General features: G+C 71.9%; 104 protein-coding genes and 5 tRNA genes (2 of these 109 only partly in view). 34 read left to right on the top strand and 75 right to left on the bottom strand.

What is annotated here, in order from left to right:
* The 14 genes from ACZ6CV_RS26550 to proS form a co-directional block, all read right to left on the bottom strand.
* Positions 1-149: the beginning of a YraN family protein gene (locus tag ACZ6CV_RS26550; RefSeq protein ID WP_469253168.1), read on the bottom strand. Its footprint begins 259 nt before the window's first position; only the first 149 of its 408 coding nucleotides appear in the window; it begins with the start codon at positions 147-149; its stop codon lies beyond the left edge, outside the window.
* A 120-nt stretch (positions 150-269) separates the two neighbouring features.
* Complete coding sequence (locus tag ACZ6CV_RS26545) at positions 270-578, bottom strand: DUF2469 domain-containing protein (protein ID WP_355811750.1); 309 nt, start codon at positions 576-578, stop codon at positions 270-272.
* A gap of 55 nt (positions 579-633) precedes the next feature.
* A complete protein-coding gene (locus ACZ6CV_RS26540; protein ID WP_469253242.1) occupies positions 634-1125 on the bottom strand; it encodes an NUDIX hydrolase in 492 nt (163 codons plus the stop codon).
* Between the two features lie 49 nt (positions 1126-1174).
* Positions 1175-1930 carry a signal peptidase I gene (lepB, locus tag ACZ6CV_RS26535; RefSeq protein WP_469253167.1) on the bottom strand — a complete coding sequence of 252 codons (756 nt, stop codon included), beginning with the start codon at positions 1928-1930 and terminating at the stop codon, positions 1175-1177.
* Between the two features lie 78 nt (positions 1931-2008).
* The gene (gene lepB / locus ACZ6CV_RS26530) at positions 2009-2851 is read right to left on the bottom strand and encodes a signal peptidase I (RefSeq protein ID WP_469253166.1); all 843 of its coding nucleotides are present in this window, start codon (positions 2849-2851) and stop codon (positions 2009-2011) included.
* Between the two features lie 4 nt (positions 2852-2855).
* The gene (gene lepB, locus ACZ6CV_RS26525; RefSeq protein ID WP_469253165.1) at positions 2856-3941 is read right to left on the bottom strand and encodes a signal peptidase I; all 1086 of its coding nucleotides are present in this window, start codon (positions 3939-3941) and stop codon (positions 2856-2858) included.
* A complete protein-coding gene (gene lepB / locus ACZ6CV_RS26520) occupies positions 3934-4656 on the bottom strand; it encodes a signal peptidase I (RefSeq protein WP_469253164.1) in 723 nt (240 codons plus the stop codon). The genes lepB (ACZ6CV_RS26525) and lepB (ACZ6CV_RS26520) overlap by 8 nt, the downstream gene beginning before the upstream one ends.
* 45 nt (positions 4657-4701) lie before the next feature.
* A complete protein-coding gene (rplS, locus tag ACZ6CV_RS26515; protein WP_355811736.1) occupies positions 4702-5052 on the bottom strand; it encodes a 50S ribosomal protein L19 in 351 nt (116 codons plus the stop codon).
* A gap of 131 nt (positions 5053-5183) precedes the next feature.
* Positions 5184-6005, bottom strand: coding sequence for a tRNA (guanosine(37)-N1)-methyltransferase TrmD (trmD, locus tag ACZ6CV_RS26510; RefSeq protein WP_355811733.1), 822 nt, complete (start codon positions 6003-6005; stop codon positions 5184-5186).
* Positions 6005-6547, bottom strand: a complete 543-nt coding sequence (gene rimM / locus ACZ6CV_RS26505; RefSeq protein WP_362374061.1) for a ribosome maturation factor RimM — start codon at positions 6545-6547, stop codon at positions 6005-6007. The genes trmD and rimM overlap by 1 nt, the downstream gene beginning before the upstream one ends.
* Before the next feature lie 79 nt (positions 6548-6626).
* On the bottom strand, positions 6627-6866 hold the full coding sequence (locus tag ACZ6CV_RS26500; RefSeq protein WP_014176063.1) for an RNA-binding protein: 240 nt from the start codon (positions 6864-6866) through the stop codon (positions 6627-6629).
* A gap of 2 nt (positions 6867-6868) precedes the next feature.
* Positions 6869-7306 carry a 30S ribosomal protein S16 gene (rpsP, locus tag ACZ6CV_RS26495; RefSeq protein WP_355811727.1) on the bottom strand — a complete coding sequence of 146 codons (438 nt, stop codon included), beginning with the start codon at positions 7304-7306 and terminating at the stop codon, positions 6869-6871.
* A 191-nt stretch (positions 7307-7497) separates the two neighbouring features.
* A complete protein-coding gene (locus tag ACZ6CV_RS26490) occupies positions 7498-8094 on the bottom strand; it encodes a hypothetical protein (RefSeq protein WP_355811725.1) in 597 nt (198 codons plus the stop codon).
* Positions 8095-8354: 260 nt separating this feature from the next.
* Complete coding sequence (gene proS, locus ACZ6CV_RS26485) at positions 8355-9773, bottom strand: proline--tRNA ligase (RefSeq protein ID WP_469253163.1); 1419 nt, start codon at positions 9771-9773, stop codon at positions 8355-8357.
* Between the two features lie 221 nt (positions 9774-9994).
* Between proS and ACZ6CV_RS26480 the strand changes: the two genes are divergently transcribed.
* Positions 9995-10855: an SAM-dependent methyltransferase gene (locus ACZ6CV_RS26480; RefSeq protein WP_469253162.1), complete on the top strand. Its 861-nt coding sequence runs from the start codon at positions 9995-9997 to the stop codon at positions 10853-10855.
* Positions 10856-10907: 52 nt separating this feature from the next.
* Here ACZ6CV_RS26480 and ftsH read toward each other — a convergent pair whose 3' ends face one another.
* The 6 genes from ftsH to nsdA all read right to left on the bottom strand — a co-directional run bounded on the left by ftsH (position 10908) and on the right by nsdA (position 21368).
* Positions 10908-12842, bottom strand: coding sequence for an ATP-dependent zinc metalloprotease FtsH (gene ftsH / locus ACZ6CV_RS26475; RefSeq protein WP_469253161.1), 1935 nt, complete (start codon positions 12840-12842; stop codon positions 10908-10910).
* A gap of 191 nt (positions 12843-13033) precedes the next feature.
* Positions 13034-14587: a signal recognition particle protein gene (gene ffh, locus ACZ6CV_RS26470; protein ID WP_469253160.1), complete on the bottom strand. Its 1554-nt coding sequence runs from the start codon at positions 14585-14587 to the stop codon at positions 13034-13036.
* Positions 14588-15295: 708 nt separating this feature from the next.
* The gene (locus ACZ6CV_RS26465; protein ID WP_469253159.1) at positions 15296-17797 is read right to left on the bottom strand and encodes a [protein-PII] uridylyltransferase; all 2502 of its coding nucleotides are present in this window, start codon (positions 17795-17797) and stop codon (positions 15296-15298) included.
* Between the two features lie 104 nt (positions 17798-17901).
* Positions 17902-18240: a P-II family nitrogen regulator gene (locus tag ACZ6CV_RS26460; protein ID WP_362374050.1), complete on the bottom strand. Its 339-nt coding sequence runs from the start codon at positions 18238-18240 to the stop codon at positions 17902-17904.
* Complete coding sequence (locus ACZ6CV_RS26455) at positions 18237-19622, bottom strand: ammonium transporter (RefSeq protein ID WP_469253158.1); 1386 nt, start codon at positions 19620-19622, stop codon at positions 18237-18239. The genes ACZ6CV_RS26460 and ACZ6CV_RS26455 overlap by 4 nt, the downstream gene beginning before the upstream one ends.
* 267 nt (positions 19623-19889) lie before the next feature.
* The gene (gene nsdA, locus ACZ6CV_RS26450) at positions 19890-21368 is read right to left on the bottom strand and encodes a transcriptional repressor NsdA (protein ID WP_362374046.1); all 1479 of its coding nucleotides are present in this window, start codon (positions 21366-21368) and stop codon (positions 19890-19892) included.
* 422 nt (positions 21369-21790) lie between these two features.
* On the opposite strand from nsdA, the gene ACZ6CV_RS26445 reads away from it, so the two are divergent.
* Complete coding sequence (locus ACZ6CV_RS26445) at positions 21791-22486, top strand: bifunctional DNA primase/polymerase (RefSeq protein ID WP_469253157.1); 696 nt, start codon at positions 21791-21793, stop codon at positions 22484-22486.
* A 117-nt stretch (positions 22487-22603) separates the two neighbouring features.
* On the opposite strand, the gene ftsY is transcribed toward ACZ6CV_RS26445, so the two are convergent.
* Complete coding sequence (gene ftsY / locus ACZ6CV_RS26440; protein ID WP_362374042.1) at positions 22604-23827, bottom strand: signal recognition particle-docking protein FtsY; 1224 nt, start codon at positions 23825-23827, stop codon at positions 22604-22606.
* A gap of 354 nt (positions 23828-24181) precedes the next feature.
* On the opposite strand from ftsY, the gene ACZ6CV_RS26435 reads away from it, so the two are divergent.
* Positions 24182-25630 carry a purine-cytosine permease family protein gene (locus tag ACZ6CV_RS26435; RefSeq protein WP_469253156.1) on the top strand — a complete coding sequence of 483 codons (1449 nt, stop codon included), beginning with the start codon at positions 24182-24184 and terminating at the stop codon, positions 25628-25630.
* Between the two features lie 117 nt (positions 25631-25747).
* Positions 25748-26731 (top strand): LLM class flavin-dependent oxidoreductase, encoded by a 984-nt coding sequence (locus ACZ6CV_RS26430; RefSeq protein WP_469253155.1) that lies wholly within the window; start codon positions 25748-25750, stop codon positions 26729-26731.
* 57 nt (positions 26732-26788) lie between these two features.
* Here the strand turns inward: ACZ6CV_RS26430 and ACZ6CV_RS26425 are convergent, their stop codons facing one another.
* The 4 genes from ACZ6CV_RS26425 to ACZ6CV_RS26410 all read right to left on the bottom strand — a co-directional run bounded on the left by ACZ6CV_RS26425 (position 26789) and on the right by ACZ6CV_RS26410 (position 33109).
* On the bottom strand, positions 26789-28213 hold the full coding sequence (locus ACZ6CV_RS26425; protein ID WP_469253154.1) for a sugar porter family MFS transporter: 1425 nt from the start codon (positions 28211-28213) through the stop codon (positions 26789-26791).
* Between the two features lie 208 nt (positions 28214-28421).
* Positions 28422-31982, bottom strand: coding sequence for a chromosome segregation protein SMC (smc, locus tag ACZ6CV_RS26420; protein ID WP_469253153.1), 3561 nt, complete (start codon positions 31980-31982; stop codon positions 28422-28424).
* Between the two features lie 239 nt (positions 31983-32221).
* A complete protein-coding gene (locus tag ACZ6CV_RS26415) occupies positions 32222-32425 on the bottom strand; it encodes a hypothetical protein (protein WP_098245029.1) in 204 nt (67 codons plus the stop codon).
* Positions 32426-32827: 402 nt separating this feature from the next.
* Positions 32828-33109 (bottom strand): acylphosphatase, encoded by a 282-nt coding sequence (locus tag ACZ6CV_RS26410; RefSeq protein WP_362374032.1) that lies wholly within the window; start codon positions 33107-33109, stop codon positions 32828-32830.
* Between the two features lie 130 nt (positions 33110-33239).
* On the opposite strand from ACZ6CV_RS26410, the gene ACZ6CV_RS26405 reads away from it, so the two are divergent.
* Complete coding sequence (locus ACZ6CV_RS26405; protein WP_469253152.1) at positions 33240-34145, top strand: CAP domain-containing protein; 906 nt, start codon at positions 33240-33242, stop codon at positions 34143-34145.
* Positions 34146-34222: 77 nt separating this feature from the next.
* Positions 34223-34606 carry a winged helix-turn-helix transcriptional regulator gene (locus tag ACZ6CV_RS26400; protein WP_358709474.1) on the top strand — a complete coding sequence of 128 codons (384 nt, stop codon included), beginning with the start codon at positions 34223-34225 and terminating at the stop codon, positions 34604-34606.
* On the opposite strand, the gene mutM is transcribed toward ACZ6CV_RS26400, so the two are convergent.
* The 9 genes from mutM to ACZ6CV_RS26355 form a co-directional block, all read right to left on the bottom strand.
* Positions 34579-35439 (bottom strand): bifunctional DNA-formamidopyrimidine glycosylase/DNA-(apurinic or apyrimidinic site) lyase, encoded by an 861-nt coding sequence (gene mutM, locus ACZ6CV_RS26395; protein WP_469253151.1) that lies wholly within the window; start codon positions 35437-35439, stop codon positions 34579-34581. The genes ACZ6CV_RS26400 and mutM overlap by 28 nt on opposite strands.
* Before the next feature lie 117 nt (positions 35440-35556).
* A complete protein-coding gene (rnc, locus tag ACZ6CV_RS26390) occupies positions 35557-36375 on the bottom strand; it encodes a ribonuclease III (protein WP_355811673.1) in 819 nt (272 codons plus the stop codon).
* Positions 36376-36382: 7 nt separating this feature from the next.
* Positions 36383-36556 (bottom strand): 50S ribosomal protein L32, encoded by a 174-nt coding sequence (gene rpmF / locus ACZ6CV_RS26385; RefSeq protein ID WP_026165248.1) that lies wholly within the window; start codon positions 36554-36556, stop codon positions 36383-36385.
* A 2-nt stretch (positions 36557-36558) separates the two neighbouring features.
* Positions 36559-37218, bottom strand: coding sequence for a YceD family protein (locus ACZ6CV_RS26380; RefSeq protein ID WP_355812008.1), 660 nt, complete (start codon positions 37216-37218; stop codon positions 36559-36561).
* 172 nt (positions 37219-37390) lie between these two features.
* Positions 37391-38467 (bottom strand): cell division initiation protein, encoded by a 1077-nt coding sequence (locus tag ACZ6CV_RS26375; RefSeq protein ID WP_469253150.1) that lies wholly within the window; start codon positions 38465-38467, stop codon positions 37391-37393.
* Positions 38468-38578: 111 nt separating this feature from the next.
* Positions 38579-39058, bottom strand: a complete 480-nt coding sequence (gene coaD / locus ACZ6CV_RS26370) for a pantetheine-phosphate adenylyltransferase (RefSeq protein WP_362374256.1) — start codon at positions 39056-39058, stop codon at positions 38579-38581.
* Positions 39059-39084: 26 nt separating this feature from the next.
* Entirely contained in the window at positions 39085-39678 is a 594-nt protein-coding gene (gene rsmD / locus ACZ6CV_RS26365; RefSeq protein WP_469253149.1) for a 16S rRNA (guanine(966)-N(2))-methyltransferase RsmD, read from the bottom strand.
* Positions 39679-39730: 52 nt separating this feature from the next.
* Positions 39731-41950: an ATP-dependent DNA helicase RecG gene (gene recG / locus ACZ6CV_RS26360; RefSeq protein WP_469253148.1), complete on the bottom strand. Its 2220-nt coding sequence runs from the start codon at positions 41948-41950 to the stop codon at positions 39731-39733.
* Positions 41951-42044: 94 nt separating this feature from the next.
* Positions 42045-43766, bottom strand: a complete 1722-nt coding sequence (locus tag ACZ6CV_RS26355) for a DAK2 domain-containing protein (RefSeq protein ID WP_469253147.1) — start codon at positions 43764-43766, stop codon at positions 42045-42047.
* Positions 43767-44005: 239 nt separating this feature from the next.
* Here ACZ6CV_RS26355 and rpmB point away from each other — a divergent pair, with 239 nt between their 5' ends.
* The 3 genes from rpmB (at position 44006) to ACZ6CV_RS26340 (ending at position 48704) form a co-directional block, all read left to right on the top strand.
* Positions 44006-44191 (top strand): 50S ribosomal protein L28, encoded by a 186-nt coding sequence (rpmB, locus tag ACZ6CV_RS26350; protein ID WP_016642993.1) that lies wholly within the window; start codon positions 44006-44008, stop codon positions 44189-44191.
* A gap of 171 nt (positions 44192-44362) precedes the next feature.
* On the top strand, positions 44363-47425 hold the full coding sequence (locus ACZ6CV_RS26345; protein WP_469253146.1) for an ATP-binding protein: 3063 nt from the start codon (positions 44363-44365) through the stop codon (positions 47423-47425).
* Positions 47426-47459: 34 nt separating this feature from the next.
* On the top strand, positions 47460-48704 hold the full coding sequence (locus ACZ6CV_RS26340) for an FAD-dependent monooxygenase (RefSeq protein WP_469253145.1): 1245 nt from the start codon (positions 47460-47462) through the stop codon (positions 48702-48704).
* Here ACZ6CV_RS26340 and thiD read toward each other — a convergent pair.
* Complete coding sequence (gene thiD, locus ACZ6CV_RS26335; RefSeq protein ID WP_469253144.1) at positions 48695-49489, bottom strand: bifunctional hydroxymethylpyrimidine kinase/phosphomethylpyrimidine kinase; 795 nt, start codon at positions 49487-49489, stop codon at positions 48695-48697. The genes ACZ6CV_RS26340 and thiD overlap by 10 nt on opposite strands.
* Complete coding sequence (locus ACZ6CV_RS26330; protein WP_355811650.1) at positions 49486-50454, bottom strand: thiamine-phosphate kinase; 969 nt, start codon at positions 50452-50454, stop codon at positions 49486-49488. The genes thiD and ACZ6CV_RS26330 overlap by 4 nt, the downstream gene beginning before the upstream one ends.
* A 210-nt stretch (positions 50455-50664) precedes the next feature.
* On the opposite strand from ACZ6CV_RS26330, the gene ACZ6CV_RS26325 reads away from it, so the two are divergent.
* Both ACZ6CV_RS26325 and ACZ6CV_RS26320 read left to right on the top strand, forming a co-directional pair.
* Positions 50665-50898 carry an Lrp/AsnC ligand binding domain-containing protein gene (locus ACZ6CV_RS26325; protein WP_355811647.1) on the top strand — a complete coding sequence of 78 codons (234 nt, stop codon included), beginning with the start codon at positions 50665-50667 and terminating at the stop codon, positions 50896-50898.
* Positions 50899-50918: 20 nt separating this feature from the next.
* Complete coding sequence (locus ACZ6CV_RS26320; protein WP_469253143.1) at positions 50919-51413, top strand: DUF3515 domain-containing protein; 495 nt, start codon at positions 50919-50921, stop codon at positions 51411-51413.
* A gap of 16 nt (positions 51414-51429) precedes the next feature.
* On the opposite strand, the gene ACZ6CV_RS26315 is transcribed toward ACZ6CV_RS26320, so the two are convergent.
* The 3 genes from ACZ6CV_RS26315 to ACZ6CV_RS26305 are packed head-to-tail and all read right to left on the bottom strand — an operon-like array spanning position 51430 to position 54489.
* Positions 51430-52611: a D-alanine--D-alanine ligase family protein gene (locus ACZ6CV_RS26315; protein WP_362374007.1), complete on the bottom strand. Its 1182-nt coding sequence runs from the start codon at positions 52609-52611 to the stop codon at positions 51430-51432.
* Between the two features lie 46 nt (positions 52612-52657).
* Complete coding sequence (locus ACZ6CV_RS26310; protein ID WP_469253142.1) at positions 52658-53686, bottom strand: NAD(P)H-dependent glycerol-3-phosphate dehydrogenase; 1029 nt, start codon at positions 53684-53686, stop codon at positions 52658-52660.
* The gene (locus tag ACZ6CV_RS26305) at positions 53683-54489 is read right to left on the bottom strand and encodes a lysophospholipid acyltransferase family protein (RefSeq protein WP_469253141.1); all 807 of its coding nucleotides are present in this window, start codon (positions 54487-54489) and stop codon (positions 53683-53685) included. Before ACZ6CV_RS26305 ends, ACZ6CV_RS26310 begins: the two co-directional genes overlap by 4 nt.
* Before the next feature lie 198 nt (positions 54490-54687).
* On the opposite strand from ACZ6CV_RS26305, the gene cofC reads away from it, so the two are divergent.
* The gene (cofC, locus tag ACZ6CV_RS26300; protein ID WP_469253140.1) at positions 54688-55323 is read left to right on the top strand and encodes a 2-phospho-L-lactate guanylyltransferase; all 636 of its coding nucleotides are present in this window, start codon (positions 54688-54690) and stop codon (positions 55321-55323) included.
* A 14-nt stretch (positions 55324-55337) separates the two neighbouring features.
* On the top strand, positions 55338-55541 hold the full coding sequence (locus tag ACZ6CV_RS26295) for a hypothetical protein (RefSeq protein WP_358709463.1): 204 nt from the start codon (positions 55338-55340) through the stop codon (positions 55539-55541).
* 117 nt (positions 55542-55658) lie between these two features.
* Here ACZ6CV_RS26295 and ACZ6CV_RS26290 read toward each other — a convergent pair whose 3' ends face one another.
* The 4 genes from ACZ6CV_RS26290 to leuC form a co-directional block, all read right to left on the bottom strand.
* Positions 55659-56357, bottom strand: a complete 699-nt coding sequence (locus ACZ6CV_RS26290; protein ID WP_469253139.1) for an HU family DNA-binding protein — start codon at positions 56355-56357, stop codon at positions 55659-55661.
* A gap of 161 nt (positions 56358-56518) precedes the next feature.
* Entirely contained in the window at positions 56519-56755 is a 237-nt protein-coding gene (locus ACZ6CV_RS26285; protein ID WP_355811626.1) for an SCO5555 family protein, read from the bottom strand.
* A 248-nt stretch (positions 56756-57003) separates the two neighbouring features.
* Positions 57004-57597, bottom strand: a complete 594-nt coding sequence (gene leuD / locus ACZ6CV_RS26280) for a 3-isopropylmalate dehydratase small subunit (RefSeq protein WP_469253138.1) — start codon at positions 57595-57597, stop codon at positions 57004-57006.
* Between the two features lie 5 nt (positions 57598-57602).
* Positions 57603-59027, bottom strand: a complete 1425-nt coding sequence (leuC, locus tag ACZ6CV_RS26275; protein WP_469253137.1) for a 3-isopropylmalate dehydratase large subunit — start codon at positions 59025-59027, stop codon at positions 57603-57605.
* A gap of 180 nt (positions 59028-59207) precedes the next feature.
* Between leuC and ndgR the strand changes: the two genes are divergently transcribed.
* Entirely contained in the window at positions 59208-59927 is a 720-nt protein-coding gene (gene ndgR / locus ACZ6CV_RS26270; RefSeq protein WP_016642976.1) for an IclR family transcriptional regulator NdgR, read from the top strand.
* A gap of 111 nt (positions 59928-60038) precedes the next feature.
* Here ndgR and ACZ6CV_RS26265 read toward each other — a convergent pair whose 3' ends face one another.
* Positions 60039-60524, bottom strand: a complete 486-nt coding sequence (locus tag ACZ6CV_RS26265) for a DUF4188 domain-containing protein (protein WP_362373993.1) — start codon at positions 60522-60524, stop codon at positions 60039-60041.
* A gap of 106 nt (positions 60525-60630) precedes the next feature.
* Here ACZ6CV_RS26265 and ACZ6CV_RS26260 point away from each other — a divergent pair, with 106 nt between their 5' ends.
* A complete protein-coding gene (locus ACZ6CV_RS26260; protein WP_469253136.1) occupies positions 60631-61287 on the top strand; it encodes a MerR family transcriptional regulator in 657 nt (218 codons plus the stop codon).
* Between the two features lie 42 nt (positions 61288-61329).
* Here the strand turns inward: ACZ6CV_RS26260 and ACZ6CV_RS26255 are convergent.
* From ACZ6CV_RS26255 to ACZ6CV_RS26215, 9 genes are all read right to left on the bottom strand, one after another.
* A tRNA-Glu gene (locus ACZ6CV_RS26255) sits at positions 61330-61402 on the bottom strand.
* A 28-nt stretch (positions 61403-61430) separates the two neighbouring features.
* Positions 61431-61502: transfer RNA gene (locus ACZ6CV_RS26250), tRNA-Gln, on the bottom strand.
* Positions 61503-61533: 31 nt separating this feature from the next.
* A tRNA-Glu gene (locus ACZ6CV_RS26245) sits at positions 61534-61606 on the bottom strand.
* Between the two features lie 62 nt (positions 61607-61668).
* A tRNA-Glu gene (locus tag ACZ6CV_RS26240) sits at positions 61669-61741 on the bottom strand.
* Positions 61742-61797: 56 nt separating this feature from the next.
* Positions 61798-61869: transfer RNA gene (locus ACZ6CV_RS26235), tRNA-Gln, on the bottom strand.
* A gap of 87 nt (positions 61870-61956) precedes the next feature.
* Positions 61957-62685 (bottom strand): HAD family hydrolase, encoded by a 729-nt coding sequence (locus ACZ6CV_RS26230; RefSeq protein ID WP_469253135.1) that lies wholly within the window; start codon positions 62683-62685, stop codon positions 61957-61959.
* A gap of 65 nt (positions 62686-62750) precedes the next feature.
* Entirely contained in the window at positions 62751-64229 is a 1479-nt protein-coding gene (gltX, locus tag ACZ6CV_RS26225; RefSeq protein ID WP_469253134.1) for a glutamate--tRNA ligase, read from the bottom strand.
* Entirely contained in the window at positions 64222-65010 is a 789-nt protein-coding gene (locus ACZ6CV_RS26220) for a fumarylacetoacetate hydrolase family protein (RefSeq protein ID WP_355811606.1), read from the bottom strand. Before ACZ6CV_RS26220 ends, gltX begins: the two co-directional genes overlap by 8 nt.
* A gap of 191 nt (positions 65011-65201) precedes the next feature.
* Entirely contained in the window at positions 65202-65402 is a 201-nt protein-coding gene (locus ACZ6CV_RS26215) for a hypothetical protein (RefSeq protein WP_469253133.1), read from the bottom strand.
* A gap of 573 nt (positions 65403-65975) precedes the next feature.
* Here ACZ6CV_RS26215 and ACZ6CV_RS26210 point away from each other — a divergent pair.
* The 8 genes from ACZ6CV_RS26210 (at position 65976) to ACZ6CV_RS26175 (ending at position 76651) form a co-directional block, all read left to right on the top strand.
* Positions 65976-69935, top strand: a complete 3960-nt coding sequence (locus tag ACZ6CV_RS26210; protein WP_469253132.1) for a sensor histidine kinase — start codon at positions 65976-65978, stop codon at positions 69933-69935.
* Positions 69936-69944: 9 nt separating this feature from the next.
* A complete protein-coding gene (locus ACZ6CV_RS26205) occupies positions 69945-70358 on the top strand; it encodes a roadblock/LC7 domain-containing protein (protein WP_030787430.1) in 414 nt (137 codons plus the stop codon).
* A gap of 141 nt (positions 70359-70499) precedes the next feature.
* Positions 70500-70901, top strand: a complete 402-nt coding sequence (locus ACZ6CV_RS26200) for a DUF742 domain-containing protein (protein WP_055564453.1) — start codon at positions 70500-70502, stop codon at positions 70899-70901.
* The gene (locus ACZ6CV_RS26195) at positions 70882-71472 is read left to right on the top strand and encodes a GTP-binding protein (RefSeq protein WP_355811597.1); all 591 of its coding nucleotides are present in this window, start codon (positions 70882-70884) and stop codon (positions 71470-71472) included. Before ACZ6CV_RS26200 ends, ACZ6CV_RS26195 begins: the two co-directional genes overlap by 20 nt.
* 339 nt (positions 71473-71811) lie before the next feature.
* A complete protein-coding gene (locus ACZ6CV_RS26190; RefSeq protein WP_469253131.1) occupies positions 71812-74976 on the top strand; it encodes a sensor histidine kinase in 3165 nt (1054 codons plus the stop codon).
* A gap of 10 nt (positions 74977-74986) precedes the next feature.
* The gene (locus ACZ6CV_RS26185) at positions 74987-75400 is read left to right on the top strand and encodes a roadblock/LC7 domain-containing protein (protein ID WP_055564496.1); all 414 of its coding nucleotides are present in this window, start codon (positions 74987-74989) and stop codon (positions 75398-75400) included.
* Between the two features lie 95 nt (positions 75401-75495).
* Positions 75496-76086 (top strand): DUF742 domain-containing protein, encoded by a 591-nt coding sequence (locus ACZ6CV_RS26180; protein WP_469253130.1) that lies wholly within the window; start codon positions 75496-75498, stop codon positions 76084-76086.
* Positions 76067-76651: a GTP-binding protein gene (locus ACZ6CV_RS26175; RefSeq protein ID WP_030361923.1), complete on the top strand. Its 585-nt coding sequence runs from the start codon at positions 76067-76069 to the stop codon at positions 76649-76651. The genes ACZ6CV_RS26180 and ACZ6CV_RS26175 overlap by 20 nt, the downstream gene beginning before the upstream one ends.
* 64 nt (positions 76652-76715) lie before the next feature.
* Here the strand turns inward: ACZ6CV_RS26175 and ACZ6CV_RS26170 are convergent, their stop codons facing one another.
* Positions 76716-77105, bottom strand: coding sequence for a tautomerase family protein (locus tag ACZ6CV_RS26170; protein ID WP_469253129.1), 390 nt, complete (start codon positions 77103-77105; stop codon positions 76716-76718).
* 116 nt (positions 77106-77221) lie between these two features.
* Here ACZ6CV_RS26170 and ACZ6CV_RS26165 point away from each other — a divergent pair, with 116 nt between their 5' ends.
* Positions 77222-78106 (top strand): LysR family transcriptional regulator, encoded by an 885-nt coding sequence (locus tag ACZ6CV_RS26165; protein WP_469253128.1) that lies wholly within the window; start codon positions 77222-77224, stop codon positions 78104-78106.
* A gap of 58 nt (positions 78107-78164) precedes the next feature.
* Here ACZ6CV_RS26165 and ACZ6CV_RS26160 read toward each other — a convergent pair whose 3' ends face one another.
* The 7 genes from ACZ6CV_RS26160 to ACZ6CV_RS26130 all read right to left on the bottom strand — a co-directional run bounded on the left by ACZ6CV_RS26160 (position 78165) and on the right by ACZ6CV_RS26130 (position 86394).
* Positions 78165-78359 carry an acyl-CoA carboxylase subunit epsilon gene (locus tag ACZ6CV_RS26160; RefSeq protein ID WP_355811580.1) on the bottom strand — a complete coding sequence of 65 codons (195 nt, stop codon included), beginning with the start codon at positions 78357-78359 and terminating at the stop codon, positions 78165-78167.
* 62 nt (positions 78360-78421) lie between these two features.
* Positions 78422-80014: an acyl-CoA carboxylase subunit beta gene (locus ACZ6CV_RS26155; protein WP_355811577.1), complete on the bottom strand. Its 1593-nt coding sequence runs from the start codon at positions 80012-80014 to the stop codon at positions 78422-78424.
* A 195-nt stretch (positions 80015-80209) separates the two neighbouring features.
* Positions 80210-82558, bottom strand: a complete 2349-nt coding sequence (locus ACZ6CV_RS26150; protein WP_469253127.1) for a polysaccharide lyase 8 family protein — start codon at positions 82556-82558, stop codon at positions 80210-80212.
* Positions 82559-82734: 176 nt separating this feature from the next.
* Positions 82735-83580, bottom strand: a complete 846-nt coding sequence (locus ACZ6CV_RS26145) for an ABC transporter permease (protein WP_469253126.1) — start codon at positions 83578-83580, stop codon at positions 82735-82737.
* Between the two features lie 61 nt (positions 83581-83641).
* Positions 83642-84619 carry an ATP-binding cassette domain-containing protein gene (locus tag ACZ6CV_RS26140; protein ID WP_469253241.1) on the bottom strand — a complete coding sequence of 326 codons (978 nt, stop codon included), beginning with the start codon at positions 84617-84619 and terminating at the stop codon, positions 83642-83644.
* Between the two features lie 195 nt (positions 84620-84814).
* On the bottom strand, positions 84815-85663 hold the full coding sequence (locus ACZ6CV_RS26135) for a DUF4097 family beta strand repeat-containing protein (protein ID WP_469253125.1): 849 nt from the start codon (positions 85661-85663) through the stop codon (positions 84815-84817).
* 170 nt (positions 85664-85833) lie between these two features.
* A complete protein-coding gene (locus ACZ6CV_RS26130; protein WP_469253124.1) occupies positions 85834-86394 on the bottom strand; it encodes a hypothetical protein in 561 nt (186 codons plus the stop codon).
* 277 nt (positions 86395-86671) lie between these two features.
* Between ACZ6CV_RS26130 and ACZ6CV_RS26125 the strand changes: the two genes are divergently transcribed.
* Together ACZ6CV_RS26125 and ACZ6CV_RS26120 are read left to right on the top strand one after the other, a co-directional pair.
* The gene (locus tag ACZ6CV_RS26125; protein WP_469253240.1) at positions 86672-87301 is read left to right on the top strand and encodes a YceI family protein; all 630 of its coding nucleotides are present in this window, start codon (positions 86672-86674) and stop codon (positions 87299-87301) included.
* A 28-nt stretch (positions 87302-87329) separates the two neighbouring features.
* On the top strand, positions 87330-87893 hold the full coding sequence (locus ACZ6CV_RS26120) for a hypothetical protein (RefSeq protein ID WP_469253123.1): 564 nt from the start codon (positions 87330-87332) through the stop codon (positions 87891-87893).
* A 24-nt stretch (positions 87894-87917) separates the two neighbouring features.
* Here ACZ6CV_RS26120 and ACZ6CV_RS26115 read toward each other — a convergent pair whose 3' ends face one another.
* The 7 genes from ACZ6CV_RS26115 to ureA all read right to left on the bottom strand — a co-directional run bounded on the left by ACZ6CV_RS26115 (position 87918) and on the right by ureA (position 96434).
* The gene (locus ACZ6CV_RS26115) at positions 87918-88808 is read right to left on the bottom strand and encodes an alpha/beta fold hydrolase (protein WP_469253122.1); all 891 of its coding nucleotides are present in this window, start codon (positions 88806-88808) and stop codon (positions 87918-87920) included.
* A gap of 115 nt (positions 88809-88923) precedes the next feature.
* Complete coding sequence (locus ACZ6CV_RS26110) at positions 88924-90315, bottom strand: hypothetical protein (RefSeq protein ID WP_469253121.1); 1392 nt, start codon at positions 90313-90315, stop codon at positions 88924-88926.
* Between the two features lie 48 nt (positions 90316-90363).
* The gene (gene cimA / locus ACZ6CV_RS26105) at positions 90364-91968 is read right to left on the bottom strand and encodes a citramalate synthase (protein ID WP_469253120.1); all 1605 of its coding nucleotides are present in this window, start codon (positions 91966-91968) and stop codon (positions 90364-90366) included.
* Between the two features lie 331 nt (positions 91969-92299).
* On the bottom strand, positions 92300-92911 hold the full coding sequence (locus ACZ6CV_RS26100) for a TetR/AcrR family transcriptional regulator (RefSeq protein WP_469253119.1): 612 nt from the start codon (positions 92909-92911) through the stop codon (positions 92300-92302).
* Between the two features lie 15 nt (positions 92912-92926).
* Complete coding sequence (locus ACZ6CV_RS26095) at positions 92927-93964, bottom strand: agmatine deiminase family protein (protein WP_469253118.1); 1038 nt, start codon at positions 93962-93964, stop codon at positions 92927-92929.
* A gap of 11 nt (positions 93965-93975) precedes the next feature.
* Entirely contained in the window at positions 93976-95697 is a 1722-nt protein-coding gene (locus tag ACZ6CV_RS26090) for an urease subunit alpha (protein WP_469253117.1), read from the bottom strand.
* Positions 95694-96434 (bottom strand): urease subunit gamma, encoded by a 741-nt coding sequence (ureA, locus tag ACZ6CV_RS26085; protein ID WP_469253116.1) that lies wholly within the window; start codon positions 96432-96434, stop codon positions 95694-95696. The genes ACZ6CV_RS26090 and ureA overlap by 4 nt, the downstream gene beginning before the upstream one ends.
* A 170-nt stretch (positions 96435-96604) precedes the next feature.
* On the opposite strand from ureA, the gene ACZ6CV_RS26080 reads away from it, so the two are divergent.
* Entirely contained in the window at positions 96605-98068 is a 1464-nt protein-coding gene (locus ACZ6CV_RS26080) for a cytosine permease (RefSeq protein ID WP_469253115.1), read from the top strand.
* Between the two features lie 410 nt (positions 98069-98478).
* Here ACZ6CV_RS26080 and ACZ6CV_RS26075 read toward each other — a convergent pair whose 3' ends face one another.
* Both ACZ6CV_RS26075 and ACZ6CV_RS26070 read right to left on the bottom strand, forming a co-directional pair.
* Positions 98479-99570 (bottom strand): branched-chain amino acid aminotransferase, encoded by a 1092-nt coding sequence (locus ACZ6CV_RS26075; RefSeq protein ID WP_469253114.1) that lies wholly within the window; start codon positions 99568-99570, stop codon positions 98479-98481.
* 246 nt (positions 99571-99816) lie between these two features.
* Positions 99817-100863, bottom strand: a complete 1047-nt coding sequence (locus ACZ6CV_RS26070; protein WP_362373941.1) for a 3-isopropylmalate dehydrogenase — start codon at positions 100861-100863, stop codon at positions 99817-99819.
* Between the two features lie 148 nt (positions 100864-101011).
* Between ACZ6CV_RS26070 and ACZ6CV_RS26065 the strand changes: the two genes are divergently transcribed.
* The gene (locus ACZ6CV_RS26065; protein ID WP_469253113.1) at positions 101012-102604 is read left to right on the top strand and encodes a purple acid phosphatase family protein; all 1593 of its coding nucleotides are present in this window, start codon (positions 101012-101014) and stop codon (positions 102602-102604) included.
* On the opposite strand, the gene ACZ6CV_RS26060 is transcribed toward ACZ6CV_RS26065, so the two are convergent.
* Both ACZ6CV_RS26060 and ACZ6CV_RS26055 read right to left on the bottom strand, forming a co-directional pair.
* Positions 102598-102726 (bottom strand): hypothetical protein, encoded by a 129-nt coding sequence (locus ACZ6CV_RS26060; protein ID WP_355811527.1) that lies wholly within the window; start codon positions 102724-102726, stop codon positions 102598-102600. The two genes, ACZ6CV_RS26065 and ACZ6CV_RS26060, sit on opposite strands and share 7 nt — an antisense overlap.
* A 260-nt stretch (positions 102727-102986) precedes the next feature.
* On the bottom strand, positions 102987-103535 hold the full coding sequence (locus ACZ6CV_RS26055) for a GNAT family N-acetyltransferase (RefSeq protein WP_469253112.1): 549 nt from the start codon (positions 103533-103535) through the stop codon (positions 102987-102989).
* Between the two features lie 76 nt (positions 103536-103611).
* On the opposite strand from ACZ6CV_RS26055, the gene ACZ6CV_RS26050 reads away from it, so the two are divergent.
* The 5 genes from ACZ6CV_RS26050 to bla all read left to right on the top strand — a co-directional run bounded on the left by ACZ6CV_RS26050 (position 103612) and on the right by bla (position 108385).
* Positions 103612-104226: a CDP-alcohol phosphatidyltransferase family protein gene (locus ACZ6CV_RS26050; RefSeq protein WP_469253111.1), complete on the top strand. Its 615-nt coding sequence runs from the start codon at positions 103612-103614 to the stop codon at positions 104224-104226.
* A 444-nt stretch (positions 104227-104670) separates the two neighbouring features.
* Positions 104671-105408, top strand: coding sequence for a phosphatidate cytidylyltransferase (locus ACZ6CV_RS26045; RefSeq protein WP_469253110.1), 738 nt, complete (start codon positions 104671-104673; stop codon positions 105406-105408).
* 44 nt (positions 105409-105452) lie between these two features.
* On the top strand, positions 105453-106628 hold the full coding sequence (locus ACZ6CV_RS26040; protein WP_469253109.1) for a lysophospholipid acyltransferase family protein: 1176 nt from the start codon (positions 105453-105455) through the stop codon (positions 106626-106628).
* Positions 106629-106708: 80 nt separating this feature from the next.
* Entirely contained in the window at positions 106709-107416 is a 708-nt protein-coding gene (locus tag ACZ6CV_RS26035) for a nitroreductase family protein (protein ID WP_469253108.1), read from the top strand.
* A 54-nt stretch (positions 107417-107470) separates the two neighbouring features.
* Positions 107471-108385 (top strand): class A beta-lactamase, encoded by a 915-nt coding sequence (gene bla / locus ACZ6CV_RS26030; RefSeq protein ID WP_469253107.1) that lies wholly within the window; start codon positions 107471-107473, stop codon positions 108383-108385.
* Positions 108386-108472: 87 nt separating this feature from the next.
* Here bla and pruA read toward each other — a convergent pair whose 3' ends face one another.
* Both pruA and ACZ6CV_RS26020 read right to left on the bottom strand, forming a co-directional pair.
* The gene (pruA, locus tag ACZ6CV_RS26025) at positions 108473-110104 is read right to left on the bottom strand and encodes an L-glutamate gamma-semialdehyde dehydrogenase (protein WP_362373927.1); all 1632 of its coding nucleotides are present in this window, start codon (positions 110102-110104) and stop codon (positions 108473-108475) included.
* 40 nt (positions 110105-110144) lie between these two features.
* A complete protein-coding gene (locus tag ACZ6CV_RS26020; RefSeq protein ID WP_469253106.1) occupies positions 110145-111071 on the bottom strand; it encodes a proline dehydrogenase family protein in 927 nt (308 codons plus the stop codon).
* A gap of 163 nt (positions 111072-111234) precedes the next feature.
* Between ACZ6CV_RS26020 and ACZ6CV_RS26015 the strand changes: the two genes are divergently transcribed.
* Positions 111235-112440, top strand: coding sequence for a PucR family transcriptional regulator (locus tag ACZ6CV_RS26015; protein WP_469253105.1), 1206 nt, complete (start codon positions 111235-111237; stop codon positions 112438-112440).
* Positions 112441-112481: 41 nt separating this feature from the next.
* Here the strand turns inward: ACZ6CV_RS26015 and ACZ6CV_RS26010 are convergent, their stop codons facing one another.
* A protein-coding gene (locus ACZ6CV_RS26010) for a TetR/AcrR family transcriptional regulator (RefSeq protein WP_469253104.1) crosses the window boundary here: on the bottom strand, positions 112482-113035 show its 3' portion. It continues 40 nt past the right edge of the window; 554 of the gene's 594 nt are visible here — the last part of the coding sequence; its start codon lies off the right edge, out of view; the stop codon is at positions 112482-112484.

Raw genomic sequence — 113035 nt, 5'->3', positions numbered from 1 at the left:
TCGATCTCACCGGTTCTGCCCGCGCGCCAATTGCGCTCCAGAACCGTCATCCCCGACTCGACCAGCCGCCTCGCGGCCAGATCCTCGCCGTACCTGCCGATCGCTCCCCGTGCGTTCATGTCGGCACCACCTCCGGCACCCACCGTCACGCACCGGCCGACCCCTGTTGGATCTTGGTGTACAACTCACCGGTTGTGGAAAACTCCGCCACCCCCGCGAGTGAAATCCCGCGAGCCCCGCCGGTGAGACTCCCCGCGCCCCGCAGGCCGCTAGCTGCTCGGCAGTTCGAGATCGCTCTTGTTGAGCTCCTCGATGTTCACGTCCTTGAACGTGAGCACCCGCACCTGCTTGACGAACCGGGCGGGCCGGTACATGTCCCACACCCAGGCGTCCGCCATGGTCACCTCGAAGAAGACCTCGCCCTGGACGGAGTGCACCTGCATCTCGTAGTCATTGGTGAGGTAGAAACGCCGCTCGGTCTCGATCACGTATTTGAACAAACCGACGACGTCGCGGTACTCCCGGTAGAGCTTCAGCTCCATCTCGGTCTCGTACTTCTCGAGGTCCTCGGCGCTCATGGCATGTTCCCCTTCAGCCGTGCGTCCCCCTATTGTGCGTCAGTCCCGCGAACCCCTACACGATTTCCGTGCCGAGGATCTCGGGCCGATCCGGGGGCCCCTCGTCGAGCAGTCTGCGAAGCAGCTCGGCGAGCCTGGTCGGGTACACCGTCTCATGAGCCTCGGCCAGTTCCCGGCACGTCCACCAACGAGCTCCGGCCACACTGCGCCTTTCCAGCTCCGTGAGGCCCTCGGCGACGGTCTCCGTCTGTGCCGTACGCGCCAGGTAGTACCACTCGTCCTGGTCCCACCGCCGCCCCGCGAACGGGAAGGAGCAGACCCGCCGCCACAGGACGGGACCGAGTTCGACCTCGGTGATCCCCGTCTCCTCCCGCAGCTCGCGCAGGGCCGCCTGCTCCCGCGTCTCGGCGCCCTCCAGACCGCCGCCCGGCGTGAACCACCAGTCGTCCGTCACGTCCCCGGGCTCGTGGCCGTGCAGCAGCAGGACGCGGTCGTCCGGATCGAGCAGGACCACCCGCGCGACCCGCCGCAGCGGCCGCCCCGACAGGGTTGCCCCGGCCTCCTCGGGGAGCTCGGTCCTTGCGGCCGCCGCGTCCTCAGACGGCACCGGCGGACTCCCGCGTGCGGTCCTTGCCGCGCCCCCGGCCCAGCCGCTTGGCCACCGGCCCGTACGCCGCGCCGCCCAGGACCAGCACCATGCCCACCACGATCGCGCTCACCACCAGGGTCAGCGGGCCGGGCTCGGAGAGGCCGCCCGGCAGGTCGGCGAAGCCCTCGGGGCGCTTCAGCTCGCCGAACTTGTCCATCGGCCAGGCCACCGCGTCGACCCGCCCCCGCACCGCGCTGCGCGGCACCGAGCCATGGTGGGAGTCCTCCAGGTGCACGCTGGAGTCCAGGGACCCGCTGCGCTCGTCGCCGAGCAGGAACAGGTGGCCCTTGGGGACCGTGGTGGTGGGGATGCCGGTGGCGGCGGCGCCCTGACCCTCGGGGAGATACGGTTCTGCGATCTCCTTGCCGTTGACGGTCAGCTTGCCCTCCTTGCAGCAGGCCACCTTGTCGCCGCCTATGCCGACGACGCGCTTGACCATCGGCAGGTCGCCCCAGGTCTTCTGCTTGAAGACGACGACGTCACCGCGGCGCACGTCGTCGCCGTCTATCCGCTGGGCGAGCACCCGGTCGCCCGAGCCGATCGTCGGCGTCATGGAGCCCGTGGGGACGGTGTACGGCTGGTACTGGACGGCGCCCCAGGCGAAGCCTCCGAGGAAGAGCACACAGCCGAGGGCCACGGCGACACCCGACAGCACGCTGCCGAGCCGTCCGTGGCCCTCGTCCGTACGACGTGTCCTGCTCATCCCAGTGCTCCCCCGTGTTGGAGACGACCCCGCCGCGTCGGTACAGACGGCGGAAGATCGGTGATCTGGGACGGCACCCTACCCGGCGGTACTGCCGCCAGAAACCCTCGCGTCGCGCGCGGCCGCCACCGTGAGCCGGCGTCGGCGCCACAGTACGAGCGGCACGGCCCCGGCCAGTCCGAGCGCGCCCGGCGCCGCACCGGAGAGGGCGTTGATGCCGGGCTGGTCGAAGGTGTCCGGCTTGGGCAGGGTCGCCCAGCGGGTGGGCGGCCAGGCGATCACGATGGCGCGGCCCACGACGTTGTCCACGGGGACGGCGCCGCCGCCCGGCTGGTTCTGGTGGTAGCGGGAGTCCAGGGAGTTCTGCCGGTGGTCACCCATGACCCAGATTTTGCCCTTGGGTACCGTCACCTTGAACTGGCCGCCCTGGTCGTCGACGCTGCAGGGGGTGTTGCCCGCGAAGACGTACGGCTCGTTCAGCGCCTTGCCGTTGACCTTCACCGGGCCGGTGCCCTTGCACTCCACGGTGTCGCCGCCGACGGCGATGACGCGCTTGATGAGGTCCTTCTCGTCGGCGGAGGGCATCAGGCCGACCCAGCCGAGGACCCGCTGGACCGCGTTGGGATCCGGCGTGGGCTCGCCGTCCAGCCAGTGGCCGGGGTCCTTGAAGACGACGACCTCGCCGCGCTCGGGCTCGGAGCCGAACCACGGCGTCAGCTTGTCGACCAGCACGCGGTCGCCCTGCTGCAGCGTGTTCTGCATCGAGTCCGACGGGATCGAGAACGCCTGGACCAGGAAGGTCTTGATGACCAGGGCCAGGACCAGGGCGATGCCGATGAGGAGCGGAAGCTCCTTCCAGAAGGAGCGGGGCTTCTTCTGCCGCTTGCCGTCCTGCCCGTCCGTCGCGCCGTCGCCGGCCACGGCGTCATTCCCGGGGGTGGCACCGCCTTCTGCGGCCTCGACGCCCGGCTCGTCGGATCGCTCCGGCCGCTCCTCGGGCCCCTCGTGTCCGGATCGTGCGCCGACCGCCAAATCCCCCACATCCACTCCTCAGTCCGTGCCGCTGCCTGCCCCAGATGCGATGCAGGCCCACCACTCCCATAACGAGCGGGAGTTCCGCAGGGGTCGGGAGCCGGATCAATCCATATCGATCGCCGGGGGCCACCCTATGCGACGCACCTGTGACGGTGTCCGACGCCGGACGCGCGTCGGGTACCGACGCGTACGTCTTCGGCTCCTCCAGTTTGCGCCAGTGGCCGAAGGGCCAGGCGATGACCATCGCGCGCCCGACCACCTGGTCCTCGGAGACCGTGCCGTGGAACTTCTCGGTGCGGTGGAAGCGGGAGTCCGCCGAGTCGCTGCGGTGGTCGCCCATCATGAAGAGGCGGCCTTCGGGGACCTTCACCTCGAACGCGAAGGCCGAGGGCTTGTCCCCGGGGTGGATGTAGGGCTCGTCCAGGGGGACGCCGTTGACGGTGACCTTGCCGTTCTTGTCGCAGCACTTGACGGTGTCGCCGCCGACGCCGACCACGCGCTTGATCAGGTCCCGTTCGCTGTCGGAGGGCAGCAGACCGATCTGGGTCAGGCCTTCCTTGATCTGCTTGACGACCACCGGGTCGGACTTCTTCTTGCCCTGCTCCTCTTCGAGCCAGTTGCCGGGGTCCTTGAAGACGACGACGTCGCCGCGCTCCGGCTTCGAGCCGAACCACGGGGTCAGCTTGTCGACCAGGACCCGGTCGCCGATACGGATCGTCTGCTCCATGGAGCCCGACGGGATCACGAAGGCCTGCACCAGGAAGGTCTTCAGGACGAGGGCTATGAGCAGCGCCACGCCTATGAGCAGCGGCACTTCCTTGATCGCCGAGCGTCGCCTGCGCCGCTTGACCTTCCGCGCGAGCTTGCGCCGGTCGGCCCGGCCGGGCAGGACGGGTCCGTCGGTGGGCCTCGACCCGGTGGGCAGCCGGGTGTCCGCCCGGTGGCCGGAGCCGCGCGTCCGTCCGCGGTTACCCATGCGCGCCGCCCGGCTCCGGCACGCGCGCGTAGCTGTCGGGACGCTTCAGGGAGGTCCAGCGGCCCACCGGCCAGGCGATCCAGTCGGCCCTGCCGATCACCTCGTCGACCGGGATCATGCCGCCGCCGGGCTCGCCGAGGTGGTCGCGGGAGTCCCGGGAGTCGCTGCGGTGGTCGCCGAGGAGGAAGAGGCTGCCCTCGGGGACGACGACGTCGAAGGGCACCTGGGAGGGGACGTCGCCGGGGTAGAGGTACGGCTCGTCGACGGGCTCGCCGTTCACCTTGATCCTCCCCCGCTTGTCACAGCAGACCACTCGGTCTCCCCCTGTGCCCACGACCCGCTTGATGTAGTCGGCGTCTCCGAAGTAGCCGTGCCCGTCGAAGACGACCGCGTCACCCCGCTGCGGCGCGGAACCAAAACGGTACGCCACCTTGTTGACGAGCACTCTGTCCCCGGACCGGAACGCGGGCTCCATGGAGCCGCTGGGGATCTGGAAGGGCTGCATCACGAAGGCGCTGACGAGGAGCAGGACGCCCACGCACAGCAGGAACGTCAGGGTGAGGCCGCCGCCCGGCAGCCGGTCGGTCAGCCACGCAAGAACGGAGCGCGACCGTTCCTCCGGCTCCTCGGCTGCCTCGGCGACGTGCGGGACGTCTCCGGAGCCGGAGGGTGGGGAGGAGCGGTCGCGCTCCGTGTGCTGTGCTTCGGTGTCCATCGGGGCCAGATGCTATCCGGCCGAGCTGTGGACCCGTGCGGGAGCTCAGCGCTCGCGCTTCTCCTTGATCTTCGCGGCCTTGCCGCGCAGCTCACGGAGGTAGTACAGCTTCGCGCGACGGACGTCACCGCGGGTGACGAGCTCGATCTTCTCGACGATCGGGGTGTGCACCGGGAAGGTACGCTCCACGCCGACGGAGAAGGAGACCTTGCGGACCGTGAAGGTCTCGCGCACGCCGGCACCCTGGCGGCGGATGACTACGCCCTTGAACTGCTGCACACGGGAGCGGTTGCCCTCGATGACGCGGACGTGGACGTTGACGGTGTCACCCGGGCGGAACGCGGGGACGTCGCTGCGCAGCGACGCGCTGTCGACGGAGTCGAGCAGGTTAGCCATGATCGTCTGCTTTCTTCACTGATGCCACAGGTCATCAGCGGTACGGGGAGATGAGGATTCGGTAGCTGATCGCGTCGGGCGGGCGTCGTTCCCCCTGTGGCAGGGGCGCACGCTGGACGTACAGCAGCGGCCTATTCTTCCACGGCTTCGGGGTCTCGCCCAAATCGGCCGTCGGGACCCGGCCGCCACCCGAGGATCGAGAGCATCTCGCGGTCCTTCTTGTCGAAGGCCTTGGGGTCGCACCGCTCGATGAGGTCGGGCCTGTTGCGGGTGGTGCGCCGCAGCGCCTCGTCCCGCCGCCAGCGTGCGATCTTGCCGTGGTGGCCGCTGAGCAGGACGTCGGGGATGCCGTGTCCGCGCCACTGGGGAGGCTTGGTATAGACCGGGCCCTCCAGGAGGTTGGCCATGGCGCCGGGGGCGAAGGAGTCGTCCTGGTGGGACTCGGCGTTGCCCAGCACCCCGGGCAGCAGCCGGGCCACGGCCTCCGTGACGACCAGGACGGCGGCTTCCCCGCCCGCGAGGACGTAGTCGCCGATGGAGACCTCGTAGACGGGCATGCGGGTCGCGTACTCGTCGGTGACGCGGCGGTCGATGCCCTCGTAGCGCGCGGGCGTGAAGACCAGCCAGGGGCGCTCGGAGAGCTCCACGGCGAGTTCCTGGGTGAAGGGGCGGCCGCTGGGCGTGGGGACGACCAGGGCGGGCCCGTGGGCCCCCGCCTCGTACCCCTCGGCGAGCACGTCGTCGAGGGCCGCGCCCCAGGGGTCGGTCTTCATGACCATGCCGGGGCCGCCGCCGTAGGGGGTGTCGTCGACCGTGTTGTGCCGGTCGTACGTCCACTCCCTGAGGTCGTGCACCCGGACGTCGAGCTGTCCGCGCGCGCGTGCCTTGCCCACGAGGGAGACGTTCAGCGGATCCAGGTACTCCGGGAAGATCGTGACGACGTCGAGACGCATTACGCCTCGTCCCGCGTGGAGGCGATCTCGGCGCGGTCGTCGATGAGGCCGGGCGGCGGGTCGATGACGGCCTTCTGCTCCTCCAGGTCGATCTCGACCACGATCTCCGCGACGAAGGGGATCATCACCTCGCTGCCGTCGGGCCGCTCCACGATGAAGAGGTCCTGCGAGGGCAGGTGCGAGATCTCGGTGATGCGGCCGACCTCGGTGCCGTCCTCGGTGACCACGTCCAGGTCCATGAGCTGGTGGTCGTAGAACTCGTCCTCTTCCTCGGGGAGTTCTTCCGGGTCCACTTCGGCGATCAACAAGGTGTTGCGGAGCGCCTCGGCGCCGGTGCGGTCGCGCACGCCCTCGAAGCGCAGCAGGAGGCGGCCGCTGTGCACCCGGCCGGTCTCGATGGTCAGCGGACCGGTGGCGGCGGGGTCCGTGGCGAGGACGGCGCCCGGGCCGAGCCGCAGCTCCGGCTCGTCGGTGCGGACCTCGACGGTGACCTCGCCCTTGATGCCGTGGGCACGGCCGATGCGGGCGACTACCAACTGCACTGCGTTTCTCCTCATCCAACGACTACGGGCCGGGGAAGGCCCTGGAGCCCTCCCCGGCCCGAGCCGGTGCTGCTGTGGTTCAGCGAACCTGGTCCACGTCGACGAGGTCGACGCGGACACCGCGGCCACCGATGGCGCCCACGACCGTACGCAGGGCGCGAGCGGTGCGGCCGTTGCGGCCGATCACCTTGCCGAGGTCGTCGGGGTGGACCCGGACCTCGAGTACGCGCCCCCGGCGCAGGTTGCGCGAGGCCACCTGCACGTCGTCGGGGTTGTCGACGATGCCCTTCACGAGGTGCTCGAGAGCCTCCTCGAGCATGCTCAGGCCTCGGTGGACTCGGTGGACGCGGCTTCGGCCTCGTCCGCCTTCTTGTCCGACTTCTTGGCCTTCTGGGTGATGGCTTCGCCCTTGGCGTCGTCGCCCTCGAGACCCTTGGTGAAGGCCTCGAACGCGGCGCGCTTGTCCTTGGGCTCGGCGACCTTCAGCGGCGCCGGGGCGGGCAGACCCTTGTGCTTCTGCCAGTCACCGGTGAGCTTCAGGATGGCCATGACCGGCTCGGTCGGCTGGGCGCCGACGGACAGCCAGTACTGGGCGCGCTCCGAGTCGACCTCGATGCGCGAGGGGTTCTGCACCGGGTGGTACAGACCGATCTCCTCGATGGCCCGGCCGTCACGGCGGGTACGGGAGTCGGCGACGACGATGCGGTAGTGAGGCGAACGGATCTTGCCCAGACGCTTCAGCTTGATCTTGACTGCCACGGGAGTGGTGTCTCCTGGTCTATGACGTGGGTGGGCACAACAGTGATGCCGCGTGGGGTTGCGGTACTCGAGTGCCCGATGGACGCGTCAGCCGGAGGAGAGAGGGGTCCTATGCGACTGTCGAGTACAGCTAGCCATTGTGCCATACGTCGCCGGGGCACCCGAACCCGGTCCGGGCGCCCCTGGCCTGCTCAGCCCACGCCCACACCGACCACGTCCGGGATGCGGAACGGCTTGCCGCAGCCGCCGCACATGATCGGCGCCTGGGCGAGCACCGACGGGACCACGCGGACGTTGCGCCCGCAGTCGCAGACCGCCTTCACGCGCACGCCGCCCCCGGAGGAGCCGTGCCGTGCGGCCGGCCCGCGGAAGCTGCGCGCGGTGTCCGCCGTCGTCGCCGCGGTGTGTGCCTTCAGCGCGCGCTGCAGGCGTTCGATCGTCGGGCGATAGCGCTTCTTCGCCTCGGGGTTGAGGGTGACCAGGGAGAAGCCGCTGCTGGGATGCGGTTCCTCAGGGTGGTCGAGGCCCAGCTCCTCGGCGATCGCGAGGAATCTGCGGTTGTGGTAACGGCCGGCACGTGAGGTGTCGCGTACGCCGCGCGAGGCGGCGATGCCATGGACTGCTTCGTGCAGCAGTCGCTCGAAGGAGAGCTCGGCGCCACAGGCGGACGACGACTCTCCGATCAGGGATTCGGGCGCGGCAAGGTCGGGCAGCTCGGGGTGGTGCCGCTGAATGTCGGCCCACGCCTGTGCCAGCTCTGCGGCGAGAACAGGTGGTGTCGTGCTCACGTCGTGACAACGAGCCGGGTGCCCTCGGGGTTCCATTCCGGGGCATCCCAAATAATTTGCACGTACCCGTCAGTTGCCGTTGATGCGTCAAGACGAGGGCGGGTGCGCTGATCTGCGGAGAAGCCGCACAGCTCACACCAAGCCGGTACGTAGTGGCGCGTACGCCCCAGCGCGTAGGTCATGTCCTCACGCCGGGGCTCATGGTGCGCGGGCGGGCGCGCGGTCCCGGGACGTGCGCGCCGGGCACGGCGCCGCGTCCCTCAGTAGGAGCGGGCCACGAGAGCGACGTTACCCGGGGCGTCGTCGGCCTCCGGCACCGCCCCGTCCGCGGCGACCAGACACCGTACGGTGACGGCGTGCTCGGCCAGCCTGGCCTCGCCCTCCTCGCCCAGCGCGGCCCACGGCAGCCGCGCCCAGCCGCCGGCGGCGGTGGCCTCCAGCGCCTCCTCGACGGTGCCGACGTCCGCGGTGCGGGACGCGCGGCGGGCCCGGGCCTGGGTCAGGAGCAGCGCCTGGTCCTCTTCGAGGAGGGTGGGCAGCAGGCCGGCGAGGGCGTCGACGGCGACCGGCTGCTTGTCCCCGCCGGGGATGCGGCGGGCCAGCATGGCGGTGCCGTTCTCCAGGTCGCGCGGGCCGACCTCGACGCGCACCGGGACGCCCTTGAGCTCCCAGTCCACGGCGCGCCGCCCGAAGGGGACGTCGACGCGGTCGTCGACGTGGACGCGGACGCCCGCGGCCGTCAGTCGCCGGCCGATCTCGTGGACCTCGGCGAGCACCGCGTCGTCGCCCTTGACCGCGAGGACGACGGCCTGGACGGGCGCGATCCGGGGCGGCACGCGCAGCCCGCTGTCGTCGCCGTGCATCATCACCAGGGCGCCGACCATCCGCGTCGTACTGCCCCAGGAGGTCTGCCAGACCAGCTCCTGACTGCCCTCTTTCGAGAGGTACCGGGTGTCGAAGGCGCGGGCGAAGTTCTGCCCGAGTTCATGGCTGGTGCCGAGCTGGAGGGCCTTGCCGTCGCCCATCATGCCTTCGAGGGTGAGGGTGTTGATGGCGCCGGCGAAGCGTTCCTTGGCGGTCTTGCGGCCGAGCACGAAGTCCATGGCGAGGACGTCGCGCATGAAGTCGCCGTAGACGTGGCGGTGGATGCGGGCGGCGAAGTCGCGGGCCTCCTCGTACGTCGCGTGGGCGGTGTGGCCCTCCTGCCACAGGAACTCCGACGTGCGCAGGAACAGGCGGGGGCGCATCTCCCAGCGGACCACGTTGGCCCACTGGTTGATGAGCAGCGGCAGGTCACGGTAGCTCTGCACCCACTTGGAGAAGTACTCGTTGACGATCGTCTCCGAGGTGGGCCGGATGACGACCGGTTCCTCCAGCTCCTTACCTCCGCCGTGCGTGACGACGGCGAGCTCCGGGGCGAAGCCCTCGACGTGCTCGGCCTCCCTCGTCAGGTACGACTGCGGGATGAGGAGGGGGAAGTACGCGTTCTGCGTACCCGTCGCCTTGATACGGGCGTCCATGTCCTGCTGCATCCGCTCCCACAGGCCGTACCCGTACGGTCGGATCACCATGGTGCCGCGCACCGGGCCGTTGTCGGCCAGCTCGGCCTTGTTGATCAGGTCCTGGTACCAGCGCGGAAAGTCGTCCGCCCGGGGTGTGAGCACGGGTGTCTTGGCCATGGCGCGCATGGTAGGGGCGAGCCTTCGGGGAGCGGGAATCCTTTTTTCCCCTTCGGGGGGCGCGCGACGGTGGCACGCAAGCAGTGGCTCACAACCCCTGGACTCCACGGCGGATGCGGAGTTCTCTGGCATACAGGGGGAGTGCGAGCGCACTGCACGGGGGCGGACGAACCGTTGGATTCCGGCACGGCACTAACTCTCGTTGGATTGGGGCGCTTTCGATGACACCAACACTCGTGCAGACGCACCTCCCCCACGCGGGCACAGCGCCCCGTGTGGACCGGTGTGCACGCGCGCGTGACTGGGCGGAGATCCAGGAACGGATGCTGGTCCCGCTCTATGAAGCGGTGTACGAACGGCTCGAAGTAGGCGCGGGCACCCGGCTCCTCGGCCTCGGCTGCGGCTCCGGGCTCGCGCTGCTGATGGCGGCAGCGCGCGGGGCCGGGGTCACCGGCGTCGACCCGGCGCAGCCCGAACGGCTCGCTCTCGCGCGCGAACGTCTGCTGTCGGACACCGCCGAGGACGCACGCGCGCGTGCCGACACGCGCCTGGTCGAAGGAGGTCCCGCGGACGCGGCGGACCCGGAGCTGCCCACGTACAACCTCGTCACCGCCTTCCAGCCGATCGGGTGCACGGCCGGTGACTCCGAGGGGCTTTCCGACCTCCTGGAGGCGGCGGCTCCGCTCGCCGGGCACGGCAGCCCGGTGGTGCTCGTCGGCTGGGGGCCTCCGGAGCGCTGTGCGACCTCCTCCGTGCTGCGGGTGGCGACGAAGCTCGCCGACCCGCTGCGGAGCACCGGCAGCTGGCGTCCCGCGCTCCGCGACGACCTGGAGGAGGTGGCCCACCGGGCGGGGCTCAGGCCGGACGGTTCGGGCCGGGTGGCCTGTCCCTTCGGGTACGCGGACGTGGCGAGCGCGGCCCGCGGGCTGCTCTCGACGGGGCTGTTCGACGCGGCGATACGCGCGACGGACCAGGCGCAGGTCGACAAGGAGCTGACGGAGGCGCTGCATCCGCATCGGCGCGGGGACCGGACGGTCTGGATGCCGAACGTCTTCCGCTATCTGATCGCCCGCGTGCCCTAGAGGCCGTCGGGACCGCTCCGGCCCTGTCCCGGCCCGTGACCCTGTTCCGGCGTCAGCCGTCCTGTTTGGCCATCCGCGTGATGCCCGCCACCCGGTACGCCTGCGCCTCCTCCAGGGTCTCGTTCTCCAGCAACGCCGCGGCCAGCGCGTCCAGTTGGTCGCGGTGCTCGCGCAGTTGCCGGCAGGCGCTCTCGTAGCACTCGTCGACGATCCGCCGCATCTCGCCGTCGATGGTGTCGAGGGTGTTGGGGGCGGCCGCGAGCCCGTACGCCTGCTGGGCGTCGCTCGGCAGGGCGGAGAGGCGGCCGACGAGCTCGCTCATCCCCCAGCGGCCGACCATGCCGCGGGCGATGTTGGTGACCTGCTCCAGGTCGTTCTCGGCGCCGGTGGTGATGACTCCGTAGACGACGTGTTCGGCGGCCATGCCTCCTAGGGCGCCGATGATGCGACCACGGAGGTACTCCTCGGTGTAGGCGTACTTGTCGGAGTCCGGCGTCGACAGGGTGACGCCCAGCGCGCGCCCGCGCGGGACGATGGTGATCTTGCGGACCGGGTCGGCGCCGGGCTGCAACATGCCGAGCAGGGCGTGGCCGCTCTCGTGGTACGCGGTGCGCCTGCGCTCGTCCTGCGGCATCACGAGCGGCCGCTCGGCGCCGAGCTGCACCTTCTCCATGGCTTCGGAGAGGTCGGACTGGGTGACGGTGTGCTGCTTGCGCTTGACGGCGACGAGGGCGGCCTCGTTGGCGAGGTTGGCGAGTTCGGCGCCGGTCATGCCCGGTGTCGTACGGGCGACCTGGGCGAGGTCGACGTCGTCGGCCAGCGGGATGGACCGCGTGTGGATCTTGAGGATGGCCTCGCGGCCGCCGCGGTCGGGCGGCGAGACGTTGACGACGCGGTCGAAGCGGCCCGGCCGAGTGAGGGCGGGGTCGAGGACGTCGGCGCGGTTGGTGGCGGCGAGCACGATGACGCCTTCCACGCCGGAGAAACCATCCATCTCGGTGAGGATCTGGTTCAGCGTCTGCTCGCGCTCGTCGTGGCCGCCCATCCCGCTGCCGCCGCCACGGGCGCGCCCGATGGTGTCGATCTCGTCGATGAAGACGATCGACGGCGCGACTTTGCGGGCCTCGGCGAAGAGTTCCCGTACGCGCGAGGCGCCCACGCCCACGATCATCTCGATGAACTCCGAGGCGGAGGCCGAGAAGAAGGGCACGCCTGCCTCGCCCGCGACGGCGCGCGCGAGCAGCGTCTTGCCGGTGCCCGGCGGTCCTGCGAGCAGCACGCCGCGGGGCATCTTGGCGCCCATCCTGCGGTAGGCGTCGGGATTCTTCAGGAAGTCGACGACGTCGTTGAGCTCGCCCTCGACCTCGTCGATGCCCGCCACGTCCTCGAAGGTGGTGCGCTTCGCCCCGGGTTCGAGCTCCACCGGCTTGGGCGGCGTCTTGCGCCCGAGCATGCCGCCCCCGCCGCCCATTCCGGCGCTCATCCGCCGGGCGATGAAGATCCACAGCACCACGAGCAGCAGCATCGGGGCGAGCGAGATCAGCAGGTTGGAGAGGAAGCTGCGCTCCTGCACCACGGGCTCGGCGGTGACCGTGACCTGGTGCTTGGTCAGGTCGTCCCAGAGCTTGTCGTCGGCGAAGGCGGGCCGCTGGGTGGTGAACTTGGTGTACTTCCCCGAGTCGCCGTCCGGCTTGGGCTGCTCCTTCTTGAGCTGCCCCTGGATCGCGTCGCCCTTGGAGTAGATCTTGGTGACGTTGCCGGCGTCGACCTGCTTGCTGAACTCCGTGTACGAGATCGTCGGCTCGTCGCCGTCGTTGAAGAAGGACAGGACGAGGTTGGCGATGAGGTAGACGATCAGCGCCGTCAGGATGAGGCTTCCCCAGCCGCCCGGCATCTTCTTCTTCGGCGGCGGAGTCGGGGCGGGCGGCGCGCCCTCGGAACGCCACGGCCGGTCGGGCTCCTGGCGCGGCGGCACGGGGTTGCTCATATCCGGACGTTACGTCAGAAGTACGGCAGGGGCACACGCTGGAAGTACGGCGGAGGCACCCGCCGCCCCCGCCGGGGAAACGCCGTGGGGCGCCCCTTCCGGAGGGACGCCCCACACCCGTACGACACGAGGAACCCTCCGACGTACGACACGCTGAACCCTCCGAACCGGAGGGGCCCCGCGGACCGATCTCAGCCCATGAACTTCTTGAACTCGTCCGGCAGCTCGAAGTCCTTGCCGGGCTGCCCGCCGGGAAGGCCGAAGGCGCCGCCGGACTGAGCGGCCTGCTCGCGCCGGGCGGCCTCCTCCAGCTCCTCCTGCTTGCGCTTCATCGGGTTGCCGGAGCGCCGCTTGCCCTTGGCCTGCTTCTGCTTCTTCTTCTGCTTGCCGGCGCCACCGCCCATGCCCGGCATCCCGGGCATACCCGGCATGCCGCCGCCCTGGGCCATGCGGGACATCATCTTGCGGGCCTCGAAGAACCGCTCGACGAGGTTCTTCACGGCGCTGACGTCGACACCGGAGCCCTTGGCGATACGGGCGCGGCGCGAGCCGTTGAGGATCGTCGGCTCCTGACGCTCGGCGGGCGTCATCGACTTGATGATGGCGGCGGTACGGTCCACGTCCCGCTCGTCCAGATTGGCGATCTGCTCCTTGATCTGCCCCATGCCGGGCATCATCCCGAGCAGCTTGCTGATGCTGCCCATCTTCCTGACCTGCTCCATCTGGGCCAGGAAGTCGTCGAGCGTGAAGTCCTGCCCCTTCTTGGAGGCGAGCTTCGAGGCCATCTTCTCGGCCTCTTGCTGCGAGAAGGTCTGCTCGGCCTTCTCGATGAGCGTGAGCATGTCGCCCATGCCGAGGATGCGGGACGCCATGCGGTCCGGGTGGAACGCGTCGAAGTCGTCCAGCTTCTCGCCGTTCGAGGCGAACATGATCTGGCGGCCGGTGACCTGCGCGATCGACAGCGCGGCGCCACCGCGGGCGTCACCGTCGAGCTTGGAGAGCACGACGCCGTCGAAGCCGACACCGTCCCGGAAGGCCTCGGCCGTGTTGACCGCGTCCTGACCGATCATGGCGTCGACGACGAAGAGGACCTCGTCCGGGCTCACCGCGTCGCGGATGTCCGCGGCCTGCCGCATCAGCTCCTGGTCGATGCCGAGGCGGCCCGCGGTGTCGACGATGACGACGTCGAACTGCTTGGTCTTGGCGAACTCGATCGAGTCCTTGGCGACCTGGACCGGGTCGCCGACGCCGTTGCCCGGCTGCGGGGCGTACACACCGACGCCGGCGCGCTCGGCGACGACACTCAGCTGGTTGACGGCGTTGGGACGCTGCAGGTCACACGCGACGAGGAGCGGTGCGTGGCCCTGCCCCTTCAGCCAGCGGCCGAGCTTTCCTGCGAGGGTCGTCTTACCGGCACCCTGCAGACCCGCCAGCATGATGACGGTCGGGCCGGTCTTGGCGAACCGCAGGCGCCGCGTCTCGCCGCCGAGGATGCCGATGAGCTCCTCGTTGACGATCTTGATGACCTGCTGGGCGGGGTTGAGGGCCTGGGAGACCTCGGCGCCGGCCGCGCGCTCCTTGACCTGCTTGATGAAGGCGCGGACGACGGGCAGGGCGACGTCCGCCTCGAGCAGGGCGATGCGGATCTCGCGGGCCGTGGCGTCGATGTCCGCCTCGGACAGGCGGCCCTTGCCCCGGAGGTTCTTGAATGTCGCTGCGAGGCGGTCGGAGAGAGTATCGAACACGGCGGTCGCGAATCCTCGGGTCGGGGAAAAGGGGACAGGTCGCCTTCCAGAGTATCGGTCGCCCACGGGTGCCTGGGGCTGTGGGCGGACTTGTCTGTAGCTCGGGGTTCCCGGCGGCCTCCCTTCTACGCACCAGAGCGTCGGTCCGCGGCCGCGGGGGTACGGGTGGGGCCCCGCGACGTGCGGCTCGGGTGAGGTCGGGCCCCCGGCTCCCCTTGCGGGTACAAACAGTCCCGCCGCTCCGCGGCGGATGCTCCCCACCCACCCACCCGTTTACCCCGCGACGCCTGGCGGGAGTAGGGGCGGGTGGGTGGGTCTGCCCCGCGCGTGCCGCCGGAGTCCGGGTGGGGGCGCCCCACCATGTACGGCGGCCGTGGGTGTGTGCCCGTGGCGTGTGGCGGCAGGTGTGTCCCCCTACCTGCGGTGGGAGTTGAGGTCAAGGGCGTGCACCGCCCGCCGGGGCCGCACCCGCAAACGCTCGGGAGGGGACGTGGGGGTATGTGCGCACGGAGCACCGAGCCAGCAATAGCCCCGTTGTTCGTGAGGCGTGGCGAACAGTGGATGGCGAGTACGCACATACCCCCGCGGCCCCGCACCCAACGACGAGCAGTAGGCGCAGGCCCAAGCCCCCGCGCGCCCGCACCCCAGACGAGCAGAACGCGCAGACCCAAGCCCCCAAGCCCCCACGCCCCCACAACCGCCGCCCCCCTACCCCCGCAACACCCCCTCCACCTCCCTAGCCACCCCCACCGCCCGCTCCCCCGTCAACGGCGCCCCGTCCAACCCCGTCACGTAGAACGCGTCCACCGCGTTCGCCCCCAGCGTCGACACATGCGCGCTCCGTACCCGTACCCCCGCCCCCTCCAACGCCCGGCCGATCCGGTGGAGGAGTCCCGGTACGTCCCGGGCCCGTACCTCGATCACCGTCGCGGCCCGCGATCCCGTGCGTGCCACCGTCACCCGCGCCGGCGGCGCCACCGTTCCGCGGCGGCGTGGGTATGCCGCCTCCCGTTCCGCCAGCCGCGCCTCGATGTCGAAGGACCCGTCCAACGCCCGCGCCAGATCCGCCCGCACCCGCGTCGCCTGCGGCAGCGACCCGTACTCCGCCGCCACCCGCCAGCTGAGCAGCAAGACCGAGGAAGCCTCCCCCGACGCCCCCGGCACCGGGACCGGCACCCCCACCTCCCGCAACTCCGCCGCCCGCACCGTCAACCGATGCATCGCCAGCACCCCGGCCACCGCCGCCAGCACCCCCGGCCGATCCCGCACGGCCACCGTCAGCTCCACCCCCAGCGGCTCGGCCCCGGCCTCGGCGTCGTCCTCCGTCCGCAGCCCCACCACCGGCCCACCCGTCCGGAACGCCTCCACCACCAGCCGCTCCTGTTCCGCCGTCGGCGCCGCCTCCTCCCGCTCCGACTCCCCCTCCACCGGCGCGTCCCCACTCAGCGCCCCCGCCACCCGCCGCACCAGATCCGCGACCAGCGCACCCCGCCACGCCGACCACGCCGCGGGCCCGGTGGCCAGCGCGTCCGCCTCGGTCAGCGCGTGCAACAGCTCCAGCGTCCCGACGCAGCCCACCGCCTCGGCGACGCCCCGTACCGTCGCCGGATCGTCGAGGTCGCGCCGGGTCGCCGTCTCCACCAGGAGGAGGTGGTGCCGGACCAGACACGCGAGGACCGCCACATCGCCCGCGTCGAAGCCGATCCGCGCCGCGACGTCCCGCGCGATGGTCTCCCCGGCCACGGAGTGGTCCCCGGGCCACCCCTTCCCGATGTCGTGCAGCAGCGCGGCCACCAGCAGCAGGTCGGGCCGCCCCACCCGCCGGGTGAGGTCGGCGGCCCGTACCGCCGTCTCCACGAGGTGGCGGTCGACCGTCCACGTGTGGACGGCGTTGCGCTGCGGCCGGCACCGCACCCGCTCCCAGTCCGGCAGCAGCCGCGTGATCAGCCCCTCGGCCTCCAGCGCCTCCCACACCGGTACGGTCGGCCGCCCCGCGCCGAGCAGCGTCACGAGCTGCTCGCGCGCCTCCGCGGGCCACGGCACGGGCAGCGGCCGCGCCGCGGCGGCCAGCCGGCGCACGGCGTGCAGGGACAGCGGAAGGCCGGCCTGCGCGGCGGCCGCGGCGGCCCGCAGCGGCAGGACCGGGTCCCGCTCGGGACGGGCGGCGCGGGCGAGCACCGCCTCACCTTCCTGTTCGACGACCCCTTCGGCCAGCGGCGACCGCTCGGCCCCCGCGTCGCCGCCGCGCCGTACGCCGCCCCCGGCCCGGCCCCCGAGCATGGCCCGCAGCCGTGGCCGACCGGACCGCGCCCGCAGCACGCGACCGACCTCGCGCCAGGTGACGTCACCGGCGTACGCGACGACGCGCGCCGCCTCGTACACCTGGCGCAGCAGCGTGTCGGCGTCGAGCAGCCCCAGTTCGGCGGCGACCTGGTCCTGCTCCTGGAGGGCGAGCCGGTCGGTGGCCCGGCCGGTCGCCAGGTGCAGCGCGTCCCGTACGTCGAGGAGCTGCCGGCGGGCGTCGGCGAGGCCCTCGCGGGGCGCGTCGGCGAGCCAGGACGCGGCCACGGCCCGCAGCGCGGTGGCGTCGCGCAGTCCGCCCCTGGCCTCCTTGAGGTCGGGTTCGAGGAGATGGCTCAACTCGCCCTGCCGCTCGGCCCGTTCCTCGCACAGTTCGCGCAGTTCGGGCAGGCGCCGCACCGCCTGGTTGCGCCAGTCGGCGAGCACGTCCGTGCGCAGCGCGGCGGTCAGCTCCGGGTCCCCGGCGATGTGGCGGGCGTCGAGGAGCCCGAGGTGCACCTTGAGGTCCTCGCCCGCGGTCTTCCTGGCCTCCGCGGGCGTCCGCACGGAGTGGTCGAGGGCGATCCCGAGGTCCCAGACCGGGTACCAGAGGCGGTCGGCGAGCGCCGCGACCTCCGCGCCGTCCGCCGTGCCGTCGTGCAGCAGGAGCAGGTCGAGGTCGCTGCGGGGCGACAGCTCGCTCCGTCCGTAACCGCCCACCGCGACGAGCGCTGCGCCGCGCGGTACGCCCGCGGGGCCGCCGGCCCGGAAGAGCCCGGCCAGCCACGCGTCGGTGAGGCCGGCGAGCGCGGCACGGCGCGGCGGCCCGGGCCGCGACTCCTCCTGCAGGAGCCGCAGCCGGGCCGCCGCGTAGCCGCCGGGTCCGGAGTCCTCCGGTGTCGTCTCGGTCGATACGTCCACACTCGTCACCCAGCAGCTCCCGTTCGGTCCCGCACCGTTCCGTTCCGTCCCGCCCCGATCCGCCCCCGGCCCCCGGTCTCGTACCGCCGCCCGGTCTCACCGGCGTCCGCGCCTCACAGCGCGTCGGGCCCGCGCTCCCCCGTGCGCACCCGGACGGCCGTGTCGACCGGCACGCTCCACACCTTGCCGTCCCCGATCTTTCCGGTGCGGGCGGACTTCACCACGACTTCCAGGAGCTGTTCGGCGTCGTCGTCCTCGACGAGGACCTCGATGCGGATCTTCGGCACGAGGTCGACGGTGTACTCGGCGCCCCGGTAGACCTCGGTGTGGCCGCGCTGGCGTCCGTAGCCGCTGGCCTCGGTGACGGTCAGGCCGTGGACGCCGAAGGCCTGCAGCGCCTCCTTGATCTCGTCGAGCCGGTGCGGCTTGACCACCGCGGTGATGAGCTTCATGCGTCCACCTTCTTGTTCTTGTGGCCCTGGGCCTGCGTTCCCGTGCCGCCGCGGCCCCCGGCGCCGTCCGTGAGCGGGGCGGGCACCGCCGTGCGCCCGGCCGTTCCGCCGCCGGCCCCGCTGAAGTCGTAGGCCGTCTCGGCGTGTTCGACCTGGTCGATGCCGGTGACCTCGTCGTCCTCGGCGACCCGCATCCCGATGGTCTTGTCGATGAGCAGGGCGAGCACCGCGGAGGCGATCAGGGAGTACGCGAGGACCGCGCCGACCCCCGCGAGCTGCTTCCACAGCTGGTCGAGCCCGCCCCCGTAGAAGAGGCCCTGCGCCTTCGACTGTCCGCCGCCGGTGGCGAAGAAGCCGACGAGGACGGATCCGGCGATGCCGCCGACCAGGTGGACGCCGACGACGTCGAGGGAGTCGTCGTATCCGAACCTGAACTTGAGCCCGACGGCCAGGGCGCACAGCAGTCCGGCGATCGCGCCGATGGCGATGGCGCCGAGCGGCGAGCAGGAGCCGCCGGACGGGGTGATGGCGACGAGCCCGGCGACGGCGCCGGAGGCGGCGCCCAGCGTGGTGCACGCGCCGTGCCGGAGCTTCTCGTAGACGAGCCAGGCGAGCATGGCGGCGGCGGTGGCGACCTGGGTGTTGACGAACATGAGCGCGCCGACGCCGTCGTCGTTGCCGAGCCACGAGCCGGCGTTGAAGCCGAACCAGCCGAACCACAGCAGGGCCGCGCCGAGCATCACGAGCGGCAGCGAGTGCGGCCGCATCGGGTCCTTCTTGAAGCCGACGCGCTTGCCGATGACGAGGATCACGCCGAGCGCCGCGGCACCGGCGTTGATGTGCACGGCCGTGCCGCCCGCGAAGTCGATGACGCCCAGCTCGAAGGCCCAGCCGCCCGCGCCCCACACCCAGTGCGCGACGGGGAAGTACACGACGGTGGCCCACAGGGCGATGAACAGCGCCCAGGCCGAGAACTTCACGCGGTCCGCGAGGGCGCCGCTGATCAGCGCCGGGGTGATGACGGCGAACATCAGCTGGAAGACGGCGAAGACGTAGACGGGGATGGTGTAGCCGTCCCAGAGCTGGTTGATGCCGAGGCCGCTGAGCCCCACGTAGTCGCCGTCCCAGCCGACGAGGCTGCCGTGGTCGGTGCCGAACGCGACGGAGAAGCCGTACAGCACCCAGAGGATGGTGACGATCCCCAGGCTGATGAAGCTCATCATCAGCATGTTCAGGGTGCTCTTGACGCGGACCATGCCTCCGTAGAAGAAGGCGAGTCCCGGCGTCATGAGCATCACCAGGGCGGAGCAGATGAGCATGAAGCCGGTGTTGGCGGCAGACAGCTCGGGGGCGTCTGCGGCGATCGTGATGCCTGGGGGCATCGGCGTCTCCTCGCTGTGGGGCCGGTTGTGCGCCAGAGACTGGCCCAGTGCCGTTTCGGCGGGCGCCCCTCGGTGTTTCGCCCCAGTGACGAAGAGGTCGTGCGTGTTACGCGGCCATGAACTGCCGGGTCGCGGCGGGTGCGGATGTCACCCGCGCGCGGGGCACGAGAACCGGCCGCGGCGGCCATCCGGCTGACCTGGCATGGGGGAGCCGAGTCGGGCTGTTCGGGATGGTCCTGCCGCGGCCGGGGCCGGTCGTGCCGGTGGTCAGCCCGCCTCCGCGGTCTCCGGCATCTCGATGGCGAGCCGTTCGGTGATCTCCACGACCTCGGCGACGTCCCCGAAGTCCCGGACGGCCGTGTCGACGGTCTTGCGCAGGCGGGTGTTGACCCGCTCGGAGCGTACCTTCTTGGCGATGTCGAGGGCCCGCCCGGCGAGGACCGTGCTCTGCTCGGGCTCGCGCTGGAGCAGGTGCACGGTGGCCATGCCGATGAGGTTGAGCGCGTACGAACGCTGGTGCTCGTCGTCGCGCTCGAAGAGCTCCACCGCGCGGTCCATGACGGGTTCGGCGAGCGAGGCGTACGTCGGGCTGCGGCCCGCCACATAGGCCAGGTCGCGGTACGAGTGGGCGTTCTCGCCGTTCAGCTCGGCCTCGGAGAAGAAGCGGATCCAGTCCGGCTCGGGGCCGCCGAAGTCCTCGGCGTCGGCGAAGGAGTCCTCGGCCATCCGCACGGCCCGCTTGCACTTGCCGGGCTGGCCCATGCTGGCGTACGCCCTGGCCTCCATCGCATACAGCATGGCCTGGGTGCGCGGGCTGGCGCAGTCCCGGCTGCCGTACTGCGCGAGGTGGACGAGTTCGAGCGCGTCGTCGGGCCGGCCGAGGTGGATCATCTGGCGGCTCATGCTGGAGAGGATGTACGACCCGAGGGGCTTCTCACCGGCCTCCTTCGCGGCGTGCAGGGCGAGGACGAAGTACTTCTGGGCGGTGGGCTGCAGGCCCACGTCGTAACTCATCCAGCCGGCCAGCTCGGCCAGTTCGCCCGCGACCTTGAACAGGCGCCGGGAGGTGGACTCGGGCTGGGGCTCCTGGAGCAGGTCCGTCACCTCGTGCAGCTGCCCGACGACGGCCTTGCGCCGGAGCCCGCCCCCGCACTGGGCGTCCCACTGGCGGAACATCACCGTGGTGGACTCGAGCAGGTCGAGCTCGGGCTTGGAGAGCCGGGACGGGCGGCGCTGGGCGGAGGCGGTCTCGGCCTCCGAGGGCGGCGAGGTGGACTGAGAGGGGACCAGCCAGCGCTGCATCGGCTCGATGAGGGCGGGCCCCGCGGAGAGCGCGAGCGAGGTGCCGAGGAAGCCGCGGCGGGCGAGCATCAGGTCGCTGCGCGAGAACTCGCTCATCAGCGCGACCGTCTGCGGTCCGGTCCAGGGCAGGTCGACGCCGGAGGAGGCGGGGGTGCGGTGCGCGGCGCGCAGGCCCAGGTCCTCGACGGCGACGACGCAGCCGAACCGCTCGGAGAACAGCTCGGAAAGGATGCGGGGGATCGGCTCGCGCGGATTCTCGCCGTCCAGCCAGCGGCGCACCCGTGAGGTGTCCGTGGAAATGTGGTGCGCGCCCAACTGCCGCGCCCTGCGGTTCACTTGTCGCGCCAGCTCGCCCTTCGACCAGCCGCTGCGCACGAACCAGGACGTGAGCATCTCGTTCGGGCGCTTCTCAGCGTTCGCGCCGCCTCCGCCGTTGCCGCCCACTGGAACGCCCCCATCCCTCAAGCCACTTGTGCGTTGTCCACGCCAAGCCCTAACAGAATGCCGCGTCCCGCGGCGGTCCGTCCGGAGAATGTCACCCGTCGAACAGGAAACCGACTTGCCTCCGGCATACCCACGAGTGCTCGAACTCCCAGGGCCATGTACCGAAAGTAATCCTACGATCACCCCTCCCGCGAGGGCGATCCCGGAAACGCCACCATTCGCCACCCCTTCGAATGAACTCCCGGGCCGCCACAAGCGATTCACTTGACATAGGACGAACGAAAGTGGGCGCAGCGGAGTGCACCGGGGCGCACGACACCGGACGCACCACCCGTGAATCCACCGAGCGCCGTCTTCAGGAGTACGGGCCACGATCCGATTCCGTCACGTAACCACGACGCGCTCGACCCGTTGGAGGGGGCATGGGCTTCACGATCGGCGGCATCCGGGGAACCGACCGGCCCCGGACCGGATCACGGCGGCGCGGCCGCGCCTCGGAGTGCACCTCGGTGGCGGAGTACACCGGCCTGTGGGGCTGGGACGTGGTGCCCGGCGCCCGCGCGCTGGCCGGCGTCTGCTCGTGCGGGGCCGCCGACTGCGCCGCCCCCGGCGCCCACCCGCTGTCCTTCGCCCCCGAGGTCCCCGCCGGGGCCACGCTCGACGCGGTCGCCGATGCCTGGGGGGAGTTCCCCGGCGCCGCCGTGCTGCTGCCGGTCGGGCGCGCGTTCGACGTGATCGAGGTGGCGGAGGCGGCGGGGCGGCGCGCCCTGGTCCGCCTGGAGCGGATGGGGCTTCCCCTCGGGCCGGTGGCGGTCACTCCGGACGGCCGGGCACAGTTCTTCGTCGCGCCGGGCGCCGCGGCCGAACTCCCCCAGCTGCTCTACCGGATGGGCTGGGACGACGCCGCCCTTGACCTGCACGGCCTGGGCCCCGGCGCCCACGTCACCGCGCCCCCGTCCGACCGCGGCGGCCTCGGCCCGGTCCGCTGGCTCCGCGCCCCCGCGCTCGACACGGCGACGCACCCACCGCAGGCCCGGCTCGTGCTCGGCACCCTGGCGTACGTGGCGCACCGGTCGCCGGCCCAGGACCACGGCGGGCCCAGGACCACGGCCCCGTAGCCCTCGGGACAGCAAAGGGCCTCCCCGCACCTGCACCGTGCGAGGAGGCCCTTTGCGTGACGTGCGCGTACGTACGCCGTGGACGGAGGGCGAACCCCTCGGCCCCCAGGGAACGCGTCAGTCCCCGATGAGCGCGTCGACGAACGCCTCCGGCTCGAACGGCGCCAGGTCGTCCGCGCCCTCGCCGAGACCCACCAGCTTGACCGGCACGCCCAGTTCCCGCTGGACGGCGACGACGATGCCGCCCTTGGCGGTGCCGTCCAGCTTCGTCAGGACGATGCCGGTGATGTCGACGACCTCGGCGAAGACCCGCGCCTGCACCAGGCCGTTCTGCCCGGTGGTGGCGTCCAGGACGAGCAGCACCTCGTCCAGCGGGGCGTGCTTCTCGACGACCCGCTTGACCTTGCCGAGCTCGTCCATGAGGCCGGTCTTGGTGTGCAGCCGGCCCGCGGTGTCGATGAGGACGACGTCGGCGCCGTCCGCGATGCCCTCCTTGACCGCGTCGAAGGCGATCGACGCGGGGTCGCCGGCCTCGGGGCCGCGGACCGTGCGGGCGCCGACGCGCTCGCCCCAGGTCTGCAGCTGGTCGGCGGCGGCGGCGCGGAAGGTGTCGGCGGCGCCGAGGACGACCGAGCGGCCGTCGGCGACCAGGACGCGCGCGAGCTTGCCGGTGGTGGTGGTCTTGCCGGTGCCGTTGACCCCGACGACCATCACGATGCCCGGCGTCTCCAGGCCGGACTCGGTCTTCACGGTGCGGTCGAGGTCCGCGCCGACGAGCGTCAGGAGCTCCTCGCGGAGCAGCGTGCGCAGCTCGTCCGGGGTGCGGGTGCCGAGCACGCGCACGCGCTCGCGCAGCCGCTCGACGAGCTCCTGGGTGGGCGCGACGCCGACGTCCGCGGTCAGCAGCGTGTCCTCGATCTCCTCCCAGGTGTCCTCGTCGAGGTGCTCGCGGGACAGCAGCGTGAGCAGTCCCTTGCCGAGCGCGTTCTGCGAGCGGGAGAGCCGGGTGCGCAGCCGGACCATGCGTCCCGCGGCGGGCTCGGGGGTCTCGAGCTCCGGCGCGGCCGGTTCCTCGACGACCGGTTCCTCGACGACGACCGGGGCCGTGGCCGAGGGCTCGACGAGCGGGAGTTCCACCTCCTCGATCGTGCGGCGCGGTTCGTCGCGCGGCGTCTCGGCCTCTTCGCCGACCTTCGGTTCGACGGGAGGGGCGGTGATGGTGGGCGCGGTGGACGGGGACTTCGGAGGCAGCTGCTTCTTCTTGCGGCTGCCGATCACGAGCCCGCCGAGCGCGCCGATCACGACCACGGCGATGACTACAGCAAGGATGACGATTTCCATAACCCGTCCAGTATCGGCCATGAAAGGCGGGGATTCGCAGAAGAGCGGACGGTGACGGGACGCGCACGGCGAGGTGGCGCCGCGGCGGCCCGCCACACCTTCGACCCCCTACCCCTTCGGCCCGGCTCCACACGGCGCCGCGGGCGGTCCGGCGGCGGCCGAACGGCGAAGCACCGACCCGCCAAAAGGAGCCCTTTCCGTGCTTTCCTCCAAAGAACATATGCCCAGCGAGGGCACTACTCGGACTAAAGTACGATGGAGGTCTCCGCATCAACGCGCGTAGAGTCCATCGCGATCACCCCCACCGACGGACCGCAGCGTTGCGATCCGAGCGAGAGGCACGGACCCACCCCCATGAGCACCACCGCCGAAACCGAAGGCGCCCTCGAGACGCGTGGCCTCGAGCCCGTCCCGGACGCCGAGCGCACGGGCAGGACCCGCGAGCTCTTCCCCACCTGGGTAGCGGCCAACATCAGCGTCCTGCTGCTCACCATGGGTGCGGGCCTGGTCGTCTCCGGCCTGAACATCTGGCAGGTCCTCGTCGTCGCACTGGTCTCGCCCCTGCTGAGCTACGGCATGGTCGGCCTGATCTCCATCGCGGGCAAGCGGGGCGGCTCCCCGGGCATGACGCTCTCCCGCGCGGTCTTCGGCCAGCGTGGCAACCTCTTCCCGGGCGCGCTGATCTGGATCGCCCGCTGGGGCTGGGAGACGATCAACGCGGTGACCGGCGCGTACGCGGTCATCACGGTCCTGAACATCTGCTTCGGCGTGGAGTCGAGCACCTGGCTGACCGTGGTGACCCTGATCGGGTTCGTCAGCTGCACCTTCCTGATCAGCGGCCTCGGCCGCAAGATCCTGCACATCTGCAGCACCTGGTCGACGTACGCCTTCGGCGCGTTCAGCGTGCTCGTGCTCGTCTATCTGCTCGCCGAGACCGACTGGTCCGCCGTCTTCGACAAGCCCGCGGGCTCCACCGCGATGATGGTCGCGGGCGTCGGCACGATCGCTGCCGGCGGCATCAGCTGGGTCCCCACCGGCCCCGACTTCACCCGCTATCTCCCGCGCACCGCCTCGAACAAGCCGCTCATCGGCCACGCCATCGGCGGCGCCGGCATCGTCGTGGTCCCGATGGTCCTGATGGGCGCGGTCATGGCGGTCTCCGACCCGAAGCTGTCCTCGGCGCAGGACCCGGTCTCCTTCCTCGGCGCGCTGCTGCCGATGTGGATCGCGGTGCCGTACCTGCTGATGGCCCTCATCGGCATGCTGCTGATCAACTCGATGTCGATGTACTCCGCGGGCTTCACCGCCATGACACTCGGCATCAAGGTCCCGCGCGCGTGGGCGGTCAGCGTGAACGCGGTCATCAGCCTGATCTTCGGCTACATCCTGATGAACGTGGCGACGAGCTTCATGGGCTCGTTCATCTCCTTCCTCACCCTCCTCGCGGTCGCCTTCTCCGCCTGGATCGGCGTCTTCGGCATCGACATGCTGCGCCGTACGACGTACGACGGCGAGGCGCTGATGGACACCAAGCGCACCAGCGCCTACTGGTACAAGGCCGGCTTCGCCTGGCAGGCCATGACGGCGTGGGCGGTCGCCCTGGTGGTCGGCCTGCTCTTCACCAAGGTCGACTGGTTCAGCGGCCCGCTCGCCACGTCCTGGATCGGCCGCCACGGCCTCGGCTGGCTGACCACGATCGTCGTCGCCGCCGTGCTGTACGCGATCCTGCCGAAGACCCCGCCGGTCGAGCGGGACGCCGCGGTCGGCCCGGGTGGCGACGACACCGAGCTGGTCTCCGCCTGACCCGCGCCCCGTCCCGTACGGGCCGAGCCAACTCCCGTACAAGGCTATTCATCTGACGCAACGTCAACTAACGTCCCCCTTCGCCGCAGCCCGCGCCCGGTGAAGGGGGACGTTCCCATGCCCGCCACAGTCGTCCGGTTCAACCTCGTCGATCCCGCGGCCACGCCCGCCTCCCTCAGCGAGCGCTACCGGGCCGCCCTGGAGATGGCCGCCTACGCGGACGACCGCGGCATCTCCACCGTCCAGACCGAGGAACACCACGGCGCCCCGAACAACTGGATCTCCTCGCCGTTCACCTTCGCCGGCGCCGTCTTCGGCGCGACCCGGCGCATCGCGGTGACGGTGTCCGCGGTGATCGGCCCGCTGCACGACCCGCTCCGGCTCGCCGAGGACATCGCCGTCCTGGACCTGCTGAGCGCGGGACGCCTGGTCACGGTGGCGGGAATCGGCTACCGGCCCGAGGAGTACGAACAGGCGGGGGTCGACTGGAAGAGCCGCGGCAAGCTCCAGGACGAACTCCTGGAGACCCTGTTGCGGGCCTGGACGGGTGAGCCCTTCGACTTCCGCGGCCGCACGGTGCGGGTCACGCCGCGCCCCTTCACCCAGCCGCACCCGCTGCTCCTGGTCGGCGGCTCGTCGAAGGCGGCGGCCCGCCGCGCGGCCCGGCTCGGCCTGCCGTTCTTCCCGAGCGCGCACCTGCCCGACATCGAGGCGTACTACACCGCGCAGCTCGCCGAGCACGGCACCGAGGGCTGGACGATGATGCCCGCCGCCGAGACCCCGCTCCTGCACATCGCCGACGACCCCGACCGCACCTGGGCCGAGCACGGTGAGCACTTCCTGCACGAGGCGCGCACGTACGCCTCCTGGCAGTCCAAGGACATCCGCTCGGCGGTGAAGTCGGGGGCCACGACCGTGGACGAGCTGCGCACCGAGGGCGTCTACCGCATCCTGACGCCCGACGAGTGCGTGACGTACGCGCAGAACGGCGCGAGCAGCCTCATCCTGCATCCGCTCTCCGGCGGCATGCCCGTCGACGAGGGCTGGCGCAGCCTGCACCACTTCTGCGAAAACGTACTGTCCCGGCTGAAGGACAAGTGAGAACTCACAGGTCCGTCGGCCGGGGCAGCTTCCTGAAGAGGAGGGGGCAGCGGGGGTTTAGCCCATCTCCTCCAGGGCCTTGCCCTTCGTCTCCTTGACGAACTTCATGACGAAGGGGATCGAGATGGCGGCGAACGCGCCGTAGATGATGTACGAGCCGGTCAGCGACCACTCGGACATGCTCGGGAAGGTCTTGGTGATCGCGAAGTTGGCGAGCCACTGGGCGGAGGCGGCCACACCGAGCGCGGCGGCGCGGATCCGGTTCGGGAAGATCTCGCCGAGCAGCACCCAGACGACCACACCCCAGGACAGGGCGAAGAAGAGTACGAAGGCGTTGGCGGCGATGATCGCGGTCAGACCCTGCGCGTTCGGCAGCGAGACGCTGTCGCCGGAGCCGGTCTTGTACGAGAACGCCCACGCCATGGTGAACAGGGCGAGCGCCATGCCCGCGGAGCCGATGATCGCCAGCGGCTTGCGGCCGATGCGGTCGACGAAGATCATCGCGATGACCGTGCCGATGATGTTCACGATCGACGTCTCGAACGAGTACAGGAACGAGCTGGACGGGTCCTTGCCGATCGACTGCCACAGCTGGTTCGAGTAGTAGAAGATCACGTTGATGCCGACGAGCTGCTGGAAGACCGAGAGCCCGATGCCGATCCAGACGATCGGCAGGAAGCCGACCTTGCCGAGCAGGTCCTTGAAGGACGGCTTGTGCTCGCGGTGCAGGCCCCGCTCGATCTCGTCGACGCGGGCGTCCAGGTCGATGGTGGTGCCCTCGACCTCGCCGAGCACCTTCTTGGCCTCGGCGTGCCGTCCCGCCGAGATCAGGAAGCGCGGCGACTCCGGGATGATGAAGGAGAGCAGCCCGTAGATGAGGGCCGGGATGACCATGACGCCGAGCATCCACTGCCAGGCCTCGAGCCCGCCCAGCTTGCCGCGCTGGTCGCCGTCGGCCATGTTCAGGATGCCCCAGTTGACCAGCTGGGAGACGGCGATGCCGATGACGATGGCCGCCTGCTGGAAGGAGGCGAGCCGGCCGCGGTAGGCGGGCGGTGCGACCTCGGCGATGTACGCCGGGCCGATCACCGAGGCCATGCCGATGCCGATGCCGCCGATGAGGCGCCACACCGTGAGGTCCCAGGCCGCGAAGGGCAGCGACGAGCCGATGGCACTGGCCGCGAAGAGCACGGCGGCGATCTGCATGCAGCGGATGCGGCCGATGCGGTCGGCGATGCGCCCGGCCACCGCGGCACCGACGGCACAGCCGAGCAGCGCGGTCGCGATGATCCAGCCGAGCACGTTGGCGTCGACGTCGAAACGGTGCTGGATCGCGACGGTCGCGCCGTTGATCACCGAACTGTCGTAGCCGAAGAGGAAGCCACCCATCGCGGCTGCCGCCGTAATGAAGATGACATGTCCCAGATGGTCCGGGTGGGCCTCTCTGGCTCCGGACTGAGGCGCCTGCGATGTGCTGGTCACGTGTACTCCTCGGGCCACCGGCAGCGTTGCCGGGGGTGGGGGCGAGCTCTTCAAGTGGCGCACAACTTCACGCCGCCCACCACCTGAAGGTAAAAGCAACGTTGCAGAGACTATGCCTTCAAGTTCCGAAGTCAATAGGGGGACTGCTGTGAATTTATGAGCACTCTGAGGCTTCGCTCGTTCAAGTATTGAAGTGATCAAGAAAGGGCTAGCGCAGGCGCTGGCTGATCACCTTCGAGACGCCGTCACCCTGCATCGAGACGCCGTACAGCGCGTCGGCGACCTCCATCGTGCGCTTCTGGTGCGTGATCACGATGAGCTGCGAGGCCTCCTGCAGCTCCTGCATGATGCGGATGAGCCGCTGCAGATTGGTGTCGTCGAGCGCCGCCTCGACCTCGTCCATCACGTAGAACGGACTGGGCCGCGCCTTGAAGATCGAGACGAGCAGCGCCACGGCCGTCAGCGACCGCTCGCCGCCGGACAGCAGCGAGAGCCGCTTGACCTTCTTGCCGGGCGGCCTGGCCTCGACGTCCACGCCGGTGGTCAGCATGTTGTCGGGGTCGGTCAGGATCAGCCGCCCCTCGCCGCCGGGGAAGAGCCGGGAGAAGACGCCCTCGAACTCGCGGGCCGTGTCGTGGTACGCCTCAGTGAAGACCTGCTCGACCCGTTCGTCGACCTCCTTCACCACCTGGAGGAGATCGGTCCGGGTCTTCTTCAGGTCTTCGAGCTGCTCGCTCAGGAACTTGTGACGTTCCTCCAGCGCCGCGAACTCCTCGAGGGCCAGCGGGTTCACCTTCCCGAGCTGCTGATACGCCCGTTCGGCCGACCTGAGCCGCTTCTCCTGCTCGGCGCGGACGAACGGCACCGGCCTGTTGCGCGGGTCGTCGGGCGCGTCGGACCGCTCCTCGCCCTCGGCGGGGGACGAGGGCGGCACGAGCTGATCCGGACCGTAGTCGGCCACGAGCCCCGCCGGTTCCACACCGAGCTCCTCCAGTGCCTTGGCCTCCAGCTGCTCGATGCGCAGCCGCTTCTCGGCACCTAGTACCTCGCCGCGGTGAACTGAATCAGTCAATTTGTCGAGCTCGCCCTTGAGGTCCCGTCCCCGGCTCCGCTCGGCGACCAGATCCCGCTCCCGCGCCTCCTTGGCCCGCTCGGCCGCGGTGCGCTCCGCATCGGCCCGGACGAGGGAGACCTCGACGTGCGCGAGCAGCTGCCGCCCGCCGGACGCGACGGCCTCGGCGACCGCGGCCTCGTGGCGCAGCCGCGCCCTGCGCCGCTCGGCACGCGCGCGTGCCTCGCGTTCCGCGCGGGCGCCGCGGTCGAGGGAGTCCGCGCGGCCGGCCAGCGCCTTGACCCGTTCCTCGTGGGTGCGCGCCTGCAGCCGGGCCTCCATCTCGGTCTGCCGGGCGTTGGCCCCGTCGGCGGCGAGCCGGTCGCGTACGGAGGTGTCGGGCTCCTCCTCTTCTCCGGCGGGGGACGCCTCCTCGGCGACGGCGAGCCGCTCGGTGAGCTCCTCGGCCTCCTCGACGGCCCGGTCCAGCGCGTCCTGCGCCCGGCCCGCGGCCGCGGTGCTGCGCTCGGCCTCCCCGGCGGCGCCCCGTGCCTGCCCGGCGAGCCGCCCCAACTGCTGGGCGACGGACGACTTCTCCCGGTCGGCGGCCCTGCGCCGCTCCCCCAACTCCTCGACGAGCGCGACACATTCCTTGCGCCGCTCCCCCGCGCGCCGCTGCTCCTCGGCCAACTCCTCGCACTGCGCGGCGAGTTGCTCCAGCTCGGCGGCGGCCTCGTCGACGGACGCCTGCACTTCGAGCAGGCTCGGCGCGCCCGCGGAGCCGCCCTGGGCGAAGTGCGCCCCGAGCAGGTCCCCTTCGGCGGTGACGGCCGTCAACTCCGGGTGCGCGTAGACCAGATCCTCGGCGTCCTCCAGCGTGCCCACGGCGACGATCCCGCGCAGCAGCCGCCGCACGGCGGGCATCAGCTCCTCGGGGCCGCGCACGAGATCGGCGACGTGCGGCGGCCCGTCGGAACGCGGCGGCCGTACGTCGTCGGGGGCGCCGCCCAACAGCAGCGCCGCCCGGCCCGCGTCCTGTTTGCGCAGCAGCCGGATGGCCTCGGCGGCGGTGCTCGGACCGCTCACCGCGACGGCGTCGGCGCAGGCGCCGAGCGCGGCCGCGACCGGCACCTCGTATCCGGGCGCCACGGTGAGCAGCCCCGCGGCGGGCCCGAGCACCCCGGTGAGCTGCTCCTTGGCGGCGATCAGCGCGCCGGTGCCGTCCTTGCGCCGCAGTCCGAGGGCGAGGGCGTCGTGCCGGGCGGCGACGGCGGCCCGTCTGCGTTCGGCGGAGGTCGCCGCCTCGCGCGCCGCGGTGAGCTTGGCCTCGGCCTCGGCGAGCTCCCGCTTCGCCGCGTCGTGCCGCTCGCCGAGCTCCGCGTCGTCCGCGTCGAGCCCGTCGACCTCGGCCTTGAGCTGCTCGTACTCCTCCTGGGCGGTGACGGCGCGCTCGGCGGCCTCGTCCCGCGCCAGGGCGAGCCGGTCGATCTCCGCGCGGGCGGACGCCGCACGCGAACGGGCCGCGTTGACCTGTCCGTGCAGCCGGGCGAGCCCTTCCCGCCGGTCGGCGATGGCCCGCGCCACGTCCTTGAGCCGGCGCTCCTCGACGGCCAGCTGCCGTTCGAGTTCGGCGCGGTGGGCGACGGTGTCGTCCAGGGCGTGCTCGGCGGCCTCGAGCGCGGCTTCGAGCTCGGCCTCCTGCTCGCGGATGCGGGCGGCCTCGCGCTCCATGTCCTCGGGGTCGCGCCCGCGCCGCTCCTCCACGGGCGCGGCGGTGGCGCTCTTGACCCGGGCGTCGGCCAGCGAGACGGTGCCGCGCACCCGCTCGGCGAGCTGGGAGAGTTCGTACCAGGTCTGCTGGGCGCGCCGCAGCCGCGGGGTGAGCCGGCGCACCTCCTCCTCCAGCTGCGCCTCGCGCTGCAGGGCTGCCTTCAGTTCGGCCTCGGCGTTCTCCTTGCGCTCCTTGAGCGCGGCCTCGTCGGCGACCTCCGCGTTCAGCGCGTCGCGCAGCCGCACGAGGTCGTCGGCGAGCAGCCGCAGGCGGACGTCGCGCAGGTCGGCCTGGATGACGGCGGCCCGGCGGGCCACGGCGGCCTGTCTGCCCAGCGGCTTGAGCTGGCGGCGCAGTTCGTCGGTGAGGTCCTGCACGCGCGCGAGGTTGGCCTGCATCGCGTCGAGCTTGCGGAGCGCCTTCTCCTTGCGCTTGCGGTGCTTGAGGACGCCCGCGGCCTCCTCGATGAACGCGCGCCGCCCCATCGGGTCGGCGTGCAGCACGCCGTCGAGCTGGCCCTGTCCGACGATGACGTGCATCTCGCGGCCGATGCCGGAGTCGGAGAGCAGTTCCTGGATGTCGAGGAGGCGGCAGGTGTCGCCGTTGATCTGGTACTCGCTGCCGCCGTTGCGGAACATGATCCGCGTGATGGTGACCTCGGCGTACTCGATGGGCAGGGCGCCGTCGGAGTTGTCGATGGTGAGGGACACCTCGGCACGGCCGAGCGGGGGCCGCCCGGTGGTGCCGGCGAAGATGACGTCCTCCATCTTGCCGCCGCGCAGCGACTTGGCGCCCTGCTCGCCCATGACCCAGCTGAGCGCGTCCACGACGTTGGACTTGCCGGAACCGTTGGGGCCGACGACGCAGGTGATGCCCGGTTCGAACTTCAGCGTCGTGGCCGACGCGAAGGATTTGAAACCGCGCAGGGTCAGGGCCTTGAGGTGCACGCCGTCGGACTCTACCTTTCACTGGCCGTTTCACCGATGAAGGTGCAGGGCACATCAGACGGTAAAGGAAGCGGCGTGGCGTACGGGGGAGCAAAGAAAGAAGGGACGCCGTGGCGTCCCTTGCAGATCTTGGTACCAGCGGCTGACACGGGCAGCCTGACCTGTTGCTTGCCAGGGCCGCATGAGCCTATGGCCCTGTGAAGCCTATGGCCCTGTGATGTGTCGTGATCGGTAGGGGGTCAGGTGAGCGCAGGCTCCGCCTGGGGTACGTCGATGCTCTCCAGGAGCGATTCGTGAGAAGCGGCAGCCGCGAGAGCGTCATTCTCCGCCTGGATCCGAACGAGCTCGGATTCCAGATCCTGGACGCGCTGCTGGAGCCGTCGCATCTCGGCGAGGAGTCGCGGGTCGCTGCCGCCGACGTAACCGAGAAGCGCCTTTGCCATGATGGATGGTCCTCCACAATGAGTGACCGACCGAAGCGGTGGTGGGTCGTGAGGGAATCGCACCCGCGGTGCTTGGCACTCATTGTTCTGCTGGGTCGTGCTGGCCGTTCTCACATGCCAAACAGCTAAGGTGCGCGGGGCTTCCAGAGTCTCACCAAAAAGTTTGACGGTCAACACGATCACGCCCCGTATTGGCGGGCGACCCGGGGGCGCGCGGCCCTGGAACGGGCGGCGCTGCTTCTCCTGCGGGGCCCTGGGGGCGTGGAGATCATCCTTACCTGCGGAGCCTGCCACGACAACCCGTTCTTGGCAACCACCAGGCTTTTTCTGCCTCAGGCAGTTGCCCGCGACACTACTCCCGCCCCGCGGCGGCTCCGCCCGCGCACGTCCGTCCTGGTCACCTCACCGGATGGCGAAGGTCTCGTATATGCCACGTGGTGTGTCCCAGATCTCGGTGACTCCGTCGACCCGCCCGGGTGTGTCGCCCTCGCGGAGCCAGTCGAGCAGGTGCTGGCAGCCGGCCCGGGGGCCCTCGGCGACGACCTGGACGCGGCCGTCCTCCAGATTGAGAGCAAAACCACTCAGGCCGCCGATCTCCAGGGCCTTGGCCCGCGTGAACCAGCGGAATCCCACGGCCTGCACGCGTCCGCGCACCCAGGCGGTGAGTCGTACGTCTTCGTTCATGGCTGCACGCTAACCGGCCAATTGCACAGTGAGCACTTCGTCCCCATGTGCCATCGCGTACAGTCCCGACTCGATGAGCCTCACTCATATGGGTGAGTCACGTTGATCGTCAAGGACGAAAGGCCAGGAGATGGGTCGCCACCGACGCTCCGGCGCTGGGCAGGCCGCCGCCGGACAGGCCGCCGCCACCCCGGAGAACCACCCGGGGACGGTGTCGCACCGCCGCAGGGGCCGCGCCCTCACCCCGGTCCGCACGGGCCTGCTCGGGGTCTCCGCCGCCGTCGCGATGGGCGCCGTCGCGGTCGCCGCGGGCGTGCTCCCCGGCGGCGACACCTATCAGCTGGGCGGCGGTGGCGACTCCGGCAAGGTGCGCTCCGCGGCCGCGCCGACCGAGGTGGACGGCCAGGGCGGGCGCGGCGGTGACGCCGGGCGCGCCGAGCCCTCGCCGAGCCGGGGCACCGACCGCTCCCCCGCGCCGAAGCCGAAGCCCACGCCGTCCAAGGCCGACCCGAAGCCGTCGAGGACGCCGTCCGAGAAGCCGTCGTCCCGGGCCTCGCAGTCGAAGGCCCCCAGGAAGTCGACGCCGGCCCCCGCCCGTACGCCCGAGGAGAAGCCGAAGGCTCCCCCGGTGAGCGCGCACGCCTCCGGGGGCTCCGACGAGGCCAAGGCCGAGGCCGAGGTGATCACCCTGGTCAACCAGGAGCGGGCCACGGCGGGCTGCCGTCCGGTACAGGCGGACGACCGGCTCGCGGAGCTGGCCGGGGACTTCAGCGCGGACATGGCCGCGCGCGACTTCTTCGACCACACCGACCCGGACGGCGCGACGCCGTGGGACCGCGCCGAGAAGGCCGGCATCGACAACCTCGGCGGCGAGAACATCGCCCGCGGGCAGGTTGACGCCCGGGCCGTCATGGACTCCTGGATGAACAGCCCCGGCCACCGTGCCAACATCCTCAACTGCGACTACAAGACCCTCGGCGTCGGCGCGCACTTCGCACCGGGCGGCCCGTGGTGGACGCAGGACTTCGGCTTCTGACCCGGCCCCCGGCTCCCGCGTTCCGCCCGGGGCTGCGCTCACTATTCGAAAGCGCTGCGCGCCCGTAAGCTGGCGGTATGGCAGAACCCTCCGACCTGGCGTACGACGTGTTCTCCCGGCAGTGCCCCTCGCGCGGCACCCTGGAGCACGTCACCGGACGCTGGGGAGCACTCACCCTCGGCGCGCTGTACGACAGCACGTTCCGCTTCAACGAACTGCGCCGCCGCGTCGACGGCGTCAGCGAGAAGATGCTCTCCCAGACCCTGCAGGCGCTGGAGCGCGACGGCCTGGTGCACCGCGACGCACGGCCGACCAACCCGCCGCACGTGGAGTACCGCCTCACCCCGCTGGGCCGTGAGGTCGCCGAACGCCTCCTGGCCCTGATCCACTTCGTGGAGGGCCGGCAGGACGAGGTGCTCGCGGCCCGGGAGCGTTACGACGCGGCGCGCGGCGGCCGCTGACAGCGGGGGCAGAAGTAGCTCGACCGGTTCATCCAGGGGCGGCGGCGCATCGCGGTGCCGCAGCGGCGGCAGGGCTCGTCCTCCCGGCCGTAGGCGTCCAGCGACCGCTCGAAGTAGCCGGACTCGCCGTTCACATTGACGTAGAGACTGTCGAAGCTGGTGCCGCCGACGGCGAGCGCCGCGTTCATCACGTCCCTTACGTGGCCCAGGAGTTCGGCCGTGCGCGGGCGCGTGAAGGTGCCGGTGGGCCGCTCGTAGTGCAGCCGCGCCCGCCAAAGGGCCTCGTCCGCGTAGATGTTGCCGACGCCGCTGATCAACGACTGGTCGAGCAGGGCGCGTTTGATCGTCGTACGGCGGGCGCGCAGCGCGCGGTGGAAGGCGTCGTCGTCGAACGCGTCGTCCAGCGGGTCGCGGGCGATGTGCGCGATGACGTCCGGGAGACCGTCGGCGGTGTTGTCGTGCAGCGAGAGCCCGCCGAAGGTGCGCTGGTCGACGAAGCGGAGCTCGGTGCCCTGCTCGTCCGCGAAGCGCACCCGGATCCTCAAGTGCTTCTCGTCCGGGGCCTCTTGGGGCTGTACCAGAAGCTGGCCGCTCATCCCCAGATGGGCCAGGACGGACTGCGCGGAGTCGGCGAGCGGCAGCCACAGATACTTGCCGCGCCGCTGCGCGAGCCCCATCCGGTGGCCGGTCAGCCGGGCCGCGAAGTCCTCGCCGCCCGCCACGTGCCGCCGCACGGCCCTGGGATGCAGCACCTGCACCTCATCGACGAGCCGCCCGCTGACCCACCGCTCCAGACCACGCCGGACGACTTCGACTTCGGGCAGCTCGGGCATGTCCGCTCCGGGGGACGCAGGGGCATGGGGGCCGACCGCGGGGGCCGGGTGTTCGGGAAAGCACAGTGCCGGCCACCCCCGTGAAGAGGGCGGCCGGCACCGAAGGATGGGCGGCCGTCAGGCCGAGGGGGTGTCGGCGATCCCCTCGGACTGCGCGGCAGCGGCGGCCTCGGCCGCCTTGATCCGCTCGTCCGCGGCGGCACGAATGGCGCGCCACGCGGACTCGGCGGCCTGCTGCTCCGCTTCCTTCTTGCTGCGGCCGGTGCCGGTGCCGTACGAGACGCCTCCGACGCGGGCGGCAGCAGTAAAGGTCTTCTCGTGGTCGGGGCCGCTCTCCGTGACGAGGTACTCGGGCACGCCGAGGCCCTCCGTCGCGGTGAGCTCCTGCAGACTGGTCTTCCAGTCCAGGCCCGCGCCCAGGTTCGAGGACTTTTCGATCAGCGGGTCGAAGAGCCGGTGCACCAGCTCACCCGCCGCGTCCAGACCCTGGTCCAGATAGACCGCGCCGATCACCGCTTCAAGGGTGTCGGCGAGGATGGATGCCTTGTCCCGGCCACCCGTGCCCTCTTCGCCCCGGCCGAGCCGGATGAAGGAGCCGAGTTCGAGGCCGCGACTGACCTCCGCCAGCGCACGCGAATTGACCACCGCGGCCCGCAACTTGGCCAGCTGGCCTTCGGGCAGGTCGGGGTGGGTGCGGTAGAGCGTGTCCGTGACGACGAGACCGAGCACCGAGTCCCCGAGGAACTCGAGCCGCTCGTTCGTCGGCAGACCGCCGTTCTCGTACGCGTACGAACGGTGGGTCAGCGCGCGCACCAGAAGGGCGGACTCGAGCTTGTACCCGAGCCGCCCTTCCAGAAGCGTGTGGGACGAGGCCGTTGTCTCCGCCAGTTTCTTGGCGTCTTCCGCCTTCTTGGGGCTAGACACGGTGCCTCTCACCAGCCGCTCAGACCTCGAGGACCTGGCGCTTGTTGTAGGTGCCGCAGCTCGGGCACGCGATGTGCTGCTGCTTGGGCTCCTGGCACCGCTCACACGAAACCAGGGTGGGGACCGCAGCCTTCCACTGCGACCGGCGGTGGCGCGTGTTGCTGCGCGACATCTTCCGCTTCGGAACAGCCACGGCTACTTCTCCTGCTTCTCGTCGACGCCCGCTTGTGCTTCGGCGCCGCTCATCTCGTCCTTCTCGCCGTCCTGGATGGTGCCAGCGAGTCCCTGCAAAGCCGCCCAACGGATGTCGACGGCGTCATGGTGGTGGTCCGGGTCGTCCGCGAGCCGTACCCCGCACTGGGAGCACAGGCCCGGACAGTCGTCCTGGCACACCGGCTGCATCGGCAGTGCGAGCACCACCGCATCACGCAGCACAGGCTCGAGGTCGAACATGCCGTCCTCGAGGTAGAGCCTGTCCTCGTCCTCCGGGGATTCCCCGGCGTCGTCGGCCGGTACCGCGGTGCGGCCCCGGTCGTCGGCGTCAGGGTACGAGAACATCTCCTGGAAGTCCGCGTCGAGCTCCAGCTCGAGCGGCTCCAGACACCTTACGCACTCCCCCTCGGCCGATGCACGGGCGGTGCCTGTGACGAGCACCCCTTCCATGACCGACTCAAGGCGGACCTCCAGCTGGACCGGGGCGCCCTGCGGCACTCCGATGACCCCTTCGATGCCGAAGGCGCTCGGCGGGCCGGGCGCCTCGATCTCGCGGGTCACCCGCTGCATAGCACCAGGACGCCGCCCCAGCTCGTGTGTGTCGAACACGAGGGGGTTTCGGTGGTCGAGGCGCGTGCTCAGGGTTTTTCCTGCTTTCGAATCCTGGGAGTTCAAGGGGGGCCACCGCACTGATGCCGCAGAACTGAGGCTTGGGTGGGCAGCCTGAGCCGCGGACGTATGCGCGACCGAAGAGCCAGGATACTTGACCTTCCGCTCTCGGCCCAATCCGGTCCGATGCGCCCCAGGACCTGCCCTAACGCCCCTGCTCGTACGCCCGCAGCTGCTCGGCGCTGATCATGGTGGTGTCGAAGAGGCTGGTCTCGTCGAGCACGGCCGGCTGCGGCTGCCCGTGGTGCTGCCCGCCCTGGTGCTGATCCTGGTGCTGGGCGTGCTGGGCGTGCTGCGGCTGCTGGTCGTAGCCCTGCTGCGGATAGCCGTACTGGTCGTGCTGCTGCGGGTAGCCGTACGGATCCTGCTGGCCGTACGGCTGCTGGTACGCGTACTGGTCCTGGTACCCGTACGGGTCGGGCTGCTGCTGCGGGGGCGCGTAGGGCTGCTGGGCCGGGACCGGCGGGGCCTGCGCGGGCTGCCGCGGTACGGGCTCCGCGGCGGGCGCGGGTCCCGCGAGGTCCGCGAGGTACTCGGCGTCGGTGGTGTGGCCCTGGGCGGTGGCGGCCTCGCCCAAAGTGCCGAGCTCGTCGGCGGGGGCCCGGCCGTGCAGGCTCTGGCGGCCCCGGCCGACGGCCTCCAGCGTCTTGGCGAGGACCGCCTCGAAGGCGCCGAGCTTGGCGTCCACGTACGCGTCGGCGTCGCGGCGCAGCGTCTCGGGGTCGTGGCTGCGCTCGGGGGCGTCCTCGTCCTCGTAACCGTTCTCGTCCAGGCCGGGGCCGGTGCCGAGCAGCTTCTCGCGGCCGCGGCCCACCGAGCCGAGGGTCTTGGTGAGGACGACCTCGAAGTTGGCGAGCTTGCTGTCCACGTAGTCGTCGGCCTCGCCGCGGAGCTCCTCGGCGGCCTGGCGGGCCTCGGCGAGGATGCGGTCGGCCTCGCCCCGGGAGTTGCGGGCGACCTCCGTGTCGGAGATCAGGGAGCCGCGCTCGGCGTGCGCGCTCTCGATGATCCGCTCCGCCTCCTGGCGGGCCTGCTCGACGAGCTGCTCGCGGCCGCCGATGAGCTCCTGGGCCTGCGCCAGGGAGCCCGGCAGCGCCTGGCGCACCTCTTCGAGCATCGAGAGCAGATCGGCGCGGTTGACCACGCACGAGGCCGACATGGGCATGGACCGGGCGCTGCCGACCGCCCGTACGATCTCGTCGATCTTCTTCTGCACGTCCACCGTGTGCTCGCCACTCTCTACAGCTTGTTGGGAGACGGACGGGACGACTGTAAGGCCGACGGGTGCCCGCCCGACACCGGGTGACGGGTCGTCAGTGGATCGGTGTGCGCGTCACTTCTTGCCCAGGCGTTCGACCAGGGCCTCGTGCACGACGGGCGGCAGCAGGTGGGCGACGTCGCCGCCCCAGGCCGCGACCTCCTTGACCAGCGAGGAGGAGAGGAAGCTGTAGGTGGGGTTGGTCGGCACGAAGAGGGTCTCGACGCCCGAGAGGCCGTTGTTCATCTGGGCCATCTGGAGTTCGTAGTCGAAGTCGCTGACCGCGCGCAGGCCCTTGACGATGGCCGGGATGTCGCGCTGCTTGCAGAAGTCGACGAGCAGGCCGTGGAAGGCCTCCACCTCGACGTTGCCGAAGTCGGCGGTGACCTCGCGGATCAGCTCGATCCGCTCGTCGATCTCGAAGAGGCCCTTCTTCGACTGGTTGATCATCACCGCGACGTGCACCACGTCGTACAGCTTGGAGGCGCGGGCGATGATGTCGAGGTGTCCATTGGTGATGGGGTCGAAAGACCCCGGACATACGGCGCGGCGCAACGTGAGTCCCTCGCTCTCCGGTCCGGTCATGGCGCGACGCTTGGGTCGTCGCACGTAGAGGCGGCGCGACCGTACCAAAACGTCCCCTCGCCGTAGCGACGGGACCTGAGGGGTTCAAAACCCTCCGGCCAGCCGAATTCTCCGCCTCTTGTACTGCGTTCAACGGTGACGAGCGCGTCGTCCGTGAGCCAGCCCTCCGAGCGGAGTGTGAGCAGGATCTCCCGAAGATCGTCATCCCCGACGGCGTACGGCGGATCGAGGAAGACCAGGTCGTACGGGGTGGTGGGGGCCCCACCGTGGACGATCTGGGCGGCTTTGCCCGCCCGGACCTCGGCGCCGGGCAGACCGACCGCCTTCACGTTCTCCCTGATGGTGCGCGCCGCCCTGGCGTCCGCCTCGACGAGCAGGGTGTGCGCGGCGCCGCGGGAGAGCGCCTCCAGGCCGACGGCTCCGGAGCCCGCGTAGAGGTCGAGGACGCGCGCCCCGTCGAGCGTGCCCTGGAGGGCCTGCCAGGTGGAGAAGAGGCCCTCGCGCGCGCGGTCGGACGTGGGGCGGGTGCCGTTGCCCGGCGGGACGGACAGGCGGCGTCCGCCGGCGGTCCCGGCGATCACGCGGGTCATCTGATTCCTTTGGCTGGACGGTGGTCCTTCCACGATATGGCGTACGGCGGCGTCAGCCCTTGTCGAGGTACTGCTCGCGCTCCGCGTCGAGCAGCGCGTCCAGGGCGGTGCGCAGGGCCGGCAGGCGCTCCAGCTCGGGGTCGTCGGCGACCACGGCGACGGCTTCCTCGCGGGCGGCGGCGATGATCTCCTCGTCCTCGATGACGGCGAGCATGCGCAGGCTGGAGCGGACGCCGGACTGGGCCTGCCCGAGGACATCGCCCTCGCGGCGCTGCTCCAGGTCGATGCGGGAGAGCTCGAAGCCGTCGAGCGTCGAGGCGACGGCGCCGAGCCGGGCGCGGGCGGGGCTCGCCTCGGGCATGTCGGTGACCAGGAGGCAGAGGCCGGGGGCCGAGCCGCGGCCGACGCGGCCGCGCAGCTGGTGCAGCTGGGAGACGCCGAAGCGGTCGGCGTCCATGATCACCATGGCGGTGGCGTTCGGCACGTTCACCCCGACCTCGATGACCGTCGTCGCGACCAGGACCTGGGTCTCGCCGGCGGCGAAGCGGCGCATCACCGCGTCCTTGTCGTCGGGCTGCATACGGCCGTGCAGGACCTCCACCTTCAGCCCCCGCAGGGGGCCGTGCGCGAGCTGTTCGGCGACGTCGAGCACGGCGAGCGGCGGCCGCTTCTCGGCGGTGGCCTCCTCCTCGGCCTTGTCCTCGGCCGACTTCTTCTTGCCGGACTTCTTGGGCTCGTCCTCCCCGTCGCCGATGCGCGGGCAGACCACGTACGCCTGGTGGCCCTTCTCCACCTCCTCGCGCACGCGCTCCCACGCGCGAGCGAGGAAGTGCGGCTTGTCCTGGGCGGGGACGACGTGGCTGGCGATGGGTGAGCGGCCCGCCGGGAGCTGGTCCAGGACCGAGGTCTCCAGGTCGCCGAAGACGGTCATCGCGACCGTGCGCGGGATGGGGGTGGCCGTCATGACCAGGAGGTGCGGCGGCTGTTTGCCCTTGCCGCGCAGGGCGTCGCGCTGCTCGACGCCGAAGCGGTGCTGTTCGTCGACGACGACCAGGCCGAGGTCGTGGAACTGCACCTTGTCCTCGATCAGGGCGTGGGTGCCGATGACGACGCCGGCCTCGCCGGTGACGAGGTCGAGCAGCGCCTGCCGGCGGGCGGCGACGCCCATGGAGCCGGTGAGCAGCGTGACCTTGGTGGCCTGCTCGGCGCCGCCCAGCATGCCGCCCTGGGCGAGCTCGCCCATCATCTCCACGATGGAACGGTGGTGCTGCTGGGCGAGGACTTCGGTGGGCGCGAGCATCGCGGCCTGCCCACCCGCGTCGACCACGGCGAGCATGGCGCGCAGGGCGACCATTGTCTTTCCCGATCCGACCTCCCCCTGCAGAAGCCGGTGCATCGGGTGTTCCGTCGCGAGGTCGTCGAAGATCTCCTTGGAGACCTTCTCCTGGCCCTCGGTGAGGGTGAACGGGAGCTTGGCGTCGAAGGCCTTGAGGAGGCCGTCGTCCTTGGGCCTGCGGGCCACGGCGGGCAGTTGCGCGTCCGCGTACCGCCGCCGGGCGAGGGCGACTTGGAGGACGAAGGCCTCGTCCCACTTCAGGCGGTCGCGGGCGGCGGCGATGTCGGCCTTCGAGTGCGGCCGGTGGATCTTGAGCAGGGCCTCGGTGAGCGGGACGAGGCCGCGGCCGTCGCGCAGGGCGGGCGGCAGCGGGTCCTCGGCCTCCTGGGCGCTGGGCAGCACCATGTCGACCGACTTGGCGATCTTCCAGGACTCCAGCTTGGCGGTGGCCGGGTAGATCGGCAGCAGGGCGCCGGCCCAGGAGCCGACGGCCTCGCCGACCTCGTCGCCCTCGGCACGCAGCAGCTCGTACGCCGGGTGGGCCAGCTGCATCTTGCGGTTGAAGACCGACACCTTGCCGGCGAACATCGCGCGGGTGCCGGGCAGCAGGTCCTTGTGCGGCTTGTGGATGCCCCGGCCGAAGAAGACGAGCTGGAGCTGGCCGCTGCCGTCGGTGATGCTGACTTCCAGGCGCTGGCCCCGGCCGCCGTTGAACTTCAGGATGCGTGCGCTCGCGACCTGGGCCACCACCGTGACGTGCTCGTCCAGCGGGAGGTCGGCGAGGCGGGTGAGCTCGCCGCGCTCCGCGTACCGCCGGGGGTAGTGGTGCAGGAGGTCGCCGACCGTGTGCAGGTCGAGGTTCTCGGCCATCACCTTCGCGGTGGCGGGGCCGACCACTTTCTTCAGGGGTTCTTCGAGCGCGGGCACGAGATCCATTGCACACCACGCCACTGACAATCCGTGCGACGTCCCCCGGATCCGCGCCCGGCACAGGTCCCTGGGCGGTCGGCCGGACTGCTCGACGCGAGTGCTACTCGACGCCGATCAGCATCAGCTGGGACTGGCGGCCGCCGCGGTAGACGACGGTGTCGACGGCCAGGTACGTCTCGCGCACGTGCTTCTCCAGGTGTTCCGCGACGGTCTCGGGCACGGAGTCGCCGAGGACCAGCGTGACCATCTCGCCGCCCGCGGACAGCATCCGGTCGAGGACGGAGGCCGCGGTACGGGCCACCTCGGAGCCGATCACGGCGACGTCGCCGTCGATCAGGCCGAGCACGTCGCCGGCCTGGCAGATGCCCGCCATGGTCCAGGACTGCCGCTCGGCGACGGCCAGTTCGCCGTACCGGGTCGCGCCGGCCGCCGAGGTCATGGCGACGACGTCCTCGTCGAAGCGCCGGTCCGGTTCGTGCACGGCGAGCGCCGCGATGCCCTGGACCGCGGAGCGGGTGGGGATCAGCGCGACCCGTACGCCCTCCGTGCGGGCCTGTTCCGCGGCGGCGGCCGCGGTGTGGCGCAGTTCGGCGTCGTTCGGCAGCAGGACGACCTCGCGGGCGTGCGCACGCCGGATCGCGTCCACGAGCTCGCCGCTGGCGGGCGGCTCCCCCACGCGCGCGTGCACGGTGGTCGCCCCGGCCTCTCCGTAGAGCTCGACGAGGCCCTCTCCGGGTACGACGGCGACGATGCCCCGCTGGGTGCGTTCCCGGGGCGGCTGCGCGGTGGTGTGGGCGTCGCCCGCCCCGAAGTGGGTGATCCGGATGCGGTGCGGGCGGCCCGCCTCCACGCCCGCCTCGACGGCCGCTCCCGCGTCGTCGACATGGACGTGGACGTTCCAGAGGCCGTCGCCGCCGACCACGACGAGCGAATCGCCGAGCCGGTCGAGGCGGGCCCGCAGCCGGGTCACGGCGGCGTCGTCGGCCTCCAGGAGGTAGATCACCTCGAAGGCGGGGCCACCGGTCTCACCGGCCGGCTCGTCACACTCGACGGCTTCCGCGCGCGGGCCCTCGATGGCGTCCGCGCGTGTGTCCATGGGCGCCTCCGCGCGCGTGTACGTGTGCGTTTCGCTCCTGCGGGTCACCGTCGCGCCGGACAGTGCGCCCACGAGCGCGCCGAGGACCGCCACGAGCCCCCGGCCGCCGGCGTCCACGACCCCGGCGCGGCCGAGCACCGCGAGCTGGCCGGGCGTCGCGTCCAGGGCCGCACAGGCCCCCTCGTACGCCGCCCTGGCCACCGCCTCGCAGTCGTCGGCACCCTCGGCGGCAGTGGTGGCCGCCTCGGCCGCGGCGGTGGCCACCGTCAGGACCGTGCCCTCCACAGGGTGGGCGACCGCCTGGTACGCGGATTCGGCGGCCCGGCGCAGCGCGCGCTCCAGGACCCGGCCGTCGGCGTGATCTGCCTCACCCTCGGCCCGGGGCCGGCCGTCCGGATCGTCCTCGGCGCCGCCGATGACCTGGGCCATCCCGCGCAGCAGCTGCGACAGGATGGTGCCGGAGTTGCCCCGGGCGCCCAGCAGCGCTCCGTGCGCCATCGCGCGCACGGTCTCGGCGAGTGAGGGAAGGGCGGGCTCGTGGCCCGTGAACGCCGCGTCGACCGCCTGTGCGGCGGACTCCACGGTCAGATAGAGGTTCGTCCCGGTGTCCCCGTCGGCGACCGGGTAGACGTTGATGGCGTCGATCTCCTCGCGGGCCCTGCCGAGGGCGTCCAGAGCCAGTCGGGACCAGGCGCGCACCGCGACCGCGTCGAGGTTCTGCGGCACCTGTTCGCCTCCTTGACCATCCGGAATGGACGCAGCGTAGACCCCGGGTGAACACGGGCTCCGGGGCGGGGGCCGGGCCGTCCGTGGTAGTTTCGTTCTATCGAAGCAGTCGTTGTATGCTGCTCCGGTTGCCCGATACACATCGGGCCATTCCTCCTGGCAACGCCACTCCGATCATTGCACTGATCCCGGCATGCCGGGATTAACCGTAAGTGCATCTGAAGTCTTTGGAGTGACCCGTGGCTGCCAACTGCGACGTCTGCGGCAAGGGGCCGGGCTTCGGCAACAACATCTCGCACTCGCACCGCCGTACGCCCCGTCGCTGGAACCCGAACATCCAGCGTGTGCGTGCCGTGGTGAGCGGGACGCCGAAGCGCCTCAACGCCTGCACCTCGTGCATCAAGGCCGGCAAGGTCTCGCGCTGACGTCAGCGCGGCCACCTAGCTGGTTGCTGAATGAGCCGGTCCTCTTCGGGGGGCCGGCTTTTTCGTCTGCCCACGCGCGGGCCGGCTTTTTCGTCTGCCCACGCGCGGGCCGGCTTTTCGTCTGCCCGCGCGCGGGCCGAGCCCCGGCCGCGTACTGCCAGAATCTGACGGATGCGCTTCGGCATCCTCGGCCCGCTCGACGTCCGCGCCCCGGACGGCACCCCGCTGGACCCCGGCGGGCCGCGCCCCCGCGCGCTCCTGACCCTGCTGCTCCTGGACGCGGGGAGCACCGTCTCCGTGCGGCGGCTGACCGACGGGCTCTACGGCGACGAGCCGCCCGCCGGCGCCGCGAACGCGCTGCAATCCCAGATCTCCCGGCTGCGGGGGCGGCTCGGGCTCGCCATCGAGGCCGGGCCGGGCGGCTACCGCATCGCCGTCTCCCCCGACGCCGTGGACCTGCACCGCTTCGAGCGCTTGGCCCGCGCGGGACGTGAGGCGCTCGCCGGCGGGGATCCCGCGCGGGCCGCCGGTCTGTTGCGGGAGGCGCTCGGGCTGTGGCGCGGGCCCGCCCTCACCGATCTGCCCGATGCCGGGCCCCTCCTCGTCCGGCTGGACGAGCTGCGCCTCGCGGCCGTGCAGGACCGCGTCGAGGCGGAGCTGGCGCTGGGCGGCGGCGACGAGCTCGTGCCCGAGCTGCGCGGGCTGCTCGCCGAGCATCCACTCAGCGAGCGGCTGCACGGTCAGCTGATGCGGGCGCTGGTCGCGGCCGGTCGGCCCGCGGAGGCGCTCACCGCGTACGAGGAGGCGCGGCACGCCCTCGCGGACGCGCTCGGCACCGAGCCCTCCCCGGAGCTCGCCGCGCTCCACCTGGCGCTGCTGAGGGGCCGCGAACCGGCACCGCAGCGGGGTGTGCCCGCACAGCTGACGCGGTTCGTCGGGCGGGACGAGGAGCTCGCGCGGATCGGCGCGCTGCTGGCCGACGAGCGTCTGGTCACCCTCACGGGTCCCGGCGGCGCGGGCAAGACGCGGCTCGCGGTCGAGGCGGCCCGGCCGCTGCCCGACGTCTGCTTCGTGGAGCTGGCGCCGCTGGACGACGGCTCCCGGGCGGCGCACGCGGTCCTCGCCGCCCTGGGCGTGCGCGACGGCTTCCACCCGCAGGGCGTCGACACGACGGAGCGGCTGCTGTCCGTGCTGCGCGATCGTGAGGTGCTGCTCGTCCTGGACAACTGCGAGCACCTCGTGGACGACGCGGCACGGGTCACCGGACTGCTGCTCGCGGCCTGCCCGGGGGTGCGGGTCCTCGCCACCAGCCGGGAAGGGCTCGGGATCACCGGGGAGGTGCTGTGGCCGGTGCCGCCGCTGGCCGCCGGGCCCGCCGCCCGGCTCTTCGCGGACCGGGCGGCCGCCGTACGGCCCGACAGGGCGCTCCCTCAGGACGAGCGCACCCGGCGGCTGACCGAGGAGGTCTGCGCGGCGCTCGACGGGCTGCCGCTCGCCATCGAGCTGGCCGCCGCCCGGCTGCGCACCCTCACCCTGGACGAGCTCGCCGCCCGCCTCGGCGACCGTTTCCGGCTGCTCTCGCGCGGGGACCGCACCAAGGCGCCCCGGCACCGCACGCTGCACGCGGTCGTGGAGTGGAGCTGGGAGCTGCTCGACGACGCGGAGCGGGAGCTGGCCCGGCGGTTGACGGTGTTCTCCGGAGGGGCCACCTGCGACGCCGTGGAGGCGGTCTGCGGGGTGCCGCACCCGGAGGACCTGCTCGCCTCCCTCGTGGAGAAGTCGTTCCTCGACGTGGTCGAGGGGCGCTACGCCATGTTGCGGACGATCCGCGCGTACTGCGCCCGGCAGCTGGCCGACGCGGGCGAGGAGGACTGGCTGCGGGACGCGCACGCCGCGTACTTCCTGCGCCTGGCCGAGCGGGCCGAGCCGCGGCTGCGCGGCGGCGGACAACTGCCCTGGCTGGCCCGGCTCGACGCCGAGCAGCCGAACCTGGACGCCGCGCTGCGCCGGCTGACCCGCGCGGCACCGCACGACGGGCTGCGCCTGATGGCCGCGCTCTCCTGGTTCTGGCGGCTGCGCGGGCGGTACGGGGAGCGGACCGCGCTCGCCGTCGACCTGCTGGCGGCGGTGGGCCCGAAGCCGCCGGACGGCCTCGTCGAGGAGTATCTGCTCTGCCTGATCAACACCGTCGCGGGGGACGGCGCCGACCCGGCCGAACCGGGCCGCGTCGCCCGCGCGGACGGCCTGCTCGACACGCTGGTGCGGCCGTTGCGGCTGCCCGTCCTCGTGGTGCTGTGGTCGATCGCGGGCGGTCCCGCGCGGGCCATGCGGGACGAGGTGCGGGCCCAGGTCGACGCGGACCCCTGGGGGGTGGCCCTCCTGGACCTCGGGCTGGGGTTCCAGGAGCTGGTCGCCGGCCGCGCGGACGCGTCCGAGGCCGCCTTCGCCCGGGCGCTCGCGGGTTTCCGGGTGACGGGTGACCGCTGGGGCATGGCCAACTGCCTGGATCCGCTGGGCATGTTCGCCGACTGGCGGGGCGATCGGGTGCGGGCTCTGGAGCTGCTCGACGAAGGTCTCGTACACGTACGGGAGTTGGCGGCGCCCGAGGAGACGGCGGACCTGCTGCACCGGCGTGCCACGGTGCTGCTGCACGGGGGCGACCTGGAGGAGGCGGCGGCCCACTACACGCGCTCCGCCGCACTCGCCCGTTCCGTCGGCATCCCCGACAAGGTGGCGACCGCGCGGCGCGGGCTGGGTGACGTGGCCCGGCTCTGCGGCGATTCGGCACGCGCGCGCGTGCACTACGACGCGGCTATGGAGGCGTGCGCCGCAAACTGGTTCAGCCGCGCGGAGCGGGTGCGGATCCTGATCGGCCTCGGCCGCGCCGCGCTCGCCGAGTCCCGCGTACGGGAGGCCGCCGACTGGTTCGAGCAGGCCCGCGGGTCGGCCTGCGACACCGGCGTACGGGCCTCGGGCGCCGGAGGCCGCGTCTCGGACAGCGGTGAACTGGCGGAGGTGGCCGAGGCGTTGGCGTCGCTCGCCGTGACCGTGAACCCGGAGGAGGCCGCCCGGCTCCTGGGCGCCGCCCACGGACTGCGCGGCCTCCTGATCGCCGGTGACCCCGATGTCGTACCCGTGGAGGAGGCGGCCCGCGCACGGCTCTCCACCGCGGCGTACGCGAACGCCTTCGAGCGGGGGCGGAGCCTGCGGGCGGCGGCGGTCAGCGAACGGTAGGCGGACGGTAAGGGGCCGGCCCGAGGCTCCTGCCATGACACACCGCATGACACAGCAGCCCGCGCCCACCCCCATCGCCCCCGCCGACCGCCGCCTCGCCCACCTGACCGTCCTGATCTCCGGCGCCGGTGTCGCGGGACCCGCGCTCGCCCTGTGGCTGGTCCGGTACGGGGCCCGCGTCACCGTCGTCGAGAAGGCGCCCGCCCTGCGCGAGGGCGGCTTCGCCGTCGACTTCCGGGGCGCGACGCACCGCGCCGTGCTGCGCCGCACCGGAATCTGGGACGAGGTGCACCGGCGTCAGACGCACATGGGCCGCCAGACCGTGGTCGCGGCCGACGACCGGGAGCGGGTGGACCTGCCCGCGTTCTTCATGAGCGGCGACGTGGAGATCCTGCGCGGCGACCTCTCCCACATCCTGTACGAGCGCACCCGCGCGGACGTGGAGTACGTCTTCGGGGACTCCGTCGCCTCGCTGACCGAGGACTCCGGGGGCGTCGACGTGACCTTCGAGCGCGGCGCGCCCCGCCGCTTCGACCTCGTCGTCGGCGCCGACGGGCTGCACTCCCGCACCCGCCGTCTGGTCTTCGGCGACGAGGCGCGGTACCTGCGCCACCTCGGCCACTACGTGGCGGGCTTCGGCGTGCCCAACCACCTCGGCCTCCACCGCACCGCCCGCATCTACACCGAGCCCGGCCGCACCATGATGATCAGCAACTACGGCGGCGACCCCACCAGGGCGGGCGTCGCCCTCGTCTTCAGCTCCGACCGCGCCGACCACCACCGGCACGGCACCGCACGCCAGAAGGAGATCCTCGCGGAGCGCTTCGCGGGCATGGCCTGGAAGCACGCCGCCACGGCCCTGGACGGCCTGCGGAGCGCCGAGGACCTGTACTTCGACGCCATCGCGCAGATCCACGTCGACCGGCTCTCACAGGGCCGTGTGGCGCTCCTCGGCGACGCCGGGTACGGCGCCACGATGGGCGGCATCGGCACCGGCACCGCCCTGGTGTCCGCGTACGTCCTGGCCGGCGAGCTCGCGGCCGCGGGCGGCGATCACCGGGCCGCGTTCGCCGCGTACGAGGCGGAGATCGGCGCCTACGCCAGGAACTGCCAGAAGTCCTCGGACCGCGTCGGGCCCTTCCTGGCCCCGCCGACCGAGCGGCGGATCCGCAGCCGTGACCGGGCGTACCGGCTGCTCGGCTCCCGCCCGCTGGCCGGCCTCTTCAAGAAGCTGACGGAACGGCCGGCGGGCGCCCTCACGCTCAAGGACTACGGCTGAGCGAACCGCCAGCCGTGGTCCACGGGCCCGATCCCGGTGCCGAGCGCGAACCCGGCGGCGATCGCCCCGGTGACGTACTCCTTGGCGGCCGCCACGGCCTCCGGGACGTCCTGCCCCTTGGCCAGCTGCGCGGCGACGGCGCTGGCGAGGGTGCAGCCCGTGCCGTGCGTGTGGCGGTTGTCGTGGCGCGGCGCGCGCAGCACGTGCTCCTCGGAGCCGTCGGTGAGCAGGTCCACGGCGTCGCCGCGGAGATGGCCGCCCTTGATGAGCACCCACCGCGGCCCGTACGCGAGGACGGCGTCCGCCGCGCGGCGCAGACCGTCCTCCGACTCGACCTCGATGCCCGTGAGTTGGGCCACCTCGTCGAGGTTGGGCGTGGCGAGGGTGGCGACCGGCAGCAGCCGGGTGCGCAGGGAGTCCAGGGCGGAGGCCGCGAGCAGCGAGTCGCCGTGCTTGGAGACGCCGACGGGGTCGACGACCGCCGGCGCGTCCGTGCCCGCGAGCAAGTCGGCGACGGTCTCGACCAGTTCGGCCGAGGCGAGCATGCCGGTCTTCACGGCCTGGACGCCGATGTCGTCGACGACGCTGCGGTACTGCGCCCGCACCGCCTCCTTTGGGAGCTCCCAGAAGCCCTGGACGCCCCGGGAGTTCTGCGCGGTGACGGCGGTGACGACGCTCATGCCGTGCGTCCCGAGGGCGAGCATCGTCTTCAGGTCGGCCTGGATGCCGGCGCCGCCGCCGGAGTCGGACCCGGCGACGGTCAGGACCCGCGGCGGCGCGCTCACTCCGCGTCTCCGTTGTCCCCGAAGTGGTCCCAGCCCTTGCTGGTCCAGGGGGCGCCGTCCACGGTCACCTGGGGCAGCGCCGAGGGGTTGAGGACCTCGCCGATGACCTTCCAGCGGGCGGGCAGCTTCACGTCCGGCGGGAACGTCGCGACGATCGCGTGGTCCTCGCCGCCGTTGAGCACCCACTGCAGCGGGTCGACGCCGACGGCCTGCCCGATGTCGTTCATCTGCGAGGGCACGTCGACATCTCCCGAGCGGATGTCGATGCGCACCTTGCTGGACTCGGCGATGTGCCCGAGGTCGGCGATCAGGCCGTCGCTGACGTCCGTCATGGAGGTCGCGCCGAGGCCCGCCGCCGCGGGGCCCGCGTGGTACGGCGGCTCGGGCCTGCGGTGGGCCTCCACGAAGGCGCGCGGCGAGCGGAAGCCGCGGGAGAGCACCGCGTGGCCGGCGGCGGACCAGCCGAGCCAGCCGGTCACGGCGACGACGTCGCCGGGCTGGGCGCCCGCGCGGGTGACCGGTTCGTGGTTGCGCAGATCGCCGAGGGCGGTGATGGCGACGGTGATGGTGTCGCCCCGTACGACGTCACCGCCGACCACGGCGGCGCCCGCGACCTGGCACTCGTCCCTGAGGCCGTCCATCAGCTCGGTGGGCCAGCTCGCGGGGAGCTCGGCGGGGACGACCAGGCCGAGCAGCAGCGCGGTCGGCACGGCGCCCATGGCCGCGATGTCGGCGAGGTTCTGCGCGGCGGCCTTGCGGCCCACGTCGTACGCGGTGGACCAGTCGCGGCGGAAGTGCCGCCCCTCCAGGAGGATGTCGGTGCTCGCCACGACCCTGCGGTCCGGAGCGGACACGACCGCGGCGTCATCGCCCGGGCCGAGCCGTACGGCCGGAGTGGAGGTGAGCCGCGAGGTGAGCTCTCTGATGAGCCCGAACTCCCCCAACTCGCCCACGGATCCCTTCACCGAGTCTCACCATGCCCTTTCGCGCTGCGCGGCCCCCGGTCGCGAGCCGTGTCTGTCGTCGGTACGGTCGACGTGACCGTCCGTTTCTCTTCCGTCGTCCACCACGATGTGCGCGCCACAGGTCCCCCGGGTCTCCCCGCGGCGAGCGGCGACGCGGTACCGTGGCGTCCCTTCTCCCCACATGATCCTCGTGGCCGCCCTGGAGGTTCCGTGGTACAGGCGTACATCCTGATCCAAACAGAGGTCGGCAAGGCGTCGACCGTCGCCGAGCTGATCGGCGAGATCGCTGGAGTGATCCAGGCCGAGGACGTGACCGGACCCTACGATGTCATCGTGCGCGCCCAGGCGGACACGGTGGACGAACTCGGCCGCATGGTGGTCGCCAAGGTCCAGCAAGTGGACGGCATCACCCGAACCCTGACCTGCCCGGTCGTGCACTTGTAGCCCCCGTCTACCCTGGCCCGGTGAACATCCCCCGTCTCCGGCGCCGCCTCCTCCTGGGAACGTCCGCTCTCGCGCTGTTGATCACGACAGCCTGCTCCTCTACGGACGACGGCGCGTCGGTGGCGGTTCCTTCCCCGGACGCGAAGGCGGCCGGACTCTGCCGGGACCTGCACGCACGGCTTCCGGACACGGTCGACGGTCTCGAGCGCACCGATCCGGCGCCGAAGTCGGACCTGACCGCCGGCTGGGGAGACCCGGCGATCATACTGCGCTGCGGTGTGCCGCGGCCCCCGGAGATGATCGATCCCGACTACGCCGCGAAGAACGGCGTGAAGGTGAACGGCGTCGCCTGGCTCCTGCAGAAGCGCGACGACGGCTCCTACACCTTCACCACCGGGGCGCGGCTCGCCTACGTGGAGGTGACGCTGCCCGAGGAGCGGGCCGGGGACGGCCTCGGCCCGCTCACGGACTTCGCCGCCCCCGTCAAGAAGACGATCCCCACCGGGATCGCCTGAGCCCGTCGGGCCGGCGCTAGCGCAGCCCCGTGGAGCGGTTCAGGGCCGACTGGATGAGCCGGTCCACCAGCTCCGCGTAGCCGACGCCGCTCTTCTCCCACATCTGCGGGTACATCGAGATGGGCGTGAAGCCCGGCATCGTGTTGATCTCGTTGATCACGAACCGGCCGTCCTCGGTGAGGAAGAAGTCCGCGCGCACCAGGCCCTCGCAGGACGCCGCCTCGAACGCCTCGACCGCGAGCCGCTGGATCTCGGCGGTCTCCTCGGGCGTCAGCGGCGCCGGCACGATGCCGGGCGTCGAGTCGATGTACTTCGCCTCGAAGTCGTAGTAGTCGTGCGTCTGGACCGGCGGGATCTCGGCCGGGACGCTGGCCCGCGGGCCGTCCTCGAACTCCAGGACGCCGCACTCGATCTCGCGGCCGCGCAGCAGCGCCTCGATCAGGATCTTCGGGTCGTGGCGCTGGGCCTCGGCGATCGCCTCGTCGAGGCCGTCGAAGGACTCGACCTTGGTGATGCCGATCGAGGAGCCTGCGCGCGCGGGCTTGATGAACAGCGGCCAGCCGTGCTCACCGGCGAAGTCGGCGATGCGCTGCCGGGCACCCGCCTCGTCCTGGCGCCACTCGCGGGGGCGGATCACCAGGTACGGGCCGACGTTCAGCCCGAAGGAGGCGAACACCCGCTTCATGTAGTCCTTGTCCTGGCCGACGGCCGAGGCGAGGACGCCGGAGCCCACATAGGGCACTCCGGAGAGTTCGAGCAGCCCCTGGAGGGTGCCGTCCTCTCCGTAGGGGCCGTGCAGCATCGGGAAGACGACGTCGACCTCGCCGAGCGCCTTCGGCACGGAGCCCGGCTCGCTGTAGACGACCTCGCGGTTGCCGGGGTCGACCGGCAGGACGACGCCGCCCTCCACGGAGTCGGCGAGTTCGGTGACGTTCGGCATCCTGCGGTCGGCGATGGCCATCCGCTCGGGCTCGTCGGCCGTCAGCGCCCAACGGCCGTCCGTGGTGATGCCGATCGGCAGGACGTCGTACTTGGTGCGGTCGATGGCGCCGAGGATGGCGCCGGCCGTGACGACGGAGATGCCGTGCTCCGAGCTGCGGCCGCCGAACACGACGGCCACGCGCGGCTTGCGGAGCGGCTGCCCAGAGCTCGGCTCGGGGCGCGGCTCAGGGCTCTGGGGGAGGTTCTCGCTGCTCATATCGCGTTGAGGGTACCCGCTGGCCCGTGCGGAGTCAGGCCTGCCGTCAGCGGCGTTCGGGCTTGGCGCTGCGCGACATGAGGTCCTTGAGGGCGACGACGGGGGGCGTGCCCTCGTGCACGATGCCGACGACCGTCTCCGTGATCGGCATGTCGACGCCGTGCCTGCGGGCCAGATCCAGCACGGACTGGCAGGACTTGACGCCCTCGGCGGTCTGCTTGGTGACCGCGATGGTCTCCTGCAGGGTCATGCCCTTGCCGAGGTTGGTGCCGAAGGTGTGGTTGCGCGACAGCGGCGAGGAACAGGTCGCCACCAGGTCGCCCAGGCCCGCGAGTCCGGAGAACGTCAGCGGGTCGGCGCCCATCGCGAGGCCGAGCCGGGTGGTCTCGGCGAGGCCGCGCGTGATGAGCGAGCCCTTGGCGTTGTCGCCGAGGCCCATGCCGTCCGCGATGCCGACGGCGAGGCCGATGACGTTCTTGACCGCGCCGCCGAGCTCGCAGCCCACCACGTCGGTGTTGGTGTACGGGCGGAAGTACGGCGTGTGGCAGGCCGTCTGGAGGCGCTGGGCGATGGCCTCGTCCCGGCAGGCCACCACGGCGGCGGCGGGCTGCCGTGCGGCGATCTCGCGGGCGAGGTTGGGTCCGGTGACGACGGCGATCCGGTCGGCGGCGACCTTGGTGACGTCCTCGACGACCTCGCTCATCCGCATCGCGGAGCCCAGTTCGACGCCCTTCATGAGGGAGACGAGCACGGTCCGCGGGGCCAGCAGCGGCGCCCACTCGGCGAGGTTGCCGCGCAGCGTCTGCGAGGGCACCGCGAGGACCGTGAAGTCGGCGTCCGCGGCGGCCTCGGCGGGGTCGGTGGTCGCCCGCAGGTTCTCGGGGAGCGCGACGCCGGGGAGGTAGTCCGGGTTGGTCCGCGTGGAGTTGACGGCGTCGACGAGTCCGGCGCGGCGGCCCCACAGGGTGACGTCGCAGCCCGCGTCGGCGAGCACCATGCCGAAGGCCGTACCCCAGGAGCCCGTTCCGAAGACGGCGGCCTTCACGCGGCCCGCCGAGTTCACGGGGTTCGTCACTTGCTGTCCTCCGGGGTGCTCTCTGTCTTGCTCTCTGTGCTGCCCTCTGGGGCGCTCTGCGCGGCGCCGCGGCCGGCTGCCTTGCGCCGTTGTTCCAGCCGGGCCCTGCGCGGGTCGTACGGCGTCTCGGGGGCCTTCTCGCCCCGGATCTCCTCCAGGAGTTCGGTGATCGCGGCCATGATGGCCTCGGTCACCTCGCGCAGCACCTCGTTCGTCGGCTCCTTGCCGTAGAAGCGCGACAGGTCGACGGGCGGTCCGGCCTTCACCTGAAGGGTCTTGCGCGGGAAGAAGGCGGGCTTCTTGCTGTACGGCGCGAGCGCGAGGTTGGCGCCCCACTGGGCGACGGGGATCACCGGGCACCGGGTCTTCAGGGCGACCCGCGCGGCCCCGGACTTGGCCGTCATCGGCCACAGGTCTGGGTCCCGGGTGAGGGTGCCCTCGGGGTAGAAGGCGACGCACTCGCCGTCCTCGATGGCGGCGACCGCGGCGCGGAAGGCGTCCAGCGCGTTCGTCGTCTCGCGGTAGACCGGGATCTGGCCCGTGCCCTTCATGACCTTGGCGACGAAACCGCCCTTGAAAAGGCCGTCCTTTGCCAGGAAACGCGGCACTCGTCCGGTGTTGTACTGGAAGTGCGCGTACGAGAACGGGTCGATATGGGAGTTGTGATTCACCGCGGTGATGAATCCGCCTTCGGCAGGAATGTGCTCCATTCCCCGCCAGTCCCGCTTGAACAGAACCACCAGCGGCGGTTTAGCAATCACCGCCGCAAGGCGGTACCAGAAGCCGATTCGGCGGCGGGACACGCGGACACCTTCTTCCATGAGCCTGTTCGGCCGCACAAGTGTCGCCCCAGGCTGCCAGTCTGTCGAGAACACCGTACGCCCACCCGACTTCCGCCACCGCTCCTGTGTGCGGACCCCGTCCGCCGCCCCCTCCCCGCTCCCCCGCGCCCCGGCCCCTCAGCAGGTCACAATGGGCGCGACGCGAAGGACGGAGCGCCCGTGCAGTGGACCCTGGTCATCCCCCTGAAACCGTTGGCGCGCGCCAAGAGCAGGCTCGCCGCCGCCTCCGGTGAGGGCCTGCGCCCCGGCCTGGCCCTGGCGTTCGCGCAGGACACCGTGGCCGCGGCGCTCGCGTGCCCGGCGGTGCGGGATGTGGCGGTCGTCACGGACGACGCCCTCGCGCGCCGCGAGCTGGTGGCGTTGGGCGCCCGCGTCGTCCCGGACACCCCCGGAGGCGGTCTCAACGCCGCTCTGGCGCACGGGGCGGGCCTGGTGCGCGCCGAACGCCCCGAGGCGCCCGTCGCGGCCCTGAACGCCGATCTGCCGGCCCTGCGCGCGCCGGAATTGGCCCGCGCCCTCGACGGGGCCGCCGCATTTCCCCGCGCATTCATGCCGGATGCCGCGGGAATCGGCACGACGCTGCTGTGCGCGCGTGCCGGAACGGAATTGCGTCCCGCGTTCGGTACGGCCTCACGGGCCCGGCACGCGGCGTCCGGAGCGGTGGAACTCCCACTCGCCGGAGTCGATTCCGTGCGGCAGGACGTGGACACCGGCGACGACCTGCGGGCCGCCCTCGCGCTCGGCGTGGGTCCGCGCACCGCGGCGGCCGCGGCCCGGCTGCTCATCGCCGACTGAGTACGCTGCTCCCCATGCAGGCCACCGCGTACACGTACGACTCCGAGACCCGCAGCGGCAGCGTGCTGCTCGACGACGGCACCCCCGTGCCCTTCGGGGCGCCCGCGTTCGACGCGGGCGGGCTGCGGCTGCTGCGCCCTGGCCAGCGCGTGCGCATCGAGGTCGACGGCGAGGGCGAGGCGCGCCGCATCACCCTGGTGACCCTGCAGACGTTCTAGGACCGGCGGAACCGGCCCGGAACGGCCCGGACACACGCCCCGGAACGGCCCGGACACACGACGCGGGCCGGGCTCCCCCGTGGGAGTCCGGCCCGGCGCGTGAGTGCCCTCGTGCCCTTACTTCTTGCGGGCCGTGGCCTTCTTGGCGGTCGTCTTGCGCGCCGTCGACTTCTTGGCGGGCGCCTTCTTGGCGGTGGCCTTCTTGGCCGGCGCGGTCTTCTTGGCGGTGGTCTTCTTCGCCGTGGGCGTGGCCTTCTTGGCGGTGGTCTTCTTCGCCGTCGCCTTCGTCGCCGTCGCCGTGGTCTTCGCCGCCGACTTCTTGGCGGTGCTCTTCTTGGCGGCCGCCTTCTTCGCGGTGGGCGTGGCCTTCTTGGCGGTGGTCTTCTTCGCCGTGGCCTTCTTGGCCGTCGCCGTGGTCTTCGCGGCCGACTTCTTGGCGGTGGCCTTCTTGGCCGCGGCCTTCTTGACGGTCGCCGAAGCGCCGCCGGTCAGGCTGCCCTTGGGCGCCTTCTTGACCGCGACGTCGTTCTTCGGGAGCTTCTTCGAGCCGCTCACCAGGTCCTTGAAGCCCTGACCCGCGCGGAACCGCGGAACCGAGGTCTTCTTGACCCGCACGCGCTCCCCGGTCTGCGGGTTGCGGGCGTAACGGGCCGGGCGGTCGACCTTCTCGAACGAGCCGAAGCCGGTGACCGAAACGCGGTCACCGCTGACGACGGCACGGACGACGGCGTCCAGGACCGCGTCCACGGCGTCGGCGGCCTGCTGGCGGCCCCCCACCTTGTCGGCAATCGCTTCTACGAGCTGCGCCTTGTTCACGTCTTCCCCTTCGGAGACATTGCCGGGAGCGAAATACTCCGGCTTTTTCGCACGTTAGGCAGATATATACCGCAAATCAAACACGAAACGGGCTAATCACCCTTGTGCCGCAACGAAGTGGGCCATCTCGGAGTTCCTCGAAGGCCCGTTGAGGCTGCGGATCAGGTGTCTTGGGGGAATCGGCCCTCGTCCGCTTCGTCGAGAGTCGCCATCAATCGCTCCAGACGCCTTGCCGCATCGGCGAGATCGTGTTTGGCCGCGGCCGTAATGACCAGCAGCTTCCGGGTCAGCGCCATCCGTACGCCCTCCGGGACTTGCAGTGCGCGCACCCTTGCGTGCGCTTCCTTCAGTTGGTCCGCGACGAGCCCGTAGAGCTCGAGTTGGCTGTCACGTCCCATGCACCGATTGTGCCATCTGGGGCGAGTTGTCGCCTCCGCAGGGGGTAACTGCCGCCGTCCGCAGCCGTTCCGAGGGTACCCCGTCTCGCCGAGTACAAGGGGATTTCCGGCCTCTTCTTCCGTGTCCGACAAGGGAGTTGAGACCACCCGTTCAGGTCAGCGGGGCCGGCCGGGGGCCACACACAGATGTACCCCCAACCGTCCACGATTGGGGGTACATCAGGGTGTTGCCGGGGTGTTCCGCGCTGTCAGACCTGCACGGTCCGCGGCTTGTACGCGGGGCGCTCGGCCTCGTACGCGGCGATGGCCGGCTCGTTCTGCAGGGTGATGCTGATGTCGTCCAGGCCGTTCAGGAGCCGCCAGCGGGCGTTCTCGTCGAGCTCGAAGTCGGCGGTGACGCCCTCCGCGCGGACTTGGCGATCCCGCAGGTCAACCGTGATCTCGGCCTGCGGATCGCGCTCCGTCAGCTCGCACAGCGCGTCCACGACCGACTGGTCGAGCACCACGGTCAGCAGGCCGTTCTTCAGCGAGTTGCCGCGGAAGATGTCGGCGAAGCGGGAGGAGATGACCGCCTTGAAGCCGAAGTTCTGCAGCGCCCACACGGCGTGCTCGCGGGACGAGCCGGTGCCGAAGTCGGGGCCCGCCACCAGGACCGTGGAGCCCTGGCGCTCGGGACGGTTGAGGACGAACTCCGGGTCCTTGCGCCAGGCCTCGAAGAGCCCGTCCTCGAAGCCGTCCCTGGTGACCTTCTTCAGCCAGTGGGCGGGGATGATCTGGTCGGTGTCGACGTTGCTGCGGCGCAGCGGAACGGCCCGGCCGGTGTGCGTGGTGAAAGCTTCCATGGGTCTCAGACTCCGGCGGTGACGGGGGCGTCGGACAGGTCGGCGGGCGAGGACAGGTGGCCGGTGACCGCGGTGGCGGCGGCGACCTGCGGGGAGACGAGGTGGGTGCGCCCGCCCTTGCCTTGCCTGCCCTCGAAGTTGCGGTTCGACGTGGAGGCCGAGCGCTCGCCGGGCGCGAGTTGGTCGGGGTTCATGCCCAGACACATCGAGCAGCCGGCGTGCCGCCATTCGGCCCCCGCGGCGATGAAGACCTTGTCCAGGCCCTCCTCCACGGCCTGCAGGGCGACCCGGACCGAGCCGGGGACGACCAGCATCCGTACGCCGTCGGCGACTTTGCGGCCCTCGACGATGGAGGCCGCGGCCCGCAGGTCCTCGATGCGGCCGTTGGTGCAGGAACCTACGAAGACGGTGTCGACCTTGATGTCCCGCAGCGGCTGCCCGGCGGTCAACCCCATGTATTCCAGGGCCTTTTCGGCGGCGAAGCGCTCCGAAGCGTCTTCGTACGAAGCCGGATCGGGGACGTTCGCCGAAAGCGGCGCTCCCTGGCCGGGGTTGGTGCCCCAGGTGACGAACGGGGCCAGCGAGGCGGCGTCGATGTAGACCTCGGCGTCGAAGACCGCGTCGTCATCGGTCTTCAGGGTCTCCCAGTACGCCACCGCGGCGTCCCAGTCCTCGCCCTGCGGGGCGTGGGCGCGGCCCTTGATGTAGTCGAAGGTGGTCGCGTCCGGGGCGATCATCCCGGCGCGGGCGCCCGCCTCGATGGACATGTTGCAGATCGTCATGCGGGCCTCCATCGAGAGCTTCTCGATGGCCGATCCGCGGTACTCCAGGACGTAGCCCTGGCCGCCGCCGGTGCCGATCTGCGTGATGATCGCGAGGATCAGGTCCTTGGCCGTGACGTCGTCGGGCAGTTCGCCGTCGACGGTGATGGCCATGGTCTTCGGCGGCGCCATCGGCAGCGTCTGGGTGGCCAGGACGTGCTCGACCTGGGAGGTGCCGATGCCGAACGCCAGCGCGCCGAAGGCGCCGTGGGTGGAGGTGTGCGAGTCGCCGCAGACCACCGTGGTGCCGGGCTGGGTCAGTCCCAGCTGCGGTCCCACCACGTGGACGACGCCCTGCTCGACGTCGCCCAGCGGGTGCAGGCGCACGCCGAACTCGGCGCAGTTCTTGCGCAGCGTCTCCAGCTGGACGCGCGAGACCGGGTCGGCGATGGGCTTGTCGATGTCGAGGGTCGGGGTGTTGTGATCCTCGGTCGCGATGGTGAGGTCGACCCGCCGCACCTGGCGGCCGGCCTGGCGGAGGCCGTCGAAGGCCTGCGGGCTGGTCACCTCGTGCAGCAGGTGCAGATCGATGAAGAGCAGGTCGGGCTCGCCCTCGGCGCGCCGGACGACGTGGTCGTCCCAGACCTTCTCCGCCAGTGTCCTACCCATCGCTTTCCCTCCGACCGGCCGGTTCGCCGGCTCAACTAGAGAATGTGGTGGCCGACGCGCGTACCCCTCGTACCGCACGTGGACCGGCGATCCGTTGGTCCGCGGATCGCCCCTACAGAGTGGCGGGTATCGCAGAAATTTGAACTTGCGTTTCACAGAGTGAGACGCGAGTATCGACGCATGGACAACTCTAGCGGCGTCGGCGTCCTCGACAAGGCAGCCCTTGTCTTGGGCGCTCTGGAGTCCGGTCCGGCCACCCTCGCGGGCTTGGTCGCGGCCACCGGGCTCGCACGACCCACGGCACACCGACTGGCCGTGGCACTGGAACACCACCGGATGGTGGCGCGGGACATGCAGGGCCGTTTCATCCTCGGCCCGCGCCTCGCGGAGCTCGCCGCTGCGGCGGGCGAGGACCGCCTGCTGGCCACGGCGGGCCCCGTCCTCACGCACCTGCGCGACGTCACGGGCGAGAGCGCGCAGCTCTACCGCCGCCAGGGCGACATGCGCATCTGCGTGGCCGCGGCGGAGCGCCTCTCGGGCCTCAGGGACACCGTCCCGGTCGGCTCGACGCTCACCATGAAGGCGGGCTCGTCGGCGCAGATCCTGATGGCCTGGGAGGAGCCGGAGCGGCTGCACCGCGGCCTCCAGGGCGCCCGCTTCACCGCGACGGCGCTCTCGGGAGTACGGCGCCGGGGCTGGGCCCAGTCGATCGGCGAGCGCGAGCCGGGCGTCGCGTCCGTCTCCGCGCCCGTGCGGGGCCCCTCCAACCGCGTGGTCGCCGCCGTCTCGGTCTCCGGACCGATCGAGCGCCTGACCCGCCACCCCGGCCGCATGCACGCCCAGGCGGTCATCGACGCCGCCGGACGCCTCTCCGAAGCCCTGCGCCGCACCGGCGGCTGATCCCCGGCGCCCGGAGCGCCGGCCCGCAGACAGCACAGCGCCGGAAGGAACCGCCTCAACGCCGCGGCGGCCCCTTCCGGCGCTTTTCTCATGTCTCAGGCCGCTTGTGTCTCAGGCCGCCTTCAGGCGGTCCGCCGCCCGGTCCCCGCGGCGCCCGACCGGTACGACGCCGGCGGCCTCGCCGAGGCCGAACCGCGGCATGTTCACGTACACCGCCTCATGGGCACCGGCCGGCACGACGAACGTCTCGTGCCAGAAGCCGACCTTGCCCCTGCCCTCCTTCAGACGGCGGTTGAAGGCCGCCCACGCGGGTCGGTGGGCCTTGTCCGGGGCCGTCGAGTAGGCCAGCAGCTTCTCCTGCGACTCCCAGTACTGGACCACGTACACCAGGCGCGCCCCGCCGAACAGGAGCCGGTAGCCCAGCATTCCGCTCTCCCGGTCCCGCGACAGCTCCTTGAGCATCCGGGGCATCGCGCGGAAGACGGGCCACCAGCTGCGAACGGCACGGAAGGAGTTGATGCGCATCCCGATGTGGAAGACGACCACGCCGCCCTCCGCCGCGTCGGTCATGCGCCCTTCGATCGGCTTGCTGCTCATGGCGGTTCCCCCTTGGTGGAGCCTTGGCCGAACATTGGATAGTTCTGCTATCCATGATTGGATAGTGCCACTCTCCAAAGAGGAGCGCAAGAGGAGGCACACACCGATGAGACTGGCGGAACTGAGCCGGCGCAGCGGGGTCCCCACGGCCACGATCAAGTACTACCTGCGCGAGGGACTGGTCCCGCCGGGCCACCGCGTGACGGCGACGCAGGCCGAGTACGACGACACCCATCTGCGGCGGCTCCGGCTGGTGCGGGCGCTGGTCCAGGTGGGCCGGGTGCCGATCGCGTCGGCGCGCGAGGTGCTCACCGCACTGGAGGACGACTCGCTCGACCACAACTCCCGCCTGGGGACGGCGGTATGGGCCCTGCCGCACGGCCCGGAGTCCACCGAGCCCGACGCGTCCGATGACGAGGCGCGCCGGACGGTGGACGCGTTGCTGGAGCAGCTCGACTGGCACAGCGCACGGGAGTACGGGGCCGAATCGCCGGCGTACCGGATGCTGGTGACCGCGGTGAGCACCCTGACGCGGCTCGGATACCCGTGCGGCGCGGCGGACTTGGCGCCGTACGCGCGCGCGGGCGCTCAACTGGCCGTCGCCGACCTGGACTTGATCGAGCGGTACGAGTCGCCGGACGAGCAGCTGGAGGCGGCGGTCGCGCTCACCGTGCTGTACGAGCCGGTCCTGTTGAGCCTGCGCCGGATGTCCCAGGCCGAGGAGTCCGGCCGGCGTTACGGGCAGCGGGCATCCGGGGAATGACGAGAGGGCCCTCCCTGACGGGAAGGCCCTCTGCCGTTCTTGTACCCCCGACCGGATTCGAACCGGCGCTACCGCCTTGAGAGGGCGGCGTGCTAGGCCGCTACACAACGGGGGCAAGGATCTTGCGTGTTCACTTGATCCAGCTGGGCTACCAGGACTCGAACCTAAACTAACGGAACCAGAAACCGTCGTGCTGCCAATTACACCATAGCCCAATGTGGTCTAGACCAGGTCCAGTACCAACCGTACCCCCGACCGGATTCGAACCGGCGCTACCGCCTTGAGAGGGCGGCGTGCTAGGCCGCTACACAACGGGGGCCCTAGCGATCCTGCATCAGGGACAGTGGGTGCGACCCGATCTGTCCCCGCGGGAAGGATCTGTACCCCCGACCGGATTCGAACCGGCGCTACCGCCTTGAGAGGGCGGCGTGCTAGGCCGCTACACAACGGGGGCATTGCGGATGCTGTGTCCTTGAACGAACACCCGCGAGTGCAGATGAGCTCTGCGAGCTGGCCTACCAGGACTCGAACCTAGACTAACGGAACCAGAAACCGTCGTGCTGCCAATTACACCATAGGCCATCAAAGCGCAACCCCCAGTGGGGGTTTTGTTTGACTTGCGCCTCCCGGCCGGACCTTTCGGCCCTCTCGGGCGGCGCAGGAAGAACATTACCCGAAGGTGGACGGCGCTCCAAAACGGGTATCCGCACGCAGCAGCGCGGGGAGCTCGGAGAGGCGCGTGATGCGGTGCACGCCCGACGGGCCCGGCCCCGCCGTGCCGTTGCGGTCGAGCCAGATCCCGACCAGGCCGGCGTCCCGGGCGCCCCGTGCGTCGATCTCCGGCTGGTCCCCCACGTAGGCGATCTCGGCGGGCTCCAGGCGCAGCGTCGCGCAGACCGCGTGGAAGGCCTCCGCGGCGGGTTTGGAGAAGCCCAGGTCGGCGGCGCACAGCACCGCCTCGAAGTGGGCGCGGACGCCGAGGATGGTCAGCTTGCGGTCCTGGACGACTAGGGCGGAGTTGGAGAGCACCGCCTGGCGGTAGTCGCCGGCGAGCGCCTCCAGGGTCGCCACGGTGTCGGGGAAGAGCGACCAGGCCGCCTCGTAGTGCCCGACGTAGCGGGTGAACCAGGCGTCGGCGTCGGGGTCGGAGAGCGCCGGGGCGTCGAGGAAGTCCCGTACGCGGTCGCGGCGCTGCTGCTCGAAGGCGACCTCGCCCGCGCCGAAGCGGGCCCAGTGGCGCTCGGTGAGCCGCCGCCAGAGCTCCAGCGCGCGCTCCGCGGACTCGTACCGCTCCAGCAGCCCCTCGGCCGTGAGGTGTGCCCGCATGCCGGCGCTGTCGGCGCGCGCGTAGTCGAAGATCGTGTCGTCGATGTCCCAGACCACGGCTTTGATCGGCATGCCTTCGACGGTATGCGAAAGGACCCGGAAGCCCCAGGGGGCCTCCGGGTCCTTCGGCGCGGGGGTTAGGCGGTCAGCTTCGCCAGGGCCGCGTCGATGCGGGTCAGCGTCTTCTCCTTGCCCAGGATCTCCAGGGACTCGAAGAGGGGCAGGCCGATCGTGCGGCCGGTGACGGCGACGCGGACCGGGGCCTGGGCCTTGCCGAGCTTCAGGCCGTGCTCCTCGCCGGCGGCCAGGACGGCCTCCTTGAGGGACTCCGGGGAGCTCCAGTCGGCCGCCTCCAGCTTGGCGCGGGCCGTGCGCAGGAGGGCGTCGGAGCCCTCCTTCATGGCCTTCGTCCAGGACGGCTCGTCGAAGACCGGCTCCGCGCGGAACAGGAAGTCCACGTTGTCCGTGATCTCGGAGAGGACCTTGAGGCGGGTCTGCGCGTGCGGCGCGATGGCCTGCCAGGCGGCCTCGTCGAAGTCCTCGGGCGCCCAGTTGGCGTGCGGGGCCCGCAGCCAGGGCTCGCAGGCCTCGGCGAACGTCTTCACGTCCAGCATGCGGATGTGGTCGGCGTTGATCGCCTCGGCCTTCTTCAGGTCGAAGCGGGCGGGGTTGGGGTTCACGTCCGCCACGTCGAACTTCGCCACCATGTCGGAGAGCGAGAAGACGTCCTGGTCCGCGGAGAACGACCAGCCGAGCAGGGACAGGTAGTTCAGCAGGCCCTCGGGCAGGAAGCCGCGCTCGCGGTAGACGTTCAGGGACGCCTGCGGGTCGCGCTTGGAGAGCTTCTTGTTGCCCTCGCCCATCACGTACGGCAGGTGGCCGAACTCGGGGATCGTGCTCGCGATGCCGAGCTCGATCAGCGCCTTGTAGAGGGCGATCTGGCGGGGCGTGGAGGAGAGCAGGTCCTCGCCGCGCAGGACGTGGGTGATCTCCATCAGGGCGTCGTCGACCGGGTTGACCAGCGTGTACAGCGGGGCGCCGTTCGCGCGGACGATGCCGTAGTCCGTGACGTTCTCCGCCTGGACGGTGATCTCGCCGCGGACCAGGTCGGTGAAGGTGGTGGCCTCGTCGGGCATCCGGAAGCGGACGATGTGGCTGCGGCCCTCGGCCTCGTACGCCCGTACCTGCTCGTCGGTGAGGTCGCGGCAGTGGCCGTCGTAGCCGGACGGCTTGCCGGCGGCGCGGGCGGCCTCGCGGCGGGCGTCCAGCTCCTCGGTCGTGCAGTAGCAGGGGTAGGCGTGGCCGGCGTCCAGGAGCTTGGCCGCGACGTCCTTGTAGGTTTCCATGCGCTGCGACTGGCGGTACGGCGCGTGCGGGCCGCCGACCTCGGGGCCCTCGTCCCAGTCGAAGCCCAGCCAGCGCATCGAGTCGAGCAGCTGCTGGTACGACTCCTCGGAGTCGCGGGCCGCGTCGGTGTCCTCGATGCGGAAGACCAGGGTGCCCTCGTTGTGCCGGGCGTAGGCCCAGTTGAAGAGGGCGGTGCGGACCAGGCCCACATGGGGGTTGCCGGTCGGCGAGGGACAGAACCGTACGCGTACGGGGGTCGCGTTAGCCACGCTTGATCACCTTGTTGGTGAGAGTGCCGATGCCTTCGATGGTGACGGCGACCTCGTCGCCGTCGTGGAGGGGCCCGACGCCGGCCGGGGTGCCCGTGAGGATGACGTCGCCGGGGAGCAGCGTCATGGCCTCGGAGATGTGCGCGATCAGGTCCTCGACGGAGCGGACCATCTCGGCCGTGCGGCCCAGCTGGCGCTGTTCGCCGTTGACCGTGCACTGGATGGTGACGTCGGAGGGGTCGAGCTCCGTCTCCACCCAGGGGCCGAGCGGGCAGGAGCTGTCGAAGCCCTTGGCCCTGGCCCACTGGTTCTCGCGCCGCTGGACGTCACGCGCGGTGACGTCGTTGGCGCAGGTGTAGCCGAGGATGACGTCGCGGGCGCGCTCGCGCGGGACGTCCCGGCACATCCGGCCGATCACCACGGCCAGCTCGGCCTCGTGGTGCAGCTCCTGCGAGAACGAGGGGTACGTGACGGTGTCGCCGGGGCCGATCACCGAGGTGGACGGCTTGAAGAAGGCGACCGGGATGTCGGGGACCTCGTTGCCGAGTTCCGCGGCGTGGTCCGCGTAGTTGCGGCCGATGCCCACGATCTTGTTCGGGAGCACCGGCGGCAGCAGGCGCACCTTGCTCAGCGGGACCTTGGTGCCGGACAGCTCGAAGTCGGCGTACGGGATGCCCTTGATGATGTCGAGGACGAGCTCGCCCTCTTTGCCGGGGGTGCTCTCCCCCTCGACTACGCCGTAGCCGACATTGCCGTCGATGGAGAACCTGGCGATGCGCACGCTCTAGCCTCTTGGGGTGGTTGCGGTATGACGCTCCAGGCTAACGCGGGGGCCTGCGGCCTGCTGACGACGTCGCTTCGGTGGCCCGCGTCTTCGCCGGTGGGCCCGCGCCTTCGGCTCTGCCCGTCGCCGCTTCGCGGCTCGTCCTCAAACGCCGGACGGGCTGGAAGATCCCCTGGGCGGCCTTGTCGTCAGACCGCGGACGCGGTGGTCTCTTCCGGGGCCGTCATCAGGATCGTGCGCTTGGGGTTCGCCGTCTGGGTCGGGAGGTCGGTGGCGTGGTCCGGCTGGGCCGGGGCCGCCTGGAACTCGTCCGCGTCCGTGAGGTGCGCGAGGGTGGTGCGGCGCGGGTTGGCTATGTTGCGGAACATCGTGGACTTGACCGTCTTCATCTGCTGTTCGGACCTCGTCGGTTGGGGCGTCACATGGCGGACGCGATTGTCGGATGCACCATCCCTGTAAAGCGTCAGGCTAAACATCCAATTCCCGGCGAAAGTCCGGAAGGCGCCATGATCTTCATGTGAGTTTGCTCACGAGTGAGCCGACAAATGGGTCAATTCCGGCCCAGGGTCAGCCAGTTGGAAACGGACATTGCCCCACTGAAGGCACCATTCCGCTCCTGATCATGAAGACTGGGACACCCCCCACCGGTAGAAGCTTTGTGGGTATGGGTCCGTTTTCTCCTAGATCACTTTCTACGGCTCGTGACCCCGCACTCACAACCAGTCACATAGGTCCCGGCGCGACACACGGGCCTTGTTGGAGATCCGGCACTGTGCTGGAATTCCCGGGACCGCCGCGGGATCGAACCGGCGCGCAGGGGCGCAACGCAGCGCCGAGTGGCGGCGGGGAGGGGGAGCAGCGCCGGTCACTCACGACCACCCATGGGGCGCTCGCCGCCCCACGACGCCGACACCGTCCCGCCGTTCACCGGCAGGACGCCTGGTCCAGAGGTTGCGACGCTAGTGCAGGGACGTTTCAAGAGGGATGGCAAGGGGTCTCCCCAGGCCGACCACGGCCGAGGCAGTGCTCCGGCGGAGCCGGAGCGCGGCTCCGCGCCCCAGCACGCCCAGAGCCCCGCACCGGGTACGCCCGGCGACGGCGGTCCCGGCTCCGCGCGCCCGGGCGCCACGGGTGGCGCGGCGGCCGCCCCCGCCAAGGGCAGGAGCAAGGGCAAGGGTTCGGCGGGCGCCAAGACACCCACCGGCCCCGGCTCGCGAATAGCCCTGCGCAACTGGCGCATCTCCACCCGCCTGGTGTCGCTGCTCGCGCTCCCCGTGATCACGGCGACCTCCCTCGGCGCGCTCCGCATCAACTCGTCCATGGACGAGATCCAGCAGCTCGACAACATGAAGCTGCTGACCGAGATGACCAAGCAGGCCACCGAGCTGGCCGCGGCGCTCCAGGAGGAGCGCGACAAGTCGGCGGGCCCCCTCGCCCACGGCGCCGACGCCTCCGACTACACGGTCAAGGGCGCGCGCGAGAAGACCGACCGCGTCTACCGCAACTTCCTGCAGGGCACCCAGGACCTCAACGACACCGACGGCGAGAAGGGCCTGCTCGGCGTCCGGCACAGCGCGGTCCAGATCACCCAGCAGCTGCAGGGCATCAACGACGTCCGTAAGAAGGCCTTCGGCAAGGGCGGCACGACCTCGCAGACCGTCGAGGCCTACAGCAAGCTCGTCGAGCAGCTCCTCGACCTGTCGCAGGACATGGCGCAGGCCACCAGCAACCCGGACATGATCCAGCGCACGCGTTCGCTGGCCGCGTTCTCCTCCGCCAAGGAGTACGCGTCCGTCCAGCGCGCGATCATCGCCGCGGCGCTGCCGGCCAACGACAGCCAGTACGGCAAGATCTCCGAGACGGATCGCACCTTCGGCCTCAGCGCCAACGAGAGCGAGCGCTCCGAGCTGCAGACCTTCTCCAAGATCTACGCGGGCAACGCCGGTGAGCTGACCAAGCCCATCGACGGCGGCAACCCGGCGATCAAGGCCGCCAACGAGTACGCCAAGCGCGTCCTCGAGCAGGAGGGCGGCATCAAGCTCCAGGACAAGCGGTCGTACAAGGACTGGGTCGACGCCGACACCACCAAGATCGACGCGATGGGCAAGATCGAGCTGACGCTGCTCGGCGAGATGGAGCAGAAGGCCCGCGAGCTGCGCAATGAGTCCGAGCAGTCGGCCATCCTCAACGGTGCGCTGATCCTGCTCGTGCTCGGCGTCTCGCTCGTCGGCGCCTTCGTCGTCGCCCGGTCCATGATCCGCTCGCTGCGCCGGCTCCAGGACACCGCGACCAAGGTCGCCCAGGACCGTCTGCCGGAGCTCGTCAAGCAGCTCTCGGAGTCGGACCCGCAGGACGTCGACACCTCCGTGGAGTCCGTCGGTGTGCACTCCCGGGACGAGATCGGCCAGGTGGCCGCGGCCTTCGACGACGTGCACCGCGAGGCCGTCCGCCTCGCCGCCGAGCAGGCCCTCCTGCGGGGCAACGTCAACGCGATGTTCACCAACCTCTCGCGCCGCTCCCAGGGCCTCATCCAGCGCCAGCTCTCGCTCATCTCCGAGCTGGAGTCGCGCGAGGCCGACCCGGACCAGCTGTCCTCGCTCTTCAAGCTCGACCACCTCGCGACCCGCATGCGCCGTAACGGCGAGAACCTCCTCGTCCTCGCCGGTGAGGAGCCGGGCCGCCGCTGGACCCGGCCCGTCCCGCTGGTCGACGTGCTGCGTGCCGCCGCGTCCGAGGTGGAGCAGTACGAGCGCATCGAGCTCTCCTCGGTCCCCGCGACCGAGGTCGCCGGACGCGTCGTCAACGACCTCGTGCACCTCCTCGCCGAGCTGCTCGAGAACGCCACCTCGTTCTCCTCGCCGCAGACCAAGGTCAAGGTCACCGGTCACGCGCTGCCCGACGGCCGCGTGCTCATCGAGATCCACGACACCGGCATCGGCCTCTCCCCCGAGGACCTCGCGGCGATCAACGAGCGGCTCGCCTCGCCGCCCACCGTGGACGTCTCCGTCTCCCGCCGCATGGGTCTGTTCGTGGTCGGCCGCCTCTCGCAGCGTCACGGCATCCGCATCCAGCTCCGCCCGTCCGATTCCGGCGGCACGACGGCGCTCGTCATGCTGCCCGTCGACGTCGCCCAGGGCGGCAAGAAGGTGCCGGGCAAGCCCGGTGCGCCCACCCCGACCGGTGGCCCCGCCGCGGCGCAGGCCGCCGCCGGTGCCGCCGCCGCGCGCCGCGGTGTCGGCGCGGGCAACGGCAACGCCGGGCTGCCCGGCGGTCCCGGCCGCGGTGGTCCCGCGCTCGGCGGCGGTTCCGGTGCCGGCGCTTCCGGTGGCCCGGGGCTGCTCGGTGCGGGTGCGCCCCGCCAGCAGGTCGCGGGGTCGGGGCCGCGGGCCGCGCTGCCCTCCCGGGACGCGGGTCAGGGTCAGGGCCAGGCGCAGGGTCCGGGCCGGTCGCAGGGTCCGGGTCAGGGACAGGGTCCCGGTCAGGGTCAGCGTCCGCCGCTCGCCCCGCAGGGCGGTCAGCCGCAGGCGCCGCAGCGCGGCCGTGGCGGCAACGCGCCGCAGCCTCCGGTGCCCCAGCAGCGTACGAACGCGATGAACCCGCCCGGGGACTCCGGTGACCAGGGCCGCAGGCCCCAGCTGCCGCCCCGCGGCGGCCCGCGTGCCGAGCTGCCCGGCGGCAACCCGCAGCCGCGGGTGCCCAGCTGGAGCGACGAGAACGCGCAGCCGCAGGTCTCGCGTGAGCCCTTCGACACCCCGCGCGGGCACGAGGAGCCGGAGACCACCGGCCAGTACGAGCTGCCCACCGGCGACGACCGGCAGGGCCCCGGCTCCACCGCCGAGTTCCCGCGCCCGGACTTCGACGCGCCGCCGCCCGGCACGCAGGCGCCCGGCACGCAGGCGCCCCAGGACAACGGCTCCACCGGCCAGTTCGTGCGCTCGGACGTCTTCGGCGGCCAGAGCGCCCCGGCCGGCCCGCACCAGGACCCGGCGCAGCACCGGCCCGGACCGAACAACCAGCAGGGCAGGCCGCAGAACCCGCAGCAGCACCAGGGCCAGCCGAACCAGGCGGGCGGCCCCGCGCAGCACGGCAACCGGGAGATGCCCGACTACACCGTGCCGCGTCCGCCGGCCCCGCGCCGCGGCCAGGGCGACCCCCAGCAGGGCCTGCCCCAGCAGCCGCAGCCGTCCGGGCAGCAGCAGCCGGGCCAGGGTCTGCCGCAGCGCGACCAGCAGGCGCCGCAGCAGCCCGCGCAGCCGGTCCAGTCCTCGCAGCCCCTGCAGCCCGCCGAGCCCGAGACGCTGCCCCCCGCGGGCCCCGGCGACGGCCGTACGCCGCTGTTCGACACGCTGGAGACCAACTGGTTCCAGCAGCAGCAGAACCAGCAGGCCGCCCCGCAGGCCCCGCAGCAGCAGGCCCCCCAGGAGCAGCGGAACCACCGCGCCGCTCCGCACGGGCAGCACGGCAGGCAAGCCCCCGAGGCCGCGCCGCGCCAGGCTCCCGAGCCGGCCCGCCACCAGGCCCCCGAGCCGCCGCAGCGCCCGCTCCCCTCGCGCCCCCAGCGCCAGGACCAGAGCGGCGCCCCCGCGCCCGCCGGTGCCAACGGCGGCACCAACGGCGGCGGCGCGCCCGGCAACTGGCGCTCCTCCCCCAACGACGAGCTGGGCCGTCAGGCCGAGCGGGTCCGCCAGCCCTCCGCGGGCGGCGTCACCACATCCGGACTGCCGCGCCGCGTCCCGCGGGCCAACCTGGTCGCGGGCACGGCACAGCAACAGCAGGACAGCACAGGTCCGCAGGTCTCGCGCGCCCCCGAAGAGGTGCGCGGCCGGCTGACGAATCTCCGTCGGGGCATCCAGCAGGGGCGCCAGGCCGGCTCGGGCCAGACCGGCAGTTTCCCTCGCCCCACTCACCAGCAGGAGCGTTAGTTGAGTCCGATGAGCCAGGCGGCACAGAATCTGAACTGGTTGATCACCAACTTCGTGGACAACACCCCCGGGGTGTCCCACACGGTCGTGGTCTCCGCCGACGGCCTCCTTCTGGCCATGTCCGAGGGGTTCCCGCGGGACCGGGCCGACCAGCTCGCCGCGGTCGCCTCCGGGCTGACCTCGCTGACCGCGGGCGCCTCCCGGATCTTCGAGGGCGGCACCGTCACCCAGACCGTGGTGGAGATGGAGCGGGGGTTCCTCTTCATCATGTCCGTCTCCGACGGCTCGTCCCTCGCGGTGCTCGCGCACCCCGAGTGCGACATCGGCCTGGTCGGGTACGAGATGGCCCTCCTCGTCGACCGCGCGGGCGCCGTCCTCACCCCGGACCTCCGCGCCGAGCTGCAGGGCAGCCTGCTCCACTAGCCCCGAGCACGCTCCGAAGCCTTACCCCTTCGGCCGCCCCACCGACCGAACGTACTGACCAACCGTCCGGCCGCCACACTGCCCCCACCGGCTCTGTCAGACGGCACACGCAGATGACCTGCTGTCCCGCCCGGAGGATCCATGACCCCGCCCACCGCCTCTCACAACCCGTACGGCGACGCCTCGTACGGAATGGAGGGCGACCAGCCGCTGGTGCGTCCGTACGCGATGACCGGCGGCCGGACCCGGCCCCGCTACCAGCTCGCCATCGAGGCGCTGGTGAGCACCACGGCCGACCCGGCCCAGCTGATGGGGCTGCTCCCCGAGCACCAGCGGATCTGCCACCTGTGCCGTGAGGTCAAGTCGGTGGCCGAGGTCTCGGCGCTGCTGTCGATGCCGCTCGGGGTGGCCCGGATCCTGGTGGCGGACCTGGCCGAGGCCGGGCTCGTCGCCATCCACCAGCCCGGCGGCGACGAGAACGCCGGCGGCCAGCCTGACGTGACACTGCTCGAAAGGGTGCTCAGTGGACTTCGCAAGCTCTAGCGACACGAGCTCGGACGCCGTCCGTTCCACCACCTCCGCGAAGATCGTGGTGGCGGGTGGCTTCGGCGTGGGCAAGACCACGTTCGTCGGGGCGGTCTCCGAGATCAACCCGCTGCGCACCGAGGCCGTCATGACGTCCGCGTCCGCGGGCATCGACGACCTCACCCACACCGGGGACAAGACGACGACCACCGTCGCCATGGACTTCGGCCGCATCACCCTGGACCAGGACCTGATCCTGTACCTCTTCGGTACGCCGGGTCAGGACCGTTTCTGGTTCATGTGGGACGACCTCGTGCGCGGCGCGATCGGCGCGGTCGTGCTCGTGGACACCCGTCGTCTCGCCGACTGCTTCCCGGCCGTCGACTACTTCGAGAACTCCGGGCTGCCCTTCGTCATCGCCCTCAACGGCTTCGACGGCCACCAGCCGTACACGCCGGAAGAAGTGCGTGAGGCGCTGCAGATCGGGGACGGCACCCCGATCATCACGACCGACGCGCGACACCGTGCGGACGCAAAGAGTGGCCTGATCACCCTGGTCGAGCACGCACTTATGGCACGCCTCAAGTAAGCAGGTCAGTACGGCAGTTGCCGTAGGCCGACCGGAGCGATCTGTGTCCTTTGACACGGCCGCTCGCCATGTTCATAACGTTTCGACAGAGAATTGCCCGGTGACCGCCACGCGTCGCGGTCACCTGGTGTCGCTGTGCTCACATGGGCCCCGCCTTTTGGCGGGGCTCGCTCTTTATGACCGATTTATCTGAGGCTTACACCACGTGGAGCTCTCGCTTCCGACTGTTTGGAAGAGCAGCCCCTGACGTGCTGGAATGCGCTGAACTGCCCAGTAGCACGGGCCTTGGAGACGACAGCGGCACGATGTGAGTGCCGCCGCCGAGAGGTTGTTGGTCGAGTGAGGCGAAGCAAGCCGAGCCCCGCGGCATCCCCCACGGGGGACACCCGGGGCAACTTCACCCCGCCGCCGCGCACAGCGGCGTCCCCCGCCGACATGGCCGCCGCGCCAGGAAACGAGCCCCCGGTCGCCTCCGGTGGACGGCTGTCCCCCCGCAACTGGCGTGTGCCGACCCGGCTGAACGCGATCCTGCTCATACCCGTGCTCGTCGGCCTGGTCATGGGCGGCTTCCAGGTGAAGGGCTCCATCGACACCTGGAGCGAGGCCCAGGACGCCGAGAACACCGCCCGCCTGGTGCGGGCGTCGCTGAACTACGGCAACCGTCTCGTCGAGGAGCGCGACCTCTCCGCCGCCCCGCTGCTGAGCGGCAAGCGGAACGACCCGACCGTCGTCAAGGCGCGCAAGGCCACCGACCGGGCCGCCGCCGAGTTCAAGTCCGCCGCCTCGAACATGCCCGACAAGGAAGGCCTCAACCGCCGCCTGGAGGGCTTCCGCAAGGTCGAGCCGAAGCTCGGACCGCTGCGCCAGGCCGCGTACACCACCAAGCTTCCCGGCGTGCAGACCGAAGAGGGCTACGTCGCCATCCAGCACCCGCTGATGGAGTTCGCCAACGAGCTCGGTCTGGGCACCGGAAACATCACCAGCTACGGCCGGACCGTCTACGCGATCTCGCTCTCCAAGGCCGCGCTCTCGCTGGAGCGGTCCATCGGCACCCATCTGCTGGTCAAGCCGGGCCCCGGCACCGGTTCGCTGACGCTGCAGCGCACCTCCCTCTCCTCGTACGCCTACCTGGAGCGCATCGCCATCGAGGAGTACACCGGTGGGGGCACCCCCCAGGACGTCGCCAAGCTGGAGGCCGCCAAGAAGGAGCTGACGGCCGCCGGCGAGAAGCAGGCCAAGGAGGCCGCCGCCCAGGCCAAGGCGCAGGGCAAGACCTTCGTCCCGCCGCCCTCGCAGGAGAAGATGGTCGCGGCCCTCGCCACCCTGCAGAGCACCCAGCCGAGCGCCCGCGTGGTGCTCGCCGGCAAGGGCGTCACGCGGCAGGCCTGGTGGGCCACCACCTCCGCCAAGTTCGACGCGTACCGCACCATCGAGTCGGACCTCGCCGACAAGGCCGTGGACGAGGCGTCCGACATCGCGGCCAACGCGCAGCGCAACGCCTACATCACCGGCGCCATCGTGGTCCTCGCGCTGCTCGCCGCGTTCATCCTGGCCGGGCTCATGGCCCGGCAGATGTCCAAGGCGATGCGCCAGCTGCGCACGGCCGCGTTCGGCATCGCCGAACAGCGCCTGCCGATGCTGGTCGACCAGCTGTCGCGGACCGACCCGGGCCGGGTCGACACCCGGGTGCAGCCCATCCCGATCAACACCACGGACGAGATCGGCGAGGTCGCCCGCGCCTTCGACCAGGTGCACCGCGAGGCCGTCCGGCTCGCCGCCGAACAGGCGCTGCTCCGCGGCAACATCAACGCGATCTTCACCAACCTCTCGCGCCGCAACCAGTCGCTGATCGAGGGCCAGCTGACCCTCATCACCGACCTGGAGAACAACGAGGCCGACCCGGACCAGCTGGAGAGCCTCTTCCGCCTGGACCACCTGGCGACCCGTATGCGCCGCAACGGCGAGAACCTCCTGGTCCTCTCCGGTGAGGAGCCGGGCCGCCGCTGGGACCAGCCGGTCCCACTGGTCGACGTGTTGCGCGCCGCCTCCTCCGAGGTGGAGCAGTACGAGCGCATCGAGCTGTCCGGCGTCCCGGAGGCCGAGATCCACGGCCTGGCCGTGACCGACCTCGTGCACCTGCTCGCCGAGCTCCTGGAGAACGCCACCACGTTCTCCTCGCCGCAGACCAAGGTCCGCGTCACCGCGACCCGTCTTCCCGACGGCCGCGTCATGGTGGAGATCCACGACAAGGGCATCGGCCTCACCGCCGAGGACTTCGCGGACATCAACCACAAGCTGGCCAACCCGCCGACCGTGGACGCCGCGATCTCCCAGCGCATGGGCCTGTTCGTGGTCGGCCGGCTCTCCGACCGGCACGGCATCCGCGTCCAGCTGCGCCCCTCGGGCGAGCAGGCCGGCACGACCTCGCTGGTCATGCTGCCGGACGCGATCACCCACGGTGGCGGTGGCGACCACGCGCCGCACGACAACGAGTTCACCGTCTCCTCGATCATCCCCGAGCAGCAGGCCCTGGAGGCCGAGCCGCTGCGCACCGCCGCGGAGCTCGGCTTCGACGACAGCCGCTACCACGGTGACGGCGCCGAGACGCAGGCGGAGCTCGACCCGGTCGGCCGCTCGCTGATGCGCGAGGAGCGCCGCGCGGCGCTGGAGGCGCAGGCCCAGCAGCCCGGCGGCCACCGTCCGCTCTTCCGCGACGAGGTGGAGCCGCAGCAGCAGCCCCAGCAGGGCGGTTACGAGCAGCAGGCCCCCGCGTACGACGAGCGGCAGCAGGCCGGCTACGACCAGGGGCAGGGGTACGACGACCAGCAGTACGCCCCCGGCCAGTACGGCGATACGCAGTACACGGACCCGCAGTACGCCGAGCGGCAGTACACCGAGAACGGGTACCGCGACGAGCAGTACTACCCGGCCCAGCCGTCCCAGGACGGTGGCTACCAGGACCCCCAGATCACCTATCCGGAGCGGTCCCGTCAGGACGACTGGCCCGGCAACGACGGCTACCAGCCCGAGTACGGCCAGGAAGCGGAATCTGCTGCACCGGGCCACGCGGCCGACGACGAACGCGTAGGCTTCGACCGGCCGGGACCGACTCCCTCCGTGGTCCACGAGACGACCGACGCGGGCCTTCCCCGTCGGGGCTCCGCCGCCGCGAACGGGAACGGAAGCTCCCCCGCCGCGGGCGAGGGCCCGGGCGACTGGCGCTCGTCCAACGACGAGCGCTGGCAGCGCGCCGAGCGCCTCAAGGAGCCGAAGGCGGGCGGGGTCACCTCGTCCGGGCTCCCGCGGCGGGTGCCCAAGGCCAACCTGGTCGAGGGCACCGCGGAACAGACCCCACAGGGCGGCCCCCAGGTCTCCCGCGACCCCGAGGACGTACGGGGCAGGCTGAGCAACCTGCGCCGCGGCGTCCAGCGGGGACGCACCGCAGGCAGTGACACGAATGGCCAGGGCTTCAGCCCTGATAGCACCTACAACCAGGAGCGTTAGTGTGAGCCCGATGAGCCAGGCGGCACAGAACCTGAACTGGTTGATCACCAACTTCGTGGACAACACCCCCGGGGTGTCCCACACAGTGGTGGTCTCCGCCGACGGACTCCTTCTGGCGATGTCCGAAGGCTTCCCGCGCGACCGCGCCGACCAGCTCGCGGCCGTCGCCTCGGGTCTGACCTCGCTGACCGCCGGGGCCTCCCGGATCTTCGAGGGCGGCTCCGTGACCCAGACCGTTGTGGAGATGGAGAGAGGATTTCTCTTCATCATGTCCATTTCCGACGGCTCCTCGCTCGCCGTTCTCGCCCACCCGGATGCGGACATCGGTCTCGTTGGGTACGAAATGGCACTTCTTGTCGATCGCGCGGGCACGGTGCTCACGCCGGACCTGCGCGCCGAGCTCCAGGGGAGCCTTCTCAACTAACAGACGGACGGTGCGTTTTCGCGTTCCGGCCCCGTAAGGTTTCGGGACGCGGCTCCACAGTGATGGTGCCCGGCACAGTTGGAGGAGGAAGCAACGTGGCAACACCCCCAGACGGTTCGTCATCGGCGAACTGGTCCCCTGGTCACGGCCAGGGCGGCCAGCACGGCGGCGGTCCGAACAGGTACAACTTCCCCTCCACGCCGAGCCACCGCCGCCAGCCGTACGGGCAGCCCCAGCAGCCCGGACCGCGCCCGTACGACCAGGGCACTCCGGCGCACGCGCCCCGCATCCAGCCCGTGCAACCCCAGCGACGCGCCCCCGAGCCGGCGCCCGCGGGGTCGGCGCACAACCCCCTGGTGCGCCCGTACGCCATGACGGGCGGCCGCACCAGGCCCCGCTACCAGCTCGCCATCGAGGCGCTGGTGCACACCACCGCACAACCGCACCAGTTGCAGGGCCAGTTGCCCGAGCATCAGCGCATCTGCAACCTGTGCCGCGAGATCAAGTCAGTCGCCGAGATCTCGGCGCTGCTCTCCATCCCCCTCGGCGTCGCCCGGATCCTCGTAGCCGACCTGGCGGAGGCCGGACTTGTCGCCATCCATCAGCCCGGCGGCGACGAGACCGCCGGCGGCCAGCCAGACGTGACACTGCTCGAAAGGGTGCTCAGTGGACTTCGCAAGCTCTAGCGGCGGAGCAACAGCCCGCTCCACCACCAGCGCGAAAATCGTGGTGGCGGGCGGCTTCGGCGTGGGCAAGACCACGTTCGTCGGGGCGGTCTCTGAGATCAACCCGCTGCGCACCGAGGCCGTCATGACGTCCGCGTCCGCGGGCATCGACGACCTGACCCACACCGGGGACAAGACCACCACGACGGTGGCCATGGACTTCGGCCGCATCACCCTGGACCAGGACCTCATCCTGTACCTCTTCGGTACGCCGGGTCAGGACCGTTTCTGGTTCATGTGGGACGACTTGGTCCGTGGCGCGATCGGCGCGGTCGTCCTGGTCGACACGCGGCGGCTCGCCGACTGCTTCCCCGCCGTGGACTACTTCGAGAACTCCGGGCTGCCCTTCGTCATCGCCCTCAACGGCTTCGACGGCCACCAGCCGTACACGCCGGACGAGGTGCGCGAGGCGCTGCAGATCGGCCCGGACACCCCGATCATCACGACCGACGCCCGCCACCGCGCGGACGCGAAGAGCGCGCTGATCACGCTGGTCGAGCACGCGCTGATGGCGCGGCTGCGGTAGCGCCCGCCCTTTTTCTTGCCCGTACGCGGATGTGGGCCCGCACGCCGCGGCGTGCGGGCCCCTGTCATGTCCCGCGGTAGTGGTCGAACTGGGTCACGCCCTGGTAGCCGTAGCTCTCGGGGTGCAGTTCGTGCAGGGCGACGCCGCCCCGGGCGAGCGGGCCGATCAGCTCCGTCAGGAACGCGGAGGCCCCGGCGATGAAGGCCGCCTTCTGGGCCGCGCTGTTCGTGCCGGCGGTGATGCTGACCTCCAGGTGCACATCGCGGACGCCGTCGGTGAGGGGTTTTCCGGCCACGTAGTGGCGGTCGGCGGGGACGAGGTCGAGGTGGACGACGGTCCGCGCGGCCGACTTGCCGAGCGCGGTGACGGCCAGGCGGGTCAGCCCCTCGGCGAGGGCGTGCCGGACGTCGGCGGGCAAGTCGGGGTCGGTGACGGTGGCCCGGATGTGAGGCATGGCTTCTCCTTGCGGTGTCTCCCTCGGGCCACCGGTCCGGCGGCCCGGAGCAACTCTCGCCCCGCCGGGCATCCTTGATCCAACACACGTCCGTCATGGAGGGATGAGGCCGTCTCATGACCGTGAACTTCCCGCAGCTCAGAGCGTTTCTCGCGGTGGTCGACGCGGGCGGCTTCAGCGCGGCCGCCGCCGAACTGGCCGTGACGCAGTCGGCGGTGTCGCACGCCGTGGCCTCCCTCGAACGCGAGCTGGGTGGACCGCTCCTGGTCCGGTCGGTCCCGGTGCGGACGACGGCGCTCGGCGAGCGGATCCTGCCGTACGCGCGCGGCGCGCTGTCGGCGGTCCGCTCCGTCGAACGCGTCGCCGCGGACGCCGCCGCCACCCTGACCGGCACGGTGCGCCTTGCCGCCACCCCGACGGTCGCCCAGGGGCTGCTGCCCGCTCTGCTGCGGCACTGGCGGGAGAGCACGCCCCAGGTGACGGTGCGGGTCTTCGAGGGCGAGAGCGCCGAGATCGCCGCGTGGCTGGAGAACGGCACGGCCGACGCCGCCGTACTGGTCGACCCGCCGCCGGGCCCCGGCACCCTGCTCACGGCCGACGGCTACCGCGCCCTGCTCCGCCGGGACCATCCGCTGGCGGGCGAGCGGGCCGTCGACATCAGCGATCTGGAGGACGACGACTTCCTGATATCGCCGGGCGGCTGCGAGGAGCGGGTCCGCGCGCTCCACGACCGGGCGGGGCTGCGGTTCGCCCCGGCGCACCGGGTCCGCGATCTGGCGACCCTGATCAGCATGGTGCAGGCGGGCATCGGTGTGACGGTCCTGTCGGAGGTGTCCCGGCCGCTGCTGCCGGTGGATCTGGTGCTGCTGCCGGTGACGCCCCGGGTCTCGCGCCGCCTGGTCCTGAGCGGGCCGCGGGGGCGCGGCTGGCACCCGGCCGTCCGGCCGCTGGCGGAGGCGGCCGTCGGCCACCTGGCGGGGGACGCCGGCACGCCGATGTGACGCGAAAGGACCCCCGCCCTCCCGAAGGAGAGCGGGGGCCTCGGCGAAGCCGTGTGGGTCAGCCCTGCCAGCTGTGCGGGGCGCGGAAGCCGGGGCTGCGCTCCAGGCGGCGCCAGCCGGCCTTGTCGCGGCCGCGGCGCGCGGCGGGGGCGGCCGGCTGGGCGGCGGCGCGCGCCAGCAGGATCGCGGTGATGGCCGCGACCTCCTCGGGCTCGGCGTGGCCCTTCTCGACGCGGATGTCGGGGGTGGTCATCTGCAGCGTTCTCCTTGTGGGCAACTGCGTGGGTTACTGCGGTGGTGGACGCCGGACCGCCGCTACTGCGGGGGGTTGCCGTGCTTGCGCGAGGGCAGGTCGGCGTGCTTGTTGCGGAGCATCGCGAGCGACCTCACGAGGACCTCGCGGGTCTCGGCCGGGTCGATGACGTCGTCGACCAGGCCGCGCTCGGCGGCGTAGTACGGGTGCATGAGCTCGGCCTTGTACTCCTTGACCATGCGGGCCCGCATCGCCTCGGGGTCCTCGGCGGCGGCGATCTGCCGGCGGAAGATCACGTTGGCGGCGCCCTCGGCACCCATGACCGCGATCTCGTTGGTCGGCCAGGCGAACGTGAGGTCGGCACCGATGGACTGGCTGTCCATGACGATGTACGCGCCGCCGTAGGCCTTGCGCAGGATCAGCGAGATCCGCGGGACCGTGGCGTTGCAGTACGCGTACAGCAGCTTGGCGCCGTGCCGGATGATGCCGCCGTGCTCCTGGTCGACACCGGGCAGGAAGCCCGGGACGTCGAGGAGCGTGACGATCGGGATATTGAAAGCATCGCACATCTGCACGAAACGGGCGGCTTTTTCGGAGGCCTCGATGTCGAGGACACCGGCCAGCGCCTGCGGCTGGTTGGCGACGATGCCGACGACCTTGCCGTCCAGGCGGGCCAGGGCGCAGATGATGTTGCGCGCCCAGCGCTCGTGGACCTCCAGGAAGTCGCCGTCGTCGACGAGCTCCTCGATGACCTTGGCCATGTCGTACGGGCGGTTGCCGTCCGCGGGGACCAGGTCGAGCAGGACGTCGGAGCGGCGCTCCACCGGGTCCTCCGACTCGTGCGCCGGCGGGTTCTCCCGGTTGTTGGAGGGGAGCATCGAGATCAGGTAGCGGACCTCGGCGAGGCAGGTCTCCTCGTCGTCGTACGCGAAGTGGCACACGCCCGAGGTCTCGGCGTGCACGTCGGCGCCGCCCAGGCCGTTCTGGGTGATCTCCTCGCCGGTCACCGCGCGGACCACGTCGGGCCCGGTGATGAACATCTGCGAGGTGTCGCGGACCATGAACACGAAGTCGGTCAGCGCCGGGGAGTACGCCGCGCCGCCCGCGCACGGGCCGAGCATGACGGAGATCTGCGGGATGACGCCCGAGGCCTTGGTGTTGCGCTGGAAGATGCCGCCGTAGCCGGCGAGCGCCGAGACGCCCTCCTGGATACGGGCGCCGGCGCCGTCGTTGAGCGAGACCAGCGGGGCACCGGCCGCGATGGCCATGTCCATGATCTTGTGGATCTTGGTGGCGTGCGCCTCGCCGAGGGCACCGCCGAAGATCCGGAAGTCGTGCGCGTAGACGAAGACCGTGCGGCCCTCCACCGTGCCCCAGCCGGTGATGACACCGTCGGTGTACGGCTTCTTGGCCTCCAGGCCGAAGCCGGTGGCCCGGTGCCTGCGCAACTGCTCGACCTCGTTGAACGAGTCCGGGTCCAGGAGCAGTTCGATCCGCTCGCGTGCGGTCAGCTTGCCCTTGGCGTGCTGCGCCTCGGTCGCCTTCTCGCTCGGCCCGCGCAGCGCCTCGGCACGGATCTCGTGCAGTTCGGCCACGCGGCCACGCGAGTCGGTGGGCTCGCCCCCGGGCGAAGCGGTCTCGTCCAAAACGGTCATGTAGCGACCTTACGGAGCGCCCCCGCGGAAACGGACCGTCGACTCCTCACAGTCTCCGGGCCGTTTTCCTGGCACCCCCGGACAGAAGAGGGCCGCCGTACTGAAGAAGTGACGGCTCAGCCCCTCCCCCGCTGTAGGAATTCCACAAAAGAACCCCTGCGGGGGCGGTCCCGCACCGGTCAGGCCGCCCGGGAGTCACCTGAGAGTCACCTCACATCGGTGGCTGACACACGCGGTTCCCGGGGTGACGCGCAGCCGCAGCGACCCGCCGGTGCCGAGGACCTGCACCCCGGGGTCCTTGGCCGCCACCCGGGAGACGGGCCGGTTCCAGGTGAATTCGAGCGGTTCTCCGGTGCGCGGGGGCTCACTCACCCACACCGTGGCCCGCCCGCCCCGGCGCCGGATCAGCACGCTCGCCGGGGCGGTGGCGCGCAGCGGCCCCACCTCGCCCGCCTGCCAGAAGTTCGCCGCGGTCAGCCCGAGCGAGTCGACGGTCACGGCCTGGATCGCGGCGGAATTGGCGAGGACCGACAACCAGCGGCGGTCGGCCGCCCTGGCCGCGAGGGCGCGGCGCGAGGCCCCGGGCATCAGGAGATAGGCGTACGTGGCGTCGGCGGGGTCGGTGCCGTGGTCGAGCCAGAGGGTCTGCCAGCGCCGGGTCCGCCGCTCGGTGGAGCTGGTGGTGTTGATGTCGGACCAGGCGCCGGTCCGGTCCTCACGCAGGGTGTGCAGTCCCCGCGCGCCGCCGGGGAAGACCCAGCCGCCGTGGCCTTCGAGGTGGGCCCAGCGGGGGCGCGGGCCGTCGTCGAGGGTGAAGTGGGCGTCGCCGCCCTCGCCCAGGTTGCGGTTGTCGACGACCGTCTCGACGGCCGCCCCGTCGTCGGCGGTGATCCCGGCGCCGAGGCAGATGACGGCGTCGGCGGCGCAGAACCAGGACTTGCGGGCCGTCAGCGTGGAGCCGAGCCCCTTCAGGTGCTGCCCGAGTGCGGCGAACTCGCCGTCGGTCGCCCCGCCCACCCAGGTCACGGCGGGCCGGGCCGCGCCCCACTCGCCGCCCGCCCGGTCCGGGAGCCGTTTGGTGGAGACGGTCGTGCCGGGCAGCCGGTAGGGGTCGACGGTCGGCCAGAACCAGTCGGTGTACTGGTCGCCGTGCTCCCCCGCGGCCCACCAGGAGAGCATGCCGGCCCCGGTGTGCCAGCCGCGCGGGTTCTCGCCGTTGCCGCACTCGTAGTACGCGATCCGCTCCGACGCCATCGAGAGCTGCGCCGTGAAGCCGGGGCGCCGGTGCACGGCACGGTCCATGGCGGCGAACAGCCGGTGCTCCACCGGCTCCGGCGCCGCCCGCACACCGGAGTCCGCGACCGCGTGCAGCCGCGCCAGGTCGGCGACCCCGAACTGCCGCGCGGCGAGGATCGGCGTGACGGTGTCCCGCTCGATCCAGCCCCTGATGCGGCCGTGCCAGCGCTCCCGCTCGGCGGCGCTCGCCCCCTGCGCGAGCAGGGCGATGGCGGCGATCAGTCCCTGGCCGTGGAAGTGGTCGCTGCGCATGATCCTGCGGTCGTCGCTCTTGAGGTAACCGCGGCTGACGGCACGGCCGTTGACGCCGTCCATCACCAGGCCGTCGAGGATCAGCGGCGCGTACGCCCGTTCCACGCTGTCCAGGATGATCTGCTTCCCGGGGTCGGTGACGGCCCAGGTCGACCCGGCGAGCAGCGCGAAGAGCCGGCCGAGACCGTCGAGCATGACCTGGCCGTACGTTCCCGAGTACGCGATCCAGGTGTGCTGGACGAACGAGCCGTCCCGGTAGAGGCCGTCGCCCTGGGTGACGTAGGGGAAGACCGGCGAGAGCGCGTCCCGGGCGAGGGCGACCTTGGCCGGGGACCTGCCGAGGATGCCGCGCAGGACGACGGAGCGGCACAGGTCGACGCGGTTGGCGCCGGTCGACGTGCCGGTGTAGGCGCCGAGTTCGGAGTCGGGGATGAAGTGGTCGACGGCGGCGCAGGCCTTGGCCCTGCGCTCCGCGCCGAGTTCGTCGTGCAGCGCCGCCACGATGTCCATGAGCAGGCGCGGGCTGCCGATCTGCCACTCCCACCAGTTGCCGTAGCGGGTGGTGCCGGGGTGGTAGACGGTGGCCGCCAGGTGGTCGATGCCGCGCAGCACGTCGGCGAGGAGCCCGGCGTCGCCCGTCGACCCGGTGCCCTCGCAGACGTAGGCCTGGGTCATCGTCCACAGCCTGCTGTAGCTCAGGGTGATGCCGGCCGGCGGGTCGAACGGGGCGTCGGGCCACAGGGAGGTGGCGGCCGGGGCCATCGCCGAGCGGGCGGCGCGGGCGAGGTCGCCGGTCTCCTTCAGGCGGGTCGCGTACGGCTCGGTGGCGGGGTCGTAGCCGGTGCCGAGGGAGATCTCCAGCCACCGCTCACGCAGGACGGTGAACTCGTCGTCGCCCGCGGCGGCGTGCGCGGGGGACGGCAGGGACAGCAAGGCGGCGGCTCCAGTCGTACCGAAAGCGGTTGCGGCGAGAAAGGCGCGGCGGGTAGGCGTCATGCGACAGGGGTGTACCAGCGTTCAGAAAGCGCTGTCTATACCTCTGACAGCGCGTCCCTCAACGCGTCCCTCAAGAAGACATGAACCGGACGCGGAGAACCGCGCGACCGGCCGAAGCCGTTCGCGCGGTTTCGGGACGCCCCCGGCGGAGCGCCCCGCTCCCCACCCCCTGCGCCCTACCGCTTGGCGCCCCGCCGGAAGAGCGCACGCGACCACAGGAACCCGAGTACGGCGATCGCGACGCCCCAACCCACCGCGAGCGGACCGAACTTGCCGATCTCGGAGCCGGTCAGCAACCCGCGCAGGGTCTCCGTGAAGGCGGTGTACGGCTGCCACTCGGCGAAGCGGTGCAGCCAGCCCGGCATCGAGTCCAGCGGCACGAACACGCTGCTGAGGAAAGGCAGCAGGAAGGAGAAGGGCAGGGCGACGCTGCTGGCCGCCTCCGGGGCCTTCACCAGCTGCCCGAGCGCGACCGCGAGCCAGGTGAGGGCCAGCGACATGAGGGCCAGGAGCCCGAAGGCGGCGGCCCACTCGACGGGTCCGGCGCCCGAGCGGAAGCCCACGAGGAGGGCGACCCCGATGACCAGGACGACGCTGAGCAGGATCTGGATGACGGCGCCGACCGCGCGGCCGGTGAGGATCGACGAGCCGTTGATCGGCATCGTACGGAAGCGGGCCACGATGCCCTCGGTCATGTCGATGCTGACGCCGACCGTGGTGGGCAGCACACCGGCGCCGACGGCCATCAGCAGGATGCCGGGGACGAGGTAGGAGAGGTAGTCGCCGGACGACCCGGCGCCCATGCCGGCCGACATCGTGCCGCCGAAGACGTAGTTGAAGAGCAGCAGCATGACGATGGGCATGCTCACCAGGCTGATCGTCATGGCCGGGTAGCGGCGGGCGTGCATGAGGTTGCGCCTGAGCATGGTCCGGGAGTTGCGCAGCGCGGAGGTGGGCGCGGGGCCGGCGCCGTCGGGGTGCGGGACGGCCGTGGCGGCCGGCGTACTGGTCACGGTGCTCATCGGGTCGTCGCTTTCTCGTGGTCGGGGCGGCCGGTCGGGTGTGCGTGGTCGGGGCGGCGGGTCATGGGCGGGGCGCGTGGTCGGGGCGGCCGGTCACGGCGAAGAAGACGTCGTCCAGGTCCGGGGTGTCGACGCCGAGTCCCTCGACCTCGATCTCGGCGGCGTCGACGCGGTCGAGCACCGCCTTCACGGACTTCAGGCTGCCGTCGCTGGGGACCTGCAGGGTGAGGGCGTCCGCGTCGGCGGTCCCGGTGCCGAGCAGCCGCGCGGCCTTCTCCAGGCCGTCGGGGCCGGCGAAGCGCAACTGGACGTGGCCGCCGGGGACGAGGCGCTTGAGCTCCGCGGGGGTGCCCTGGGCGACCAGTCTGCCGCCGTTCAACACCGCGATGCGGTCGGCGAGTTGGTCGGCCTCGTCCAGGTACTGCGTGGTGAGGAAGATGGTGACGCCGTCGGTGACGAGGCCGCGCACGATCTCCCACATGGTGTGCCGGCTGCGCGGGTCGAGGCCGACGGTCGGCTCGTCGAGGAAGATGATGCGCGGGCTGCCGACCAGGGTCATCGCGATGTCGAGCCGGCGCCGCATGCCGCCGGAGTACGTCGACGCGGGCCGCCTCGCCGCCTCGACGAGGTCGAACCGCTCCAGGAGACCGGCGGCGAGCCGCCGCGCGGGGCGCCGGCCGAAGCCGTACAGGTCGGCGATGAGGAGCAGGTTCTCCTCGCCGGTCAGGAGGTTGTCGACCGCGGAGAACTGGCCGGTGACGCCGATCGCGGCGCGCACCTTCCCGGGCTCGCGGACCAGGTCGTGCCCCGCGATCCTGGCCTCTCCCGCGTCGGGGCCGATCAGGGTCGACAGGATCTGCACGGCGGTGGTCTTGCCGGCGCCGTTGGGGCCGAGCAGGGAGAAGACGGTTCCCCGGGGGATGTCGAGGTCGATGCCGTCGAGGACGGTGTTCTCGCCGAAGGACTTGCGCAGGCCGGTGGCGGTGATCGCGGCCGGGGGCGACTGCGGCCGGGACCGCGTCGGCGTCTGGTGGGGCATGTGGGGCGTGTGGGGCGTGCTCATGTCCGTTCCTTTCGGGGCGGGCGCGGGTGGGGGCGCGGGCGGGGCGCCCGGTTCCGGGCAGCGCTGATATCGGACACCAGTTCGAAACGAATCTCGGGTCGGTGACCGGCACGGCGGAGGGAGAGAGAGAAGGGAGTGAGGCTGAGGGCGGGAGTGGCGGCGGGTGTGGGGTCAGGCGCGGTGGACCGTGATGTCGCCGAAGCCCGAGCGGGCCCGCAGCTTGAGGGTGTCGGTGGCGTCGGCGGGCGCCTGCGAGGTGCCCGACTCCTCCAGGGACTGGCGGACGACGCCGCCCCCGGTCCGTACGTCGAGCCAGGCGGCCGTGCCCTCGCGGATGCCGACGTCGATCTTGCCCGCGGCCGTCTCCAACTCGCCGGTGCCGCGCACCAGTTCGCCGACCTGGATGGAGCCGCACGCGGTCTTCACGGAGACGTCGGCGGCCGCGCGGTCGACGGTGACGGAACCGTTGGACGTCTTCACCGTGACGTCGCCCTCGATGTCGCCGAGGCCGACGGGGCCGTTGGAGTTCTTGGCGACGGCCTCGCCCCGGATCTCGCCGAGCCGGATCTCGCCGGACCCGGTGGCGGCGTGGGCCGCCCCGTCCGCGTACCCGATCCGCACGTCACCGAAGCCGGTGGTGGCCCTGACCCCGGCGGTCCGCTCGATCTGCAGGTCACCGGCGGAGGTCTTGAACTCGCTCTCGCCGAGCGCGCCTTCGGCGGTGATGTGCCCCATGGTGGACGTGGCCCGCACCTCGGAGCCGGCCGGCAGCGCGATGTCCACGTCGACGGACGAGCCCTTGCCGAACAGGGAGCGCTCCTTGGGCCCCTTGACCAGCAGCTTGCCGTGGGAGTACTCGACGCGGGTGCGCTCGGCCGCCCTGACGTCCGCGTCGCGGGACGCGCTGCTGGGGCGTACGTCGACGACGGTGTCCGTGCGATCCCCGGCCACGATCCGGAGGGTGCCGACCTCGATGGTGAGGGTGGCGGAGATGGGCTTCGGAGTGTCGAAAGCAGGCATGACTGTCCCGTCCTGGGGGCTCGTCGAGCCCCGGAGGCTCGATGGGGTGGAGGTGGGGGGGCGGTGCGTACGATGCCGTGCGGGGCGCGAGGGATACGCGGGCCCGAGGTGTGCGCGAGCCTGAGGGGCGCGGGCCCGAGAGAGGCGCGGGCCGGGCGGGCGGGTCCGCGTCAGCGCACCCAGCCGGTGAAGCGGTTGTCGGCGCTCCACGACCCGTGGCGGCCCGACTTCGCCTCCCCCGGCACCTCGGGGCGCTCCAGCGCTCCGGAGACCGCGCGGACGAGCCAGGCGTTGACCGAGAGGCCGTCCCGGTTCGCGGCCTCCTCCACGCGGGACTTCACGTGCGCCGGCAGCCGGAGGTTGATCCGGGCGGTGCCGCCGTCCTCCGCGGCGTCGGGGGCGGCGGGCGCGGCGGGCGGCGGGGGCGGCACCTGCTGGGCCCGCATGAGGGCCGCGTACTCGGCCTGGGCGTCGAACGCCTCGGCCGCGGGCGGCGGCGTCACCACGAACTCGGGGTCGACCCCGCGCAGCCGTACGTCGACCGAGCCGGGCGCGAGATCGACGGTGATCTCGTCCGCGGCGGCGGAGAGCGCGTTCAGCAGGGTGAGGCGGGCGGCCGACTCCAGCGGGGCGGTGAGGCGCTCGGCCAGCGCGCGGGCCTCGTCCCCGCCGGCTTCGGCGGCCACCGCGAGCTCGTGGCGGAGCTGGTCGACGTACTGCGTGAGGTTCATGACGCCATAGTGGCACCACTTTGGCACCACCACAAGAGCCAATGCCACCAGGAGCGGCCGACACCGCCCACCTCGGACCTATATCCGCAGGCCAGCCCGCATGGCAGCGCTTTTGGCACCACAATGACACCACCCGCACAGAGCCATGGCGTCACGCGCGGCGCCAGAAAAGACACGCCGCCTTAGAGGTTGAACATTGAACCTAATCGCGCTACATTCAATCTCGTTGAACTTTCAACAGCAGCTCCCACCGGAGCTCGTCCCCAAGGAGCACGTCATGGGTCTCTTCGGCCGCAAGAACGACACCGACACCGTTACCGCCGCCCCCGCCACCTCCACCGCCCCCGCCGCGGTCACCCCGGAGCTCGCCGCGCTGACCGGTGACTACACGATCGACCCCGCGCACTCGACGATCGGCTTCGTCGCGCGGCACGCCATGGTCACCAACGTGAAGGGCTCCTTCCTCGACTTCACCGGCGCCCTGCACCTGGACGGCACGGACCCGTCCCGTTCGACGGCGACCCTCGACGTGACGATGCAGAGCATCGACACGGGCAACGCCGACCGCGACGGGCACCTGAAGAGCGCGGACTTCTTCAAGACCGACGAGTTCCCGGAGATGACCTTCCGCTCCACCAGGACGGAGGCCCTGGGCGGCGACGACTACCGCGTCACCGGTGACCTGACGATCCTGGGCACCACGAAGCCGCTCTCCATCGACCTGGAGTTCAACGGCGCGGCCAAGGACCCGTTCGGCAACGAGCGCGTCGGCTTCGAGGGCAAGGCGGAGATCCTGCGCTCGGAGTGGGGCCTCACGTGGAACGCCGCGCTGGAGACCGGTGGCGTGCTCGTCTCCGACAAGATCAAGCTGAACTTCGACATCTCGGCGATCAAGGCCGGCGCCTGAACCTGCCGGTGCGCGCTACGGTTTCGCCGTGTCCGAGTTCATACAGCAACTGCCCGCCCTCCTGGGCGTGGTCATCGGTGCGGTCGGCTCCTACGTGGCGATCACGCGGGGCGACCGCATCCGGTTCCGCCGCGAGCAGGCGGCGCGCTGGGAGGAGCGGCGGCTCGCCGTCTACACCGAGTACGCCCGGGTCCTGAAGCAGACCGTCAGCCTCACCTACCGGGTCGCCGCCCACCTCGGCAACGACCCGCACCCGCACCCCCTCACGCCCGAAGAGGCAGCGGTGCACTTCACCCAGGCGGCCGAGGCGCGGGACCCCGCCGGGGAGGCGCTGCTGTTGCTCGGCGCGCCGGACGTGGTCGACGAGGGCCGGGCGTGGGTCCTCACGGTGATCGCGATGGAGCGCTTCCTGCGCGAGGACACGCACGATCCCGAGGCGTGGGCGGCCCTCCTCGAACAGCAGCGGGCCGCGCGCGGGGCGTTCTACGCGGCGGTCCGCCGGGACTTGGCGCTGCCGCCGGGGCACTCGGGCCGGTGGCCGGTGACTCCCCCGCCCGCGACGCCACCGTCCCCCTTCTCCCGGAGACAGTGAACGCGCACCCCACCTCCTGTCTGCTCACCGCCCGTTCAGCGTGTGCCCCAGGATCGCCTCGGCCAGCGGCCCGTGCACCGACGGCGGCAGCGAGTGGCCCATGCCCGTGATCTCCACGAGCCGTGCGCCCGCGATGACTTGGGCGAGGTGCTGGGGGTGTGGGAGCGGGAAGACGGGCTCCGCGGTGGCGGAGACGACGAGCGTGGGCACCCGGGTGCGGGCGAGTTCCGCGGTGCGCAGCATCCCCGCGTCGTCGGCCCTGCCGTGCGCGGCGGAGTCCAGGTAGCTGCCCGCGTGCGCGATGATGCCGCGCTCCAGCTCCCTGAAGTACGCGGCGTCGAACGGCAGTTGGTCGCCGCTCAGCCGCCGCCAGTGCTCGACGCGCCGGTCCAGTTCGGCCTCGGGGCCGTGGTCCTCGACCGGCTGCGACCACATCTCCAGGATCTCCGGCGCGATGCCGGGCAGCTCCGCGACGGGCACCGACGTGCCGTCCGGCCGTACGTACGGCGTCTCGCTCAGCGCGCACGTGCCCATCAGGGTCGCACTCAGGACCCGCTCGGGCCGGTCCGCGAGCACCAGTTGGGCCAGCATGCCGCCCAGGGACAGGCCGACGAGGTGGGCGCGTTCGATCCCCAGCGCGTCCAGGACCGTCACCGCGTCGCGCGCCAGGTCGGTCACGGCGTAGGGGTGCTCGTCGAAGGACCGGGTGGAGCGGCCCGTGTCGCGGTGGTCGTAGCGGATGACGTGGTGGTGGGCGGCGAGCGCGTCCACCAGCGGCTCGGGCCAGCCGAGCCCGGAGGCCTGGGCCCCCATGACGAGCAGCAGGGCGGGGGCGTCGGGCGCTCCCCGGCGCTCGGTCCACAGCCGCACGCCCGGCGCGACCTCGACGTACTGCTCCTGAACCCGTTCCGGCATGAGACCGACCTTTCGTGAGCGCCGCGGCGACCCGACAGTATGAGACGGTACGTATCGTCTCGCATCCCCGGCGCCCGGTCAAGCGGTCTCGCCCACCCGGAACCCGCCCCCCCGGCTAGAACCCGCCCCCGCCCCCGAAGTCGCCGCCCCCGCCGAAGTCCCCGCCGCCCCCGAAGTCGCCCCCGCCGCCGAAATCTCCGCCGCCGAAGTCACCGGGGTCGAAGTCGGCGCCGGAGAAGTCGCCGCCGCCGAAGTCGCCGTACCCGGAGCCGTAGTCCGCCGCGTAGGCCGGGGACGACATCATGCCGCCGAGCATCGTGCCGACCAGCAGGCCCGGCAGCAGGCCGCCGCCGAAGTAGCCGCCCGCCCAGGGCCCGTAGGCCGGGCCCGCCTCCCAGTACGGCCGGCGCTCGCCGGACTCCGTGACCACGTGGCGGGCCGCCGGGTCCTCGCCGTCCGCCAGGCGCGCCGCGTCCGCCGCGCACACCGGGACCGAGCGCTCGGGGCCGCCCGGCGGCGCCCAGGCCGCGTCCTCGACGGAGGGGCCGTGCCGCGGGTCGAAGAAGCAGGGGGCGCGCCGCTCCGGCAGCTCGCGGCCCTCGCGCCGGGCGGCCAGCAGGGCCAGCGAGAAGCGCCCGTCCTCCAGGGACTGGGTGACGGCGCGCACGTCCTCGGGGCGGGTCGCCGCGGCCATGTACAACTTCGCCTTCTCGTACGCGTCGAGCGCGCGCTCGTAGTCCGCGCGCATCGCGTCGTCCGCGCCCGCCTCCGCGGGGTGGAAGTCCAGCCGGTCCAGCTCCTCGCCGAACGCGGTGATGTCCTCGTCGACGACGACGGACAGCTTCCGCAGCGCCTCGCGCTGACTCTCCTCGTGCCGCCGCTTCTTGCGCCGGATCACCGCGTACGCACCGCCGGCCCCGGCGACGACGACCACGCCGACGCCGATCAGGGCGCCCGCCGACACCCCGTCGCCCGCGCCGCCGCCCCAGGACCGCGGGGCCTTGCCGCCCGCCTGCGCAAGGGCCTGGCGCACGAAGTGGTCGAGCTGGGTGGGCGTGTCCTCGCCCTGCACGAGGGAGACGAGGTTGTTGACGGCGTTGCCGGACAGCACCGACCGGTCGGCCTTCGCGTCGAAGCCGCCGCCGAGCCGGACCGCGTACACCCCGGTCACGCCGGTCTCCGTGCGCAGCCGCCGGAAGATGTCCTGCTGCGGGAAGTCGTCCGGGAGCACCGCGACGAACACCGGCTTGTCCGCCTTCTTGATCCGCTCGGCGAGCGCGTCGGCCTGCGCGTCGGAGAACTGGTCCGACGCCGCGGGGTCCACGTACACCGGACTCTTCTCCCAGGCGTCGGCGACCACCGAGGCGCTGGAGGCGTCCGGTGCCGCGGTGGCCGCCGGTGCCGCGGTGGCCGCCGGCGCCCCGGGCGCCGCCGTGAAGGACACGGCCCCCAGGGCGAGCAGCAGCCCCGAAAGTCCGACGGTGATCCGCTTCGCCCGATTCCTCATACTTCGAACGTAACCCAGCGGGGACGCGGACGGAGGTTCGAGCCCGGGTTACTCGACCGGCTCGACGCCGGCCCGCAGCAGGCCGAAGGTGTAGGCGTCCTCCAGGGCGCCCCACGAGGCGGCGATGACGTTCTCCGCGACGCCGACGGTCGACCACTCGCCGACGCCGTCGGTCGTGGAGATCAGGACGCGCGTGGTGGAGGACGTGCCGTGCTTGCCCTCCAGGATGCGGACCTTGTAGTCGACGAGCTCCAACTTGGCGAGCTGCGGGTAGATCCGCTCCAGGCCGACCCGCAGCGCCCGGTCGAGGGCGTTGACCGGGCCGTTGCCCTCGGCCGTGGCGACGATGCGCTCGCCCTTGGCCCACAGCTTCACGGTGGCCTCGTTGGCGTGCGTGCCGTCGGGGCGGTCCTCGACGATGGCCCGCCAGGACTCCACGCGGAAGTAGCGCCGTGCGCGGCCCTCGGCCTCCTCGCGGAGCAGCAGTTCGAAGGAGGCGTCGGCGGCCTCGTACGTGTACCCCTGGAGCTCGCGCTCCTTGACCCGCTCCACGACCCGGCCGATCAGCTCGCGGTCGTTGCCGAGGTCGACGCCGAGCTCCTTGCCCTTGAGCTCGATGGAGGCGCGGCCCGCCATGTCGGAGACGAGCATCCGGATGCGGTTGCCGACGAGCTCGGGGTCGATGTGCTGGTACAGGTCCGGGTCGACCTTGATCGCGGAGGCGTGCAGGCCGGCCTTGTGCGCGAAGGCGGAGACGCCGACGTAGGGCTGGTGGGTCGACGGGGTCAGATTTACGACCTCGGCGATGGCGTGCGAGACCCGGGTCATCTCGCGCAGCGAGCCCTCGGGCAGCACCTGCTTGCCGTACTTGAGCTCCAGGGCGGCGACGACGGGGAAGAGGTTGGCGTTGCCGACCCGCTCGCCGTAGCCGTTGGCGGTGCACTGCACGTGGGTGGCGCCCGCGTCGACGGCGGCGAGGGTGTTGGCGACGGCGCAGCCGGTGTCGTCCTGGGCGTGGATGCCGAGCCGGGCGCCGGTGTCGGCGGCCACGGTGGCCACGACGGCCTGGACCTGGGCGGGGAGCATGCCGCCGTTGGTGTCGCAGAGCACGACGACGTCGGCGCCGGCCTCGGCGGCGGCCCGTACGACGGTCTTGGCGTACTCGGGGTTGGCGCGGTAGCCGTCGAAGAAGTGCTCGCAGTCGACGAAGACGCGGCGGCCCTGGGCGACCAGGTGGGAGACGGTGTCGCGGACCATCGCGACGTTCTCGTCGAGGGTGGTGCGCAGGGCCAGTTCGACGTGCCGGTCGTGGGACTTGGCGACGAGGGTGATGACGGGGGCGCCGGACGCGAGGAGGGCGGCCACCTGCGGGTCGTCGGCCGCCTTGGCGCCGGCGCGGCGGGTGGCGCCGAAGGCGACGAGCTGGGCGTGCCGGAAGGTGATCTCCTGCTGGGCCCGCGCGAAGAACTCGGTGTCGCGCGGGTTGGCGCCGGGCCAGCCGCCCTCGATGAAGCCCACGCCGAAGTCGTCCAGGTGCCGCGCGATGGTCAGCTTGTCCGCGACGGTGAGGTTGATGCCCTCGCGCTGCGCGCCGTCGCGCAGGGTGGTGTCGAAGACGTGGAAGGAATCGTCGGGTGCGCTGGTTTCCGTCATGCTGATCTGGCTCCTGTGTCGGATCTCGGTCTACCGGAATGACCGGCTCCACCACCCCCAATGATCCCTCGCGCTCCGTGCCCGGCTGCAGTTGGGCCGGGAAACGAAAAAACCCCTCGCGGGTGCGAGAGGTCTGCGCGCGGGTCGAGGCGACGGTGTCCGCCCGTACGTGATGGGTACGAGGCGGTCACTGCGGACCGGCGCGCCTGCTGCCAATAATCATGGCGAACGAGAGCACGAGGGCAGCTTGCCACGGTTCGGCCCCGCGCGGGACGCCGTCTCACGATACGGGCGGCGCCGGACGGCGCCGGCCCGATGTGCCCGCCCGCCGTCAGGCCGCGCCCGCCGCGAGCGCCCCGTCCAGGAACTCCTGTACGTGCGCGATGACGTGCTCGCGCCCCGTCCCCCGCAGCCCGATCGCGACATGGATGGAGAACCCGTCGAGCAGCGCCCGGAGCCGGGAGGCGAAGCGGTCGGGGTCGATCGGCCCGAACTCGCCGCGCGAGACGCCCTCGGCGAGCAGCGCCACCAGGTCGCGGTGCCAGGCGCCCTCGATCGCGGCCTGCCGGTCGCGGCCATCCTCGTCGGCGCCCAGGGAGCGGTTCCAGACCTCCAGCCAGAGCGTCCAGTGCGGGTCGCCCGCCGCGTCCGGGACGTACAGCTCGACGTAGGCGTCGAGGCGGGCGCGGGCCGTGCCGGGGCGGGCGAGGAGCCGGCCGCGTTCGGCGCCGAGCCGGCCCTCGCTCCACTCCAGGGTGCGCAGCAGCAGCTCGTCCTTGGTGCCGAAGTAGTAGAGGAGGTGCCCGGAGCTCATGCCGACCTCGCGGCCGAGCGCGGCCATGGTCAGCTTCTCCAGGCCGCGCTCGGCGATCATCTCCATCGCGACGGTCAGTACGTCCTCACGCGGGGGTGCGTTCTTCCGCGCGCGGACTTGACCGGCCATGTTCCCGCTCCTTGCTCACACCTTCGGCTGCTGCTGGGTGATGCAGTGGATGCCACCACCCCCGGCAAAGATCGTACGGGCGTCGACGAGCGTCACCGTACGGCCGGGGAAGAGACCGCGGAAGATGCCCGCCGCGATCTCGTCGTGGGGGTCGCCGAAGGCGCACAGGACGACGCCGCCGTTGCACAGGTAGTGGTTGATGTACGAGTAGTCGACCCAGCCCTCGTCGTCCTTGAGGACGGTCGGGGCGGGCACCTCGACGATCCGCAGGGTGCGGCCGCGGGCGTCCGTCTGCCCCTTCAGGGCGGCGATCACCTGCTGACTGACCTCGAAGTCGGGGTGGGAGGGGTCGCGCTGGGAGTGCACGAGGACCACGCCGGGCGCGGCGAAGGCGGCGACGATGTCGACGTGGCCGAGGGTGCCGTAGCCGTGGCCGGGGTAGTCGGCGGTGAGGCCGCGCGGCAGCCAGATCGCCTTGGTGGTGCCGAGCTGGGCGTGGATCTCCGCCTCGACCTGCTCCCTGGTCCAGCCGGGGTTGCGCTCGGGGCCGAGCTGGACGGTGTCGGTGAGCAGGACGGTGCCCTCGCCGTCGACGTGGATGCCGCCGCCCTCGTTCACCAGCCGCGACGCGTACGTGGCGGCTCCGGCGAGGTCGGCCACGTACGCGCCGATCTTGGAGTCGTGGTCCCAGCGCGCCCACTCCTGGGCGCCCCAGCCGTTGAACGTCCAGTCGACGGCGGCGAGGCCGCCCTTGCCGTCGGTGAGGAACGTCGGCCCGATGTCCCGCATCCAGGCGTCGTCGAGCTCGCGCTCCACCACCTCGATGTCGGGGCCGAGGAGCTCGGTGGCGTACGCGGACTGGGCGGGGCCGCAGACCACCGTGACGGGCTCGAAGCGGCGGACGGCGCGGGCCACGTTGGCCCAGGCCAGGCGGGACTCGTCCAGGCCCGCGGGGTCGTCGAAGGTCGGGTTGGGGCACGGCCACGCCATCCAGGTGCGCTCGTGCGGGGCCCACTCGGCGGGCATGCGGAAGCCGTCGGCGGCTGCGGTCATGACGTACACCCTTAAAGGAAGTAGAGACGGTTGAGGGAGACGGATTCGGCGGGCTCGGAGCGGAGCGGGTCGCCGTCGAGGGTGACGAGGCCGGTGCGCTGGTTCACGTCGACGGCCCCGGTACGGGCGTTCAGGCGCAGGTCGGCGGGGCCGATGCCGCGGGTGCCCCGGACGGCGACGCGGCGCCTGCGGGTGGGCATCGTGTCGTTGCCCTGGTCGAGGGCGGCCTGCGCGACGAAGGCCACGGAGATGTCGGCGGGCACCGCGCCGTGGGCCCCGAACAGCGGCCCGAGCACGAGGGGTTCGCAGGTGTCGGTCGCGGCGTTCGGGTCGCCGGTGACCCCGTAGGCGGGAAAGCCCGACTTGAGGACCATCTGCGGCTTGGCCCCGAAGTACTGCGGGCGCCACAGCACGATGTCGGCGAGCTTGCCGACCTCCAGGGAGCCGACCTCGTGGGCGAGGCCGTGCGCGAGGGCGGGGTTGATGGTCAGCTTGGCCATGTAGCGCAGCACGCGCGCGTTGTCGTCGTGCTCGCCGTCGCCCTCCATCGGGCCGAGCTCGGCCTTCATCTTCCCGGCCATCGCGAAGGTGCGGCGGACGGTCTCGCCGGCCCGGCCCATGCCCTGCGCGTCGGACGAGGTGATGCCGATGGCGCCCAGGTCGTGCAGCACGTCCTCGGCGCCCATCGTCCCGGCGCGGATGCGGTCGCGGGCCATCGCGGCGTCGCCCGGCAGGTCGGTCTTCAGGTCGTGGACGGAGACGATCATGCCGTAGTGCTCGGCGACCGCGTCCCGACCGAACGGCAGAGTCGGGTTGGTGGAGGAGCCGATGACGTTCGGCACGCCCGCCATCTTCAGGACGTTCGGTACGTGACCGCCGCCGCAGCCCTCGATGTGGAAGGCGTGGATGGTGCGCCCGTCGAGCACCTTCAGGGTGTCCTCGACGGAGAGGCACTCGTTCAACCCGTCGCTGTGCAGGGCGACTTGGACGTCCTGCTCCTCGGCGACGCGCAGCGCGGTGTCCAGGGCGCGGGTGTGCGCGCCCATGTCCTCGTGCACCTTGAAGCCGGAGGCGCCGCCCTCGGCGAGCGCCTCGATCAGCGGCGCGTCGTGCGAGGACGAACCCCGGCCGAGGAAGCCGATGTTGACCGGCCACGCGTCGAACGCGTTGAACGCGTGGCGCAGCGCCCAGGGCGAGTTGACGCCGACGCCCCAGACGGGCCCGAACTCCTGGCCGATGATGGTGGTCACGCCGGAGGCGAGGGAGGCCTCCATGATGCGCGGCGAGAGCAGGTGGACGTGGGTGTCCACGGAGCCCGCGGTGGCGATGAGCCCCTCGCCGGAGACGATGGACGTGCCGGTGCCGACCACGACGTCGACGCCGTCCAGGGTGTCGGGGTTGCCGGCCCGCCCGATGGCGTGGATGCGGCCCTCGCGGATGCCGATGGACACCTTGCGGATGCCCTGCACGGCGTCGATGACGACGACGTTGCTGATGACGACGTCGCAGGTGTCGCGGACGGCGGCGGCCTTCAGGTGCAGTCCGTCGCGGGCGGTCTTGCCGAATCCGGCGAGGAACTCGTCGCCGTACTTCTGGGCGTCCGCCTCGACGCGGATGGTCAGGCCGGAGTCGCCGAGCCGGACGTGGTCGCCGGCGCGGGGGCCGTGCGTGGCGGCGTACTCGTACGGGGTGAGGCGGCGCGGTTCCGCGGCGTGGCCTCCGGGGCGGCTCATCGTTCGGCCTCCTGCTCGGTGGTGTCCGGTACGCCGAGGTAGCCACAGGCGGCGGCGCGGCGCAGGGCTTCTTCGCGGGCGCCCGGCGCGTCCAGCGGGCCGTCGACCAGGCCGGCGAAGCCGATGGCGATCCGGGCGCCGCCGATCGGCACCAGGCCGACCTCGCCGCTCTCACCGGGGCCGAAGCGGACGGAGGATCCGGCGGGGACGGCGAGGCGCAGCCCGTAGGCCGCCGCGCGGTCGAAGTCGAGCCGCGGGTTGGCCTCGAAGAAATGGAAGTGCGAGGTCACCGAGACGGGCACGGTCGCGGTGTTGCGCACGGTCAGCGTCACGGTGGCCGCGGTGTCCTCGTGCTGCGGGCCGGGCAGCAGGGCGCCGGGCGCGTCGTCGCCGAGTCGGCCGCCTGCGTCGCCTGCGCCGCTTCCGTCGCCTGGGCCGCCGATCGGGTCGGACACCACCGCGAGGCGGGAGCCGTCGTCGAAGACCGCCTCCACGTGCACCTCGGTCACCACGTCCGCGACGCCGGGCAGCACGTCGTCGGGGCCGAGGACCGCGCGGGCCCGCTCGATGGCCTCGGCGAGCCGGACGCCGTCGCGGGCGGCCTCGCAGACGGTGTCGGCGATCAGCGCGGTCGCCTCGGGGACGTTCAGTCTGAGGCCGCGTGCCTTGCGCGACCTGGCGAGCTCGGCGGCCCCGAAGAGCAGCAGCCGGTCGCGTTCGGTGGGCGTGAGTCGCACGCGCCGTACCTCCCTGTTGCACGTTTAGAGCAACACTCTAACTACGAAATCCGCATGCGGGAACCATTGACGTCAAGGGGTTTTAGGCGTCACATTGAGCGCTGCTCTAACGTGCGACCTGCGACACGTGGAGCAACCGATCGGGACCAGCGAGCGTCAGGGGCACCCTCATGCCGATAGAACAGCGCGGAGTCGACACCATCCCGGACGGGGAGCGCACCAGCGGTCCCCGCGATCTCGTGTCGATCCTCATCGGCTCCAACCTCTGCCTGGGGGTGATCATCTTCGGCTGGCTGCCGGTGTCGTTCGGCCTCGGCTGGTGGCAGTCGGTCGGTGCGGTGGTGGCGGGGACGGTGCTCGGCACGGCGCTCACCGCGCCGCTCGCGCTCGTCTCGCTGCGCACCGGGACGAACCTCTCGACCTCCTCCGGCGCCCAGTTCGGGGTGCGCGGGCGGCTGGTCGGCTCGGTCGTGGGGCTGCTGCTCTCGCTCGGCTACACCGCGCTGACCATCTGGATCGGCGGTGACGTGATGGTGGACACGCTGCACCGCCTGCTCGGCCTGCCGGCCGGCGGACTCACCTACTCCGTGATCTACGCGCTGCTCGCGGCGGCCACCGTCGCCGGCGCCGTCTACGGCTACCGGGTGCTGCTGCGGCTCTCCCGCATCCTCGCCGTCGGCATGACGGCGCTGCTGATCCTCGGCGTCATCGCCTACGCCCCCGACTTCACCACCTCCGCGCTGCCCGGCGCGGGCGGCTACGCGCTCGGCTCGTTCTGGCCCACGTGGCTGCTCGCCCTGGTCGCGGCAGGCCTCTCGGGACCGATCGCCTTCATCACCCTGCTCGGCGACTACACCCGCTACGTCTCGCCGGCCCGGCACAGCTCACGCAGGGTGCTCGGCGCGGCCTGGCTCGGGCTGATCGCCGGGCTGCTGATCCCGCAGCTCTTCGGCACGTTCACCGCGTTCGCGGCCCGCGCCGCCCTGGAGTACGCGGGCGGGCTCGTCCACGCGTCGCCCGGCTGGTACCTGGTGCCGCTGCTGCTCGCCGCGTCCGCCGGGTCGGTCGGCAACGCGGGGCTGATGCTCTACTCGATGGGGCTCGACCTCGACGCGATCCTGCCGCGCGCGTCCCGTGCCCGCGCCACGTACACCGTCGCCGGGGTCGCCACCGCGTGCGTCTTCGTCGGGCACTTCGCCTGGGAGGCGCAGGACGCGATGACGTCGTTCGTGCTGCTCCTGACCGCCATCGGCACGCCGTGGGCGGTCATCACGCTGATCGGCTTCGTGCGCTGTCGCGGGGAGTACGACGCGGAGGCCCTCCAGGTCTTCAACCGCCGCTCCCGGGGCGGCGTCTACTGGTACCGCGCCGGCTGGAACGTCCGCGCGACGGCGGCCTGGGCGCTGGGCGCGGCGGTCGGCCTGCTCGCGGTCTCGCTGCCGTCGTACGAGGGTCCGCTGCTCGGCGCGACGGGCGGGGTCGACTGCAGCTTCCTGCTGTCGGGGGTGGTGGGCGGGGTGGCCTACGCGAGCCTGACGGCGCGGGGGCGTGGGGCGGCGGGCGCGGGGGTCGCGGTGGAGGCGGTTCCGGCCGGGGCGGCTCCGGCTGGGGCCTCGGTGGACAACGCGGCCTGAGCGGGGGCGTGGCGTCTGCGCCTTGGGTCCGTCTGTGGGTGCGGGGCCGCGGGGGTATGTGCGTACTCGCCATCCACTGTTCGCCACGCCTCACGAACAACATTGCTACAGCGCGCTCGGTGCTCCGTGCGCACATACCCCCACGTCCCCTCCCGAGCGTGGGGCGGGTGCGGCCCGGTGGAGCCTGGCGGCCAAGCCGCTCAGGGGCGCGGGGAACTGCGCGATCGGCCACAGCGGGCCCGCACCCAAAAAGACGGCGACCCGGGACCCCCCTGGCGGCGAAGCCGCCCAGGGGCGCGGGGAACTGCGCGATCGGCCACAGCGGGCCCGCAGCCGGACGGGGGACAGGAAAGGCCCCGCACCTTCGGCGGAACCGAAGACGCGGGGCCACGCCCAAGGGGTTCAAGCCCTCAGCCGAGATCGTGCATCCAGCCGTGCCGGTCCTCGGCCTTCCCCCGCTGGATGTCCAGCAGGGTCTCCCGGAGCCTCATCGTGACCTCGCCCGGCTCGCCGCCACTCTGCTGCCACTCGCCGCCGTTGCACTTGACCGTGCCGACGGGCGTGATGACCGCCGCCGTGCCGCAGGCGAAGACCTCGGTGAGGGTGCCGTTCTCGGAGTCGGTCTTCCACTGCTCGATGGAGACGCGGCCCTCCTCCGACGCGTACCCGAGGTCACGGGCGACCGACAGGAGCGAGTCGCGGGTGACGCCGGCGAGCAGGGAGCCCGTCAGGGTGGGGGTGACGATCCTGTCGCCGTACACGAAGTACAGGTTCATGCCGCCCAGTTCCTCGACCCACTTGTGCTCGACGGCGTCGAGGTAGGCGACCTGGTCGCAGCCCTTGGTGGCGGCCTCGGCCTGCGCGAGCAGCGACGCGGCGTAGTTGCCGCCGGTCTTGGCGTCGCCCACGCCGCCGGGGACGGCGCGCACGCGGTCCTCGGAGAGCCAGATGGAGACGGGCTTGACGCCACCGGGGAAGTACGCGCCCGCGGGCGAGGCGATGACGACGAAGAGGTACTCGTTGGCGGGCTTCACGCCCAGGCCGACCTCGGTGGCGATCATGAAGGGGCGCAGGTAGAGGGAGTCCTCGCTGCCGTGCTCGGGGACCCACGCCTTGTCCTGGCCGACCAGCAGGTCGCACGCCTCGATGAACGTCTCGACCGGCAGCTCCGGCATGGCGAGGCGGCGCGCGGAGGACTGGAAGCGGCGGGCGTTGGCGTCGGGGCGGAAGGTCGCCACCGTGCCGTCGGGCTGCCGGTAGGCCTTGAGGCCCTCGAAGATCTCCTGGGCGTAGTGCAGGACGTTCGTCGCCGGGTCGAGCGCCAGCGGGCCGTACGGCACCAGCTGGCCGTCGTGCCAGCCGCGGCCCTCCGTCCACTTGATCGTCACCATGTGATCGGTGAAGTGGCGGCCGAACCCGGGGTTCGCCAGGATCGCCTCGCGCTCGGCGGTGGCCAGCGGCGTCGAGGAGGGCTTCAGCTCGATGGTCGGCGTCGTCGTCATGAGTCCTACGTCCTTCACGTGTGATGGTGACGGACCGCGCTCCCGTCCGTACGCCCAGTACTAGGACGTCCGAGTTTCCCCGCGTCTGTCACGGCCCCTCGTTCGATTATCGCCCGTGGGGTCCCGCAGGAGAAACGGCAATGGTTGCGGCCCGAGGGTCGATAGTGACACCTGGGAGCGGATACGAGAAGCCGCCGGGCGTCTTGCGCGACCCGGCGGCTTCTGTGCGGTGTTCGAACTGCCGGGTCAGCCCGCCACGCGTACGGCGAGTGCGTCGCCGATCTGCTCGGTGCTGCGCACGGTGTCGCCGCGCTCGGCGAGGTCCGCGGCGACCGCGTCCTCGATGCGGACGGCCTCCGCCTCGTACCCGAGGTGGCGCAGCAGGAGACCGACGGAGAGGACGGTCGCCGTGGGGTCGGCCTTGCCCTGGCCCGCGATGTCCGGCGCCGAGCCGTGCACCGGCTCGAACATGGACGGGAACTCGCGGCTCGGGTTGATGTTCCCGGAGGCCGCGACGCCGATGCCGCCGGAGACGGCCGCGGCGAGGTCGGTGACGATGTCGCCGAAGAGGTTGTCGGTGACGATCACGTCGAAGCGGGCCGGGTCGGTGACGAGGTAGATCGTCGCGGCGTCGACGTGGATGTAGTCGGTGGTGACCTCGGGGAACTCCTCGGCCACCTTGTTGAAGGTGTTCGTCCAGAGGTGTCCGGCGTAGGTCAGCACGTTGTTCTTGTGGACCAGCGTCAGCTTCTTGCGCGGGCGGGCCTGGGCGCGCGCGAACGCGTCGCGGACCACGCGCTCCACGCCGAAGGCGGTGTTGACCGAGACCTCGGTGGCGACCTCGTGCGGGGTGCCGGTGCGGATGGTGCCGCCGTTGCCCGTGTACGGGCCTTCGGTGCCCTCGCGCACGACGACGAAGTCGATCTCCGGCTGTCCCGCGAGCGGAGTCGCGACACCCGGGAGCAGCTTCGACGGCCGCAGGTTGACGTGGTGGTCGAAGAGGAAGCGGAGCTTCAGCAGGAAACCGCGCTCCAGGACGCCGGACGGCACCGAGGGGTCGCCGATCGCACCCAGGAGGATCGCGTCGTGCTGCTTGAGCGCGGCCGCGTCGGCATCGGTGAGGGTCTCACCCGTGGCGTGGTACCGCTTGGCGCCGAAGTCGAATTCCTCCGTCTCCAGCTTCACGTCCTGCGGAAGGACGGCGTTGAGGACCTTGAGCCCCTGGGCCACGACCTCTGGGCCGATGCCGTCTCCGGGGATGACTGCGAGATTGATGCTGCGACTGGCCGACATGCCGGCAGCCTACTCGCCGTCCCACGGGATGACACGCGCTGTCCGGCATGTGGACGCCTCTCGCCGTGTCTCGCCCGCCATCGCCCCGACACCCCCTCTTCACCCGAGCGTAGGCGAGGAGTTGGGGTTCGCTGGGAACTTTCCCGGCATGGACACACCCGACGTCGGCATTCCGGAGCGGCTCGCGGCCCGCATGAGCATGCCCGAGCAGCACGCGTACCTGCGCGGGAAGCTGTCCCGCCGCAGGGTGCTCGCCGGTTCGTTCGCGGCGGCCGGGGCGGTAGGCGGCGTGGGGCTGCTCGCGGGCAGTTCGGGCACGGCGAGCGGAGCGGGCTCTCCCGCGGCGGCGTCGTCCACCGCGCCCCGCGCCGCGGTGCGCGTCGACGGCCGGCTCGTGGCCCCCTTCGGGCGGCATCTCGCCTTCGGCGCCGACCCGAGGACGCAGATGCGGATCTCCTGGCAGGTGCCGCTCGCCGTGCGCTCGCCGTACGTACGGGTGGGCACGCGCCCCTGGGAGCTGGGCCACAAGATCGAGGCGGAGGTGCGCGACCTGCACACGCCGTCGCTGTCGAAGAAGCTGCCGGCGGTCGAGCAGTACTACCTGCACGCCGCGCTCGACGGCCTCACCCCCGGCACCACGTACTACTACGGCGTCGGCCACGACGGCTTCGACCCGGCGTCGCCCGACCGGATGGCCACGGTCGGCTCGTTCAGGACCGCGCCCGCGCGGCCGGAGAGCTTCGTCTTCACCGCCTTCGGCGACCAGGGCGTCAGCGCGCACGCCCTCGCCAACGACCAGCTGATCCTGGGCCAGAATCCGGCCTTCCATCTGCACGCCGGCGACCTCTGCTACGCGGACACCACCGGGCACGGCAAGGAGAGCGACACCTACGACGCGCGGGTGTGGGACACCTTCCTCGCGCAGACCGAGTCGGTGGCGCGGCAGGTGCCGTGGATGGTGACCACCGGCAACCACGACATGGAGGCGTGGTACTCGCCGAACGGGTACGGCGGGCAGTACGCCCGCTGGTCGCTGCCCGACAACGGCTTCGACCCGAAGCTCGCGCCGGGCGTCTACTCCTTCCGCTACGGGAACGTCGGTGTCGTCGCGCTCGACGCCAACGACGTCTCGTACGAGATACCCGCCAACCGCGGCTACACCGACGGACGGCAGACGGCCTGGCTCGACCGGCGGCTGCGCGAGCTGCGCGCGGATCCGGCCGTCGACTTCGTGGTGGTCTTCTTCCACCACTGCGCGTACTCGACGTCGACGCACGCCTCCGACGGCGGGGTGCGCGACGCGTGGCTCGAGCTGTTCACGCGGTACCAGGTGGACCTGGTCGTCAACGGCCACAACCACGTCTACGAACGCACCGACGCCATCAGGGACGGCGAGGTCGGCAGGCCCGTGCCGGTCGGCGCGTCGACCGATCCGACGCGCGACGGCATCGTGTACGTCACCGCGGGCGGCGCGGGCAAGGACCTGTACGGCTTCGGCCCCGGGGTGAAGGACAGCTACGAGGGCCACGTCCACGATCGCGACCATGTCGCGACCTTCCACTGGACGCGGTCCCGGCGGCCCGACCCGGACACCGTGGAGTGGTCACGGGTGCGCTACACCGGCTACTCGTTCCTCGCGGTGGAGGTGACGGCCGGGGCGCACCCGAGACTCTCGGTCTCCGCGCTCGCCGGGACCGGCGAGCGCATCGACCACTTCGAGGTCGTACGCGCGGATCAGTGACCCGTCTCGCCGCCGTTGTCACGGCGGTCGAGGGCGCGCTGGAGGGCGGCGGCGGCGTTCTTGCGCTCGGAATCGGTGGTACGGGAGACGTGACGGACTCGGCGGGCGGTCGTCTCGGCCATGGGAAGTCCACTCCTTGAGGGAAGGGTGCTTTTCGAGACTCCCCCACTGCGTGCGGCGTGGGGGCACCCCCAACGAGGCGGGGAGCAACGGAGCGGCAGGGTTCGCCTGCGTGAGGCTCCGGCTCACGACCGCCATTCGCTTGATCGAGCGAGACGTTCGGCTCTACCAAGCTAAGGGAGGACGGAGCGTCTGTCTCCACGATTACTCGGACTTCCTACTATCTGAGACGGAGACCACCCGGGGCACGGGGGCGGGCGCCTCAGTAGACGTCCCCGTCCCGCCAGTCGATGAGGAACGCGTGCGCCGGGTCGAGGTCCGCGCCCCACAGGAGCGGCGGCTCCTCGTCCGGCATGCGGACGACGCCGGACGGGCCGAGCGCGCCGACCGCGCCCTTCCACTCCCGCCAGCCGCGCCCGAGGTAGAGCCGCGCTCCCGCGTCGGACGCGGAGAGCGCGCCCAGCTCGTACGCCCCGTCGATGACGCGCTCCAGGGCGTCCATCACCTGCCCGCCGAGGCCCTGCCGCTGCCGGTCGGGGCGGACGGCGACCGCTTCGACGTACCCGATGCGCCGGGAACGGCCGGCGTGCAGGACCCGGCGCTGGACCACCGAGCCGTGTGCGAGGAGGGTGCCCGTCCCGTCGTGGATCAGGGCGTGCATGCCGCCCAGGCCGTGCTCCCAGTCGTGGTCGTCGAAGTCCCCGTCGAAGGCCTCGTCCATCAGGGCCCGTGCGGCGCGCAGTTCGGCCGGCGACAGCTCGCTGGTGTGGGCGGTGCGCAGGGGATTCACGGTGGTGTGCGAGGAGTTCACGTCCTCACCGTACTCAGCCCGCATCTGAGTACGCACCCCGATTTGCCCGGGACCGGACAGCGGCAGAGTCGGTGCCATGAACGGCCTCTACGCTCTCAAGCCCTGGTACGCCGAGACGTTGTCCGGCGTGCGGGCCGCGCTCGTCCGGCGCGAGGTGTCGCCGGACGCCCTCACGCTGGCGGGCGTGGTCTGCGCGGCGGGCGCCGCCGCCGCGCTGGCCCTGCTGCCCTCCGGCTGGTCGGCGCCGCCGGTCGCGGTGCTGCTCGCCGCCCGCCTCGCCTTCGCCAACCTCGACGGCGCGCTGGCCCGGGACACGGGCCGCACGACCCGCAGGGGCGCGCTGCTCAACGAACTGGGCGACCGGGCGGCCGACTTGGTGGTCCTCGCGGGCTTCCTGCCGCTGGCCCCGCTGTGGCTGGTGGCGACGGCGGGCCTGGCGGCGACGCTGCCGTCCTGGGTCTCCCTCGCGGGCGCGGCGGCGGGCGCGGGCCGCCTGAACGGCGGCCCGGTCGGCAAGACGGAGCGCTGCGCCCTGGCCGTGCTCGCGGCGGCGTCGGGCTGGTGCACACCGATCCTCGTGACGGTGGCGGCGGGCTCCGCACTGACGGCGTGCCTGCGACTGGCGCGGCTGTGGCGGGAGTTGGCCGCGGACGCACCCGCGGAGGCCGCGGTGCCGGGTGGTGTGCGATGAGCGCGGCGGTCCTCGCCGGGGAGGCGGCGGGGCGGGCCCTGCCTGTGGTGGCCGGCGTGCTGAGAGCGGGCGGGGTCGCGCTCGCCGCGGCAACGGGCGGTGCGCGATGAGCGCGGCGATCCTCGCGGGGGAAGCGGCGGGGCGGGCCCTGCCTGTCGTAGCCGGCGTGCTGGGAGCGGGCGGGGTCGCGCTCGCCGCGGCAACGGGCGGTGTGCGATGAGCGCGGCGATCCTCGCCGGGGAGGCGGCGGGGCGGGGCCTGCCTGTCGTGGTCAGTGTGCTGGGGGTGGGCGGGGCCGCGGTCGCCGCGGCAACGGGCGGTGTGCGATGAGCGCGGCGATCCTCGCGGGGGAAGCGGCGGGGCGGGCTCTGCCTGTCGTGGTCGGCGTGCTGGGGGTGGGCGGGGTCGCCGTCGCCGCGTTGCCCTCTCGGGTGCGGATGCGGGGTGAGTTGTGCAAGCGGTGGCGGAGTTGGGCCGTGGCCGCTCCGCTCTTCCTCGGGGCGTTTCTCCTCCGGGGCGTTCGCGCTGGCGGCCGGGCTCGGGGTGGTCGCGGCCGGCGAGTACGCCCGGATGGCCGCGCTGCCCCGGGGCGAACGCGCGGTGCTCGGGGCGGCGGCCGTGGCGGTGCCCGGAGTCGCGTGGGCCGCGCCCGGCGCGCTCGGGCTTCGGGCAGCCTGCCTGCTCCTGGTCGCCGCCGCCGCGGTCGCCCTCCTTTCCGGTGACACGGAAAGGGGCTTCACGCGCGCGTGCCGCACGCTCTTCGGGCTCCTGTGGATCCCGGTGCCGCTGAGCGGACTCGTCCTGCTCGGGGACACGGCCGTGGCGGTGGGCGTCGCGGTGGCGTTCGGCGACGTGGGCGCGTGGTGCGGCGGCACGGCGCTCGGCCGCCGGGGCCCGTTGTCCCGCGCGCTGTCGCCCCTGTCACCCCGCAAGACGTGGGCCGGGGTCGTCGGGGCCGCCGTCGCGACGGGCGCCGCGCTGGTCGCCGTCGGCGCGTTCTCCCCCGTCCTGTGGGCGGCGGTCCTCGTCGGCGGCGTCCTCGGCGACCTCCTGGAGTCGATGGTCAAGCGGGAGGCGGGCGTGAAGGACGCGGGCAGCTGGCTGCCGGGCTTCGGCGGGCTCCTCGACCGGATCGACTCGCTGCTGGTGGCGCTGTTGCTGACGATGGTGGTGACGCTGTGAGGACGAAGAAGACGTCAAATCCCGGGCTGCTGAGCCCTGTTGAGGTGGCCACCGCACCCCGGCCCTCCCTGTCCGCCGTCCTCCGCCGCGCCCTGTGGTGGACCCTACTCACCCTCACCGGCGGCGTGGAGCGGCGCGGCCGGCTTCCGCGCGGCGGGTGCGTGGTCGTCGCCAACCACTCCTCCCACGCCGACACCGCGGCGCTGCTCGCCGCGCTGGACGCCCGCCACTCCCCCGCGATCGGCGCCGCCGCCGACTACTGGTTCGCCTCGCCGTGGCGACGGCGGATCTGCAGCCGCCTGGCCGCGGGCTTCCCGGTGCGCCGCACCGGCGGCGGCCTGGACGACCTGCTGTCCCGCGCCGCCGACCTGCGGGCGGGCCGCGCCGTCGTCCTCTTCCCGGAAGGCACCCGCGCGCGGGACGGCGAACTCGGCTCCTTCCACCGCGGCGCCCTCGTCCTCGCGGAGCACGCGCGCGTGCCCGTCGTCCCGGTGGCCATCGCGGGCACGGACCGGCTGCTGCCCAAGCACGGCAGGCTCCGCCCCGCCCTGGTGCGGGTCGCCGTCGGCGCCCCGCTGCCCGCGTCGGCCACCCCGGAGGAGGCCCGCGACGCGGTGGCTGCGCTGCGGCGCCGTACAGTCGGCGAACCCCTCGCCGACTCCCGCGCGCGCAAGCGGGTCGCCGCGGTCGCCGGGTCCCGCGCGGGCCTCGCACTCGGTTTCGCGTGGGCCTGCGCGGAGGCGCTCAGCTGGCCGCTGATGCCGGAGCTGTTCCTGGCCGTGACGTGTGCGGCGGTCCCGCGCCGCGCCCTGAAACTGTCGCTCGCGGCGCTCGCGGGCAGCCTCGCCGGCGGACTCCTTGCCCTCCAACTGGCGGCCAGCGGCGTGCAGTTGCCGCAGCCGCTCACCACCGACCGGATGCGTTCGCAGGTGCGGCACGAGTTCTCCGCCGAGTCGGCGGCCGCCGTCCGCCACCAGCCGTGGAACGGCATCCCCTTCAAGGTGTACGCACGCGAGGCCGGCCGCGCCGACGTCGCGCCGTCCGCCTGGCTGGCCCGCTCGGCGCTCTCCCGGGGCTCCCGCACCCTCACCGCGGGACTCGCGTTCGGGGCGTTCGGGTTCCTCGCGCACCGGCTGCGGCGGCGCTACGGGCTGTATCTGGCGCTCCTCGCGGGCGGCTTCACCACCGGGCTCTCGCTCGTCGTGGCGGGCTGGAGCTGACCGGGCCGTTCCGGCCGACGCGGGGCCGGAATTGGTCTGCACCATGGCGCTCGGGCCGCCTCCCGGAGCAGAATCCGACCATGTCTGAGACCGCGCAGCAGCGACCGTGGACCCCCATCCACGGCGAGCCCTACCGCTCCGTCCCGTACCGGCCCGCCCGCATGCCGGAGACCCAATCCCTCGCGCAGGCAGCCGAGTTGCGGGAGCGGATGGACGAACGGCGGACCGTACGCCAGTTCGCCCCGGACCCCGTGCCCACCCAGGTGGTCCGCGACGCCATCGCCTGCGCCGCGACGGCGCCGTCCGGCGCGCACCAGCAGCCGTGGACGTTCGTCCTCGTCCAGGACCCGGAGATACGCCGCCGCATCCGAGAGGCCGCCGAGCACGAGGAGCAGATCTCCTACGACGGCCGGCTCGGCGAGGAGTGGCTCGCGGCCCTGCGCCCGCTCGGCACGGACGAGGTGAAGCCGCACCTCACCGACGCCCCCGCGCTGATCGTCATCTTCCAGCAGCGCTACTGGCTGGGCGAGGACGGCACCAAGCACAAGCACTACTACGTCGACGAGTCGGTCGGCATCGCGGTGGGAATGCTGCTCTCCGCGCTGCACCTGTCCGGCCTGGCGGCGCTGATCCACACGCCGAGCCCGATGCGGTTCCTGCGCGAGGTGCTCGGCCGCCCGGAGAACGAGAAGGCGTTCGCGGTGATCCCGGTGGGCTATCCGGCGCCGGACTGCCGGGTCCCCGACCTCGTACGCAAGTCCCTCGACCAGGTGCTCGTGGAGGTCTGAGCGCAGACCCCCGAACAGGCCACGCCCGGCGGCGCCCCCGGTACGGTCGGGATCATGACCTCGACTCCCTCTCGCAGAACGCTCCTGGGAGCCGCCGCCGCGGCCCCCGCGCTCCTCTCCATGGCCGGCGCCGCACCCGCGGCGGGCGCACCGGCCTCCGGCCCGGACGCCGCCCCGCGCGACGTGCACCGGCGCCTGCGCGACCTGGAGAAGAGCTACCCGGGCCGCATCGGCGTGCACGCCCTCGACACCGGCACCGGCGCCACCGTCGGCTACCGCGCCCACGAACTCTTCGCGCTCGCCTCGACGTTCAAGGTGCTGGCCGGTGCGGCCGTCCTGCGCAGGTCGCGCGAGCAGGAGCCGGGCCTGCTCGACGTCCTGGTCCGGTACGGACGCGACGACCTCGTCGACCACTCGCCGCGCACCGAGCTGCACCTCGCGACCGGCATGACCGTACGGGAGTTGTGCGACGCGGCCATCACGTACAGCGACAACAGCGCCGCCAACCTGGTGCTGCGGCGGATCGGCGGCCCGTCCGGCATCACGGACTTCGCGCGTTCGCTCGGCGACTCCCGTACCCGCCTCGACCGGTGGGAGACCGACCTCAACAGCAACATTCCCGGCGACCGCCGCGACACGACCACGCCCGCCGCGATGACGGCGAACCTGCACAAGCTCGTCGTCGGCGACGCCCTCCACCCGCTCGACCGGGGCCAGTTGACCCGCTGGCTCGTGGAGAACACCACCGGCGACAAGCGGATCCGCGCCGGGCTCCCGAAGGGCTGGCGGGTCGGCGACAAGACCGGCTCGCCCGCGTACGGCGGCGTCAACGACGTCGCGGTGGCCTGGCCGCCCAAGGGCGCGCCCCTGGTGATCTCCGTCTACACGACCCGCCTCGACCCGGACACCCCCGGCGAGGACCGGATCGCCGAGGACATCACCCGGACCGTCGTGGACGCACTCATCTGACCCCGGAGACGACACCGCCTCCGACCGGGGTGGGGCCCAGGTCGGAGGCGGGGTTCAGGGGCGGGCCGCGAAGGCCCGCGGCGGGCGTCAGCCCATGTGCGGGTAGCCGTACTCGGTCGGCGGGACCAGCGTCTCCTTGATGGCGCGGGTCAGCGTCCAGCGCTGCAGGTTCTGCGGGGCGCCGGCCTTGTCGTTGGTGCCGGAGCCGCGGCCGCCGCCGAAGGGCTGCTGGCCGACGACGGCGCCGGTCGACTTGTCGTTGATGTAGAAGTTGCCCGCGGCGTAGCGGAGCTTCTCCATCGTGTACGCGGCGGCCGCGCGGTCGTTCGCGATGACCGAGCCGGTGAGCGCGTAGTCGGAGACCGACTCCATCTGGGCCAGCATCTCGTCGTACTTCTCGTCGTCGTAGACGTGGACCGCCAGGAACGGGCCGAAGTATTCGGTGGTGAAGACCTCGTTGGCCGGGTCGGTGCACTCGACGACGGTCGGGCGCACGAAGTAGCCGACGGAGTCGTCGTACGTGCCGCCGGCGACGATCGTGCAGGTGTCGTCGGACTTGGCGCGGTCGATGGCCGCCTTGTTCTTGGCGAACGCGCGCTCGTCGATGACGGCGCCGATGAAGTTCGACAGGTCGGTGACGTCACCCATCTTGATGCCGTCGACCTCGGCCGCGAACTCCTCCTTGAACCCGTCGTTCCAGATGGACGCGGGGACGTAGGCGCGCGAGGTGGCGGAGCACTTCTGGCCCTGGAACTCGAAGGAGCCGCGGGTCAGCGCGGTCTTCAGGATCGCGCGGTCGGCGCTCGGGTGCGCGACGACGAAGTCCTTGCCACCCGTCTCGCCGACGAGGCGGGGGTAGGTGCGGTACTTCTTGATGTTCTCGCCGACCGTCTTCCACAGGTGCTGGAAGGTCGGGGTGGAGCCGGTGAAGTGGATGCCGGCCAGGTCGCGGTGGTTCAGGGCGACCTCGGAGACGGCGATGCCGTCACCGGTGACGAGGTTGATGACGCCCTTGGGGAGACCGGCCTCCTCCAGGAGCTGCATGAGCAGCACGGCGGCGTGGGTCTGCGTCGGGGACGGCTTCCACACGACCACGTTGCCCATCAGGGCCGGGGCGGTGGGGAGGTTGCCCGCGATGGCGGTGAAGTTGAACGGCGTGATCGCGTAGACGAAGCCCTCGAGCGGGCGGTGGTCCAGGCGGTTCCAGACGCCGGTGGCGTTGGCCGGGGGCTGCTCGGCGAGCAGGTCACGGGCGTACTTGACGTTGAAGCGCCAGAAGTCGACGAGCTCGCACGGGGTGTCGATCTCGGCCTGCTGGGCGGTCTTGGACTGGCCGAGCATCGTGGAGGCGGCCAGGGTCTCGCGCCACGTGGTGGAGAGCAGCTCGGCGGCGCGCAGGATGATCGCGGCGCGGTCGTCGAACGACATGGCGCGCCACGCCGGGGCGGCGGCCAGGGCGGCGTCGATCGCGTCCTGGGCGTCCTGCTGGGTGGCGCCGCGGCCGGTGCCGATGACGGACTTGTGGTTGTGCGGCTGCACGACCTGGAAGGGCTCGCCGCCCCCGAGGCGCTTGACGCCACCGATGGTCATCGGCAGCTCGATCGGGTTCTCGGCCAGCTCCTTGAGCTTGGTCTCGAGGCGGGCGCGCTCCGGGGAGCCGGGCGCGTAGCCGTGCACCGGCTCGTTGACCGGCGCGGGGACCTGGGTCACAGCGTCCATGAGTTCCGTATCTCCTTAAGGGGGGTCGGGGGAAGGGAGCTCAGCCCTTGGTGAGGATGGAGCGGCCGAAGAAGAGGAGGTTCGCCGGCTTCTCCGCGAGACGGCGCATGAAGTAGCCGTACCAGTCGGTGCCGTAGGCGGTGTACACGCGCATCCGGTGGCCTTCGGCGGCGAGCCGCAGGTGCTCGTCGCTGCGGATGCCGTACAGCATCTGGAATTCGTACTCGTCCAGTTTGCGCCCGGCGCGGCGCGCGAGCTCCTGGGCGATGGCGATGAGGCGCGGGTCGTGGGACCCGATCATCGGGTAGCCCTCGCCCTCCATCAGGATGCGCAGGATACGGACGTACGCCTTGTCGATCTCGGCCTTGTCCTGGTACGCGACCTCGGCGGGCTCTTTGTAGGCCCCCTTCACGATACGCACCCGGCTGCCGTTCGCGGCAAGGCGGCGGGCGTCGGCCTCGGTGCGGAAGAGGTAGGCCTGGATGACGCAGCCGGTCTGCGGGAAGTCCTTCCGCAGCTCGTCGTGGATGGCGAACATCGAGTCGAGGGTGGTGTGGTCCTCGGCGTCCAGGGTGACCGTGGTGCCGATGGCGGCGGCGGCCTCGACGACGGGGCGCACGTTGGCGAGGGCCAGCTCGTGGCCGCCCTCCAGCGCCTGGCCGAACATGGACAGCTTCACCGACATCTCGGCCTTGGTGCCGAGGCCGAGGTCCTTCAGGCGGTCGATGAGCGCCAGGTAGGCGTCGCGGGCGTCGTGCGACTGCTCGACGGTGGTGATGTCCTCACCCACGACGTCGAGGGTGACCTCCAGGCCCTTGTCGGCGGCGTCGACGATGATCGGGACGACCTGGTCGACGCTCTCACCGGCGATGAACCGGGCCACGACCTGCTTGGTGCCGGGAGCCGCCGAGACGAAACGGCGCATCTTGTCGCTGCGTGACGCGGCGAGAATCACGGGACCCAGCACGGGGCACCTCCACGGGTGTACGAAAACGGGTGCCTTACCGGCATAACCCCTCTCGGGGGCAAATGCGGCGGTACGGCACGGAGAACCACCGTGAAATCTAGGGATCACGCCGACCGCGAGCCATCGACACCTGTCACGCATCCGTGCCCTGGATCTCAGACAGATGTCTGAAGAAAACCGGGGGCTGCGGGAGAATGGGGTGGTGAAGGGTGACTACCAAGAACTGGTCGACGAGATCTCGGCGCTCCTCGGCGCCCCGGCGACCCTGGAGAACCGCGATTTCGAGCTGATCGCGTTCGGCGCGCACGACGGCGGCGGTGACGGCGACAGCGGCTTCGACGCGACCGTCCTGGACCCGGTCAGGACCCGTTCGATCCTGACCCGCCGGTCCACGGCCGAGGTCCGCTCCTGGTTCGAGAGCTTCGGCATCACCCGCGCGACGACGCCCGTCCGCATCCCGCCCACCCCGGAGGCGGGCGTCTACCGGGGCCGCGTCTGCCTGCCCGTACGCCATCGGGGGTTCGCCCTCGGATACGTGTGGCTGCTCGACGACGACCCGGGCCCGGGCGAGCAGCAGCTGACCGCCGCCATGGAGGTGGCCACCCGGATCGGCGCGCTGCTGGCCGACGAGGCGCAGGCGGGCGCCGATCTGACCCGGGAGTTCCGGGCGGTCCTGACGGCCGAGCGTGGCTGGCAGCGGGACATGGCGGTGGCCGCCCTGCGCACGGCGCTCGGCGCGCGCGGCGACGGCCTGCACGCGGTGGTGTGCGTGGCGCCGTGGCGCTCGGCGGACCCGGACGACGCCCCCGCCGCCCGTACGGTGCCGGGCGCGGCGGCGGTGTGCACGGTGCCGTGGGGCACGACCGCGCAGTCGCTGGCGGCCCTGGTCCGGCTGCGCTCGGCCGACGCGCTCTCTCCCGCGCACACGGCGGCGTCCCGCCTCCTCGACGCCGTGCCGGGCGCCGCGGCGGGGATCGCGGGGGCCCGGCACGGCCTGGAGGATCTGGGGGCGGCGTGGTGGGAGGCGTCGGGGGCGGCGCGCGCGGCGCTGGCGGAGCGGCGGTTCGCGCCGGTGGCGCAGTGGTCGGACGTGGGGCCCTACCGCCTGCTGACCGCGCTGCCCCCGGAGGCGGCGCACGACCCGGTGGCGCGGCAGCTCCTGGGCCCGGCCCACCGTGAACTGGCGCGCACCGCCGAGGTGTTCCTCGACTGCGCGGGCCAGGCGGGCCGTGCGGCGGCGGAGTTGGGCATCCACCGCCAGACGCTCTACTACCGCCTCTCGCGCGTGGAGCAGCTCACCGGCCTGGACCTGGACGACGGCGAGGACCGGCTGCTCCTGCACATGGTGCTGAAGTCTTCGCGGCTGTAAGGCCGTTGAGGGGTCAGATGGTGGTGGTGTCGAGGGCGGCGCTACCCGGGCGTGACCGTTGACGCCCGTGCCAGCGCGTCGACGGTGACGCCCACGACGGCCCGGAGCTGCGCGGGGCTCGCGCCGGCTCGGCTCATGACGGCGAGGGACTGGTTCACGGCGGCCACGTGTTCGGCGAAGGCGTCGGCGTCGCGGTCGGTGAGCCGCCCCGCCCTCAGCGCGGCGCGCAGCCGGGCGCGCTGGAAGCCCAGCGCCTCCTTGGCGCGGGCCGCGACGTGTTCGCTCAGCACCGGGACGGCCATGGCCGACTGGGCGATCAGGCATCCGTCCGGCAGTGCGGGATCGGCGATGCGGGCGAGGGTGACGTCGAAGAAGGCGCGGACGGCCGCCGAGGGGTCCGAGGCCGCGTCCGACAGGGCGGCGTCGTACTTCTCGCCGTAGCGCGCGGCGTAGCGGTCCAGACAGCGCAGGAAGAGCGTGTCCTTGCCGCCGAGCGAGGAGTAGATGGAGCTGCGGTTCAGGCCGGTCGCCCGGCACAGGTCGTCCAGCGAGGTGTCGGCGTACCCCGCCCGCCAGAACTGGAGCATCGCGGTGT

It is taken from the genome of Streptomyces sp. NPDC041713, from assembly GCF_055591085.1.
This window is presented reverse-complemented; position numbering and strand designations above follow the sequence as displayed.

Bases quoted from the DNA above. Each gene is read 5' to 3' on its own strand.
- ACZ6CV_RS26015 (WP_469253105.1), top strand. From the start codon at position 111,235: ATGTCTGAAGAAAACCGGGGGCTGCGGGAGAATGGGGTGGTGAAGGGT.
- ACZ6CV_RS26340 (WP_469253145.1), top strand. From the start codon at position 47,460: ATGACACACCGCATGACACAGCAGCCCGCGCCCACCCCCATCGCCCCC.
- ACZ6CV_RS26060 (WP_355811527.1), bottom strand. From the start codon at position 102,726: ATGGCCGAGACGACCGCCCGCCGAGTCCGTCACGTCTCCCGTACCACC.
- ACZ6CV_RS26185 (WP_055564496.1), top strand. From the start codon at position 74,987: ATGAGCCAGGCGGCACAGAACCTGAACTGGTTGATCACCAACTTCGTG.
- bla (WP_469253107.1), top strand. From the start codon at position 107,471: ATGACCTCGACTCCCTCTCGCAGAACGCTCCTGGGAGCCGCCGCCGCG.
- proS (WP_469253163.1), bottom strand. From the start codon at position 9,773: ATGGCCAAGACACCCGTGCTCACACCCCGGGCGGACGACTTTCCGCGC.
- ACZ6CV_RS26415 (WP_098245029.1), bottom strand. From the start codon at position 32,425: ATGGCAAAGGCGCTTCTCGGTTACGTCGGCGGCAGCGACCCGCGACTC.
- mutM (WP_469253151.1), bottom strand. From the start codon at position 35,439: ATGCCCGAGCTGCCCGAAGTCGAAGTCGTCCGGCGTGGTCTGGAGCGG.
- ACZ6CV_RS26090 (WP_469253117.1), bottom strand. From the start codon at position 95,697: ATGAGCCGCCCCGGAGGCCACGCCGCGGAACCGCGCCGCCTCACCCCG.
- ACZ6CV_RS26480 (WP_469253162.1), top strand. From the start codon at position 9,995: ATGACACCAACACTCGTGCAGACGCACCTCCCCCACGCGGGCACAGCG.
- ACZ6CV_RS26155 (WP_355811577.1), bottom strand. From the start codon at position 80,014: ATGACCGTTTTGGACGAGACCGCTTCGCCCGGGGGCGAGCCCACCGAC.
- ACZ6CV_RS26070 (WP_362373941.1), bottom strand. From the start codon at position 100,863: ATGTCGGCCAGTCGCAGCATCAATCTCGCAGTCATCCCCGGAGACGGC.
- ACZ6CV_RS26110 (WP_469253121.1), bottom strand. From the start codon at position 90,315: ATGAGGAATCGGGCGAAGCGGATCACCGTCGGACTTTCGGGGCTGCTG.
- ACZ6CV_RS26260 (WP_469253136.1), top strand. From the start codon at position 60,631: ATGAGACTGGCGGAACTGAGCCGGCGCAGCGGGGTCCCCACGGCCACG.
- rsmD (WP_469253149.1), bottom strand. From the start codon at position 39,678: ATGACCCGCGTGATCGCCGGGACCGCCGGCGGACGCCGCCTGTCCGTC.
- ACZ6CV_RS26150 (WP_469253127.1), bottom strand. From the start codon at position 82,558: ATGACGCCTACCCGCCGCGCCTTTCTCGCCGCAACCGCTTTCGGTACG.
- ACZ6CV_RS26265 (WP_362373993.1), bottom strand. From the start codon at position 60,524: ATGAGCAGCAAGCCGATCGAAGGGCGCATGACCGACGCGGCGGAGGGC.
- ndgR (WP_016642976.1), top strand. From the start codon at position 59,208: ATGGACAACTCTAGCGGCGTCGGCGTCCTCGACAAGGCAGCCCTTGTC.
- ACZ6CV_RS26075 (WP_469253114.1), bottom strand. From the start codon at position 99,570: ATGACGACGACGCCGACCATCGAGCTGAAGCCCTCCTCGACGCCGCTG.
- ACZ6CV_RS26035 (WP_469253108.1), top strand. From the start codon at position 106,709: ATGTCTGAGACCGCGCAGCAGCGACCGTGGACCCCCATCCACGGCGAG.
- lepB (WP_469253164.1), bottom strand. From the start codon at position 4,656: ATGGACACCGAAGCACAGCACACGGAGCGCGACCGCTCCTCCCCACCC.
- ACZ6CV_RS26315 (WP_362374007.1), bottom strand. From the start codon at position 52,611: ATGAGCAGCGAGAACCTCCCCCAGAGCCCTGAGCCGCGCCCCGAGCCG.
- lepB (WP_469253165.1), bottom strand. From the start codon at position 3,941: ATGGGTAACCGCGGACGGACGCGCGGCTCCGGCCACCGGGCGGACACC.
- leuD (WP_469253138.1), bottom strand. From the start codon at position 57,597: ATGGAAGCTTTCACCACGCACACCGGCCGGGCCGTTCCGCTGCGCCGC.
- ACZ6CV_RS26500 (WP_014176063.1), bottom strand. From the start codon at position 6,866: ATGCTCGAGGAGGCTCTCGAGCACCTCGTGAAGGGCATCGTCGACAAC.
- ACZ6CV_RS26430 (WP_469253155.1), top strand. From the start codon at position 25,748: ATGCCCGCCACAGTCGTCCGGTTCAACCTCGTCGATCCCGCGGCCACG.
- ACZ6CV_RS26145 (WP_469253126.1), bottom strand. From the start codon at position 83,580: ATGAGCACCGTGACCAGTACGCCGGCCGCCACGGCCGTCCCGCACCCC.
- ACZ6CV_RS26435 (WP_469253156.1), top strand. From the start codon at position 24,182: ATGAGCACCACCGCCGAAACCGAAGGCGCCCTCGAGACGCGTGGCCTC.
- ACZ6CV_RS26295 (WP_358709463.1), top strand. From the start codon at position 55,338: ATGCAGGCCACCGCGTACACGTACGACTCCGAGACCCGCAGCGGCAGC.
- ACZ6CV_RS26410 (WP_362374032.1), bottom strand. From the start codon at position 33,109: ATGAACGAAGACGTACGACTCACCGCCTGGGTGCGCGGACGCGTGCAG.
- lepB (WP_469253167.1), bottom strand. From the start codon at position 1,930: ATGAGCAGGACACGTCGTACGGACGAGGGCCACGGACGGCTCGGCAGC.
- ACZ6CV_RS26140 (WP_469253241.1), bottom strand. From the start codon at position 84,619: ATGCCCCACCAGACGCCGACGCGGTCCCGGCCGCAGTCGCCCCCGGCC.
- leuC (WP_469253137.1), bottom strand. From the start codon at position 59,027: ATGGGTAGGACACTGGCGGAGAAGGTCTGGGACGACCACGTCGTCCGG.
- ACZ6CV_RS26460 (WP_362374050.1), bottom strand. From the start codon at position 18,240: ATGAAGCTCATCACCGCGGTGGTCAAGCCGCACCGGCTCGACGAGATC.
- ACZ6CV_RS26215 (WP_469253133.1), bottom strand. From the start codon at position 65,402: ATGAAGACGGTCAAGTCCACGATGTTCCGCAACATAGCCAACCCGCGC.
- rplS (WP_355811736.1), bottom strand. From the start codon at position 5,052: ATGGCTAACCTGCTCGACTCCGTCGACAGCGCGTCGCTGCGCAGCGAC.
- ACZ6CV_RS26135 (WP_469253125.1), bottom strand. From the start codon at position 85,663: ATGCCTGCTTTCGACACTCCGAAGCCCATCTCCGCCACCCTCACCATC.
- trmD (WP_355811733.1), bottom strand. From the start codon at position 6,005: ATGCGTCTCGACGTCGTCACGATCTTCCCGGAGTACCTGGATCCGCTG.
- ACZ6CV_RS26125 (WP_469253240.1), top strand. From the start codon at position 86,672: ATGGGTCTCTTCGGCCGCAAGAACGACACCGACACCGTTACCGCCGCC.
- pruA (WP_362373927.1), bottom strand. From the start codon at position 110,104: ATGGACGCTGTGACCCAGGTCCCCGCGCCGGTCAACGAGCCGGTGCAC.
- ACZ6CV_RS26455 (WP_469253158.1), bottom strand. From the start codon at position 19,622: ATGCCCCCAGGCATCACGATCGCCGCAGACGCCCCCGAGCTGTCTGCC.
- ACZ6CV_RS26050 (WP_469253111.1), top strand. From the start codon at position 103,612: ATGAACGGCCTCTACGCTCTCAAGCCCTGGTACGCCGAGACGTTGTCC.
- ACZ6CV_RS26165 (WP_469253128.1), top strand. From the start codon at position 77,222: ATGACCGTGAACTTCCCGCAGCTCAGAGCGTTTCTCGCGGTGGTCGAC.
- ACZ6CV_RS26400 (WP_358709474.1), top strand. From the start codon at position 34,223: ATGGCAGAACCCTCCGACCTGGCGTACGACGTGTTCTCCCGGCAGTGC.
- ACZ6CV_RS26115 (WP_469253122.1), bottom strand. From the start codon at position 88,808: ATGCCGGAACGGGTTCAGGAGCAGTACGTCGAGGTCGCGCCGGGCGTG.
- ACZ6CV_RS26445 (WP_469253157.1), top strand. From the start codon at position 21,791: ATGGGCTTCACGATCGGCGGCATCCGGGGAACCGACCGGCCCCGGACC.
- ACZ6CV_RS26160 (WP_355811580.1), bottom strand. From the start codon at position 78,359: ATGACCACCCCCGACATCCGCGTCGAGAAGGGCCACGCCGAGCCCGAG.
- ACZ6CV_RS26130 (WP_469253124.1), bottom strand. From the start codon at position 86,394: ATGAACCTCACGCAGTACGTCGACCAGCTCCGCCACGAGCTCGCGGTG.
- ACZ6CV_RS26405 (WP_469253152.1), top strand. From the start codon at position 33,240: ATGGGTCGCCACCGACGCTCCGGCGCTGGGCAGGCCGCCGCCGGACAG.
- ACZ6CV_RS26170 (WP_469253129.1), bottom strand. From the start codon at position 77,105: ATGCCTCACATCCGGGCCACCGTCACCGACCCCGACTTGCCCGCCGAC.
- ACZ6CV_RS26230 (WP_469253135.1), bottom strand. From the start codon at position 62,685: ATGCCGATCAAAGCCGTGGTCTGGGACATCGACGACACGATCTTCGAC.
- ACZ6CV_RS26345 (WP_469253146.1), top strand. From the start codon at position 44,363: ATGCGCTTCGGCATCCTCGGCCCGCTCGACGTCCGCGCCCCGGACGGC.
- ACZ6CV_RS26200 (WP_055564453.1), top strand. From the start codon at position 70,500: ATGACCCCGCCCACCGCCTCTCACAACCCGTACGGCGACGCCTCGTAC.
- ACZ6CV_RS26205 (WP_030787430.1), top strand. From the start codon at position 69,945: ATGAGCCAGGCGGCACAGAATCTGAACTGGTTGATCACCAACTTCGTG.
- recG (WP_469253148.1), bottom strand. From the start codon at position 41,950: ATGGATCTCGTGCCCGCGCTCGAAGAACCCCTGAAGAAAGTGGTCGGC.
- ACZ6CV_RS26545 (WP_355811750.1), bottom strand. From the start codon at position 578: ATGAGCGCCGAGGACCTCGAGAAGTACGAGACCGAGATGGAGCTGAAG.
- ACZ6CV_RS26285 (WP_355811626.1), bottom strand. From the start codon at position 56,755: ATGGGACGTGACAGCCAACTCGAGCTCTACGGGCTCGTCGCGGACCAA.
- ACZ6CV_RS26100 (WP_469253119.1), bottom strand. From the start codon at position 92,911: ATGGCCGGTCAAGTCCGCGCGCGGAAGAACGCACCCCCGCGTGAGGAC.
- ftsY (WP_362374042.1), bottom strand. From the start codon at position 23,827: ATGGAAATCGTCATCCTTGCTGTAGTCATCGCCGTGGTCGTGATCGGC.
- ACZ6CV_RS26095 (WP_469253118.1), bottom strand. From the start codon at position 93,964: ATGACCGCAGCCGCCGACGGCTTCCGCATGCCCGCCGAGTGGGCCCCG.
- ACZ6CV_RS26080 (WP_469253115.1), top strand. From the start codon at position 96,605: ATGCCGATAGAACAGCGCGGAGTCGACACCATCCCGGACGGGGAGCGC.
- ftsH (WP_469253161.1), bottom strand. From the start codon at position 12,842: ATGAGCAACCCCGTGCCGCCGCGCCAGGAGCCCGACCGGCCGTGGCGT.
- cimA (WP_469253120.1), bottom strand. From the start codon at position 91,968: ATGACGGAAACCAGCGCACCCGACGATTCCTTCCACGTCTTCGACACC.
- ACZ6CV_RS26065 (WP_469253113.1), top strand. From the start codon at position 101,012: ATGGACACACCCGACGTCGGCATTCCGGAGCGGCTCGCGGCCCGCATG.